A 115,343-nucleotide genomic window follows, 5' to 3' on the forward strand; every position below is an offset into this window, starting at 1 on the left:
GTCTTCTTTTCAAGGTTTGCAAAGACGTGGATCGTCGGGCCGAGCCTAGCTACGACACTAGGGCATAGATCAGGCCTCCGGCGGAGAGAGCGCCCCATGAAATTCTACGACTGTGCCACGGCCCCCAGCCCTCGTCGCGTACGCATATTCCTTGCCGAGAAAGGTCTTGCTTTGCCGACCGTGCAGGTCGATCTGCGCAATGGCGAACAGTTCACGCCTGCCTTTCGTGCCTTGAATCCTGATTGCACGGTTCCGGTGCTCGAACTCGATAGCGGCGCTGCAATTACCGACATCATTGCGATATGCCGTTACCTCGAAGAGCTGCATCCTGAGCCCGCTCTGATGGGACGCAGCGCAGAGGAAAGGGCCCTCATCGAATGCTGGGTGCGGCGGATCGAGTGGAATGGAATTTGCGCGGTCCAGGAAGCGTTTCGAAATGCCGCTCCTGGGTTGAAGGGCAAAGCTCTGCCGGGCCCTTTGCCGCTCGAACAGATTCCGGCTCTGGCTGAGCGAGGACGTCTTCGAGTTCAGCACTTCTTTGGATGGCTCGATGCCCGTCTGGCCAACAATGCGTTCGTCTGTGGTCCGAACTTTACGATCGCGGACATCAGCGCCATGGTGACCGTCGACTTCTCGGCGCGGGCGAAGCTCGAACCGCCCGCGCATCTTTGTCATCTGCAAAGATGGTACCGAGAGGTTTCCACGCGCCCGAGCGCAAAAGCCTGATAACGGGCGCCTGAGCTCAGGCCAACGGCGGCAGCTTGGTCACTGGAACCATGTAGGACTTGTTGCCGAACTGGTAGATGACCTCGCCGTTCTTGCCGTCGTCGGTCGAGATCTGCGACTGCCCGAACATGATGACGTTCTTGTAGACGATCCCCGTCCCCTGGCGCGTGATGCCGTCGATGGTGACGCTGACTTGTGCCTCGTTGCCGCTGACCGAGAGCACGCGAAAGCTTGCGCTCTTGCCGTTGTCGGCCGAATAGCCGGCCCAGCTGCCGGTGAGGTTGCTCTGCTCGGCGGCGGGCGCCTGCTTTTCGAGGGTTGCGGTCGCCTTGCCGCCACCGGCGGAGAACAGCAACACCGCGGTCTTGCCGTTCTTTGTCCCGAGCGTGACATTGCCGAAGTCGATGGTTGCGCCATTGACCTTGCCGATACCGCGCTCGGTGCGTCCATTATGGGTGTATTCAATCGTGGCCTGGGCGCCGCGGATGTTCACCACCTTGAAGCTGACGGCCTGATTGCTGGCGGTCCAACTGCCCTTCCATTCGCCGAGCAGATTGCTCTGGTGATAGACCCGCTCCATGGCGGGAGAGATCTGGCTGGTGCTTTGAACGACGGTCATGTGCACTGCAAAGACTTGGAACGTCTTTTTCCAAATGTTTCTGATCGTTTCAGAGTATTTAGGTAGGGCAAGCTGAGTTAACGAACGGTTAAGTTTGCCGCCCAGCGACACTTCGCCGCTGTTGGCATGGGCGCTTCGGCTTCGGACGCCGGATTCATCAATTCAGGACGGCGCGGCTGCGCAGGCCGCGATGAGATGCTGCTGCGTGAGCTCGAGAATGGATGGGATCGGCGTGTAGCTCACGTGAAGCAGGTTGAGCGATCCATCGACGGTCGCAGCCGAAATCAGCCGCTCGCCTTCGTATCCCACCAGCAGCGCCGGCCCCCACAGAGCTTTCAGCGCAAGCGCGCCGAACTCGGCCTTGAAGGGAGCGGCGCCGAGATTGTTGATGCTGATCTTCTGCCCGCCTCTGCTTGCGAACAAATCGATCAGCTGCTGCAGGCGCGGCCGTGTCGCCATCAGTCGTTCGGTGGAACTGAACGCCTGCGCGAGCTGCTCGATCGTGCGAGGCGGGACAAGATCCTCGCGAACGGCGCGGGCGGCCTGCCAGAAATCATCCGGATATTGGCGCGGCTGCATCGTCAAGGCGGCACCACCAGCCAGTGGAGCAACCTCTTCGCCTGCGCCGAGTAGCGGTCTCATGTCGCTCGGCGAGATGATCGTGATCGGCGCATTCCGCAACTCGGGCGAAATCTGCCGCGCGGCCATGGTCGCAGCGATGATAAGTGCGCAATGAACCGTGGTGCGCTCGGCCCTGGCACGGTTGCGCAATTCCGCGGTGACGGATGGCCCCAATGTCAGGCGGACGATCTCAGGAGTTTCTCCGGCGAAGCTGCGGAAAATGTCTGGCTTCATACCGGATGGCGGGGGAGCGTGCTCGGGCGCCGCGTCCAGCCCGCGAGCACCTCCGTCTTTGAACAGCTGGCTCGTCAGCGAGGCAACTGGCGCCAACCGCTCGACCGATTGGCCCGCGAGCACCAGGAGCACATCACGGATCGCAAACAGGATCGATTTGGCGTCCGCGACAGCGTGATGGATCGAGAGAATGAACGTCGACCGATCGCTGCGATGGATCAGCGCCGCCCGCGCCAGCGGCCCTTGATGCATGTCGAGGCGCGTCGCGAGCTCCCGCTGCAGCTCCGAGTCCCACGTCGACGGATCGCCCTCGGCGACGCGGAGCGTGATCGGCGCATCCGCGACATGACGAAACCAGAGCCCACCGTGATTGTCCGCGACGATCCTGCCGCACAGGTTGGGGTGACGCCGCTGCACGGCCTGCAATGCGCGTTGCCAGTCCCTGATTGTCGTTGGACCCGCGACTTCCGCCACCATGACCACATGGACGGGATGGTTTTGATCCAGCAGCCACCAGAATGCCTGGTCGGATCCGAGAGGGCGCGGTTCAATCGCATCGCTCATGGGCAAGAACTCTGACAAGGAAGCCTCAGCTGGGCACGGCGCATGGCTTGGCCGTTCCGCGCGCCGCGGCCAGGAACGACAGCAGCGCGAGTGTCGAACACAACAGCATCGCGACGGTCGTCGACAGCAAGGTTCTTCCATCGAAGAAGATCGCGGCCAGCCCGCTGGACAATGAGCCCATCACCATCGCCAGACAATTGCCGGCCGCGCTGATCGTGCCCGACAGCTCCGGAAGCTGCTGCATCGAGCCCTGCATGATGCCAGGCCCGGCCCCGCCGACGCTGAACGTCATTGCGGCGAACAGTAAGACAGTGACGGCGATCGGCGTCCAACCGACCAGCGTCATCGCGGTCAGGATCGTGGACCCCAGCACCACGATCGCAAGGCCGCCGCCGACGGTATACAGCGAGGCGATCCCCTGCGCAGCCAGCCGGCTATCGAGGACGGCGCCGGCGGCGCTGGCCAGCGAAGTCAGCCCGAAGATCAGGCTGAACTGATTAGGACTCATCCCCGCAGCCTTGATGAAGAAGAGCGCGGAGCCGGTCGCATAGGCCCCGACGACGCCAAACGATGTTGCGCTCGCCAGCAGATAGGAGCGGCAAGCCGGATGGGACAACACGCGACCATAGTCCTTGATCATCGTCAGGATGCGCAGCCGGCCCGGCCGGCGGCTCTTGGAGTCCTCGTGAAGGCCAAACCAGACACCAACCAGCAACAGCAGCCCCAATGTGGCGAGTCCCACATAGATCGTTCGCCAGCCGGCAAGCGCGAGCACGGCGGCACCGGCGATCGGAGCCGCGATGGGCGACACGTAGATCGCGACCACGATGGTGGAGAGCTTTTGCCGGAACACGCTATCGTCATAGACATCACGGGCCATCGCCATGGCGAGCGCCATGGTCGCTGCTCCCAGGCCTGCGATCACCCGCCAGCCCAGCAGGATCGGAAGCGATGGCGCCAGCGCGCAGCCGACGCTGGCCAAGATGAACACGAGGCATCCGATCAGGATGATCGGCTTGCGGCCAAATCGATCGGAGATTGGCCCGTAGACCAGCGGTGCCATGCCGAAGCTTGCCATGTAGGTGCTGATGGCGAGGCTCGCGCCATGTGCGGAAGCGTCAAGCGAAGCCGCGGTGTCGGCGAGCGCCGGCAACGCCATGTCGACTCCAAAGCCGGGCAGACTCGCCATGAAGCCAAGGAGCAGAATCGATGGCGGTGGAGCGACTGACTTAGGCAACGCAGTGTCCCGTGACAGCATCCGGCAACTCCGCGCGCTCCATCCTGGCGGACCGGGTGGCACCACGGTCCTGAGCATCAACAGTGATCATTCGAGTGAAGCTGTCAGGCGCGTATTTCGGTTCGGTCTCCATTCGCGGATATTGCGTTGCATCCGTAACCATGCGCGCTGCGTGTTACGCCTGCAGCCATTTGTCCGCCGTGCGGTAGCCGAGATGTAATCGTCTGCGGCCAGCCTTCGTCTCGCGTGATTGGTCGGAGCGGCTTGGTCCGGCCCGGCGACTTGCTTCACGTCAACGCATCGGAGACCGCCATGAAAGCTCTGCTCGTTTCCACGCCGGCGATGGGTCATCTTCATCCACTGCTGGGGGTCGGACGCATGCTGATATCCGGGGGGCACGAAGTTGTCGGCCTGTCGTCCAGCTTCCTGCAGAATCGGATCGAGAGCATCGGCGCGCGCTTTCGCAGCTTCGTGCCGGCTGCGGATATCGATACCAGGGACATCTCGACCCTGTTTCCCGAGCTGGTGCAGCTCTCGCCGGGGCCGGATCAGTTGCGCCTCATCCTGCAGCGCGCGTTCGTCGAATTCATGCTGCCGCAATATGAGAGCGTCAGGCAGACGCTGCAGGAGTTCCCCGCCGATGTCATCCTCGGCGACCATCTGATGTGCGGGGTTCTGCCGCTGCTGCTCGGCCCTCGCGCGCAGCGGCCGCCGATCGCGCTGCTGGGAACGACCTACCTGATTTCGAGCCGGGACGACGGCGCACCGGGCGACGCCGGTGCCCCCCTCGCGACCAGCAATCAGCAACGGTCGGACTACGCCGCGCTTGCACGGAAATACGATGAGATCGTGTTTAGGCCGGTGGGCGACGAACTGAACGAATATCTCGGCGGCATCGGCATCGCGCCGCTGCACATGAATCTGTATGACGCGATGGTCGAGCTTCCGGATGCCTATCTGCAGCTGACCGTGCCGAGCTTTGAATTTCCCCGCCGTGAGCTTCCGCGGTCGGTCCGATTCGTCGGACCGCTGCCGATCACGCCCAATCAGGCGCCGGTGCCGTCCTGGGTGCACGAGCTGGACGGGTCACGGAAGGTGGTGCTGGTGACGCAGGGAACGCTGACCAACAATGATTTCGGCGAACTGGTGCTGCCGACGCTCGCAGCGCTCGCCGATCAGCCCGATATCCTGGTGATGGTGACCACGGGCGGTCGTCCACGCGAGGCGCTGCCCGGCCCGTTGCCTGCGAACGTCCGCGTCGCGGAGTATCTGCCGTTCGAATGGGCGATGTCGAAGATCGACGCGTTCGTGACTAATGGCGGCTATGGCAGTCTCAACCAGGCCTTGAGCTTTGGCGTGCCGGTCGTGACCGCGGGCACCGTGGCCGATCGCGGCGACGTCGGCGCCCGCGTTGCCTGGTCGGGCGTCGGTATCAATCTCGCCACCAACGCGCCGACATCGGACGCGCTGCGTTCGGCGGTGCTCAGGGTCCTCGACGAGCCGGCCTATCGCAGCAAGGCGGCCGCGTTCGCAAGCGAGGCGCAACGCATCGATACAAGGTCCGAGGTGCTTCGGATTCTCGATTCGCTCGTGTCATCCGGGCGGCAGCAGCAGGTCGGCCGCAGCAGCGCCCGGCGCAAAACGGCGGAAGCTGGGTGAAGACAACGGCTTTGGGCACCTGCAGCTGAGGACCAAGTGCGGTGCCGCACGAAGAAGACGCGTTGCCACCGGGGACGGCTCGCTATCGCCGCAACACCGCGATGGTGCGGTTGGCAAAGTTCAAGCGCTCGGCCATTACGGTGACGAAATAGATCAGGAGCTTTTGTCCGAGCGCTGGCTGGCTGCGGGTGATGGCGTCGAATTGCCCAGTGGTCAGGATGTACAGCACGCTGTCGGCCTCGGCCTGGATCGTGGCGCTGCGCGGCGCGTGCGCGACCAGCCCCATCTCGCCGATCGTGGTATAGCGCCCGAGGCTGCGCACCCGGGTCGTGCCGCCATGCTCGGCCGGGATCATCACCCCGACGCGCCCCTCGAGGATGAAGTGCATCGAGGACGCGGCATCGCCGGCGCGCACGATCATGCTGCCGGCGGCCACTTCCAGCCGCTCGCAATGCTGCATCAGTTCTGCGGCTTCGTCGTGGTTTCCCAGAATCTGGCCGAACCAGTCGCGCAAATCCGCCTCGTCCTGCTCGCGCCCGCGATGCCGCGCGATGATCGCGTTCTCACACCATTCGAGTCCGTGATCGAGCTCGGGGGCGATGGAGACGTCGGCGGTAATGAATTCGCTGGCACGCAGCGCCCGCTCGACCGCCGGCGCCAGATGCACCAGTACCAGCTTGATGCCGCGCTCCTGCGCAACGCGCTTGATCTGGGCGAAGCTGTAGGCGGCCGAGGAATCGATTCCTGTCACCAGCTTGAAGTCGAACACGAGGAATCGGCATTCAGTCCGGCGCACCAGCAGCGCCTTGACATGCTGATACAACCGATTGGCGGAGCCGAAGAACAGATAGCTCTGCAGATTGAGCCCCTGGATCTCGCTGCCATGCGTGGCAAGCAGCGCCTGATCGTCCCGCGAGCGATCCAGCGAGGAACGATATTCAGTGCCGTCGAAGCTGTACTTGATAGGATTGATGCGCGAAGCGCTGAGCGCAAATGCCATACATCCGATCAGGACGCCACTCAGAACGCCGGCGATGAAGCCCCATTGCAGGATGATCAGGATGATCGCGAGCAGCGAGACATATTCGGTGCGCGACAATCGGCGCCGCGACTGCACAGCCCATCGGTGCAGCGTATCGGCGCCCAGATAGAGCAGCAGGCCACCGAGCACGAATTTTGGCATGTAGCCAAGTAGCGGCGGCGCGAATGCCAGCATCAGCACCGAGATGGCCGCGACCATCGCGCCGGACAGGCGCCCGCTGCCACCAGCCTTGACGTTCAGGATCGTGCGGCTGATCGAGACACAGCCGGTGTAGCCGCCAAGCGTACCCGTGATCAGGTTGGCGATCCCGGTGACGGTGAGCTCGCGCTCGATCTCGGCCTCGCGATGGGTCGCGACCTCGATCCCCGCCGTATTGAACAGCGTGCTCGCCGCTGTGACGAAGGTGACCGCGATCAGGTCGCCGGACATGTCGGGCAAGGTTCGCCATGGGTACTGGCCGAGATCATGCAGGTTCCAGCTCCAGACCAGCGAGACGTGCGGGGGCGGCTGGAACGTCCAACCCAGCGCCTGCGCGCCCATCGGCGAGATGCCGGCAAGCCAGAACGCGACGTGCGCGGCCAGGGTGGCCGCGATTAGGATGACCGGAAGCGCGAACGGATTGCGCGAGCGGTGCCAGGTCGAATAGAGCAGGAGGGCCATGGCGCAGGCGGCCGCAAGCTCGTAGCCCGTCTGCGGATTGGCGAACAAGCCGAGCGATGCCAGTTGCAGGCGCTGGCCGGTGATCACCCTGATGGCGCCGAACACGATCAAAGCGCCGGTTGCACCGAGGAAACCGCCGACCACGGGATAGGGCACATAGCGGATCGCGCGCCCGAGTCGGGTCATGCCGCAGCCGCAGAGTACGGCGCCGGTGGCGATGCTGGTCAGGCCGAAGGTGATGACAACAGGTGCGAACACGGGTGCGCTCGGATCGACTGCGACGATACGGTCGACGAGCGACGAAGCCAGGATCGCCGTCACGGCGGCCGTCGAGCTCTCGGGCGCGCCAATCGCAAACGGCAATGAGCTGCCGAGCGCCAGGACGATCGCCACCGCCGCCGAAACGATGAAGGTGATGCCGAGTCCCTGGCCGAGATAGGGCGCCAGCGGGCCGGCGAAGATCAGGAGCGCGTAGGAGAGGCCGTAGGTGATGGTCAGAACGCTGGCGGCCAACCCGCCGAACACGTCGTCAAATGCCCGGCGTCGCGCCGGATTGGCGTCGACCGATAAACTCGTCATGCTGAAATTGCCCTCAACAACCCCGGCCGCAGTGGTAGCGACCGAAAGATGACGCACAAATTACAGTTTTATGACAAATGCAGATTGGCCTGAGAGATCAGACCAGAAGCTTTGGCAAGCGCCGCTCGCCGGCTCAGATCGCAAGCTCCCTGCCGGTGACCCGCCGGTAGGCCTCGAGATAGCGCTTGCTGGTCGCGTCGACCACGTTTTGCGGCAGCGGCGGCGGAGGTACCTCGCCGTTCCAGCGGCCGGCGCGGCGTTCGGCATCGAGATAGTCGCGCAGCGGCTGCTTGTCGAAGCTCGCTTGCGGCTGGCCCGGCTGATAGGCGTCGACCGCCCAGAAGCGCGAGGAATCCGGCGTCATGACCTCGTCGATCAGGATGATGCGGCCGTCCTGGTCGCGACCGAACTCGAACTTCGTGTCGGCGATGATGATGCCCTGGTCGCGGGCGAGTTTTTCGCCCAGCGTATAGACCGCCCGCGTCATGCTTTCGAGCTGATAAGCGACCTCGTCGCCGACCACCTCGCGCATCCGCGCGATGGTGATGTTCTCGTCGTGACCGGTCTCGGCCTTGGTGGCCGGACTGAAGATCGCGGGTTCGAGCTTCTCACTCTCGACCAGGCCCGAGGCGAGCTGCTCGCCGGCGAGCGTGCCGCTGGCGGCGTATTCCTTCCAGGCCGAGCCCGAGAGATAGCCGCGGATCACGCATTCGATCGGGAACACGGTCGTGCGCCTGCACAGCATGGCGCGGCCCCGGATCTCGTCCCGGTGATCTCTCAGCGCCGGCACCTCGGCGATGATCTGGTCGGTGTCGGCGGTGATCATGTGATGCGGCACCACGCCTTCGAGCTCATTGAACCAGAAGGCAGAGATCTGGGTCAGCACCGCGCCCTTCATCGGAATGGTCTCGGCCATGACGACATCGAAGGCAGAGATGCGGTCGGTGGTGAGCAGGAGCACGCGGTCCTCGCCAACGGCATAGATATCGCGGACCTTGCCACGTCCGATTTTGGGAAGCGGCAGATTGCTGGCGAGAAGCGTGGTCATCATACGTAGCTTTCGATCGGGGAGCGCTGTGCTCCCTTTAGCCTATTCCGGCAGTGGAATGAACTCGTGCTCCTGCGGCACGGGCGCGAAGCGGCCGGTTTTCCAGTCCTGCTTGGCCTGCTCGATCCGCTCCTTGCTCGAGGAGACGAAATTCCACCAGATGTGGCGCGGGCCCTCCAGCGCATCCCCGCCTAAGAACATCATCCGGGCCGGCGTGATCGTGCGCACCGTGATGGCGTCGCCGGGACGGAAGATCAGCAGCCGCGGTCCCGCGTAGCGCTCGCGCGCGATCTCGATCTCGCCGTCGACCAGATAGATCGCGCGCTCCTCATGATCGGGATCGAGCGGCACGCTGGTGCCGGCCTGCGCTGTCACCTCGACATAGAACCAGGGCGACACCATCGACACCGGCGAGCTCTTGCCAAACGCCTTGCCCGCGATCACGCGCGCGGCGAAGCCGGTGTCCTGCACGGTCGGCAGGGCATCGGCGGCATAGTGCTGGAAGTTCGGTGCGATCTCCTCGGCCTCCACCGGCAGCGCGATCCAGCTCTGCAGGCCCAGCATGTTCTGGCCGTTCTGCCGCTGCAGGTCCGGGGTGCGCTCGGAATGGGCGATGCCCCGGCCGGCGGTCATCAGGTTCATCGCGCCGGGCTGGATTTCCTGGATGTTGCCCTCGCTGTCGCGATGCATGATCGCGCCGTCGAACAGATAGGTGACGGTGGCAAGCCCGATATGCGGATGCGGTCGCACATCCATGCCCTTGCCGGACAGGAACTGCACCGGGCCGAAATGATCGAAGAAGATGAACGGCCCGACCATTTGCCGCTGGCCATGCGGCAGCGCGCGGCGCACGGCAAAGCCGTCGCCGAGGTCGCGGGTGCGCGGCACGATCACGAGCTCCAGCGCATCGCAGCTGAGGGGATCGCCGAGCACGGGATCGTTCGATGGTTGCCAGCTCATGAAATCCTCCTGACATATGATGGGGTGAGCTTAGCAGCTTTGCATGGCCATCGGCAGGGCATCGGGTCGCGGCGGCATAGCGGCGATTTGAATGGAGGGACGGCCTGACCTAGAGTTCCGCCGCTCAAAAATGGACACGCATTGATGCCGCTCGAAAGCCTCGATCTTGCGCTCCGCGCCGCAGCCATCGCGCTGCTCGCAGTAGTCGCCGTGTCACTGTGGCGGGATCTCGGCAGGCAGCTGGTCGGACGGCTCGCGATCGCCCTGGCGCTGGGATCGGCCGCGCATGCAGCGACCCTCAACATCGGCACCGCGGCGGCGCCGTCGCTCCCCTTCAAGCCGTTGATCGCGCTGGCGACAGCCGACATCGTGGTCCTCTGGCTATTCTGCCGAGCGCTGTTCGATGATGGTTTTGCGCTGCGCTGGCCGCATCTCCTGATCTGGCTTGCGACCTTCGGCTTCAGCCTGATCAGCTGTCTCGTACTGGTTCCTGCCAGTCACGCGCGGCTCGTCATCGTCGCGAACAATCTGCTGGCGCTCGGCTTCGTCGCTCTCACGCTGGCGCAGACCATCCGCACCTGGTCGGCTGACCTCGTCGAAGGGCGGCGGCGGGTGCGCGCCTTTGTCATGATCGCGGCGGTGGCCTACGGCGGCGTCAACGCGCTGCTGCAGATCGCTGCCGCCGGCAGCGGTCCGTCGGAGCTTGCCAATGTGGTCAACGCGGGGATGTTTCTGATCGTGGTTGCTGCCTTCGCGCTGATGCTGCTCCATGTCAGGGCGGGTGACGTGTTCGCGCCGGAAGCGCCGTCGGTCGCGGTGACCGAAGCCGCGATCCCGAACCTCGCCGACCGCAAAGTGATCGACGCGCTGATGCGGCTGATGGCCGATGAGCGCATCTATCGCCAGGAGAACGTCACGATCGGGACGCTGGCGACCCGGCTCGCCATCCCGGAATACCGGCTGCGGCGCCTGATCAACCAGCGGCTCGGCTACCGCAACTTCAACGCCTTCCTGAACAATCACCGGATCGAGGAGGCCAAGGCGGCGCTCGCCGATCCGGCGCAGGCGGACGTGCCGGTGACGACGATCGCGCTGGACGCCGGCTTCCAGTCGCTCGGCCCGTTCAATCGCGCCTTCAAGGCCGTGACGGGCCTGACGCCGACCGAATACCGGCGGCTGAAGGTTTCGGCGGCATGATCGGCCGGTCATTGAAAACATGAGCACATTCCAGAATCGGCTGGCGCCTTGAGGGTTTTGGCCAGCTCGATTTCGACTGCGGCGAGCGGGCCTCGCCGTGTCCGGCTTCTCTCGGCGCGGTTCAACCCGTGCCGGAGACCTCCATGACCAAGCGCCGCCTGTTCCTCGTTGCTGCATCCGCCATCGTCCTCAGCGCCGTCGTCTTTGGCGCAGCCCGCGCCCGCGACGTGCCCAAGGTCGCCACCGGCTTCGTCGCCAGCGTCGTGTGCGCGGAGACCTTCGTCTCCGGCCTCGACCCGCAACGGGTGTTCACCGAAACCACGGACGCGATGCCTGGCACATGGCTGATCACCTGGGCGATGGAGACCAAAGTCGACGCGACTGCGAAGGACGTCACCGTGACCCTGCTCGGCATGGGGCGCAGCCACGCGGTCTATCGTGACGGCCTCGGCTGTCACCTCGATCATGGCGACGGCATCGATCTCTCGCCGCCCGCGAAGGAGGCGCCGCAGCCGATGATCTTGCCGGAGATCGGGCCATCGTCCGTTGTTGTTCCGACGACCCCTGCGCTTGCGGCCGCGCTCGATCGCGCCTTCGCCGAACCCGCGGAGCCGCCGTTCAAGCGCACCCACGCGATCGTGGTGGTCAAGGACGGACGTATCATCGCCGAGCGCTATGCCGACGGCGTCGGCATCGATACGCCGCTGCTCGGCTTCTCCGCCACCAAATCGGTGATATCGGCTCTGACCGGCGTGCTGGTGCGCCAAGGCAAGCTGGCGCTGCATGCGCCGGCGCCGGTGGCCGCATGGCAGGATGCCAACGATCCGCGCCGTGTCATCACCGTCGATCAGCTGCTGCGTCACACGGCCGGCCTGGCGCTCGGCAGCTCGTTGCAAGCCACGCTGTTGTCGGCGCTGGAGCCGATCAACCGCATGAAGTTCGCGGAGAGTGACATGGCGGCGTTTGCGGAAACGATGCCGCTGGAAACCGCGCCGGGCACGGCCTGGAACTATCACGACGGCAACTATCTGATCCTGTCGCAGCTCCTTCGGAACGCCAGCGGCGGCACGCCGGCCGACGTGCTGCGCTTTGCACATCACGAGCTGTTCGATCCGCTCGGCATACGCCACGTGACGCTCGAATTCGATGCGGCCGGCACGCCCGAAGGATCGAGCCAGATGCTCGCATCGGCGCGCGACTGGGCGCGTTTCGGCCTGCTCTATCTCAATGACGGCGTAGTTGGTGGCCGGCGCATCCTGCCCGAGGGCTGGGTCGACTATTCCGCGACGCCGACGCCGAATGCCTTCGTCGGCATCGGCGCGGGCTTCTGGACCAATCGCGATAACAGTTTTGGCGCACGCCATCGCATCGAACACGGCTGGCCGCGCGATGCGTTCTTCGCCAAGGGCACGCTCGGGCAGTATGTGATCGTCATCCCGTCGGAACGTCTGGTGATCGCGCGCTTCGGCCGCACCGTGAACTTTCCGCTCGATGTCGACGGCGTGTCCGAGCTGGTGCGCGATGTCGTCGCGGCGACCAAGGGCACGAAGGTGGCAGGACGAGAGTGAGGTCAACTACTGCCTTCCCAGCTCCGTTACCTGCGCCACGCGATCGAACCGCTCCAGCGACAGGATCGCGTCGGCAAATTTCTGCGCGCGGCCGTCGAGCACGGGCCGCGTCAGCGTCAGGAATTTCTCGCTCATCGCCTGCGGGGATGGGAACGCGGTCGGCTCGCCCGAGGGATCGTCGTGCAGCCGCTCGTGCACGCCATGTTCGGTCGTGATCGCCACGCGCGCGCCGAACGGATGGCTGCGGCCGATCTCCAGCCGGTCGTCCTGCACGACATCGAACTTGTCGGCGAGCGCGTTGATCGCGGGGTCACCGAGGCGATTGTAGTCGTCCCAGCCGAAGCGGCCCTGGTCGAGCGCCAGCGCGCCGGTGAAGAACATCGAGAACTGGCCGCCAACGATCGAGCTCGGATGCCGCTTGGTGGCGGCATCGCCGGTCAGCGTGATGCCGTTGCGATGCAGGCCGATCTCGACCCGTTTGACCTGGTCAGGCGTCAGATTGTGCTCGCGCCGGAGCGCGATCAGCGCATCGATCGCGGCATGGGTGTAGCGGCAGCTCGGATACGGCTTGACGCCGATCTTCATCGTCTCATAGCCCGCGCCGAGCGCTGCGACCGCCTTCTCGGGATGCGGCGTATCGGTATAGCCGACCAGCAGGCCATGCTTGCCCTCGACCGATTCGATCGCGCCGACAAAATCGTTCTTCGCGAGCGTCGCCGCGATCACGCCGTTCATCGCGCTGGCGCCGACCTGATAGCGTTTGTTCCAGGCGCCATTGACCAGGAACTGCAGCGAGCCCGCGGCCTGGCTGCCGGAGACGCCGAAGGCTGAGATGATCTGCTGCTCAGACAGCCCGTACAATTTTGCCGCGGCCGCGGCGGCACCGTAGGTGCCGGCGGTCGCAGTGGGATGGAAGCCGCGGGCATAATGCGAGGTTGGATCGAGCGCGTTGCCGAGCCGGCAGCAGACTTCGTATCCCGCAACGATCGCCGTCAACACGTCGCGGCCCGACGCACCGACCATTTCGCCGACGGCGAACGCAGCCGGCACCACTGGCGCGCTCGGATGCAGCGAGGAATCGGCATGGGTGTCATCGAAATCGAGCGAATGGCCCATGGTGCCGTTCAGAAGCGCGGCGACCGCCGGTGTCCAGGTCCTGGAATCGCCGAACACGGTGGCTTCGCCCGTGGTGTCCAGCTTCAATGCGGCAAGCATTTTGAGCATCGACGGGGTCGATTCCGCCTCGCGCCGCGCCCGGATCGCGCTGCCGAGGAAATCGAGCGTCAGGACCTTGGCGCGATCCAGGACCTCCGGAGGAATATCATCGTAATTCAGCGCGGCGACATAGCCGGCAAGTGTTGCGGTTTCCTGGGCCATCGTGTTTCCTCGTGTTGCCGGCAGGGTAGGCGTGGCGATTCACCAGTTCAAGCGGCTTCGGCCTGGCGAGAGGCTGCCATGCCGAATCTGCGCTGGCGCCGGTCTGTTGTCTCAAGCGGAAAGCATGATGGCTCTCTCCATGTTGTTCGGCCGGTTGCGCGCCAGGAAAGCTCAGCTGGCACTCGCCGTGCGCGGCACGGTTGCCGCGACGGCGGCCTTCGCGATCGCGAGCGCGCTGCATCTGATGTTGCCGCTGTGGGCGGTGCTGACCTCGCTGATCGTGACACAAGGCAGCGTCGGACGGTCGCTGAAGGCGACGCGCGACTACATGTTCGGCACCATCGGCGGCGCCATCTATGGCGGCGCGATCACGGTGCTGATCCCGCATTCGGGCGAGCTGCAGCTGCTCGGCATGCTGATTCTTGCGGTCACCCCGCTCGCCTTCATCGCGGCGCTCAATCCGAGCCTGAATGCAGCCACGGTCACGGCAGTCATCGTGCTGCTGGTACCTACCATGGGTCATCTCGATCCGGTGGGCTCGGCGGTGGATCGCGTCTTCGAGGTGGCGGTGGGCGCCTTCACGGGACTCGCGGTGTCGTTCCTGGTGCTGCCGTCGCGCGCCCATGTGCAGATCCGCAGCGCCGCCGGACGGCTGATGGAGCTGATCGCGGCCGCATTGACCGAGCTGTTGGCCGGCCTGTCGCGTGGCCGCGACAACGACGCGCTGCACCGGATCCAGGATGGCATCGGTGCCGCGCTGGTGGAGCTCAACGCCACCGGCGCGGAGGCCGAGCGCGAGCGCTCGGCGCGGCTGTCGTCGGGCGCCGACACCGGGCCGTTGCTGCGCACCATTCTGCGACTGCGCCATGATGTGGTGATGATCGGCCGCGCCAGCGTGGTGCCGCTGCCATCCGAGCTGCAGGCGCGGCTCGCCGGTCCGGTCGCCAAGGTCAGCGAGGCGATCGCCTCCTATCTGCGCGGCTGTGCTGGCAGCTTGCGGGCCGGTACCCACCCGCCGCCGATCTGGCCGGTGCATGTTGCCGTCAATTCCTATGCCGAGCAGGTTGCGATGGTGCGCAGCGAGCGCCTGACGCGAGGCTTGCCGGCTGACGCCGCCGAGCGTTTCTTTGCGCTCGGCTTCTCGCTCGATCAGATGCGGCAGAACCTGGTCGATCTCGAGCGTGTCGTGGCCGAGTGGTCGGATGCCCCGCCGCGGGCGAAGAAGGAGCCGGCAGGCACCGAGGAGTCGACCGATACGGCCGGCGCGTGACATCTAGGCGCTCAGCTTCACAAAGCGCAGGATCAGCAGGCTCGCATACAGGGCGGTGCCGATGGACAGTCCGATCCAGATGCCGGCCGCGCTGAGCGGCGTGTGAAGGCCGAGCAGGTAGCAGGCCGGGAAGCCGATCACCCAGTAGCCCAGGATGGCGAACAGCAGCGGCACCCGGGTGTCCTTGATGCCGCGCAGGGCGCCGACCACGATGGTCTGCAGCGCATCGGTGATGAAGAAGCTCGCGCCGATCAGCAGCAGCGTGGCGGCCAGGGCGCCGGTCGTCTCGGCGTCGGCAATGCCTGTTCCAAGGAACAGGTGCACGATCGGAAACCGCGCGACGACGACGACAAGCGTGAGCAGGGCGGCGAAACCCAGGCCGAGCAGCGTCGCCATCGCGCCCGCGCGCCTGATGCCGCCGACATCGTTGCGCCCCACCGCATGGCCGACCCGCACGGTGGCGGCCATGCTGATGCCGAAGGGGATCATGTAGAGGATCGCAGTGACCTGCAGCGCGATCTGGTGGGCGGCGAGCGCGGTCGTGCTGATCAGCCCCATCAGCAGCGAGGCGGCGGAGAACATGCCGTATTCGAGCAGGAAGGCGAGCGAGATCGGCGCCCCGATGACGACCAGCTGTCGCATCAGTCGCCAGTCGATGCGCACCAGCCGCGCCAGGACGTGATAGTCGCGGAACGGCGGCTTGCGGATCGCGAACCACAGCGCGATGGCGAAGGTTGCGAGGTTGACGAGCGAGGTGGCGAGGCCGGCGCCTGTCAGTCCGAGCCGCGGCAGGCCCCAATGGCCGAACAGCAGCGGGTAGACAAGCAGCGCATTGACGGGAATCGCGGCCAGCGTGATCCAGAGCACCGGCTCCGGCCGGTTGACGGCGCCCATGAAGCTGCGCAGAGCCAGGAACCACAGCGCCGGCGCGACGCCCCAGGCCAGTCCGAGCAGATAGTCCTGCGCCAGATGTGCGACGTTGCGGGCCTGGCCGAGCGCAATCAGGATGGCTTCTCCGTTCAACGAGATCACCATGATCGGCAGCGCAACGAGCAGCCCGGCCCAGAGGCCGGCGCCGAGTGATCGGCGCACCAGCGCGGGTTCCTCGGCACCGAAAGCCTGTGCGGCGAGTGGTGCCACCGCGGACATCAGGCCCATGCCGAATGTGAAACTGACGAAGTAGATCGTGCCGGACAACGCCGCAGCCGCAACCGCTTCCCCGCCGAGCCGGCCGATGAAGGCGAGGTCGGTCGACATCATCGCGATCTGTGACAGCTGCGTCAGCGCCATCGGCGCGGCGAGACGGACCGTCTCCCAGAGTTCGTGCGCAAGAGAGCTGTGCGGCGCCGCGGCTGGCGGCGCGTGGTTGGTCCCGGCAGAGGAGGTCATGATCGTCATCATAGCAGTTTTTGGTCGCGCCGTGCATCGCGCCAGCATGTCGTTCCAGCGCGCGGGTGCATCTCACCACGTGACGTCGGACAACAGCCCGCGTTCTCGCCACGCCTCTCGCGTTCGAGTTTTGCATCAGCATGCCCCTCCCGGAAAGAAGAGGGCGCAGGGAATACCGGGTATCGACTGATACCCATGGCCCCCGTGCGTAAAGAAGTGCACGGGGCAGGAACCACAGGTCCAGCCGGATGATCCCGGCATTCCCTGCGCGATGGCCTTAACGGCTGCTTCACGTTCTCCCCGGTGCGCCGGGCTTTCTGGCCACCGTCATCCGCGCGAGGCGAACCTCGTCGCGAACTTGATACTAGCGTCGGAGTATCAGGACCGCGCGACTTGACCGTACGTAGTCGCCTGTTCGTCCGCAGGATGATCCCGCTGCAGGCCACCACGTCCACCGCATCCCGCCCTCAACGTTCGTGACGATCGCGAAGCGCCCCTCTCATGAGGGCGGGATAGATGCAATATTTCTGATTTTCAGAAGTTTTGCAAGTCCAAAATTCGGACGCGGAGTCTCGCTCAATGCACGCGGTTGATCCGACTGTGCAATTAGGCGTTTCATCGCAGCCATGGTGTAGGTCGCTATTACGATTCAGCGACCCACGTGGCTCAGGCGTTCGAGAAGGGTGAGGCGAGTCTCCCGACGGGAAATCGTCGCACGAAATTCTGCGCACATGCGCCATTCCGCATTCCACGCGTCAATGTCGATATCGACTTGCACGCAAGCCGCGCGCCCTACGCCACCTGCCGCAGCATCGTGCGCACGACGAGCCGATGAAACGGCAGGATGATCGCGAGATAGCATCGGCCGAAGAGATTGTGCGTGTGCACCAACGTGGTCGCTGTCACCTGGGAGGCCGTGCTCTGGGACGCGACGTCGATGACGACCCGAAAATCCAGGTGCAGGTCGTCAAAGCCAAGCACCAGCCGTTCCGGCGTTTGGTCGATGATCGGAAAGATCCCGATCATCGGACGGGAGCTCCGAGCGTCCGCACCTGACGTCTTCAGGCCGAAGGGCCTGACCAGCACATTGCGCAGTTTCACAAGCGCGTCGATCCAGCGCGGCGGGTGGCCGAGCATGCGCTCTGCGGCCGTGCGGGCATCGATGGCGGCCCCGGCAATCGTGATGCGAAAGGCGTCGGCGAATTCCGCGCCGGCTAGCCATCGCGCGCGGTCGACATCGGGAGTGATCTCGCTGATGGTCATGTGCAGTGAGCCTCACATCTGAAGGTTATCCGGCGCTCCGCGCGATGCGATACGGCGCCCTCTTCCCTTACGGGAGAGGCATCGCCGGCCCATCCACGCACGCGGTCGGGTGAGGGGTATCTCTCGGCAAACGGCCCGCTTGGAGGCATAGCCCTTACCCGACCGCGTTCGGCGCTCATTCCTACACGCCCTCTCCCGCAAGGGGAGAGGGCAAATTCATACGGACTGCGACACATCGTCCGATCTTCGCGCGGTGTCATGACGAGTTTAACGGGTGCTCCATGAGTTTGTCATTGCGAGTGAAGCGAAGCAATCCAGGCTGTCTCCGCAGAGGGATTCTAGAACATCGTTTCCATGAAATCGGCCGTCGAGTGGATTTAGCCTCTCGCCATACTCAACAGTGTCATGCTCCGCGGAGGCGGAGCATCCAGTACTCCGCGGCAGAAGAGATCGAGCAGAGACGTCACGGCGTACTGGATCGTCCGCCTTCGCGGACGATGACAGTTGGGGCTGTATCGATATGCCCGAAACTTTAGAAACGGACGTCTAGATTGTGTGGCTGCGCTCGAAATGGAGCGACCGTCAGCGATCCGGCAACGTCTACCGCGCCCGCTCTGGCACGCGGGTGATCTTGGCGCCGAGCGCGTTGAGCCGCTCGTCGATGCGCTCATAGCCGCGCTCGATCTGGTCGGCATTGTTGATCGTGCTTGTGCCCTCGGCGCAGACCGCGGCGAGCAGCATCGCCATGCCGGCGCGGATGTCGGGTGAGACCATCGAGGCGCCGCGCAGCTTGCTCGGCCCCGCGACGACGGCGCGATGCGGATCGCACAGCACGATGCGGGCGCCCATCGAGATCAGCTTGTCGACGAAGAACATCCGCGACTCGAACATCTTCTCGAACATCAGGACCACGCCGTCGCATTGCGTGGCGGTGACGATCGCGATCGACATCAGGTCGGCGGGAAACGCCGGCCAGGGCTGGTCCTCGAGCTTCGGCACATGGCCGCCGAAATCGTCCTTGATCTTGAGCGTCTGGTCGGATGGCACGATCAGGTCGTCGCCGGCGACCTCGCAGACGATGCCGAGCCGCTCGAAGCCCATCCGGATCGAGCGCAAATGGTCGACCCCGGCGCGCACGATGCGCAAGGGCGAGCGCGTCACCGCGGCCAGCCCGATCAGCGAGCCGACCTCGATATGGTCAGGCTGGATGGCGTAGCTCGCCTGTCCCAGCGTGCTGGCGCCGTGGATCGTCATCGTATTGGTGCCGATGCCATCGATATTGGCACCAAGCGCGACCAGGAAATGCGCGAGATCCTGCACGTGCGGTTCGGAGGCGGCGTTGCGCAGATAGGTCGTGCCCTGCGCGGCGACCGCGGTGACCAGCGCGTTCTCGGTCGCCGTGACGCTCGGCTCGTCCAGGAAAACGTCGGCGCCCCTCAGTTGCGAGACCCGCAGTTCGATGCGGTCGGTCGCAGTGACGGTGGCGCCGAGCTGCTCGAAGGCCAGGAAATGGGTGTCGAGCCGGCGCCGTCCGATGACGTCGCCGCCCGGTGGCGGCAGCGCCACCTGGCCACAGCGCGCGAGCAGGGGACCGGCGAGCAGGATCGAGGCGCGGATGCGCGCGCACAGATCGGGGTCGAGATCGGCCGCGCGGATCTCCTTGGCGTGGATCGCCAGGCGATTGCGGCCGCGCCATTCGGCCGAGGCCCCGACCGAGCGGATCAGCTCGACCAGCGTCTCGGTGTCACGGATGCGCGGCACGTTGTCCAGCGTGACCGGATGCTCGGTCAGCAGGGCCGCGGCGATGATCGGCAGCGCCGCGTTCTTGTTGCCGGACGGCTCGATGGCGCCCTTCAGCCGGTGTCCACCCTCGACGATGTATTGGATGGGCGCCATGCGGGTGATCCGTGCTCGAAGCGCGTGGTCGATGGCCGTCGCCTGCTTCGAACGAGCGACGGGGTGAGCATGGGCTGTTCGCGCCGAGCCGGCGGCAGGCATTGCGCCGTCGGAGGGCGAAGCTGGCGATCAGTCGCTCGGCAAGTTCAGTAACAGAATCGACGCTCGCTGAGAACGGCGGAGCTTCAGAAAAATTCCTGGGTCTTCGGTTGCGAAAAATCGTCGCTGAGCGCGATGATCTCGCTGCTTTTCGGGACCACGATTTGCGCGCGTCTGGATGGCGGCGACAGCAATTCGCGCTCTCCGCAAGCCACGCGAGCGAGTTCCGTAGATGCACGGGCGATGACATCGTCCCAGGCCAGCGGTCTGCGCTGCCGGAACAGGCGCATGGTCGGATACCAGGGCGTCTCTTCGCGATCGCGCAGCCAGCGCCAATCGAGCGCGTAAGGCAGCAGCAGCCAGACCGGGCGGCCGAGCGCGCCGGCCAGATGCGCCACCGAGGTATCGACGGTGATGACGAGGTCGAGAGCCGCCACCGCCGCGGCGGTATCGGAAAAATCATCGAGCTGCGGCGCCAGATCGATCATGGTCGCGCCGGTCGCCGTCACGGCTGGAGCGTCCGTTGCGCGCAGATCCTTCTGCAGGCTGTAGAGCTTGACGCCCGGCACCAGAAGGTGCGGCAGCAGCTGCGCGGCAGCCAATGACCGCAGCCGGTCGCCCTTGTGACGGGGATTGCCGGCCCACACCACGCCGACCTTCAGCGACGGCTCATCGCCGAGGATGCGCTGCCAGTGCGCCAGCTTGGTTACATCCGGATGCAGATAGGGAATATCGGCCGGGATGGTGTCGAGCGTGGTGCCGAACACTCTGGGCAGGCCGATCAGCGGCAGGTGCAGATCGAAGCGCGGCAATGGCTCGCCGCGGGCGATCACCGTGACGTCCGTATTGGCGCGCAGCAGCGGCACCAGCGCAGGCTGTACCTGCAGCACGATCTCTCCGCCTTTGTCGCGCAGCATCGGCAGATAGCGCACGAATTGCAGGGTGTCGCCGAGCCCGGCCTCCGCGTACAGCAGCAGCGTCCGGCCGGCGAGCGGTTCGCCGCTCCATTCCGGCTCAGTATAGGTCGGGTAGCCGTCCGACCAGCCCTTGCATTTGCGGCCCCAGCGCAGCTCGTCAAAGCCGCGGGCCAGCTCGCCGTTCATCAGCAGGACATGGGCATGGTTGAAGCGGATCTCGGGATCATCGGGGTCGAGTGCCACGGCGCGCTGTGACGCCAGGCGTGCCTCATCGAGTGCGCCGGTGATGCGCAGCGCGACCGCAAGATTGGCATGACCCTTGGCATAATTGGGGTCTGCCGCGATCGCGCCGCGATGGGCGGCGACCGCGTCCTCGAACTTGCCTTCTGCGTCGAGGATGATGCCGAGATTGGTATAAGCGGGCGCGTAGTTCGCGTCCTGCGCCAAGGCACGCTCGCAACTCGCTTTCGCCTCGTCGAGCCGGCCGAGCTCGCACAGACAGGACGCGAGATTGCTCAGGGCGGCGACATCGCTGGCTGAGAGCGCGTGTTCATCGCTGTCGTTAAGGGCCTGGCGATAGGCAGCCACGGCGGCTTCCGGGTTGTTCTGATCAGCGAGCAGGTTGCCGAGATTGATCAGGGCGCCCTGGTGGGATGGATCACGCGCGATCACCGCGCGGTATGTCTGCTCGGCCTCAGTGAAGCGCCGCTGTGCGGCGAGCGCGGTCGCGAGATTGAAGCGCGCCTGAACCAGGGTCGGATCGAGCTCAAGCGCGCGGCGATAGACGGCTTCCGCCTCGGCAAAGCGGGCGCATTCGGACAGCGCCACGCCGAGCTTGGCCTGAAGCGCCGCGTCGCGCGGCCGCAGGGGGATCGCGCGGCGAAATACGGTGATCGCGGCCTCGTGCTCGCCCTTGACGGCCAGCGCATCGCCGAGCGTTACCAGCGCCGGCGCATGGTTCGGATCGCGTTGGAAGACGCGTGCGAGCAGCGCGCGGCCATCGTCCATACGGCCCGCGGCGAAGGCGATCACGGCGGCAAGATGGAGCGTCGGCAGATGGCCGGGATCCGCGGCAAGGATGTCGGCGCATAGCGCGTTCGCGGGTTGCGACCGGCCGGCATTGTAGTGTCCGGCCGCCTGCAGCAGCAGCCGGTCCAGCGCGGCCTGCCCCATGAACGCCTCCCGCAAACCCGATAGGCGTTAAACGGGCGATCGCGCCGATTCCGGCGGACAAGCGAGGCGGCCTGCGCGTCGATTACACGACGCGCGCGACCGGCGGTGCGCGCAGCAGAACGCCCGCGACGAGGTAACAAAGCGCGCAGGTGATGGTGCCGGTGATCGCGAATTTGACGAGGGCAGGGGCCGCGATATCGCGCCAGGCCAGGGCAACGCTGACCAGGATCGGAGGATGGATGATGTAGATGAGGAAGGCGCGGCGGGCCAGGTTTTTCCAAGCGCCGCTCAGTTGCGCAAAGCGCCTCTGGAACAGAGCCAACAGCCCGAGGATGAATCCCCAGGCCACGAACGGCTCCCAGAACGCATAAAGCACCGCCTGCGGGTTCAGGCCGCCCTCAGCGGGTCCGGTCAACACGTGAAATCTGAGCGCGACGTATCCGGCCAGGGGAAAGATCGGAAGCGCGATTCGCGCGGTTCGCAGCCATGTTTTCCTTTGCGCGTCCGGGATGTGCTCGAGCCACCGCCCATCGGCCGCAGCGCAGCCGGCCGCGAACAGAACGATGTAGGACGCGAAATAGCCCAGCTGCAGAAAACCGACATTGACGCCGACCGGCCAGACCAGGCGCAGCAGGAACGCTGCGATGCCGGTGAGCAGCGCAGCCGCAAGCAGAACTTGATTGGATGGAAACGCGCGCGTCTCCATCGCAAGCGCCGACGGACGCACCCACTGCCACAACAGCCAGGCCAGAGCGAAGATGAGCAGGGCCTGCGCGAACCACAACGGGCCAGGCTCAAGCTGTCCATGCGTCCAGACGTATTCGAACACGCGAGAAAAAGAGCGCCCGTTTGCGGTTTGCGCCAGTGCCTTGGTGAGGGGCGACAGGACGAGAAAATACACGAGAAGGGGGATGCCGAGCCGGATCAGGCGTTCGCGGACGAAGCCGGCAGCGCCATGGCGCCGAAAAGAGGGCGGCGTGTAGTAACCCGCCAACAGAAAGAACAGGCCCATGAACCAGGCCTGGTTCACGGTGCAGAACAGAACGAGCAGCAGGCTGCCCGGCGTGTCGGAGGGCGCGATTTCCTTGTAGTACCAGCCGCCGATGGCACCATAGGTGATCGCGGTGTGATGAAACACGACGAGCAGCGTAACCGCCGCGCGAAGCGCGTCGATGCCGCCATTGCGCTCCTTGGCGCCGGCCTTGAGCGCAGAGAGCGCGCCGCTCTCGCCACCGAGATGCGCCACGCCAGGGCGCAGCTCACCCTCGACCGCCAGCTCGCTCGAACGCGTGTTCATGATCGGCGACCTCCACCGGCGGACGCCCGGGGGCTTGCCGGTGTGCAGGACAGCCGTGCATGGCCCCTGCACCGCAGGCCCGATCGACTATAGCGCAGACACGGATGGGGCGACAGGCGGGGTCATCGGCAAATTGCGCGCGCGGATCAGTCTCCGCGGCGATGCGGAGCCGATCGCTTACACGTCGACGTTGGCGGAGAGCGAATTGTCCTGGATGAATTCGCGGCGGGGTTCGACCACGTCGCCCATCAGCTTGGTGAAGATGTCGTCGGCCTCGTCGACCTCCTTGATCTTCACCTGCAGCAGCGAGCGCGCCTCGGTGTCGAGCGTGGTCTCCCAGAGCTGCTCCGGGTTCATCTCGCCGAGACCTTTGTAGCGCTGCAGGGTGATGCCCTTGCGGCCGGCATCGGTGACAGCCTCGAACAGGTCGACCGGACCGTGGATCACGGTCTCGGTGTCGCCGCGGCGGAGCAGGCCGGGTCGCGCATAGGCCTCCTGCAGCCGCGCTGCGTAGTCATCGAGCTTGCGGGCGTCGACGGAGGTGAGCAGGGCGTCGTCGATCACGGCGACGTCCTTCACGCCGCGCACCGTGCGCTCGAACATGAAGCCCTGACCTTCGGTGAAGTGTCCGACCCAACCGCGCTCGACCTCGTCGGCAAGGGCGTCCAGCCGCTTGGCGATGTAATCGGCGGCGGCCTCGGCCGTCTCGGGATTACGCACGATCTCATGGCGCAGGACGCCCGCGATCGCGGCCTGCTCGACCGCCTTGCGGTCGTAGCGGCTGTGCAGATTGCGCAGCACGTGGCGGATGACCCGCGCCTCCTCCACCAGAGACAACAGATCGCGGCCGCTGCGGTCATCGCCGGACGCCGTCTTGAACACGCAATCGCCGAGACCGATGCCGATCAGATAGTCCTCCAGCGCCCGGTCGTCCTTCAGATATTGCTCGGACTTGCCGCGCGTCACCTTATAGAGCGGCGGCTGCGCGATATAGAGATGGCCGCGGTCGATGATCTCGCGCATCTGCCGGTAGAAGAAGGTGAGCAGCAAAGTGCGGATATGAGCGCCGTCGACGTCGGCGTCGGTCATCACGATGATCTTGTGGTAGCGCAGCTTCTCGGCCGAGAAATCGTCGCTGATGCCGGTGCCGAGGGCAGTGATCAGGGTGCCGATCTGCTCGCTGGAGAGCATCTTGTCCGGCCGCACGCGCTCGACATTGAGGATCTTGCCGCGCAGCGGCAGCACCGCCTGGAACTCGCGGTTGCGGCCCTGCTTGGCGCTGCCGCCTGCCGAGTCACCCTCGACGATGAACAGCTCGGACTTGGCCGGGTCCTTCTCCTGGCAATCGGCGAGCTTGCCCGGCAGCGAGGAAATCGCGAGCGGGCTCTTGCGGGTGAGCTCGCGGGCCTTGCGGGCGGCCTCGCGCGCCGCGGCGGCCTGGATCACCTTGCCGACGATCACCTTGGCCTCGGACGGGTGCTCCTCGAACCACGCCGAGAGCGCCTCGTTGAGCACGTTCTCGACCACCGGGCGCACCTCGGACGAGACCAGCTTGTCCTTGGTCTGCGACGAGAATTTCGGGTCCGGCACCTTCACCGAGAGCACCGCGGTCAGGCCTTCGCGGCAGTCATCGCCGGTCAGCGCGATCTTTTCCTTCTTCGCATTGGCCTCGGCATAGCCGTTGACCTGGCGCGTCAGCGCGCCGCGGAAGCCGGCGAGATGGGTGCCGCCGTCCCGCTGCGGAATGTTATTGGTGAAGCACAGCACGTTCTCATGATAGCTGTCGTTCCACCACAGCGCGGCTTCGACCGTGATGCCGTTGGCCTCGGAGCGCACCATGATCGGCGCGGGAACGATCGCCTTCTTGTTGCGGTCGAGATATTTGACGAACTCCTCGACTCCGCCGGAATAATGCATCTCCTCGCGCTTCTCGACCGCGTGGCGCATGTCGGAGAGCACGATGTGAACGCCGGAATTCAGGAAGGCGAGCTCGCGCAGCCGATGCTCGAGCGTCGCGTAGTCGTATTCGATGATCTTGAAGGTTTCGGTCGCGGCCAGGAACGTCACTTCGGTGCCGCGCTTGCCCTTGGCCTCGCCGACCACGCTGAGCGGGGCCACGGCGTCGCCATGGGCGAACTCGATATAGTGCTCCTTGTCCTCGCGCCAGATCCGCAGCTGCAGCTTGCTCGACAGCGCGTTGACCACGGAGACGCCGACGCCGTGCAAGCCGCCGGAGACTTTGTAGGAGTTCTGGTCGAACTTTCCGCCCGCATGCAGCTGGGTCATGATGACTTCGGCCGCGGAGACGCCTTCGCCCTTGTGGATGTCGACCGGAATGCCGCGACCGTCGTCGCGTACGGTGACGGAATTGTCGGGATTGAGCACCACCTCGACCGCGCTGGCATAGCCGGCCAGCGCCTCGTCGATCGCGTTGTCGACCACCTCATAGACCATGTGGTGCAGGCCGGACCCGTCATCGGTGTCGCCGATATACATGCCGGGACGCTTGCGCACGGCGTCCAGGCCCTTCAGCACCCGGATCGATTCCGCGCCATACGCGCTCGCAATGGCAGGCTCGTTTTCGGCGATCGATTGCCGGGCGGGTTCAGTCATGTGAGGCCTTTGAGATATCCCGAAAGTGCGGCGCGCGCGACAGGATGCTGCAGATGCTATTTGTGCCACGAAAGACGATGCGCGCCTAGCGCAAAGTGGTGACGTGTAAGATATTGAAGAAATAGCTTTTTTTAACGGTTTTTCAAGGTGCGCGAGGGCCGGTTTTAGGCGTTGCGGAGGCGCGATTCGAGCACCCATTTTACCTTCGCCAAACGACGGATTTTTTGCACCTCGAAGCGCTCCGCCGAGCCTGGAATCAGGTGCTGGAATCCAGGTCCTGGAATCCGGGATGGTCAGGCAGCGCGCCGGTTGATGCGGCCACCTTCGACGTCAAAAATTTCGCCCGTGGCGCCAAGCTCGACGAAGGCCGCAGGATCCGCGCCGGTCAGCCACACTTGGGCGCCCAATTTGCCGAGCTCGGCGAACAGCGCCGCGCGCCGACCTGGATCAAGATGCGCGACGATCTCGTCGAGCAGGAGCAAGGGGACGATTCCGGTGGTTTCCGCCACCAGGGTGGCATGCGCGAGAATGAGGCCGATCAGCAGTGCCTTCTGCTCGCCGGTGGAGGCATCGCGCGCCGGCATGTTCTTGGGCGCATAGACGACGTGGAGATCGGTCAGATGCGGGCCGTCGAGGGTGCGACCGGCGGCGGCGTCGCGCACGCGATTGTCGCGCAGGACAGCGCGGTAGCGATCCTCGACGGCCAGCGCAGGCTCGGAGAGCAGCGCGTTCTCCATCCAGCCGTCGAGCGCGATCTCGGCCGACGGGAAGGCGGAGGCCTGCCCACGGGCGCGCAGCATGGCGGCGAGCTTGACGGCGGTCTGGCCCCGGCTAGCCGCGACGGCGACCGCAAGCTCGGCGGTCTCGCGCTCGATCGCCTCACACCAATGATCGTCGAAATTGCGTACCTCCAGCAGCCGGTTGCGCGAGCGCAACGACCGCTCCAGCGCCGAGACGCGGCTCGAATGCTCGCTGTCGATGGCGAGCACCAGCCGGTCGAAGAAGCGTCGCCGCTCCGAGGCCGCGCCGGTGAACAGGCCGTCCATCGCCGGCGTCAGCCAGACCATGCGGATGTGGTCGCCGAAGGCGCTCGCCGACGACACCGGTTCCCGATCGATCCGGCAGCGCCGGCTGGTCGCCGTATCGGTTCGTGGCGGCTCGATGCCGGTGCCGAAGGTGGTGAGCCCGAACGCGCCTTCCACCTCCGCCGAAACCGCCCAGGAGCCGTCGCCCTGGTTGTCGGCGACGTCCTCCAGCGTGGCGCGGCGCAGGCCGCGGCCGGGCGCAAAGAACGAGATTGCCTCCAGGCAATTGGTCTTGCCGGCACCGTTCGGGCCGACCAGCGCGATCATATCGGCGCGCGCCTCAACGCTCGCGGAGCGGTAGCTCCGGAAATGCGTCAGCGCGAGACGGTTGATGCGGGAGGGGGTCATTGAAGATAGCTAGTCCACACACTCGATCCCCCTCTCCCCTTGCGGGAGAGGGTGCCGCCGAAGGCGGCGGGTGAGGGGTTTCTCACGGCTCGTTCAACTTCGTGAGGATGTCCTCTTTCACGGCAGACGAATTGTACAATACGTCGTTGTTCCAATATCGAACGATCCGAAATCCTGCAGCTTTCAAGATCGCGTCTCGCTCGGCATCTGCCTCGTTATCAGCATGTTGGCTGCCGTCAATCTCGATGATCAGGCCCTTCTCAAAGCAAACGAAATCGAGAATGAAGTGCTCCACGGGTGTCTGACGGCGAAACTTGTATCGCTCAAATCTGCGATCACGGAGCAGACGCCACATGACGGCCTCTGCCTCAGTCGGCTGACCTCGCATCGCCTTGGCGAAGCCGCGAGTCCGTCTGAAGGTCGTCCGATGGCTCGGTGATCGCGGTGGCATACCCCTCACCCGCCTCGCTTCGCTCGGCACCCTCTCCCGCAAGGGGAGAGGGGATCTTCTTCGTGTGGCTGGGCCGTTGAGACGGACCCGCATGAGCCAAACTTGTTGGGCGCAGCGCGCATCCAATATTGCTCGTTGCCGTCACACCCGCATCGGCATCAGCACGTAGAGCGCGCTCTTGTTGTCGCGGTCCTGGATCAGGGTCGGCGAGCCGGGATCGGCCAGGCGCAGCACCGCGACTTCACCCTCGATCTGGGCGGCGATGTCGAGCAAATAGCGCGAGTTGAAGCCGATATCGAGCGCGTCGGAGACGTATTCGACCTCGAGCTCTTCGGTGGCGCTGCCGGAATCCGGGTTGGTCACCGAGAGCACCAGCTTGCCGGCCGACAGCGCCAGCTTCACGGCGCGGCCGCGTTCGGAAGAGATGGTGGAGACGCGGTCGACAGCGGCGGCGAAATCGGCCTTGTCGACGATCAGCTCCTTGTCGTTGTTCTGGGGAATGACGCGGCCGTAATCGGGGAAGGTGCCGTCGATCAGCTTCGAGGTCAGCACCACCTGGCCGATGGTGAAGCGGATCTTGCCCTGCGACAGCTCGATCCGGATCTCGGCCTCGTTGTCCTCGATCAGCCGCTGCACCTCGCCGACGGTCTTGCGCGGCACGATCACGCCGGGCATGTCGGCCGCGCCGCTAGGCTGCGGCAGGTCAACCTGGGCCAGCCGGTGACCGTCGGTCGCCACGCCCCGCAGGACGGGCTGTTTGGCGCTGCCGGCGGCATGCAGGTAGATGCCGTTGAGATAATAGCGCGTCTCCTCGGTCGAGATCGCAAATTGCGTGCGGTCGATCAGACCCTTGATGTCCTTGGCGGTCAGCGCGAAGGAATGCGTCATCTCGCCGGCGGCAAGGTCGGGGAAATCGCTTTCGGGCAGGGTCTGCAGGGTGAAGCGGGAGCGGCCGGCGCGGATCGCCAGCACTGCGCGCTCGCCGTCGCTTTCCAGCACGATCTGCGAGCCGTCCGGCAGCTTGCGGACGATGTCATAGAACATATGCGCCGGTACCGTGGTCGAGCCCGCGGTCGCGGTTTCAGCGGCCAGCGTTTCCGTCACTTCGAGGTCGAGGTCGGTGGCTTTCAGCGAGAGCTGCGCATTCTCGGCGCGGACCAGCACATTGCCCAGGATCGGAATGGTGTTCCGCCGTTCGACCACGCGGTGGACGTGGCCTAGCGACTTCAGGAGTTGCGCGCGTTCGACGGTAACCTTCATAGCAATACCCGCCCGTTCCACAGAGCATGTCTTGGGAGTGCCGGCGGGGCTTTTGGGTCAGCGCCGCGGCCGATGACACCCGCGCCCGACCAGAACCTCGGGTCAGTTCGGGGCCACGGGGGGGCGTAAAGTGGCGCGGATGGGGCGGAAGCGCAAGGGATGGGACGGCCATTTCCCATCTTTCGGCGGCCCTTTCCGGGCCGTCGGCGCGCGTTTGAGACGGGAGCATGAAAACCGCCGAGGGGCCGGACCTTCTGTCCGCCCCGGGGCGGGGTTGCGGGCCTATTCCTGCAGCTGGCGCTTCAGGGATTCCACCTCTTCGGACAGTGCGGTGTCCTTGCCGACCAGCGCCTCGATCTTGCGCACGGCATGCAGCACGGTGGTGTGGTCGCGGCCGCCGAAGCGCCGGCCGATCTCCGGCAGCGACCGCAAGGTCAGCGTCTTGGCCAGATACATCGCCACCTGGCGCGGCCGCACCACGTTGGCGGTGCGACGGGAGGACAGCAGGTCGGAGCGGCTGACATTGTACTGCCGCGCCACCACGCGCTGGATGTCCTCGATCTTGATCCGCTTCGGCTCCTGCGGCCGGATCAGGTCGCGCACCTCGCGCTCGGCCATATCCAAGGTCACCGGCTGGTTGTTCAGCTTGGAATGGGCGAGCAGGCGATTGATCGCGCCTTCGAGGTCGCGGCCGTTATGGGTGATGGCGCGGGCAAGATAGTCGAGCACCGGCTCGGGGACATCGAAGCTGGCGTGATGTGCACGCGCAGCGGCAACACGCGACTTGAGAATGCCGAGCCGCAGATCTTCGCCGAGCGCACCCATCTCCACCACGAGCCCGCCGGCGAGCCGCGAGCGGACGCGATCGTCGAGGCTCTCGAGATCGGAGGGCGGGCGGTCGGCGGCGATGACGACCTGGCGGCCGGCATCGATCAGCGCGTTCAGCGTGTGGCAGAACTCGGCCTGGGTCGACTTGCCCTGCAGGAATTGCAGGTCGTCGATGACCAGAACGTCGATGCCTCGCAGCGCTTCCTTGAAGGCGAGCGCGGTCTGGCTCTTCAGCGCCGCGACGAAGCCGTACATGAACTTTTCCGCCGTGAGATAGAGCACCTTGCGCTCGGGATTGGCGTTGCCGGCCCAGGTCACGGCCTGCAGCAGATGCGTCTTGCCGAGGCCGACGCCCGCATGGATGTAGAGCGGATTGAACATCACGGGATCGCCGCGGCGTCCTTCCGCGACCTGGCGGGCCGCGGCATGCGCCAGCGTGTTCGAGCGGCCGACCACGAAGCCTGCAAAGGTGAGCCGCGGGTCGAGTGGCGAGCCGCCGAGCGCGTCATGACTCGCAGCAGCCGGCGGGACTGTGGCCGGGCGCAGCTCGAGCGCCGGACGGTTGTCGCTGCGTTCGGCCCGGCGCATCTCGACGGGAGCCGGCGCATCCTTGACGACCGGCATGGCGGCGCGCATCGCCGAGCGCACGGACAGATCGATCCGGTGCACCTCCGGCATTTCGGCCTGCCAGCACGTCAGCACGCGCTCGGCATAGTGCGCCTGAATCCAGCTCTTCAGAAAGCGCGTGGGAACCGACAGATGGACGCTCTCGTCCTGGACGCTTTCGAGGTCCATCCGCGCAAACCAGCTCGTGTAGACGTCCTCGCCGACCGTCGACCGCAGCCGACCTTTGACGCGAGACCAGCGTTCCTGTTCCGAATTTGTCATTGTCGCGTAACTTTTCGAAAGTGAGTGATGGATGCCGTGAACGGCCGTGCAGCTTGGCTGCCAAGGCGCCACGAACGGGCCGGACGCAGATTCCAGGCATAGCTCCGCCGTCGGCACGAATGCCTGTGATCAGATCAATGCTGGCTGGAATGAAGCTGACGCGAGGTCAGCACACGTTCGACGATGTTGCCTGGTGAGGCGATGGTGCCTAGCGAGGCTTAGGGGGAGGGCCCAGGGCGGTAAAGGCGATGTCGATCGCTAAGAGGGCGTGGTCCGGAACTGGTTGGTGATGTGAAACCGCGATGTGTCCGTAAAGCATGCAACCTCCCCGCCTCGCCGTGATTGCTCACGGCAAGTTGTCATCTCGCACATGTCCCAAATGCAGCCGCGCCTGAACCCCAGATTCAGCCGCTACGCCACTACATCCCGTACAACTGTCCCGCTCGCAAAGCGTTGCTATCGAAGCTCCTGCCGGGTCGGCTCTATACCGTATTTCTCTTGTTTAAACCACGAGGCACGAATGCCCCGCCCGAGAAATTTAGACATAGCTCCAACGTTACCCATATTACTATGAGTCCCGAACCGACAATCGCTTGGAAAGCGTCGCCAACGCGCACACCGCCGCCGATTTGCACGTCCGCCCCGTTTCTAAAACCGCGCTGGTCTTACAGATCGTGGGCGCCGCGAGCGATGTAAGAAATACACAATGCTCCGGATCAGGCAATCCATTTGATCGGCGCACTGCAACGAGTCCTAGAACGCGCCGCAGCGCCACGTTGCACCCCGCGAAAGCATGTTCTTGAATCAGCGCGAGGAATCTCGGATGTGACAAATCACGGCGGCCGCCCAAAAAATTTTCATAAAATATTTACGTTGGCCGATGGGTGACCGGCTTTTCCAAACACTTGGCCGCGCTATGTGGGTAAGTCGTTTTCAAGCCGAAGCTTTTTGCGATTATTTTTTCGGGTAACTCCCGCCTGCAGGCCCGTTCGCGCCCTTGTGCGCCCGCGCGCGATCAAAATCCCGCAGCGCGCTCACTTGACAGTGTTGCGCAGGTGACGATGGCGTTTCTGCGTTGCAGGTGAGGCGAATTTGTCACCTGGTAGAACTACGGAACGTGCACGCCAGAACTACGGATGAAACAAATGATAGAGCGCGATGCTGGCGTACGCTGGTGCGTCATGCGTGTTCGAAAAACAAAAAGCCCGGCGCGAGGCCGGGCTTTCGATGCATGATAGTTAATCAGTATGACGCGATCAGTTCACTTCGCGAGCTTCGCGATCTGATGAGCGAGGCGTGACACTTTGCGGCTCGCGCTGTTCTTGTGAATGATGTTGCGCTGGGCCGCGCGCATCAGCTGCGGCTCGGCGCGCTCCATCGCCTGCAACGCGGCGTCGCGGTCGCCCTTCTTGATCGCTTCTTCGACAGTGCGAACGGCGCCGCGCATCTGGGTGCGGCGCGATTTGTTGACGATGGTGCGGCGGGCAATCTTGCGCGTCGCCTTCTTGGCTGAAGTCGTGTTGGCCATGCTCTCAAATATCCTTCGGCGGCGCGCAGTCGCCGCAATCTTACGTAACGCGCGCTGGCCGCGGCTTGCAGCCTGATCGACGCGATGGGTTGTTCGGACGCCTCTCTGAGAATGCCATGACCGGAGCGGCAGAGCTCGGTAGCGCGGCGCTGCTCAAAGAACAGCGGCGGCGGGATTGCGCCCACCGCCATTTCGCGCCCTTATAAAGGCAGGCTTTTCGAGCGTCAACGGCCTCGCGGCGCCGATCCGGCTGGAACGGCCGGGCCGGGGCGCCTGGTAAGCCCCTGGCCAGGTTGAATTTCCTGATGGCCCCCGCTATGGCCTTGCAGCTCTTGTTCGGCGCCACAGAGGGCAGGTGAGGCATGATCCGCGGTTTCTTCCGACTGGTGGGGCTGTTGCTCTTGGCGGGCGGATTCATCTTCATGGTCTATGACGGCGCCCGCTGGGTCGCCGATCAGACCCTCCAATTCACCCAGTTCGGCCAGTTCTGGAACGATGTCCATCAGTCCAGCCAGGCCGCCTTCCATGCCTGGATCGAGGCGAAGGCGCCGTTCCTGTGGGATTGGATCGTGAAGGGGGTGCTCGACCAGCCGGTCTTTGCGGTTCTCGGCCTGCTCGGGATCATCCTGATGCTGCTGTTCCGGCCGCGCAAGCCGCTGATCGGCTATTCCCGCGACTGAAGGCTCGCTCCACCGGCCTCGTCCGGCCGATCGGGGTGGCGTCAGCGTGTAGGCTGAGAATAAAGCTCAACTCGACCCGCGTTCACCAGCTTCGTCCCCCACGGAGGACAACCGCGCATGGCAGGAGCGGAGCTCGGCGCAGACCCCCTCCGCGTCGTCATGGCCGGGCCGAACACTTGTCCCCGGCCATCCATGTCGTTCGGAAATGAAGACGTGGATGCGCGGGACAAGCCCGCGCATGACGAGTGACCCAATTGGCCACCGAATGCGCCGCTTTCGTCGCCTCAGCCAGGCGCGATAGCGCTGGCCTCGATGTGAGCTGAGAGATAGCGGCCGCTGCTTCGACCTGCTCGGATGCGCAGGGACGATACAGCGCGGCTCTGCGCCAACGCTTTATTAACCTTAACCGCGCATCACTAGGGCCATATCCGTTCAAGGGATAAGTCGAGTGCGCGCGTTCTTCCTGCCGGTCATTGCCATCCTCGCCGCATCGTTTGTTTCGGGCTGCATGCAGACGGTCTCCCCCGTTGCCGTCGGCCAGCCCGTCAGCGATCTCGATGCGATGGCCTATGGTCCGCCGCCTGTCTCAAGCCCGGTTGCCGCCACCGGGCAGAGCGGGGGCGCGATCGCGGCACTGCGCGAATCGTTTGCCGCAGCCCCCACCCCGGTTGCCTATGCAGCGCCGGCGCGGCGCTATGAGTCCGCCTATCATCTCGACGCCGGCGACAAGCTGCGCGTCGTGGTCTACGGCCAGGAAGGCCTGACCAACACCTATGCGATCGACGCGGCGGGATCGATCACCATGCCCCTGATCGGCGCCGTCCCGGCCCGCGGCCGCACCCCGGCCGGGCTCGCAGCCGAGATCACCGCCCGCTTGCGCAACGGCTATATCCGCGAGCCGTCGGTGGCGGTGGAGATCGAAGCCTACCGGCCGTTCTTCATTCTCGGCGAGGTGCAGGCGCCCGGCCAATATCCCTATGTGCCGAACATGACCGTCGAGAGCGCGATCGCCATCGCTGGCGGCTTCTCGCCGCGGGCCCGCCGCGACGTGGTGACGCTGACCCACACCGATGCCGCAGGCGCTGCACGCTATGAGGTGCCGCTCGGCACGCCAATGCGGCCAGGCGACACCCTTCAGGTCGGAGAGCGCTGGTTCTGATCTCTGCACGAGTCATTCCGGGACACGCCTGAAGGGCGTGGGCGCGGAATCCATCACGCCAGCGAGCTGTGCTGACCCGTCAGGTTGCCGCGTTCCAACTATTTCAGTTCGTGGTTATGGATTCCGCGCGCCCCGGAACGACGGCGTTTGCTATTTGAGATGCTGCGCAAAGAACGCCATCGCGCGCGGCCACGCGAGATCGGCGCTGGTCTTGTCGTAGCTGGCGCGCTCATCGCAGCTGAAGCCGTGCTGCGCACCCGGATAGATGAAGATCTCGAGCTCCGGCCGCTTGGCCTTGATGGTTTCGACATCGCTCAAGGGAATGCCGGCGTCCTTCTCGCCGAAATGCAATTGCACCGGCACCTTCGGCGTTTCGTCGGCAAAGCGCACGACGGCGCCACCGTAGTAGCCGACCGCCGCCTTCAGGCCCGACAGCCTTGTCGCCGCCACATAGGCGATGCTGCCGCCGAGACAGAAGCCGATGATGCCGACGGAGCCGACGGCCTGGACAGCGGCGATCGCAGCCTGGGTATCGCGCAACATCGCCTGCCAATCCGGATTGGCGACGAATTTGCGCGCGACCGCGATTTCCTCAGGTGAATATCCCGATGTGAAGCCGGGCTCGCTGCGGTCGAAGATCGACGGCGCCACCGCGACATAGCCCTCGGCCGCCACTCGATCGCAGACGTGGCGGATGTGGTGATTGACGCCAAAAATCTCCTGGATCACGACCAGCGCGCCCTTCGGCTTGCCGGCAGGATCGGCGCGGTAGGCGCCGAATTCAAAATCGTCGGAAGCGGTCAGTCTGATGTCCTGTCCCACGGTTATTCCTTGGTTGATGTGCGAGGATGAGCTGATCCGGACCCAAAGTCCGGCGGTGGCTACTGCCACATCCAGTTCTCGCCATAATCCTCTTTCCAGCCGGTTAGGTGACCCCGGCGGAACTTGAGGAACAGGCGATGATGGTGAGGGACCAGGCCGCTGCCGCCGAGATCGCGCAGCACCAGATAGATCTCGTTGCCGGCAGATCCCTTCACATAGGTCAGCGGCTGGCCGAGGGCGCGCGAGGTCTCGCCGGCATCCATGCCGAAGGCAAGCGGGGTGGTGTTGGACAGTGTTGCTGTGAACGGCAGCCGGTGCACGCCATCAGGGGCGATCTGCTGCGCGGTCGCCGGCCGCAGGCCAATGCCCGCTGGCGCAATGAAGGTTGCGATCAGAAGCGCGCAACCAGCACGCGCCATCCGTGTCACCCAGCGGCAGCTCATGACGTCTGATCTCAGACTTGGTGTTTCAGAATGTTCCGTCGGCTCGTTGCGCAGTTTAGCGCGATCCTGCTGATCAAGGAACATCATAAGTTGGCGAGCGGATGTGGCCCGCTCGCATGCCTTGCGTCGCGCGGACGTCGTCGAAGGACCGTGCCGTAGCCGATGCGGTGACCACGGTCGCGCCTACGCGCGGCCAACGCGGTCTTTGCTGCCTCGCGTGTGCGCTTGCATGCGAGTGTTGGCGATGACAGCCGAGGCGGCGAATACCGCGATGAGAGATCCTCTTCGGTCCCCTTCGATTCAATTTGATTCATATTGTCCGCAGCGCGGGTAAATCGCGCGATCGGATTAGGTCTGCGGTTACCCCGATGCAGACAGTTTGAACAAACCGGTTAAGCGGCAGGGAACACGCGACGGGGTAAATTCGATCGGCACCAAAACGGCCCGGGGGCGAGCACGTATGACTGCAGTAGCCAAGAAGACCGCATCCGCTACCAAGCGCCATCTGTTGCTGGCGTCGGATCGCGGCGACCAGAGCAGCGAACTCGCCCGCATCCTGCGCTCGGTCGGCGACGTCGACACGATGCCGACCACCGAGATCCCGGAAGATCCGGAAGGGCGCTTCTCCGGCGTGATCGTCGATATCAATCTCCGCTCGCCGGAAAGCGTGCAGCGGGTGCGCAGGAAGCTGTCCTCGCGCGCATACAGCGACATGCCGCGGCTGTTCGTGCTGCAGGAAGCGCTGCACCACGCCACCATGCAGGCCTGGGCGCTCGGCGCCACCGATACGATTGCGCGCCCGTTCAGCCCGGGAGATGTGCTGCAGCGGATTCGCGGCGCCTTTCCGAGCAATGACGGCTATGACGAGACCGATCGCGGCAAGCTGCTCAACCGCGGCGTCGAAGCTGCGCACGAGGTCATGGTCAAGATCTTCGAGAAGCTGCCGGCCGGCGTTCCGCTCTCGATGGACGATGTCATCGCGGCCGAGGGCAAGATCCTGAAGGCGATCAAGCACTCCTCGCTGCGCGAATGGCTGACCGTCGTCGGCTGCCATCACAACGACACCTATCGCCACTGCCTGTTCGTCACCGGATTTGCGGTCGGCTTTGCGCTGCATCTCGGCATGCGCGATGACGACCAGCGCCGCCTGACCCGCGCCGCGCTGCTGCACGACGTCGGCAAGGCCTTCATTCCAGTCGCGGTGCTCGACAAACAGGGCAAGCTGACGGCAGAAGACATCGCGATCCTGCGTCAGCATCCGCGCCGCGGTTATGAGGCGCTGGCCGAGCAGGGCGGCTTCCCGCCGGAAATGCTCGACGTCATCCTGCATCACCACGAGTTTCTCGACGGCACCGGCTATCCGAACGCGCTGCGCAGCGAGCAGATCAGCGACATCGTGCGGCTCACCACGATCGTCGACATCTACGCTGCACTGACCGAGAACAGGGCCTATCGCGCACCGTTCCCGCCCGCCCGTGCCTTCTCCATCATGGAGAACATGGGCGCGAAGCTGGACCAGCAGCTGCTGCAGGCCTTCCGCCCCGTCGCGATGGGCGCGCATTGAGTCGGCGCGTCATCGGCCGGCCCTGACCTCGATCTCCTTGAACGGCGCCGCCGCGTAGACGACGTCGCCGCCGACCATGGTCAGCAGCGAGCGGATGTTGCCGATCTCCTTGACAGGCACCGTCAGATAATCGGCCGAGAGCACGGCGAGGTCAGCATATTTTCCCGCCTCCAGGGTGCCGCGCTTGTCGTCGTCATTGGCCATGAAGGCGGAGTTGCGGGTGTACATGGTGAGCGCCTGCGGCCGGCTCGGTGCTTCCGCCTCGCCGCGGGTCTGGGTGCCGCCGATGGTGGTGCCGTCGAGATACCATTGCAGCGACACGAACGGATTGTAGGACGAGACCCGATGCGCGTCGGTGCCGGCGGCGACCGTCAGCCCGAGCTTCAGCGCGGTCGCGATCCGCGGCATCTCGCGCGCCCGCTCGGCTCCGACCTCCTGCTGCAGCCGCTCGCCGCCGAAATAGAGCCCGTCCTGCACGCCCCAGATCAGGCCGAGCGCCAGCATGCGCTTCAGATTGTCCTCTGACGCATTGTAGAGATGCAGCACGGTCCAGCGCAGGTTCCGGACCGGAGTGTCCTTGTTGATGTCCTCGATCACGTCGAGCAGATCGTGCACGGTGCGGTCCGGATTCCAATGCAGCTGGATGGTGTGGCCTTTCGAGGCCGCCCAGCGCAGCAGTTCGGCGAGCCTGGCCTTGCCGTCGGCCGTGATGTCGCCGTCGGTCCAGTCGGCCCAGATCAGAATCTCGCCGGGACCGTTGAAATGCAGCATGTCATCACCGAAGCCCTGCGGCAGCAGCTGCGTCAGGTTCTGCAGATCGGCAAGCTCCGAGCCCGGCTTCGGCGCGCAGAGATGATAGGCCACGCGCACGGTGAGCTTCTTGTCACGCCACAGCTTGAACAGGGCTTGGTAGTTGGCGGGATACATGCTGACGCCGCCGCCGTCGACGATGCCGGTGATCCCGAGTGAATTCATCTCGCGGAAGAAGTCCTGCGAGCCCTCGACCTGTTGCGCGAGGGTCGGCTTCGGCAGGCGATCGAAGATCTTGCCGAGCGCGGCGCCGCCCGCGACGATCACGCCGGTGGGCCTGCCGTTGCCGTCGCGCTCGAGCTTGCCCCCAGGGGCGACATCCGCATCGTCGCGGATGTTGAGCGCCTCCATGGCTTTCGGCGACAGCAGCAGCCAATCATAGAGGTGCTGGATGTAGACCGGGTTGTCCGGCGCGGCCGCCGCGATCTCCTGAGGCGCAGGCCGGCGCTTCTCCGCGAACTGCTCCTCGGTCCAGCCGCCGGCCACCACGATCCACGAGCCCGGAGGTTTCGCTGCGGCCGCAGCGCGGATCTTGTCCAGCGCCTCTCTGAGCGTTGGCACCCCGATCCAGTTCACTTCGGTGCCGAACGTCAGCGCCGCGCGCACCCCGTGGATGTGGCCGTCCGTCAGCCCGGGAATGACGGTTCGGCCGCCGAGGTCGATGACGCGCGTATGGGCGTCGGCCAATGCCTTCATCGCCGTCGAGTTGCCGGTCGCGAGCACGCGTCCATGGCCGATCGCGATCGCCTCCTGCACCGCGAAGTCCTTGTCGACGGTCAACACCTTGCCATTGAACAGAACGGTATCGGCCGTTTCGGCCAATGAGGCGCCGGCGGACAAGAGCAGCAATCCCGCAACGCACACTCCAAGACCACGACGACGCATTTGCTCCCTCCCCAATGTTATCGATCGATGGCGCGGAGCCGGGCGTCGCGCCACGTCGATCTTCGTTGTTGGATTTGTCGGCCTTTCCAGCGTTGCTTGTCAAACCGAGAAGGGCGCAACGGAGCGCGGTTCGCCGGCGCGCGACCTATCCCGACGACGTTTGCTTCAAGCCGGGGTGGACAACCGGCTGCGGCCGGTGGGCCCGTCAGCCTTCACTCTGCATACGACGATATTTCGATCAGGCTGCCGTCGGGATCGCGGCAATAGACCGAGCGCAAAGTTCCCCGCGCGCCTTGCCTGGCAACCGGGCCTTCCTCGATGGCAACGCCATTGGCTGCAAGATGCGCCACCACCTCGTCCGGCGTGCTGGTGGTGAGAAAGCAGAGGTCGTCGCTGCCGGCCATCGCATGGTCGGCGGTGAACCAGTCGACCTTGTCCGCGTCCTTCGGTCGCACGTTGATCTTCTGGTTGCCGAACACGAGCGAGGTGCGTTTCGCCTTGCCCTGACCGGGATCGAACACGACGACCTTCATGCCCAGGATCTTTTGGTACCATTCCGTGCTGCGGGCAACGTCGCTGACATTGATGACGAGGTGATCGAGCGCGTGGACCTTGACCGGCATCGCTTATCCCTTTTCATGAAGCTCTAGAACTCGTCGGAGCCGCAGACGCCTGTTATAACGGCAGGCCTCTCGGCATCAATGATAACGATAATATTCGAGGAAACGCATGATCTCACGTCGCCGCGCCATCGGCCTGATCGCTTCCGCTGTTCCGGCCACCGCGTTCATCCGCAGCGCCTCCGCGCTCGACTATCCGACCCGGCCGGTCCGCTTCGTGGTCGGCTATCCGCCCGGCGGTGCCACCGATATCCTGGCCCGGCTGATCGGGCAGCGTCTGTCGGAAAGCATGGGCCAGCAATTCGTGGTCGAGAACAAGCCGGGCGCCGGCAACAATATCGGCACCGAGGCGGTGGTGAACGCCGCCCCCGACGGCTACACGATTCTCCTGGTCAATCCCGCGAACTACATCAACACCACGCTTTACGCCAATCTGAAGTTCAACTTCGTCCGCGACGTCGCGCCGATCGCCTCGTTCAACCGGGTGCCGAATGTCATGACCGTGAACAAGGACGTCACGGCCAACAATGTGGCCGAATTCATCGCCTATCTGAAGGCCAATCCGGGCAAGGTGAACATGGCCTCCTCGGGCAACGGCACCTCGGTGCACCTGTCGGGCGAGATGTTCATGGCGATGACCGGCACCAAGATGCAGCACGTGCCGTATCGCGGCGCGGCGCCGGCGATCACCGATATGCTCGGCGGCCAGGTGCAGATCATGTTCGACAACATGCCCTCGATCATCCAGCACATCCGCGCCGGTTCGCTGCGGGCGCTTGGCGTGACGACCGCGGAGCGGTCACCGCAGCTGCCGGACGTGCAGGCGATTGCCGAGACCGTGCCGGGCTATGAGGCGAGCGCGCTGTTCGGGGTCGGTGCGCCGAAGAACACGCCGAAAGAGATCGTCGAATTGCTCAACAAGCAGGTCAACACCATCCTGGCCGAACCGGGGATCAGGAAGAGCCTGGTCGAGCTCGGTGGCGAGCCGTTGATCCAGTCGCCGGAGGCGTTCGGCGCGATGGTGGCGGCGGAGACCGAGAAGTGGAAAAAGGTGGTCGAGTTTGCTGGGCTGAAGGTGGAATAGGGCGGCGCGAGAATGTCGTTTTTTAACCATGGGACTGTGCTGTAAGACACCGGCAACGGAGGAGGCAGGAACCATGCGTCGGATCGTATTGATGGCCGCGACTTTGGTTGGGGCGGGCTTGATGGGCGGGGTCGGCACGACGCCGGCCGCGGCCTATGAATATCCCTGGTGTGTGCAGGGCCGTGGCGTCGGCTATCCCGGCGACTGCTCCTACCAGACCTATGCGCAGTGCCAGGCCAGCGCCTCTGGCCGTTTGGTCTCCTGCGGCATCAATCCAGTGGTCGCGTTTGCGCGCGCTCGTCAGGGCTTGCCGGTCTACATCGATGAGCCGTTCCCTGCGCCGCGCCGTCGTTACCATCGTGAGCGTCAATACTACTGAGCGCGCCATTACTGAGCCCTCCGGGGCGCTGGCTCCGGCCGGGCGGTATTCGAACGGCCTTGCATTCGCTTTGCGAGCCGATATACTTTGTATCGCAAAGTTCGAGTTGGCCCGGTTCGGCTCGTTCGGGGTATGAGATGCAGGATCTCGACAAGGCACTCGCCGACATCATCGCGATTCGCAGCCAGCTCGCTGCCGGAACGGCCTTCCGCGGCTATGGTCCCGCGACCATGGCGGCGACGTCAGCGGTGGCGCTGGTCACCGTGCTGTTGCAGCACGCTTGGCTCGAAGATCCGACCGGCCAGCCGCTGACCTTCCTGTTGGGCTGGGCCGCCGCGGCCTTGGTCTCTTTGACAATGATCTGGGTCGAGATGCGGGCGCGCTCGCGCCGCCATCATTCCGGCCTTGCCGATGCGATGATTCACCAGGCGGTCGAACAGTTTCTGCCGGCCGGCATTGCCGGCGTATTGCTCGCGGTCTTGTTGTGGAAGTTCGCGCCGGAATCGTTGTGGACGTTGCCCGGGCTTTGGCAGGTGTTGACCTCGCTCGGCGTATTCGCCTCGGTCCGCTCATTGCCGCGCACGGTGGCGCTGGCTGGAGCCTGGTATTTTCTCGCCGGATTTGCCGTGCTGGTGTTTGCCAGCGCAACCCACACGCTGTCGCCCTGGACCATGGGCCTGCCCTTTGCGGTCGGTCAGGCGCTGATGGCGGCGATCCTGTATTTTGCGTCCGGAGAGTCCGATGTCGAAGACTGACAACAGCGCGCCGTTTTCCTATGACGGCCTCGATCGCGTGATCCACGAAAAGGCGCGGCTCGGGCTGCTCACCTCGCTGATCGCCCATCCGAAGGGACTGGCCTTTGCCGACCTGAAGCAGCTTTGCGGGCTCACCGACGGCAACCTCTCGCGGCATCTGCAGGTGCTGCAGGAGGCAGGCCTGGTCGAAGTGACAAAGGGGTATGAGGGCAACCGTCCGCACACCACCTGCCGCCTCACCAAGATCGGCCGCCGCCGCTTCCTCGACTATCTCGCCGTGCTCGAACGTCTGGTGCGCGACGCCGCGCATGCTGCGGGCAAGGAGCACATCCACCTGCCGCATCTCGGCGCCGTGCCGAGCCGGGCTTGATGCTATTTTTTTGACCAGGAGCTTTATGATGCAAAGTCGTTTCCAGTCCAAACCTCAACCGACCGCAAGCGAGAAGCTCCATGTCGGCATCATCATGGACGGCAACGGCCGCTGGGCGACCCGGCGCGGCCTGTCGCGACTGCGCGGGCACGAGGCCGGGGTGGAGGCGATCCGTCGTGTGGTGGAGGCGGCTCCGGAGCAGGGCGTGGGAACGCTGACCCTCTATGCTTTTTCCAGCGACAATTGGCGCCGCCCGCGCGCCGAGGTCGCGGGGCTGATGACGTTGTTGCGGATCTATCTCGCCAACGAGGTCGAGGCGCTCGCGCGCAACGGTGTGCGGCTGACGGTGATCGGGCGCCGGGATCGCTTGCCTGACGGCATCGCGGCGGCGATCGCGCGGGCGGAAGCCGCGACCGCCAACGGCGAGACGCTGCATCTGCGCATTGCGGTGGATTATTCCGCACGCGACGCCATCCTCAACGCCGCACTGAAGGCCCGCGAGCTCGGCAATCTCAGCCGAGAAGGCTTCTCGGATCTGGTCACCGGCGAGGTCGGCCTGCGCGACGTCGACCTCATCATCCGCACCTCCGGCGAGCAGCGGCTGTCCGATTTCCTGCTCTGGGAGGGCGCCTATGCCGAGCTACATTTCACGGCGCGGATGTGGCCCGACTTCGATGCGCAGGATCTGACGCAGGCGCTGGCCTCCTTCCATGGCCGCGAGCGCCGCTTCGGCGGCCTCGAGGCGCTGCCGCTGGCGCCTGCACCGAGCCTGTGACGGCCGGGCGCGCCGTCCATGCGCATCCTGCTCATCAATGTCCCGCATCCCGCGATCGGCAGCCGAATCCCGGACGATCACCTGCCGCCGCTTGGCTTGCTTGCCGTCGGCGGTCCATTGCTCGACGATGGACATGAGGTCCGGTTGCTTGATGCAGAGATCGGTCCGCTGCCAACCGACGCAATCGTTGCCGAGGCTGTGGCGTTCGCACCCGATGCGGTCCTGTTCGGTCATTCCGGCTCGACCTCGGGGCACCCCGTCATCGCGCATGTGGCGCAAGCGGTCGCAACCGCGTTGCCGCAGGTCCACGTGGTCTATGGTGGGGTATTCCCGACCTATCACTGGCGTGAGATTCTGAACGAGGAGCCATATGTCACCGCGATCGTCCGCGGTGAAGGGGAGGAGACCACGCGCCGGTTGATAGCTGCGCTCGACCGACGGGAGGGCCTGGAAAACGTGGCTGGCATTGCCTGGCGAGAGGCCGGTCAGCCCAAAGCCGCGCGCCCTGCGTCGATCATTCATGACCTCGATGCCTATCGTATCGGCTGGGAGCTGATCGATCACGCACGTTACAGCTATTGGGGCGGTCTTCGTGCAGTCGTGGTGCAGTTCTCGCGCGGCTGCCCGCATCTGTGCAGCTACTGCGGCCAGCGCGGTTTCTGGACCCGATGGCGGCATCGCGATCCGGTTCGCTTCGCGAAGGAGCTTGCACGCCTGCATCGCGATCACGGCGTCAAGGTGATCAATTTTGCCGACGAGAATCCGACCGTGTCGAAGAAGGTGTGGCGAACGTTCCTGGAGGCGCTGATCGCCGAGAACGTCGATCTGATCCTGGTGGGCTCGACGCGTGCCGACGATATCGTGCGAGACGCGGATATCCTGCATCTCTACAAGAAGGCCGGCTGGGCACGCTTCCTGTTGGGCCTGGAAAGCACCGACGAGCGGACGCTCGAGCTTATCCGCAAGGGCGCGCTGACCAGAACCGATCGCGAAGCCATTCGGTTGATGCGGCGTCACGGCATCCTGTCGATGGCGACCTGGGTGGTCGGCTTCGAGGAGGAGACCGATCGCGATCACTGGCGCGGCCTGCGGCAACTCCTCTCCTACGATCCAGACCAAGTGCAGCTGCTCTACGTCACTCCGCATCGCTGGACGCCCTATTTCAAGCTCGCCGCCGGACGGCAAGTGATCCAGCCCGACCGCCGCAAATGGGATTACAAACATCAGGTGCTGGCGACGCGACACATGGCGCCCTGGCGGGTGCTGGTGTGGTTCAAGCTCACCGAGATGGTGCTGCAGTGCCGGCCGAAGGCGCTCTGGCGGGTGCTGTTTCATCGCGATCCCGGGCTGCGCCGCGCGATGCGTTGGTACACGCAGATGGGGCGCCGCGTCTGGCCTCACGAGATTCTCGGCTTTCTGCGTGACCGGCGTCTGCCGGATGGGCCGACGGTGGCCGCCTTCTGGGGCGCGCCACAGGACAAGGAAGAGGAATCGATGGCGGCGCAGCCCGACAAGCGCAGGGCGGTGCGCGATGCAGCTTGACTGACGCGAACGCGCGGCTTTGCGGGCGGAACGGGAATCATCTACTGCTGCGTGCAGGAGCCGCAGAGACCCCTCGATGAGCCGCCAGCAGCGCCGTCCGCCCGGCAAGTTCGCCAAGCCCGCCGGTGCCCCGCGCCCTGACACGGCGGAGGCGTTGTGTGCCGCCGCCCTTCGCATGCTGCGGGCGGGGCAGGTGGTGGAGGCCGAGCAGGCCTGCCGTCGGGCGCTGACCGTGGATGCCGGCCATGCCGACGCGCTCGATGCAATGGGGTTGGTCTGCGCGGCGCTCGCACGCCATGAGCTTGCGATCGAATGGTTTGCCCGCGCCATCACTCAAAATCCGACCGTCGCCGACTATTTCGTCAATCTCGGTCAGGTGCTGCGCGAGCGTGGGCGGTTGGACGAAGCCGTCAAGTGCTTTGACCGCGCGCTGCAGCTCAAGCCGGATGTGCCGGAGAGCTGGGAGGCCCTTGCTGCGGTGTTGCACCAGCAGGGACGGCTCGATGAAGCTGCGCAGGCTTACGACCGCGCGTTGCAGCTTGCGCCGGATCGCGCCGAGATCTGGTTCCGGCTTGGCGAGCTGTTGAAGGCACAGGAGCGCCAGCTTGAGGCGGCACTGAGCTTCGACGAGGCGCTGAAGTTCAAACCTGATGATCTCGAGGCCGCCAACAATGCGGGGCTGATCTACTTCAATACCGAGCGTTACGAGGACGCGATCGCCCGGTTCGACCAGTCGCTGCGGCTGAAGGCGGATCAACCCGGCGTGCTTTGCCTCAAGACCATCTCGCTGCGGCGATTGCGGCGTTACGAGGAGGCGTTCGAGGCCGGCAAGCGCGCCCATGCGCTGGCGCCGCACGATCCTGACATCGCCAACAGCTTCGGCTGCGTGCTGCAGAATCTTGGCCGCTACGATGAAGCGGTGGCGGTGTTCGACAAGGCGATCGCCATCAGGCCGGATTTTGCGGATTTTCACAACCATCGCGGCACATCGCTGGCGGAATTGCATCGCTTCGAGGAGGCGTTTGCGAGCTTTGAGCGCGCGATCGCGCTGAAGCCGGATCTGGCCGACGCGCATTGGAACGCGGCGCTGTTCCGCCTTTTGGTCGGCGATTTCGCGCACGGCTGGGCAGCACGCGAATGGGGCCGCAAGTGCCGCGCGGTCGGTTTCGTCGATCGCACGTTCGACGCCCCGTTGTGGCTCGCCGATGCGCCGCTCGCCGGCAAGACCATCCTGCTCCACAGCGACGAGGGTCTCGGCGATACCATCCAGTTCTGCCGCTACGCGACCATGGTCGCCGAGCAAGGTGCGCGCGTGCTGCTGGAGGTCGATGCCGTGCTGCAGCCGCTGCTCGCGGGTGTCGCCGGCGTGGCACAATGTCTCGCGCGTGGCCGCGATGCTGTGCCTGCGTTTGACTATCATTGTCCGCTGTCGAGCCTGCCCCTTGCTTTCGCGACGCGGCTCGAGTCCATTCCGTCCGCGCCGTCCTATCTGCGTTTGCCGTCGGGTGACCGCGTGCAGACCTGGCGCGACCGGCTCGGATCGCGCGACCGGCGGCGCGTCGGCCTGGTGTGGTGCGGCAACCCTGCCCATCTCAACGACCACAACCGCTCCATGCCGCTGTCCGCGCTGGCGCCGCTGTGGGAAGCGGATGCGCAATTCATCAGCCTGCAGAAGGAGCCGCGTCCGGCGGACAGAACATTTCTGGCGACGCGACGGGACATCCTCGATCCGACCGCCGAGGTCGGCGACTTTGTCGACACCGCGGCGCTGATCTCCTGCCTCGATCTCGTCATCACCGTCGACACCAGCGTTGCCCATCTTTCGGGCGCCCTCGGCAAGCCGACCTGGATCATGCTGCCGTTTACGCCGGATTATCGCTGGCTTTTGAACCGCGACGACAGCCCCTGGTATCCAAGCGTGCGGCTGTTCCGGCAGGATGCAAGCCGCGATTACGCTCGTGTGGTCACGCGCGTGCGCGCCGCCTTGGACGACATAACCAAAACTTGATCCCGTGCCGGCGAATGCCCGGCCGCACTGTTTGAGCTGCGTCAACGGGTTTACCTCCGCCTGTGGCACACGACCTTAAGTGTTCTGAAATGCAGAGGCGTGGTGCATGGATCAGCAGGAAATTCAGCGTTCCGGTCCTCCGGTCGCGACCGCACCCCAGCTGCATCCGGCTGTGCCGGCGGGAACCGAGGTGCTGCCTGTACCCACGCATGTCGTCCGTCGGAAGCGGCGCGCATGGCCGTTTCTGCTGCTGCTGGTCGCCCTCGGTGCCGCCGGCGGTGGCGGCTATCTCTGGTGGCAGCACACGCATCCGCCGTTGCCAGTCGGCATCAGCTTCGGCAATGGCCGCATCGAAGCCGATGAGATCGACATTGCCACCAAATATGCCGGGCGTGTCTCCGAGCTGCTCGCCGACATCGGCGATATGGTGACGCCGGCGCAGGTCGTGGCGCGGATGGACACCAAAGAGCTGCAACAGTCGCTGTCGAAAGCCGAGGCGCAGGAGCAGCAGGCGCAACACGTGGTCGACCAGGCTCGCGCCAGCCTCACGCAATCGCAGACCCAGAAGACGCTGGCGGAGCAGGAGATGCAACGCACGCGGGCGCTGCTACAGAACGGCTGGACGACGAAGGAGACGGCCGACCAGCGTCAGCAGATTCTTGATGCCGCGACTGCAGGTTTTGCTGGCGCAACGGCCAAAGTGTCGGAAGCCGAGCGCGCGCTGGAAGCGGCCCGCCATGATGTGGCGCTCTACCTGGTGCAGATCGCCGACAATTCGCTGGTGGCGCCGAAAGCCGGCCGCATCCAGTATCGGCTCGCCAATATCGGCGAGGTGCTGGCTGCAGGCGGCAAGGTCTTCACCATGCTCGACATCGGCTACGTCTATATGGACATCTTTCTGCCGACCGAGCAGGTCGGCAAGATCAAGGTCGGCACCGAGGCCCGCATCGTGCTCGACGCTTATCCTGATCGTCCTATTCCTGCCCAGGTCTCCTTCGTCGCAAGCCAGGCGCAATTCACGCCGAAGACGGTGGAGACCCAGAGCGAACGCGACAAGCTGATGTTCCGCATCCGCGTCCGCGTCGACCCGGAGCCATTGGCTGCACATGCTGATGCCGTGAGAAGCGGGCTTCCCGGCGTCGCCTATGTCCGTTGGAAACCGGACGTCACCTGGCCCGCTAGCCTGCAAGTGTCGCCATGAGCGATGCCGCGCCTCCGGTCGCGGTGATCAGGAATGTTACGCAGCGTTATCGCGACGTCACCGCCCTCGCCGATATCTCGATCGAATTGCCGTCAGGTTGCGTCGTCGGATTGATCGGCCCCGACGGGGTCGGCAAATCGTCGCTGCTGTCGATCCTGGCCGGCGCCCGCGCAATTCAGGACGGGCAGGTGATGGTGCTTGGCGCCGACATGGCGGATCGTCGGGCACGATCCAGGGTTTGCCCGCGCATCGCCTACATGCCGCAGGGGCTCGGCAAGAATCTCTATCCCGACCTCAGCGTCCGCGAAAATATCGAATTCTTTGCTCGCCTGTTCGGCCAATCCAGGGACGAGCGCGAATGGCGCATCGCCGAGCTTCTCCAGAGCACGGGACTGGCAGATTTCGCAGACCGTCCGGCGAAGAAGTTGTCCGGCGGGATGAAGCAGAAGCTCGGCCTGTGCTGCTCGCTGATCCACGACCCCGATCTGCTGATTCTCGACGAACCGACCACCGGGGTCGATCCGCTGTCGCGACGCCAATTCTGGGACCTGATCGACCGGCTGCGCGCGCGTAGCGCGGGCAAGATGAGCGTCGTCGTCGCGACGGCCTATATGGAGGAGGCCGAGCGCTTCGATTGGCTGATCGCCATGAATGATGGTCGCATTCTCGCCACCGGCTCGCCGGCCGAGCTCAGAGTGCAGACCGGCGCTACCTCGATCGAGGATGCGTTCGTCGCGCTGTTGCCGCAGGCTGCGGACCAGGATCAGGCGGAGATGCCTGCACGCACCGTGCTCGATGGCAGCCACGAGCCGGTGATCGTCGCGCGTGAGCTGACCCGCCAGTTCGGCGATTTCACCGCCGTGGATCGCGTCAGTTTCTCGATCCGCAAGGGCGAGATCTTCGGCTTCGTCGGCTCCCATGGCTGCGGCAAGACCACCACCATGAAGATGCTCACCGGTCTCCTGCCGCCGAGCGACGGCGAAGCGCTGATCTTCGGTCGCACCATGGAGGCCGGCAATTACGAATCCCGCCGCCGCGTCGGCTACATGTCGCAATCCTTCTCGCTCTACGGCGAGCTGACCGTGCGGCAAAATCTCGTGTTGCACGCCAGGCTGTTTCACCTGCCGCCCGATCAGGCCGACAAGCGCATCGCCGAGCTGGTCGAGCGCTGTGATCTCGCCGATCATATCGATGGCCTCGCCTCCGACCTGCCGCTCGGCATCCGCCAGCGGCTTTCGCTTGCGGTTGCGATCGTTCACAAGCCCGATCTGTTGATCCTCGACGAGCCCACGTCGGGCGTCGACCCCGTCGCGCGCAATCAGTTCTGGCGGCTGCTGATCGAGCTCTCCCGCAACGACGGCATGACGATCTTTGTCTCCACGCACTTCATGAACGAGGCCGCGCGCTGCGACCGTCTGTCGTTGATGCATGACGGGCGCGTGCTTGCGACCGATACGCCGGACGGACTGATCAAAGCCAAGAATGCGCGATCGCTCGAACAGGCCTTCATCGCTTTTCTGGAGCAGGACGCCGGTGTCGACGACGGCGCACCGGTGACGCTGACGCAGGCCGATCCGAACCGGGCCGCTCTGCCGAGAGCAGACGACGATGGCCAGCGCGCGCTGTTCAGCTCGCGGCGTCTGCTCGCCTATACGATCCGTGAGGGGCTCGAGCTCGTCCGCGATCCGATCCGGCTGCTGTTTGCGCTGTTCGGCACCGCATTCCTGATGATCGTGATCGGCTTCGGCATCTCGACCGACGTCAACAACCTGACCTTTGCGGCGCTCGACCACGACCAGACGCCGGAGAGCCGTGCCTACCTCGCCGAGCTGCGCGGGTCGCGCTATTTCACGGAAAGACCGCCGCTTGCTGACTACGCGGATCTGGAGCGGCGGATGAAGAACGGCGACATCAAGGCCTCGATCGAGATCCCACCGAATTTCGGCATGGACATCAAGCGCGGCCGTCCCGCTTTCGTCTCCGCCTGGATCGATGGTTCGATGCCGTTCCGCGCCGAGACCATCCGCGGCTATCTGGAGGGAACGCATATCCTCTATTTGTCCGACCCCGCCGTGAAGACCACGCAGGCTTCGGCGGCCTCGGCCGCCGACATCACGATCCGCTTCAAGTACAATCAGTCGTTCGACAGCATCTATGCGATGGTGCCGACCACGATCGCGCTGATGCTGGCGCTGTTTCCGGCGATCCTGATGGCGCTGGCTGTGGTCCGGGAGAAGGAGCTCGGCTCCATCACCAATCTCTATGTCACGCCCGTGACCCGGCTCGAATTCCTGCTCGGCAAGCAACTGCCCTATGTCGCGGTCGCCCTGGTCAATTTCGCGGTCATGTTCGTGATGGCGCTGTGGCTGTTTCGCGTGTCCTTCAAGGGCAGCATGTTGCCGCTGCTCCTGGGCACGGTGGTTTATGTCTTCACGACCACCGGGTATGGGATGCTGATCTCGACCTTCTGCCGCACCCAGATCGCAGCGCTGTTCGGCACCGCGATTCTGACCGTGCTGCCGGCGACACAATTCTCCGGCATGATGGTCCCCGTGTCGTCGCTGTCGGGCTTCGCCCAGCTGATCGGCATGGGCTTTCCGATGACCTATTTCCGTCCGATCACCGTCGGCACCTTTACCAAAGGTCTCGGCTTTGCCGATCTCGGTCCATACGTCCTGATGCTGCTCGCGTTCATTCCCGTGCTGACGACGCTCAGTCTCGTTCTGCTGCCGAAGCAGGAGCAGTGAGGGGTCATGCGCTCGCTGTCCAACATTTTCTGGCTCGGGACCAAGGAATTGCGCAGCCTGTTCGGCGACGTCGTGCTGATCGGGCTGGTGATCTATTCGTTTACCGTCGCGGTGATCAGCCAGGCGCAGAGCAATTCGCAGGAGCTCTATCACGCCTCAATCGCCGTGGTCGACGAGGACAGTTCCGAACTGTCGCGCCGCATCATCGGCGCGTTCCTGCTGCCCTACTTCCAGCCGCCGGTGCACATCACGCAAGCTCAGATCGAGCCGGTGATGAACAGCGGCAGATTCACCTTCGTGCTCGACATTCCGCCGAACTTCGAGCGCGACGTCCTGGCCGGTCATCGGCCGGCTCTGCAGGTCAATGTGGACGCCACGGCAATGGTGCAGGCGGGCCTTGGCTCGGGCTATATCCTGCAGATCATCGATACCGAGATCGACTGGTTCCTGGCGCGGGCGCAGACCACGCCGTTGTCGCCGGTCAATCTGGTGACGCGGATCGCGTTCAACCCGAACGTGACGACGTCCTGGTTCGAGAGCGTGATGGGCATCATCAGCAGCGTCACCATGCTCGCGATCATCCTGGCGGGCGCGGCGCTGGTGCGCGAGCGCGAACATGGGACGATGGAGCATCTTCTCGTCATGCCGCTCTCGCCATTCGAGATCGCAATGTCGAAGATCTGGGCCAACGGGCTCGTCATTGCGGCTGCTGTCGTGATCGCGCTTTATCTGGTGGTGCAGCTCGTCCTTGGCGTACCGATCGCGGGCTCGATTCCGTTGTTCATGGTCGGCGTCGTGCTTTACCTGTTCTTCGGCACCGCGGTTGGCTTGTTTCTCGGCACCATCGCACGCTCGATGCCGCAGCTCGGGCTGCTCTACATCCTGGTCGCGGTGCCCATGAACATGCTGTCGGGCGGTGCAACGCCGGTCGAAGCTCAGCCGCAATGGCTGTCCACGATCATGAAAGCTTCGCCCTCGACCCACTTCGTATCGGTCGCGCAAGCGATCCTCTATCGCGGCGCAGGGTTCGACGTAGTGTGGCAGCATTTCATCGCGATCGCCGGCATCGGCGCGCTGTTTCTGACCCTGACGATCTGGCGTTTCCGCGCCGCGGTCACCGCCACCGGAGCGTAGCCGGAAGGAGACAGCTTTCGGCCTGTCGTTGAACAGGGTTTCGGAAAGCTTAATCCTGCGGGCGCGCCAGATCGGGCGCGTGTGCATCCCGGCCGTGCCGCCCGCAGCGCGCCGGCAACGGTTCGCCAACCATCGCATCGGCTGATCCGGGGCGCTAACGATTTCGAAAATCGCGCTGGTGCACCGTCAGCCTGTCCTGAGGGGGACAGAGTGGGGAGATTGAGCATGACGATGAATGGGGAAGCCGTCTTGGAAAACGTGCGTCGCTATCGCACCATCGCATCCTTGTATCGGCAGACCGCCGCCTTCCGCCCGCATCAGCGCTGGTCGCTGCTGGAGCAGGCGGAGGAATGGGAAAACCGCGCGATGGTCGAGCTCGAGGGCTATTTCGCTGCCCGCATTGCCGCAAGCGAACGCGCCGCTCCGCGTCCGGCCTATCATGCGCCGCGCTGGGAGATGGCTGCGGCCGCGTAAGCCGCAGCAGTTGCGCATCGCGCACCCGACGATTTGCGATGCGGACTTGACAGTCCGCCTTCGCCGGTCCCTTTTGCCGCAGACGGCTTGCGCGGGGACTTGTCACGATGTCGACTTCGGATTTCCGATCTCAATCGATTGCCACGATGACCACGCGCAGGACCGTGTTGGGCGGCGGTCTTGCCATTCTTGCCACCGCGCGATCCTTGCACGCCGAGCCGGCCGACCAATTCCGCGTAGAGTCCTCCGAGGGTGCAATCGTTTCGGCCCACTATGCCGCAAACGGCACGGCGAAACGGCCGAGCGTCCTGGTTCTGCACGGTGCACGGGGTGTCGAATTGAGGCAACGTGCCTACGAACGCTATGCCGACGCCCTGACGGCAGCGGGCATCGACGCCTATCTGGTGCGCTATTACAGCCCGGTCGACGAGCAGGCAATGGCGCCGACCAGCACGCGGGAAGCTCGCCTCGCGCATGAGGACGCACGGTTTGGTGTCTGGGCCGAACGCGTCTCGGCGGTCGCTTCCGCAGTGCTGGCGCGCGCGGATAGTTCCGGCCGGCTCGGTCTGCTCGGATTTTCGCTTGGTGGCTTCGTCGCTGCCGCGACGGCGGCGCGCGATGACCGTGTTGCTGCGCTCGCTGTGCTCTACGGTGGCATGCCCGACCAGATCGCGACCAGCGTGAAGCATCTGCCGCCATTGCTCGAACTGCATGGCGACGCCGATCGCAATGTCTCGATCGCGCGGGGAGAGGCGCTGGTTCGCCTCGCCAAGACCGTCGGCGCTCCGGCTGAGCTCGTCACCTATCCCGGCAAGCCCCACGGGTTCGATTTTGCCGAGAACGATCCTGCGTCGGCGGATGCCGTGGCGCGCGTCATCGGGTTCTTTCGGGAGCGGTTGCCGGCGGCTTGAGCAGATGCGCGGCCGGAGCCGCGCAGATCGTGCGCATGCTGCAGTCAGATTGCGCAGAACGTCTTCACCTCGCAGTATAGCATTGCCCCATGCGACAAGCGTGATTGACATCGAGGCGCGGTCCCGCTGACCTGCGCACCGTCGGCAGCCGAGGGCGCAAACGCGATGGACAAGGCAGATCTCATTTTGACCAATGGCCGCATCTTTTGCGGCCTGCACGACGGCTTCGCCGAGGCACTCGCCATCGGTGGCGGACGCGTGCTCGCGACCGGCAAGGCCTCGGATATCGATGGTCTCAGAGCCGGCGCCACGCGCACGATCGATCTTGGCGGTCGCCTCGCGGTGCCCGGGTTGAACGATGCGCATATGCATCTGTTGCCCTATGGGCTTTATATGGCCGAGATCAATCTGCGTCCCGAAACCGGGGCGCGGAGCGTGGGCGAGATCCTGCGCCGGATCGCGGACAAGGCAAAGACCGCGGCACCCGGCGAATGGATCCTCGGCCGCGGCTACGATCACAATGAGCTCGCCGAAAAGCGCCATCCGACCGCCGCCGAGCTCGACCGGGTCGCGCCCAATAATCCGGTCTACGTCAAGCGCACCTGCGGGCACGTCGCGATTGCGAACACGCTGGCCTTGCGCGAGGCCGGCGTCGGCCACAACACGCCGAATCCGGACGGCGGCCTGATCGAGCGGCGCGACAACCAGCTCACCGGACTGCTCGCCGAGCGCGCGATGCGGCTGATCGTCGATGTCGCGCCGAAGCCGACGCGTGCCGAGCTGAGAGCTGCGATCGATCGCGCCAGCCGCTTCATGCTGTCGCAGGGCTTTACCAGCGTGATGGATGCGGCGGTCGGCATGTCCGCCGGCATGGAGGAGATCGCGGCCTACGAAGCCCTGGCCGCTGCGGATGAATTGCCGATCAAGGTCTGGGCCTGCCTCTATGGCAATCCCGATGGCATCGCCGGCAAGGCCTATGAGGGCGGCTACCGCTTCGGCCGCCGCACCGGCCTGTTGCGCTACGGCGCGATGAAGGTGTTCGGCGACGGCAGCGCCGGCGGCCTCACGGCGGCAATGAGTGAGCCCTATCTGGTCGGCGAGCCGGACAATCGCGGCATCTTCTGCTTCTCGGACAAGGAGATGCATCAGTACCTCTCGCATTATCACGCGCAAGGCTATCAGCTCGCGATCCATGCGATCGGCGATGCCGCGATCGAGCAGGTGTTGAGCGGCATCGAGAAGGCCGGCACCAAAGACCAGCCGATCGCGGGTCGCCGCCACCGCATCGAGCATTGCGGTTTCCTCTCTGACGGCCAGATCGCGCGCATGGCGAAAGCCGGCATCGAGCCGGTGCCGCAGCCGACCTTCATGTATGAGTTCGGCGATCTTTACTTGCGCAATGTCGGCGACATCAGGACGGCCGCGGCCTATCCGATGCGCAAATGGCTCGACGCCGGCCTGCATCCGGCGGCGAGCTCGGATGCGCCGGTGTCCACCACCGATCCGTTCAAGAACCTGTTCACGATGACGACGCGGATGTCGAACCGGCATACGGTGTTGGGGCCGGATCAGGTGCTGAGCATGGCCGAGGCGCTGCATGCCTACACCTATTGCGGCGCCTACACTCAGTTCGCGGAATCTGAGGTCGGCCGGCTGGTGCCCGGGCAGGCCGCTGACATCGCAGTGCTCAGCGACGATGTCTTTACGTGTGAGTCCGCCAGGCTGGAGCATGATGTGCGCTGCGATCTCACGCTGCTCAACGGCAAGGTGGTGTTCGACCGCGCCGGCGAGCTCGGCGCCGCCGCGGCGGAGTAGGGCTGGCGGATATCGCTTTTCGGGATGGTCGCTGGCCTCATGGTTCGAGACGCGCGGCTTTGCCGCGCCCTCACCATGAGGGTTTGAGATTTCTCCGCGGGGAAAGTCCTCATCCTGAGGAGCCGCGAAGCGGCGTCTCGAAGGATGGCCGCATCAAGACAGACTGTCGATACCCTTCTCATCTACTGTCCAGCTCGAAATAGTACGCTCATATTTTGGGCCCCGGCGCATGCGCCTGCAGCTCGTGCACCAGCACGCGCATGTTTTCCGAATAGTCCACCGGAACGGACACGAGATGCACGCCGCCAGCCGCGAATGCGGCTTCGAGTGCGGGAGCCAAGCCGTCGGCCATCTCGACTCGGCTGCCCTTGGCACCGTAGGCCTGCGCGTAAGCGACGAAATCCGGATTGCCGAAGGTCATGCCGAAATCGGGAAAGCCGTCGACGCCCTGCTTCCAGCGGATCATGCCGTAGGCATTATCCTGCAAAATCAGCACCACGAGGTTCACGCCAAGCCGGACCGCGGTCTCCAGCTCCTGCGAGTTCATCATGAAGCCGCCATCGCCGCACACCGCCATCACCCGCCGCTCCGGATGCAGGCACGCGGCCATGATCGCCGACGGCAGCCCGGCACCCATGGTCGCGAGCGCGTTGTCGAGCAGCAACGTATTGGCGACCCGGGTTCGGTAGTTGCGGGCGAACCAGATCTTGTACATGCCGTTGTCGAGGCAGACGATGCCGTCCTCCGGCATCACCTGGCGCACGTCATGCACGATCCGCTGTGGCGTCAGCGGGTAGCGGCTCTCCTCGGCGCGATCCTCGATGTGACGCAGGATCTCCGCGCGCAGGGACAGCAGCGTACCGGCGTTCGGCAGCTTGCCCTCTAGGCGATCGGCAAGGAGCGTCAGGCTCGGACCGACATCGCCGACGAGCTCGGCGTGCGGGAAGAACACTTCCTCGACGGTAGCCGGAAGATAACCGACATGGAGCACCGTCGGCCCGCCGGGACCCATCAGGAATGGCGGCTTCTCGACGGTGTCGTGCCCGATGGCGATGATCAGGTCGGCGCGGTCGACGGCGTCGTGGACGTAGTCCCGCTCCGAGAGCGCGGCGGTGCCCATATAGAGTCCGGAGCCGCCGGCGACCGACCCCTTGCCCATCTGGGTGTTGAAGAACGGAATCTGCAGGCGGCGGACGAAATCCGCCAGCGCCGCGGCAAGACGCGGCCGGCTGGCGGCGGCGCCGAGCATGACAAGTGGCCGTTGCGAGCCTTTGATGAGCTCGGCCGCGCGATCGAGTGCGGCGGGCTGGGCCACCGGCATGTCGATCGGGTGTGGCGGGATCGGCGTCATGTCCGCGGTCTCGGCGGCGGCGATGTCCTCCGGCAATTCCAGATGCACCGGTCCCGGCCGCTCCTGCTGCGCGACGCGAAAGGCATCGCGCACGATCGAGGGAATGGTCGCCGGGCTGACGATCTGGCGCGCCATCTTGGTCAGCGGCGTCATCGTCGAAACCATGTCGACCACCTGAAACCGCGCCTGCTTGCGGCTTAGGATGCCCTTCTGTCCCGTGATCATCACCATCGGCATCGCGCCGAGCAGCGCATAGGCGGCCCCGGTCGTGAAGTTGAGCGCGCCCGGGCCGAGCGTCGCGAGGCAGACGCCGGGCTTGCCGGTGAGCCGGCCATGGGTGGCGGCCATGAAGGCCGCGGCCTGCTCGTGCCGGGTCAGCACCAGCTCGATGGGGGAGCGCCTGAGCGCTTCGACCACATCGAGGTTTTCCTCGCCGGGCACGCCGAAAATCCGTGTGACGCCCTCGTTCTGCAAGGCAGCGACCAGAAGCTCTGCACCGTTCATCGGCTTGACCTCTCGCGGTTGGTTCGGACGACGATCGGGACGAGGTGAACGCTCCGTCCGTCTCGCATCAATCGACCGGATCGGGCCGGCCATCGCAACCTTTAATTCCGCCCTCGCGCGGTCTTGATGAGTCCAGGTGATGCATGCTGGCGCGGTCTCGCGGAGCTGCTGCGCCCGAGGCGAGCCAAACTCATTTCTTCAGGCTTGCCCACACGCCGCCGAGAATGAGGGTGCCGCCGATGAGGTGGATCAGCGTCGGCGGCTCGCCGAGGATGGCCCACGACAAGAGCGCGCCGGCGATCGGGCCGAGATAGAGCACGATGGAGGCCCGCACCGAGCCGAAGCGGGTGCCGAGATAGGCAAACCCGGCATAGGCGAACAGGCCGGGCACGAGGCCGGCGAAGAGATAGGCGCCGAGCGCCCGCGAGGTGAACGCTGATTGAGGCGCACGCCAGATCTCCGCGATCGCGATGGGAAGCGTGAACAATGCACCGGCGGCCGCAAAAGCCGCGATGCGGGCCAGAAGCGTTGCGCCGGTGGCGACCCTTGACTGCACAAGCGTGTAGCCCGACCAGCCGAGCATGGCCCCGACCACCAGCAGATCGCCGGATGCCGTGCGCAGCTCGACGAAGGTGCGAAGATGCCCTTTCGATACGACCAGCAGTGCACCAAGCAGGGCCAGAGCCATGCCGAGGAGTTGCAACCCGCCGATCCGCTCCAGGCCGAAGATCCGTGAGAGCAGCAGCACGACGATGGGCGACAGCGACATGATCAGGGCGATATTGATCGCCGTCGTGGTGATGCCGGCGATGTAGACCGGGCCACCGCACAGGAACATGCCGAGGAAGCCGGCGGCCAGGATCGGCAGTGCGTTGCCTCGCAGCGGCAGACGCCCGCTGCGGACCTCGGCGATTGCCAATGGCGCAAGGCCCGCTGCAATGATTGTCCAGCGAAAGAATGCCAGCGTGAACGGCGGCACCGCGCCAGCCAGCCCGCGAGCCAGGATCATGTTCGTGACCTGGGCGGTGGCGACGAGCACGAAGCCGAGCATGGCGAGCAGGCTGGCCCGGAGGTCGCTCTCGGCCGTCTTCGACTGGGTGGCATCATCTCTTGCGGGCATCATGCAAGTCCGAGCGGCGTCAGCGCATCCCGGCCATGCTGTCCGGCGCAAAGCCGGTCGGCAGGCCATCGATGCTTTTGGCGTTTTTCAGCCCCCAATATTTGCGCAGATTATCGAGCCCCTGCGCGGTCCAGTAGCGAACCAGGCTGCCGCGCTCTTCCTTGTAGTCGAACAGGGGCACGCCCATGCCGCATGATGTCTGCACGAGCTCCACGGCAAGACGCACGATCTGCCGCGCGCCCGGCATCTCCTCGAATTGCGGGAGCAGCGCTTCATAAGCCTCAGTCCCGCGCATCAGCGACTGACCCTGGCCGTACAGGCGCAGGATGACGGGAGGGCCTTCGAAGGCGCAGAACATGATGGTCAGCCGCTTGTCGGTGCAGGCCGTCAAGTGGGCGCGGGTCTCGCTGCCGCTGCCGGTGCAATCGAGATAGGCGACGTCGTTGTCGCCGAGCACGCGAAGTGAGGACAGCCCCTTGGGCGAAACGTTGATGCGCCCGGTCGGCGGCGCGCTCGCGACGAAGAAGATCTTCTGCCGCGCGATGAAAGACCTGTGTTCCGGCTCGATCTTCGTAAATTGCTTGCCCATGCCGATCCTCCCTTCCCTCCGGGATCACTGAGCGTATCATCGAACGAATGCCGGTTTAATATTGCTGCCTATCCTAGTATCTCCTGCACCATGAAGGGACAGGTCCCCGAAAGCCAGGCACTCTCCCTGGGAGCATTCCTGCGCTCGCTGCGAGAGCGCCAGGATCCAGCCGCTCACGGCCTCGTTGGCGGACGCCGGCGCACGCCCGGCCTCCGACGCGAGGAACTGGCGCAGCTCTGCGGATTGAGCGCGACCTGGTACACCTGGATCGAGCAGGGTCGCGAGGTGTCCGTTTCTCCGGCAACGCTCGACCGCTTGGCGCGCGGATTGCGCCTGTCGCGGGCGGAGCGAAATTATCTGTTCGAGCTCTCGGGCAAACGCGATCCGGATCGCGCCGACACCGGCGATGATCCACCCGAGACAATGCTTGACTGCGTCGACTTGATCGATGGCCCGTCCTACATCCTCGACCGCAGCTGGACGGCCCGCCGCTGGAATGCCAAGGCGGCGCGGCTGTTTGCGGGCTGGCTCGATGCCGGCGTCGAGCTCAATTTGCTGCGCTACATCTTTCTGCGGCCGGAGGCGCGCTCGCTCATCCTTGATTGGGCGATGCGGGCGCAGCGCGTCGTCGCCGAGTTTCGGGCCGCCACGACCAGCCATGTCGACGATATCGCGGTGCGAAGCCTCGTCGACGACCTCAATGTGACAAGCCCAGATTTCGCGCGCTGCTGGGCGGCGCACACTGTGCTGGCGCGCGAAGGCGGCGAGCGCACGTTCAAACATCCGGCCGACGGCCTGCTCCATTATCAGCAGGTGTCGATGTCGTTCGCGGGCTGGCCGGACTTTCGACTGACGATCCTGATGCCGATGCCGGACAGACGGGAGTAGGCACCTCGGACTGAGTCTGTCCCGCCATCGCACGCCGGCGGGTTTGAGGTCGATCAACGTCGATCGGTCCAAGTCGGGCGAGTATTACCTCCACAAGGCAGCAGACGCGATCTCGATCTCGCGTTCAGGAGGAGTTTCGATGCGGCACGCAGGCAGGGTTCTCAGTCTCGCCGTCAGCACGTTGGCGCTGACGATCATTGTTGCTGGTCCGGCGCCGGCTCAGCCGGGGCCGTCCGGTCCGGGATGGGGCCCCGGGATGATGATGGGGCCGGGCATGATGGGGCACGGCGGGTTCGGGTTCTTCTGCAATCCGCGCATGGCCGGCTTCGCCGAATGGCGGCTCAAGGAGATCGAGGAGGCCGTCAAGCCCAATGAGGCGCAGAAGGCGGCGCTCGAGGAGCTGAAGAGCGCGTCCGCGAAGGCTGCCGACCTCATTACCAAGGACTGTCCGACCGCGATCCCGGTCAAGCCCACGGAACGGTTGGATCTCGCCGAGAAGCGGCTCGAGACCATGCTGCAGGCCATCAAGGTCGTACGTCCGGCGTTTCAGGCCTTCTACGACGGGCTTGATGAGAAGCAGAAAGCCAGCCTGGATTCGGTCGGCCCGCGCAGATGGGGATGGCGCAACTGGCACTGGCCATGGGGTGCCGAGCAGTAAGGATGTTGCTGCTGAAGACGTCGTGCCGCATTCGCGGCGCCGCGTTGAAAGCGGTCAGGACGCGAGCGCCATCCGGAGCATGCGGGCGAGATCGGCACTGACATAGGGCTTGGTCAGCAGCAGCACGCCGGCATCGAGCCGTCCATGATGGACGATCGCGTTCTCGGTGTAGCCGGACGTGTAGAGAACCTTCAGCCCGGGACGCCGCTTCAGCGCTTCGATCGCGAGCTGACGGCCATTCAGGCCTCCGGGCATGATGATGTCGGTGAACAGGAGGTCGATGCGGACGGGGCCGTCGATCAAGGCCAAAGCCTCGTCGGCCTTGCTCGCCGCGAGCGTGGTGTAGCCGAGCCGCTTGATCTGAGCCACGACGTAGTCGCGGACCAGTGCATCGTCCTCGACGATCAGGACCGTTTCGTCGCCGTGCGCGATGGTCGTGATTGCGGGGCCCGCGGCCAGCTCGGTGACATCGGCGCTGGCTTGCGGCAGGTAGAGCTTGACCGTGGTGCCATGTCCCGGCTCGCTGTAGATCTTGATGTGGCCGTTGGACTGCTTGACGAAGCCGTACACCATGCTCAGGCCAAGGCCCACGCCCTTGCCGACATCCTTGGTGGTGAAGAAGGGCTCGAACACCTTGTCGAGCAGGTTGGCAGGGATGCCTTCGCCGGTGTCGCTCACCGCGATCATGACGTAGCTGCCGGCCGCGACTTCCGGATTCATGCGGACGTAGTCGTCGTCGAGCACGACGTTCCTGGTCTCCAAGGTCAGCTTGCCGCCGCCAGGCATCGCGTCGCGCGCGTTGACGGCGAGATTGAGGATCGCGGTCGAGAGCTGGCTCGGATCGATCATCGCCGGCAGGATATCGTCCGCCAGCATCGACTCGATTTCGATCTGCTCGCCCAGCGTCCGCCGCAACAGGCGCGCGGTATCGACGACGAGACCGTTGATGTCGACGCTGCGCGGTTGCAGCGGCTGGCGGCGGGCGAACGCCAGCAGATGGCGGGTGAGATCGGCGCCGCGCGCGGCGGCGGAGCTGATCAGGTTGGTGATCTGCAGGAGATGTGGACGGTCCTTCACGGCATCGGCGAGGATCTCGATGGTGCCGGTGATCACCGTCAGGATGTTGTTGAAGTCGTGCGCCACGCCGCCGGTGAGCTGGCCGACCGCTTCCATCTTCTGCGCCTGGCGCACCTGGGCCTCGGTCGCTTCGATCTCCTGGAAGCGTCGGATCATGGCTTCGGCGGTGCGACGCTGCTGCATTTCCTCCTCGAGCTGCGCATAGGCCTTCCGCAGCTGGGCGCGCGACGGCAGCACCAGGATGCGCGGCAGCAGCAACAGCAGCGCTGCGGCGATTCCGACCGACATGAAAGCCAGGAAGCCCTTGGTCGCAGCTTCGAGGTCGTAGGCCGGCACCCAGATGGTGTAGACCTCGAGCAGGCGCGCGATGCCGCACACCGTCACGAAGACCGCGAAGGCCCAGAAGATGGCGCTGAACTGAATGTCACGGCGGCGCCAGACGAAGAAGGCCAGTACGAAGGCAATGGCGAAGAAGGCTGTGGACGTCAGGAGGTCGGAGACGGCGTTCAGCCAGATCAATTCCGGCCTCCACAGCAGGCATTCGCCATGCGGGCTGAGCGTCAACATGTCCGGAAGTCCCCAAAGCCACCGATCGGCACGCCTCGCGTCGCGGTCCGATCAGATCCCCGGGAACCTAATCATTCAAATTTCGATGGTGGGCACAAGCGCCTGTTAGTTGCAGGAGCATTCAAAGGTGTTGGCGCACCGTGGATAGCTTGGCTGCGACCGCCGGCCGCAGGCGCTGCAAGGACCGAGGCCACTTGCGCGGCTGACATATAACAGGTGTGGTATCTAATAAAAGTGGTATCGGGATCAGTCAGGCTGCCCGTGCAGCCGATCACTTCGCCCGAGAAGCCAGGCGCGTCGAAAATGTCATGATCGATGTGCCCTCTCAGTTGGACTGATCGCTCAGTCCTCGGCGAACCACCAAAGTCTCCCGTGCCGGAATCAGACCCGCCGGCCCGCGTCCGATCTGGGTGAGATTGAACAGGGCCGAGATCAGAATGACGGGGAGCATCTCTCCCCGGGCGACGCCGATGGCAGCAAGAAAAGCAACCGCCTTCACGGATGCGACGATGGCGATCAGCTTTGACATCGGACAACTCGCGGGATGGATGTCAGTGTGGTGTCTCGCAGGCGGCAGCAGATGGCTCCGCTGTGTCACTTAGATAGGCCGGTTGCGCCGGCGGGATAATCCAGCTTTCCTTTGACGGACTGTTTCGCATTTCGATGCAATCGAGGACGCGTTCTCCTCGCTGCGCCGGTCGCAGGCCAGGTGAGCGGCCCTTCGGGCGATGGATGCCAGCGCCGTACGCGCGATCGGTCGCCGCGGTTGCGTTTGACGGCCGGAGCCCCAATGGTCTCGCGATGAGAGGGCGCAGTCAGGCGCGATGTCGAGCGGGGCTTATATTCCCAAACGCTCCCTCTGAAGACGTGCGCGGTCCCTGGCAGCGTCTTTCAAGCCGCCCTGAATCTGGCTTCGTGTGAGCCCCATGTCCGACAGCTCACGGTCTGAAAGCCCTTCGAGGATGATCAGATTGAGTTCGTATTCGCGTTGCGCAATGCCCGCAGCAATCAGGCTGTTGACTGCCTTCAACAGCCGGCGCACCAATGATGCGATCGAACCATGACCTGCAAAAAGCCGTCTCGGCATCCGATAAGAAATGTTCAACATGCTTACGCTGACTACCGTGGTTCAAATCCACGCGTAGTATGCCGTGCGCCCGCACTGGACGCTTGGAGCTTTCCTTGAGAGAATCTTGAGACGCATCACTTCGGCGTGCGGCGCGCGTGAAGGGACGTGCGCCTTGGAGCCTCCAATTCGTGCTCGCGATCGCCGCGTCCAGCCACGGGTGGCTCAAAGCGGCAAGTCTGCATCAGGTGGGATCGGAAGTCCTGAAAGGAGCAGCTGTGGCTGGTGAACGCGATCTCAAGGCGCTCCTGCGGGACATAAAGCCGGAGATGCAGGAGGGCGTTTTCGTCTTCTGCACGATCGCGCATGACGGAGAGATCCCGGCTGCGATCCATCCGCTGCTGATGTTCCGCGAACGGGAGGGGACAACGCTGGTGATGCGGCGCGAACAGGCGGAGAGAGCGGGGCTCAGCTCTCAATTTGCGTCACGGCTGATCACGTTGACGGTCCATTCGTCGCTGAACGCGGTGGGTTTTCTCGCAGCGATCACGGCGCGACTGGCCGAGGCCGGCATCAGCGTCAATGCGGTCTCGGCCTTCTACCACGATCATCTGTTCGTGCCGGATCAGCGCGCCGGGGACGCGCTGCGCATCCTCAACAGCATGTCCGCGCCGGAGCCGCGTACTTCGGCGCGATGACCTATGGCGCCCGTTTACCGGTGCGCCCAATCGTCATGGTCACCGCGAATGAAGTCGGCAATGCGCTCGACCACGGGCTCTTCGATGCCGGCATAGCCGTGCTCCGAGAACGCGCCGCAGGGATCGGTGGCTACCGAGTGACCGTGGGTGAAGCTGCGGCTTTCCTTGCGCGCGGCCGGGATGAGTGCAAACAAAGCCGCTGAGCCCGCTGGCGGGCTGATGGTGCAGTGGTCATTCTCATGCCAGACGACCAGCGTCGGCACGGTGATGCGCGAGGCATAGAGGTTGAAGGTCGGCTGATTGGCCGCCGCCAGCTGGGTGACGGACGATGTCAGGACCACGCCGGTGAGGCCCGACAAGGCCGGCTGGAAGCCCGCCGCCGTCACCGCTGAAATGCTGCCATTGCTGGTGCCGACGACCCAGACCGGCTTGCCCCAGCGCGTGATGGCGGCGTTGATGAAGCCCTGCAGTTCGGCGGCATGCGCCGCGCTCAGGCGGTTGGCCTGGGTGAGGCCCGCCGGGTGGGCGGGCGTGGCATCGGCCATCATGACGTTGAGGCCGTCGCGCAAGAACAGATCAGCGGAGCGGATCAGGAAATTGCCGGTGGAATCGATGATGGTGCCGGTCGAATCGAGGCTGAGCAGGCCGTTGCCGCCCGTCAGCAGGATGACGCTGGCGCGCGCCTGCCGCGCCGGCCGGTCGAGCCGCACCGGCGGGGTCTTGACGATGAAGGTGGTATCGATCGTCACCGCTTCGGCGTCTGCAGCGCGCGCTGCCTGGGACGCGCCGCAGACAGCGAGCAGGCAGACACTGAAGCTCAAAGCGTATCGTGCAAATCGCGTCGTGAAACCGTAGGACATGTTTCGCTCCCAATAACCTCAAGGTGCAATGGCGTGATAGTGCACCCATGTGTCGCGGAAGTGAACGGCCATCCCGATCGATTTCTGTGCGGCTCTCGAATTGCCAGGAGCTCCAATCCGCATGGACGAAGCGTATTTCGCATTCGCAAGCTGAGAACGGACAGTGCAGTGCACCTGTCGCTCAGCGCTGCTTCGCGCTCGGCGCCATGCCGCCTCCGATGAACCGATGTTCATGGAACGCCAGCTTTTTCAATCGGTTGGTCAACGGGGCAACAGGAGGAGGACTGCCATGAAGAAAGTGATCGTCGCTTTGTCCGCCGTCGCTCTGCTTTCCGCGACGCAGGCTGCGAGCGCCGCGACCGCGTCCAAGACGCCTGGGCATGAAATGCAGGTGAAGGGCTCCAAGAAGGGCTATTCGGGCGCTTCGGGCTACGCACCGGGACGCGAGATGCAAGCGAAAGGTTCGAAAGCCGGCCACCACGGTGCGTCCGGATATGCACCGGGGCAGACAACCGGCGCGAACACGAACCGTAGCCGCTGAACAGCAAGGCCCGCCAGTACCCTCTGGCGGGCTCTCCTCCCAGCTGGAATGCAGGCAGATCGAATTCGAACGAGCCGCGCCACGGCCGGCGAAACTGAGCTCCAATGTTTGCGATGCGGCCGTGACCCGGCAGTCGACACCGCGCGCAGTCCCCCCGAATCCGTTGTTCCCGATTGCGTGGAGCCCCACGCGATGTTCCGGGTATTTGGTCGACCAACCCTAGCGATTGCTGCTGCGCAATCCCCGACGCGTTGAAAATTTAATTGCAAAATTCGCCAAATATTCTAAAACTCAGAAACTGCATGACTGATCTATCGGGGAGACCAGAATGAGTGATCCCTATCGGCTTAAAGGCCTGTCAAGCGCGGTCTGCTATCAGGATGCCAAGGGAGCCTTTCGTTGGCTTGAGGCGGCCTTTGGCTTCGAGCCCCTGTTCGTCATTCTCGATGCGGACGGCAACCTCGCCCATTCCGAGATGAGCTTCGGGCATTCCGTGCTCATGGTCGGCAACGAATGGAGTGCCGCTCACAAGAGCCCGAAATCGATCGGTGGCAACAACACGCAGACCGTCCATGTGCAGCTCGCGGAAGGCGAGGACGTCGATGCGCATTGCGAGCGTGCGCGCCAGGCGGGTGCGGAGATCCTCCAGGAGCCCGACACTCAATTCTACGGCGATCGCACCTATCGCGCCCGCGACCCGGAAGGCCATATCTGGACGTTCGGTGTCACCAAGACCAAAATGACGCCCGACGAGTGGGATCGCGCGAGCGGTCTCATCACCAAGAAGCGGCTCGATTGACCGCGCGCATCGACAAGACGCTGGCGGCGCTCGCCGATCCGCATCGGCGGCAGACGATCGAATTGTTGCGCCGCCGACCGCATCGCGCCGGCGAACTCGCCGATGCGCTCGGCCTGCCGGCGCCCGCCATGAGCCGGCATTTGCGCGAGCTGAAGCGAAGCGGCCTGGTCGAGGAAACGCATCCGGAGTTCGATGCGCGCGTTCGCATCTATGCGCTGAAGGATGGCGCGATGGCGGAGTTGAAGCGCTGGCTCGCTCAAACCGAAGCCATGTGGTCGGCGCAGCTGTCGAGCTTCAAGGCGCATGTCGAAAGACAGCGCAAATGAGCGCCGCGGTGATCGTATCGATCCGGGTCGATGCGACGCCTTTGCGTGCATTCGAGCTCTTCACCGAGCAAATCGCCGAATGGTGGCGCCCGAACCCGTTGTTTGCGCTGACGCCGCGCGGCGGCGGCCAGCTTCGTTTCGAACCTGGCGAAGGCGGGCGGCTGGTGGCGATGCTCGCGAATGGAAAAGAATTCGAAGTCGGCCGCATCACGGTTTGGAAGCCGGGCGAAAGGCTCGCGCTCACCTGGCGGCAGGCGACGTTCGCGCCCGGCCAGTCGACGCAGCTTGAGGTGCGCTTCGAGGCGGTCGGTGCGCAGACGCGCGTGACGGTCGAGCATCGCGGCTGGGACGGCATCCCGAAGGACCACGTCGCGCGCCACGGCTTCGATCTCATGCTGTTCCAGCGGCGGCTGGCCGAGCATTGGCGCGTGCTGCTGACCGCCGTCGAGACCAGGGTACGCGCAGACGGCGCGTAGCAGGTGAGCGTCGATTGCACCGGCGGACGCATTTCGTTCGGGGTCTCGCAATGACCCGCATTGCAATAAGGGATCATTGCGTGCGCCTCACGTACCGTGGAACCACAGTGCTGGACGCCGCCGCGCTACGACGGGTTTGTCATTTGTTAACCCTGTTCGGTCACAGTCCGGACGCTTGGGGAGCGACCGCATGAACCGCAACCATCGCCGGGCCTTGGCGAAACGGAAGGATCCGCTCAGTCTGGTCTGCGTTGCGGACGCCCATATGCGCGCGGGCCGCATGAAGCGTGCGGAAGAGATGAACCGGGAGGCGATCGCACTCGATCCGCGGTGCTACGAGGCGCACAACAATCTCGGCCACATCCTGCGCCATACCGGGCGCACGGCCGAAGCCGTCGGGCATTTCTCTCTCGCGTTCCAGATCAATCCGAACGTTGCCGTGGTCGCGTATAATCTCGCCATGGCGTTGTCCGAGCTCAATCGCTTCTCCGAGGCGTTACCATTCCATCGGCGGGCCGCGGCGCTCGATCCGTCAAGCGCCGATGCACACTCCACGCTCGCTTTCAGTCTCGGGCAACTCGCCGAACATGCCGAGGCCGAACAGCAATATCTGCGGGCGCTGCAGATCGATCCACGCCATTTCGGCGCCCGGATCAATCTTGGCCTTGCGCTGGTCGAGCAGGGCAGGATCGCCGAGGCCTACCAGCACGCGCAAGTGCTCGCCCAAGCCGACACCGCGCCCGGCTTCCCGCACAAGACCTTCGGCATCCTGCTGGCCCGCGTCGGCTGTCAGGACGGCGCAAGGCTATGCTTCGAGCGACATCTCGCCGCGCATCCGCAGGACAGGGACGAGATCGCGATGCTACTCGCCGCGGTCGGGGGCGCCTTGCCGGCGCGCGCCACGGACCAGCAGATCGTGCACCTCTACAATTCGCGTGCGGATGGGTGGGACAAGGGCGCGGCAGTCGACAACAGCTATCGCGGACACCAGCTTGTGGCGGCAGTCGTGGTGGAGTGCAACCCGCATTCACTCGGCACGGTCATTGATGCGGGTTGCGGGACCGGCCTCGTCGGCGAGCTGCTGCGGCCGCGCGCGCAGCGCCTGATCGGCATCGACATGTCGGATGCAATGCTGGCGCAAGCCCGGGAGAAGAACTGCTATGATGAGCTGCACGGCGGCGACCTGCTGAACTACATGACCCGGCACCCCAGCAGCTGCGACGTGATCGCGAGCGCGGCCACGCTGGTCCATTTCGGCGAATTGAATGCCGTCTTCGCCGCCGCGCGGCAGTGCCTGCGCCCCGGCGGTGTGTTCGTCTTCACGGTGTTTCCGAATGACGATGATGAAGACGCGGTTGCGATCGGAACGCTGAACGGCCTTGCGCAAGGCGGCTGCTTCCGGCATGGCGCCGCGTATGTCGCGCGGACCGCCGCGGCCTGCGGATTGAGCGTGGAAGTGCTACGGCGTGAGGTGCACGAATACGCTCGCAAAGTAGCCATTCCCGGTATCGTTGTCGCGCTGCGCTCGGGCAGTTAGCTCAACTCATCGTAGACAGTACGGGCGTACAGCCGGAAATTGGTTCGGTGCACCGGAGCTGCACCGAAGTTGATCGCATCCGGCGTCTACCACAGAATGCCGGCGCTTCTGGAGACGACCTAAATTAGTGCAACAAATACCTGATCCCAAAGCCGGAAGGGGCGCCCACCTGTCTCAATGCAACTGCGACGAGCGATATTGGGACAACTAAGCGTTAGATCGCCACTCCGGAAGAAACCGCCGATACAGCAACGCCCTTGCTGAGATGAACCTTTCTGCTTCTCATCTTGACCTACGTCAGGACGCGTGAGGTAAAGGTCGTAGATGACGAGTATGGTCAGAGTTCTATCGCGAGCGTTTTCTGAGTCGTCTTATGGTACAAAACACGATTTGCTCAGACATCTGGTGCTGTGCTGCGCCGCTATATTGTTCGTATTGATGCTGGCGCTGACCTATGGGATAGATCTGAGCTCCGGCTTTTTTTAACCCTACTATTTTCCGCTTCGGGTGAGCAGCGATTCTCGGCTTTCAGCAAGCCCATGTCTGTCTCGGGCGAGTAGGCGTATCCGCCAAGCGGCCAGCCAGAGGCATTCCTCCGTCTTCGCCGCGAGTCCAGCGCACTCAGGTCGCCTCCGTTTGATGAGACTAGCTGGGTCAAGAAGCCGTAGGCGATTGCGGGATGGAAGCATCAAGACGGCTATCTGAATGGGGACACATCCGGCCGGCCAGATAAACCCACATGAGGACCGAAGTCCAAAAAGGGCGACTCCGGCGAACATCTCGCAATTATCGCTGTCCGCCGCTAGCCGACTGATAAAGTCGCCTTCGCCCGCATCCCTGCGCCGGCTGCTCGAGGGGCGCTCGCGTTCATCTAACGTTCGAAGCGCACCGGTCCCGAATGTCGTCAGGGATTTCTCGATCTGACCAAGCACTTGTGGGGCTGGAAAATGTGCTCCGAGGTTCTGAGGAACGAACTCAAATCAATCCAGTAGGTTGGGTTTCAGTACAGTGAGATGCTACAATTCCATACGCACAGTTCGAGTTGAGGTTCCATGACGGGCCTTCAGGCGCAGTTGGACAAGATCCGCTCAGATGCGGCAGAGTGCCTCATGTTGGGCCGTCTCGCTCCCGATGGGAAACGCGACGTGTTCATCCGCGTGGGGGAGCACCTGAACGCTCTCGCCTTGGAGCTCGAGAAAACCAGAGCAACGACCGCCAAGATTGCGACCGATGCCACCCCGCAAGCAGAGCCGGCAGATCCTGTTGCTCAGTCCCCGCAAGCAGACCCGGCAGATCCCGTTGCTGCGCCGAACGGGGCCGCGCGGGGGCGCCAAATCATAGCGTGGCTGTTGGTCATCCTTTTTGGCGCCCTCGCAGCTGGCTGGTTCCTGTGGGCCAACAAGTCGCCCGGGAGCGACCGGCCACCAGTGACCTCAGTCAGCTCGCAGCCAAAGCCCGAGCCGGCGCCAGCGGCACAGGAAAATGCAGGACACGCCATCCGTTCCTCAGGAGAAGACGGCGGAAGAGACGTATTGAGGGAACAGGTTGACGCACTTGCGGCACGTTTAGATCGCCTCGAAAAAGACCTGGAGGGTCTCAAGGTCGCCCATAACGAATCCGCAGAACCGTCCAAAAAGGACGTCACTTCCCAATCAGACGACCAGACTACCGCCGCGACCAAACCCGCTGGTTCAGAGCAGAAGGCGTCCAAGCAAACCGAGAGCGTCCCGCTCATCGGCCCGCCCGGTTGCATGCAATTCCGCTCGTACGATCCGGCGTCTGGGACCTACACGGCTCTCAACGGTCGACGACGACCCTGTCGTTAGCGGAGGGGGGCCCAAGCCTCGCAGGATCTCTGGGATTTATCAGTAGGCCCGTGCGCAAAGACGTCGACTATTTGTCGGCTGTCGAGCGGCAACTCGGGCGGCCGTATCGGACCCAACCCCCGGGGAGCTGGTCCGTGCTCCCGGGGATCATTCCCCTCGAAAGGCTCACGAGTAATAACGCAGCAGCGATGATGGCCATAGCCATACGTGATAGTGCCGCGGACGAGGCGACCGCCGAGTCCGTGCTCCAGGCTGTTTGTCGATGAGTGATGTCACGCGCTCTTCCCGACGCGCAATCTATTGAATTGCTGGCGCACCACAGCCGATGAAGATGGGCAACTCGGATGATGGTGGCCCGTGAATAGCAACGTGTCTTCGGTTAGCCTATTCGGGGGACAGCGGTGTCATGGCCGGCGCGCTCAGTGCGGACCGCCGCTCCTGGCCCGTGCACCGCCCTCGCTGTATGGTGCCCTGGACGCCACGTTCTCTCGAAATCTTGGTCAAGGAAATGAGATGCGACTGACAATTGCGGCTCACGACGATGCCGACAGCATCGTTGATCTCGTCAATCAGGCCTATCGCGGCGCCTCGTCCGGTGGATGGACGACGGAAGCCGGTCTGATTGAGGGGCCTCGCGTCAACCGAGCCGTTGTCGCTGAGATGATCGAAAATGGACAGGCGACGGTCCTGCTCGCGCGAGATCAGGCCCCTAAACAGATCCAAGGATGCGTCGCGGTTCGCCCAATGGAAGACCACCAATGGTACCTGTCGATGCTGGCGGTCGGTCCGGCCTTTCAGACCGGCGGCCTCGGCAAATCGATCATGACGGCCGCCGAAGCGTTCCTGGCTGAACGCGGCGCACGTTCCGTCAAGATTTCCGTCATCGACGTCCGGGACAGCCTGATCGCCTGGTATGAACGACGAGGCTATGAACGAACCGGAGACATCGAGCCTTTCCCTTACGATGACCCGAGTGTCGGCGTGCCGCTGCGAGATGACCTCACCCTGATTACGCTCCGCAAATCATTGCGAACGTCGGACCCTGCGGAAACGAGACAGTGAAATGCGGGAAACCCGATCCGGAGCTCAGGGGCCGGGCTTTGAGCGAAGGCACGGCATGCATCGGGACGGAAATATGGCGCACCCGACACGATTCGAACGTGTGACCTTTGCCTTCGGAGGGCAACGCTCTATCCAGCTGAGCTACGGGTGCAGCAGCCGTCCCTTTAGCTGATTGGCGCGAGATCGGCAACGGGCTTGGCGGGCGGCCTGACCAGCCGGGTTTGCCCCAAAGGGCGCGCTGGATATCGGTCCGCGCGGGTTGTTCCGTCGCTCCGGGCCTGCCTCCGGCGGGCGCGGGCTAGCTCCGGCGGCAGCGGCAGACCGCTTGTCCGTTACGCCGGCACGATGGTCTTGCCGATCGGCCACAGTGCGATGCCGGCAAGCTTCAGATGGGCCCATGCGAACGGGATGCCGATGATGGTGATCGCCAGCACCACCGCGGTGATCAGATGGCCCAGCGCCAGCCACCAGCCCGCCAGCACGAACCAGATGATGTTGCCGATCAGTCCCAGAGGACCGGTGCCGACGTCTTCCTCACCGGTCAATTCGCTGCGCCGCACGGCGCGGGAGCCGAACGGCAGCAGAGTATAGATCGCAATGTTGAAGGCGGCACGGGCCCAGGGCAGGCCGATGATGGTGATCGCCATCACCACGGCCGCGATCAGCCAGCCGAACGCCATATAGGCGCCACCGCACAGGATCCACAGGAGGTTCAGGAGAAGGGACATGGGCTGCATGGATCACCTGACTGATGGGGCGCACTGACCTGAACGGGCGCCCGCATTATAGCCCGGCGCAGGGCCTGAGCCTAGGCGGCAACCGGCCGCCGCGATCGTCGCGGGATTCGCGCAGATGCCGGAATGCGGGGCCGGCGGGGTCTCAGCCCACCGCCCTGATGTCGTCCTGCGGTTCGAACAGCTTGCGGAGCTCGGCCGACGGCCTGGGCGCGCTGAACAGAAAGCCCTGCATCTCGGTGCAGCCGAGCTGGCGCAACAGCGCCTGCTGCTGGCCGGTCTCCACGCCCTCGGCGGTCGTCGTCATGTTGCTGGCCGCGGCGATACCGACCACAGCCTGCACGATGGCCGAGGAGCCGCCGACACCAAGATCGTTGACGAAGCAGCGGTCGATCTTGATCTTGTCGAACGGGAACCGCTTCAGATAGCTCAGCGATGAATAGCCGGTGCCGAAATCGTCGAGCGCAATGCGCACGCCGATCGCGCGCAACTGATGCAGGATTTCAAGCGCGGTTTCGTCGTCGCGGATCAGCACGGCCTCGGTGATCTCGATCTCGAGCCGATGGGCCGCGAGTCCCGAGGCCGCGAGCGCGCCGGTGACGCGCAGCGCGAGGCTCTGCGATTTCAGCTGCACGGGCGAGACGTTGACGGCGATGCGGATATCGGAGGGCCAGCTGGCGGCCTCCGCACACGCGGTGCGCAGCACCCAGTCGCCGATTTCGTCGATCAGCCCGGTATCCTCGGCGAGCGGGATGAAGTCGAGCGGGGAAACCATGCCGCGCTGCGGATGACGCCAGCGCAGCAGCGCCTCGCAGCCGGTCATCCTGTTGTCGCTGAGGTCGACCAATGGCTGATAGTGCAGTTCGAACTGGTTTTCGGCGAGCGCCCGGCGCAGGTCCTGCTCCAGCTGCAATTTGGCACGCGCGCTTTCGTCCATGGCCGGCTCGAAGAACCGGAAGGTGCGCCGTCCGTCGGCCTTGGCCGCGTACATCGCGAGATCCGCATTCTTGGTCAGTTGATCGCGGTCGGTGCCGTCACGTGGCGCGAGCGCAATGCCGATGCTGGCATCGGTCGACAGCTGATGGCCAAGGCAGTGCGCCGGCCGTCGGACGGCCTCGTAGATCCGCCTGACCACGTCCAGGACATCGTCGCGGTCCTCGATCGTGGTCAGCAGCACCGCGAATTCGTCGCCGCCGAGCCGCGCTACTAGGTCGCCGGAAGCGACACAGCTCGTGATCCGTTCGGCAACCGTCTTCAAGAGCTCGTCGCCGACGTGATGGCCAAGCGAGTCGTTGATGCCCTTGAATTCGTCGATATCGATATAGAGCAGCGCGAACGGCTCGCCGCGCCGGGCCTGCTCGAGCTCCTGCTCGATCCGCTCCTGGAACAGGACGCGGTTCGGCAGGTCGGTCAGCGCGTCGAAATGCGCCAGATGTGCGATGGTCTCGTCGGCCTGGCGGCGCTCGGTGACGTCCTCGACCACATGGATCAGGTAGCGCGGTGCGTTCGCCGCGTCGCGGATCGCGATGCGGCGCGAGGTGACGTAGCGCAGACCTAATGCCAGGCTTTGCGTGGGATGTTCATCGATGAACAGGCCATCCGGGCGCGCGAGCGCGCGATCGTCGTCGATCGTCACCTGTTCCGCCGCCGTTTCGGGAAACAGGTCGAACACCGTCTTGCCGATGATGCCGTCGCGCGTGCGCAGGAAATGCTGCTCGGCGACGCGATTGATCAGCACATAACGGCGATCGCGAACGTCCTTCACCGTGATCTGCGACGGGATGTGGTCGATGATCTCGCGCAGGAAGGCGTGATTGCGGTCGCGCTCCTGCTCCAGCCGGCGGTGCTCGCTGATGTCCTCGATGGTGGTGACCCATCCGCCGCGCGCCAAGGGCTTGTCGATCACGTGATAGAAGCGGCCGTCGGTTGTTTCCAGCACGGTCTGAGCCGTACTGCCGCCGCCGATGTTTTGCATGACCTGGGGGCAGAATTGATCGACGTCGAGCTTCAACAGGCCGCGTTGCGTGGCGAGCTCAACCAGCGCGCGGAACTCAATGCCGAGCGGCAGATCGGTCTCAGACATGTTCAGCAGATCGAGGAGACGCTGGTTATGCATCACCAGCCGTGCCTCTGCGTCCCACAGGACGAGACCCTGGGTCATGTTGTTGAGCGCGGTATCGACGCGCTGCTTCTCCCGCTCCAGCCGGCGCTTGGCCTCGCCGTTGTGCCGGCCGATCTGACGGATGATCAGCGCGAACATCGCCGCAATCACGCAGGCGGTCAGTGCCGCAGCGGCGGCCAGCAGCACGGCCTGCGAGCGCCAATCCGCCAGCACGTCGACGACGGGTCTGGTCGCGATCATGACAAGCGGCAGCCCGGCGATCCGCGCACCGGCGCCGAGCCGTTCGATATTGTCGATCGGGCTGATCATCTGTGTCGTATGCCGGCCATGCTCGAGCACGGGCGCGAGCAATTGCGAGTCGGGGATTTTGCGTCCCACCACGCCGTCGACGTGGGGATGGCGGACCAGTAGCGTGCCGTCGTCGTGCAGCAGGGTGATCGCCGCGCCACGGCCGAGCGCCATCGACTGCAGGTAGCTCTCGTAGGTCTCAGGATCGATGCGGCGGGATACGAGGCCGAGGAAAACGCCATCCGCGCCGTTGAGCCGATGCGCCACCAGCACGCTCCAGCGCCCGGTCACATAGCTCCGCAGCGCCTCGATCACGACCTGATCGGGCGGCGGATTGGTCTTGAGCGTCTTGAAATAGTTGCGCTCCGACAGGTTGACCGACGGCAACGGTGCCGGGCCTGACCAGTTGATGATGTTGCCATCGGCGTCGACCACGGTCAGATCGCCCATATAGGACAGCCCGTTCCCCTCGGACTGCAGCAGCTCGCGGATCGCGCTGCCCGACATCCGGGCGCGGAATGCCTCGGGCGTGGCGATGTCGGACGGGTGCATGCGGCGGATGACGTCGCGCACCACGGTCTCGGCATCCTTGAACTGCTGGTCGAAATGCCGCGTCAGCAGCAGCACGGTGTTTTCGAGCTCGCGCGCGCCATTGTCCAACGCGCGGGCGCGGAAGCCGTTGGCCATCATGATGGTGCCGATCATGATGGCGCCGATCAGCAGGCAGCCGCAGATGATCAGCCAGAGCACCGGGTCTCGCTGACGCGGCAGGTCGCTGGAATCCGAGGGGGCCGCGATGGGCCCGGACAGGTCGAGGCCGGGAGGCATGCAGATTGATGTCCGCGCTTTTCTCTTCCGCTTGCCCAATAAATACGCGGGACAGATGGCGCGAAGGTTAGGAAAGGCGGTTACCCAGCTGTTAAGCGTGGTGCAGAAAAAGGGAGCGCGGTTCCATCGGCCGGATATTGTTCCTGCACCGGAAAAGCCAGGAGGAGTGCGAGGTGCGTCGCCGCCGATCGGCTAACGGCCGCTTGCTGGGCGCGGCTTGTTGCGCAGGCGGCCGACCACGCCGGTCGGGAAGAAATAGACGCTGGCGATGAACAACAGGCCAAGCCACAGCAGCCAGCGGTCGGGATGCAGCAGGCCCGGCAACAGCGGCACCCCGGCCTCCGCCGCGGCGGCCGACGCCGCGCCCATCAACGCTTGCAGATAGTTCTCTGCGAGGAGAAAGATCGCAGCGCCGATGATGGCGCCATAGATCGTGCCCATGCCGCCGATCACGACCATCAGGAGAATGTCGAGCATGATCGAGAAGCTGAGCGAGGTGTCTGGCCCGGCATAGCGCAGCCACAGCGCGTTCAGCATGCCGGCGAGTGCTGCGATGACAGCCGCAATGCAGTTGGCATAGGTGAGATGGAAAACGGTGCGGTAGCCCAGCGCCTCGGCGCGAAAGCGGTTCTCGCGGATCGCCTGCAGCACGCGGCCGAACGGCGAATTGACCACGCGCAAGAGGGCCAGGATCATCAGCGCGCTAGCCGCGAAGACGATGTAATAGGTAAGGATCCGGCCGTTGATGGCGATCCCGAACCAGTCCTTCGGAACGAACACCGTGCCGGGGCGCAACAGCTCGGGCAGTTGGAAGCTACGGCCGTCCTCGCCGCCGGTGAGCCACGACAGCTGCGAGGCCAGCACCAGGAAGGCAGAGGCGACCGCGAGCGTGATCATGGCGAAGAAGATCGCCTCGACCCGCAGCGAGAACAGGCCAATCGCGAGCGCCAGCAGCAGTGCGAGCGGCAGGCCGGCTGCGACGCCGGCAGCAACCGCCGCCCAGTTCGGCCCGAGCGCATAGAGCGCGATCGCGATCGCATAGGAGCCGATGCCGTAGAACATCGTATGCGCGAACGACACCGAGCCGGTATAGCCGAGCAGGAGGTCGTAGGAGGCGACCAGGGCTGCGAAGATGCAGATCTTTGCCGCCACATTCATCGCCTTGGCGCCCGGAAAAATGAAGGGCGTCGCCAGCAGCGCCAGCATGATGATGACGAGCAGGGCGGACAGCACGCGGCTGCGCGGCGGATCGCCGGAAAGGATCATCATCGGCTGGTCACCGCATAGAGGCCGCGCGGCCGCCACATCAGGACGGAGACCATCAGCAGGATGTTGGAGACGAGTGCAAGCTTCGGCACCAGGAAGCCGCCGTAATTGGCGACCATGGCGACCAGGATCGCGCCGATGAAGCAGCCGGTAATCGAGCCGAGCCCGCCGATGATCACGACGATGAACACCAGCACGGTGAGCTCGTCGCCGATCGAGGCGTGGACCTGCTCGCGATAAAGTCCCCACATCACGCCGCCGAGACCGGCCAGCGCCGAGCCGGTCATGAAGACGCCGAGGAACAGGCGGCGGATGCGATAGCCCAGCGATTCCACCATCTCGCGGTTCTCGACGCCGGCGCGGATCAAAAGCCCGATCTTGGTGCGGTTGAGCACCAGCTCGATCGCGACGAAGATCACTAGCCCGACCAGCATCGCCAGCAGGCGATATTTGGCGATGGCGATGTCGCCGATGATGAAGGAGCCGCGCAGGCTCGCCGGCAGCGGCATCGGAATGATCTGCGGCCCGAACAGCGCGTACAGCGTCTGCTCGGCGACGATCAGCCCGCCTGTCGTCATCAGGATCTGCTTCAGATGCTGGCCATAGACCGGCAGCACCAGCACGCGCTCGACCACAAGTCCGAGCGCGGCGGTCACCGCCATTGCCAGCAACGCGGCCGGCACCAGCACGACGAGGTTGGTCAGCAGCGAGTCGGCCTGGGCAAAGCTTGCGAGCGGCAGCAGCACCAGCGTCGCGATGTAGGCACCGACCGCGATGAAGGCGCCGTGGCCGAAATTGAGCACGTCCATCAGGCCGAATACGAGCGTGAGGCCGGAGGCCATGATGAAGATCATCATGCCCATCGCGAGACTCGCGACCGTCAAGGTCGCCCAGGAGCTGACCGAGCCGATCAGGGGGATCATCACCAGCGCGAGCGCGATCGGCAGCAGCACGGGCGCGATGTCCCGCTTCGGTTTCGGTAAAGTGTCGGTTGCAGCGATCTCGGTCATTGATGCGCCTCCAGGCTGAGGCCGAGGAGATGTTCCTGCAGCGGCACGTCGGCGGCAAGCGCCGCCATCTCGCCGCGATGCACGATGGTGCCGTTATCCATCACCAGCACCTGGTCGCCGAGCTCGCGCGCGGCATGGAAATTCTGCTCGACCAGGAGAATGGTGGCGCCGCGGCGCTTGATCTCCTTCAGGCATTCGATCAATGCCATGACGATGGCAGGCGCCAGACCCTTGGTCGGCTCGTCGATCAGCAGCAGCTTGCGCGGCTCGACGATGGCGCGGGCGATCGAGAGCATCTGCTTCTGTCCGCCGGAGAGCGAGCCCGCGCGCGACAGCCAGAATTTCTTCAGCGCCGGGAAGAAGCCGAAGATCCAGGCCAGCTGGGCATCGTCGAGCGGACCGTTGCTTGCGGCAAGAATCAGGTTCTCCTTGACCGTCAGGTCGGAGAACACGGCCATGCTCTCCGGTACGTAGCCGACGCCGGCGCGCGCGATGTCGGGGGTGGCAAGCTGCTCGATGCGTGCGCCGGCCAGCGTGATGGTGCCGCTCCGCGCCTGCCACAGGCCCATGATGGTGCGGAGTGTGGTGGTCTTGCCGGCGCCGTTGCGTCCGAGCAGCATCGTGGTCTGCCCTTCAGGAATGTCGAACGCGACGCCCTGCAGGATATGATAGCGGCCGACATAGGTGTGGACGCCGGAGAGGGTGAGGAGCGCGCTCATGCCGCGCTCCGCCCGGGCGTAATGCCGAGATAGGCTTCCTGCACGATCGGCGAGGCGATCACCTCGGCCGGCTTCCCATCCGCGACGAGGCGGCCGTTATGCAGCACGATGATGCGGTCGGCGAGCGAGCGCACCACGTCCATCTTGTGCTCGACCAGGAGGATGATTTTGCTGGTGTCCTGCTTGAGCTTTGCGATCAGGTCGAGCACGACGGGGACCTCGTCGATGCTCATGCCGGCGGTCGGCTCGTCGAACATGAAGACCTTGGGCTCCAGGGCCATCATCAATGCCACCTCGAGCTTGCGCTGGTCGCCATGGGAGAGCGCGGTCGCCGCGACCTGGCGTCGATTGCCGAGTGCGACCTGGTCGAGGATCGCGTCAGCGCGCGCGATCAGATCACGGCGCGCCATCCAGGGCCGGAGCAGGTCGTAATGCACGCCGCGCTCGGCCTGCACGGCAAGGCGGACATTCTCTTCCACGCTCAAATTCGGAAACAGATTGGTGAGCTGGAAGGCGCGGCCCAGCCCGGCGCGGGTGCGCAGCGGCGCCGAGTGGCCGGTGATGTCGGTGCCGTCGAACAGGATGCTGCCCGACGTCGCGCGAAGCTGGCCTGAGATCAGGTTGAAATAGGTGGTCTTACCGGCGCCATTCGGACCGACGATCGCGGTCAGCTCGCCCGGGCGGAAGCTGCAGCTGACGCCGTTGACCGCGACATGGCCGCCGAAGCGGATGGTGAGATCTCTGGTTTCGAGCGTGAGGGCCATGTGGCAGCCCCAGTATGAATTTGTTGCCATTCTCCGCTCCCCGCAAATCGCTGGGGTGCGGCTGTTTCCTTGTAGCCGTTCTTCGAGACGCCCGCCTTCGGCGGGCTCCTCAGGACGAGGCCGTGTCTCGCGGCGAAGTCCCTAGAGCCTCGTGGTGAGGGCGCGGCGTAGCCGCGCGTCTCGAACCATGAGGCCCCGATTTATCGGTGATCAAGATGCCGCGGACTTGCCGCAGCGGCCGGACATCACCGCTTGTTGCGGATCGGGATCTGCATGTCCTCGATCTTGATCTCACGCACCGGCTCGTTGACGGCCCAGGCGAGGTTCGGATCGACCTTGACGCGGAAGTGATACATGCTCTGCAGCGCCTGGTGATCCTCTTTCCGGAAGATCATCTTGCCCTTCGGCGTATCGAACTCCATGCCTTCCATCGCCGCGATCAGCTTCTCGGTGTCGGTCGATTTCGCCTTGGTCACCGCGGTGACCACCGCCATCGCCGCGGAGAAGCCGCCGGCCGTGAAGAAGTCAGGCGGCGCGTTGAAGCGCTTCTGGTGCTCGGACACCAGCCAGTCATTCACCGGGTTCTTCGGAATGTCATAGTAATAGTAGGTGGCTCCCTCCATGCCGGGCAGCCGCTTATAGGCGGCCAGCGCGGGCAGGATGTTGCCGCCGGTGGACAGCTCGATGCCGTAGCGCTTCGGGTCCATATCCTGCAGCTTGGTCAGCGGATCGCCGGCTCCGGCCCAGATCACCCAGATGATCTTCTTGCCCGGCTTGTCCTTCAGCGCATCGAACAGGCGCTGGCCGACGGCGGTGAAGTCGGTGGTCGTGGTCGGCACATATTCTTCAGCCCCCAGGGTCGCGCCGGTTTTCGCCAGCGCTTCCTTGAACGCGGCGACGCCGTCGCGGCCAAAGGCGTAATCCTGCGCCAAGGTCGCCACCGTCACGCCCGGCTTGCCGATCGCGACCGCATTCGAGATCGCATCCTGCGAGGAGTTGCGGCCGGTACGGAAAATATAGCGGTTCCACTTCTCGCCGGTGATCTGGTCGGCGACCGCCGGCTCGACGATCAGGATCTTCTTGTTCTCCTCGGCCACCGGCAGGTCGGCGAGCGCCGCAGCCGACGACGTGGTGCCGATGGCAATGTCAGCGCCGTCGTCCTGATAGGCTTCGGCGAGCGCCGCCTTGGACAGGTCCGGCTTGCCCTGGTCGTCCTTGGTGATGATGACAATCTTGCGACCGTCGACCGTCATGCTGCCCTTGGTGGCGTACTCGAACCCCATGCGCAAGCCGGTCTCGGTCTGCTTGGCATAAGCTTCCAGCGGTCCAGTCTTACCGTAGATCAGCGCGACCTTGAGGTCGTCGGCCTGAGCCGATGCTGCGAGCAGCGAGACTGCGAGTCCCGAAACAATGACCTTAAGAAAATCAGACTTTCGCACGAGCTATCCTCCCACGCTTTTCGGGCGTTTATGGGGGAAACTGATAGTGTGGCGGCTTGGCCGAGGTCAAGGCGCTTTCCGCGCCACAAGCGCGCCCGGCTCTCATCCCTTCGGCTCGTGTTCCGGCGCTGACATCAGCATGAGAGTTCGTCGCAAGATGATACGAAGGTGAGCGCAGGCGGCTAACGCCGATAGCGGTTGGCGCGAATATGAACCGGCCGGTTTTCCTGCACCGGGCGGCTGGCCAGGCTGACGCGCGCCTCGCTCGCAAGCGGGATCGCCGGCTTCAGCTCCTCGAGGAAGATCGGCCGCGAGAAATAATAGCCCTGGGCGTAGCGGATGCGGGTGGCGGCCTGCAAATAAGCTAGTTCCTCGAACGATTCGATGCCTTCCGCGATCACGGTCATGCCGAGCGCTTCGCTCAAGGATTCGATCGCGCGGAGGATGCCCTGGCTGCGCGGTCGCTTGTGAATGTCCGTAATGAAGGAGCGATCGATCTTGATCTCGTCGGCGGTGATGTCGGCAAGCGCTGATAGCGACGAATAGCCGATGCCGAAATCGTCGATCGAGATGCCGACCCCGATCTCGCGCAGCATCGGCAGGATCTGATCCTGGAAATGGCTGCGGGCGACGAAGGCGTCTTCGGTGACCTCGATCATGAAGCGCCGGGGGAAGCCGGTCGCCTCGATGGCGCGGACGAAGGGCCGCATGAAATCGACATTGGCGGCCTGCTTGGCCGCGACATTGATGCTGATGGTTGCCTGTGGACCGAATGCTTCGTTGATCAGGTCGATAGATTTGACGATCTCGGCCAGCACCAGATGCGTCAACTCGTCGATCAGCCCGAGTTCGACAGCCAGGTTGACGAAGTCGCCGGGCGCCTGGATCACGCCCTCATTGTCGCGCAGCCGCACCAGCGCCTCGATGCCCTTGATCTCCTCGGTGCGGATGTCGACCTTGGCCTGGAAGGCGCAGCAGAACCGCTTTTCGAGGATGGCGAGCCGCAAGGATTGCTCGACCTTCATGCGCGCGAGCGCCTCGTGCTCCATGCCGCTGTTGAAGAACGCCAGCGCGCCCTTGCCGGCGTTCTTCACCCGGTACATCGCGAGGTCGGCGTTCTGGCGCAGCACCTCGTAGCTCGCGCCGTGCTCGGGATAAAGGCTGACGCCGATCGAGGCCGAGGCGAAAACCTCGGCGCTGTCGATGAAGAACGGCGCGCTGAGCCGATGCAGCGTGGCCTGCAGGAATTCGGCGACCTCCTCGGCACGTTCGATCGGATGCAGCAACAGAAGAAACTCATCGCCGCTGATCCGCGACAACAAGTCGCTCTCGCGCAGGTCGCGACCGATCCGTTTGGCAAGCTCGATGAGCAGCGCATCGCCCGTGGCGTGGCCGTAATAGTCGTTGATGTATTTGAAATTGTCGAGGTCGAGAAACGCCAGCGCGAACCGGCCTGCGGCACCGCCCAATCTGACCAGATTGGTGGCGCGATGCTCGATCACGCGCCGCATCGGCAATCCTGTCAGCTCGTCGTAATAGGCCGAGCGGAATAGCTGGTCTTCAAAATCCTTCTGCGCGCTGATGTCGGCGGAGCTCGAGAGCAGCAGGTCGCGCTCGCCGATCCGCACTGGACGGTGCGCCGTCAACAGCGTCTGTCGGCCGCGCTCGGTCGCAACCGGTTCTTCGGTTACCACGGCCTTGCCCGATCTTAAGATTTCGCGGCAGGTCGCCTCGCGCTGCCCGATCTGGCGCGCCGCCGCCGCGGCTGAGTCTTCCGCAGTCAGGCCAAGCTGCGCGGCTGCGGCGTCGTTCACCAGCACGAAGCGGCCATGCTCATCCTGAACGGTGACGCCGGTCGGAAGCATGGTCAGAACGCCGCGCAGCAGGCTCAGCTCGGCCTCGGCCGTGACTGTGCTCTCAGCTGCACCGGAAAAAGAGTTGAAACGATCGCTGCCGTACATGCGCCGATTGTGCGCAGTTCCCGCTTCATTTTAGTTAAGAGCTACGTAGAAACACGGAAACGATTGGGCGGGGTACACCGATTGGCGACGGATGCGGGTGCGTCATCGTTAATGGAGCGTCAATACGACTGCAGAATGCATACGGCGACATCAGCTCGGCGGGACACGACACTGCATGGTGCAGTGAATGCCGGTCCTGAGAAAGGTGGTTTCGGTCGATCCGTCGAATGCCGACAGCGCCGCCTTCAAAAGCTTGGTCCCGAAGCCGGGCTTTCCGACGTGTTCGATCGGTGGCCCTTCGGTCTCGTCCCAGGTGAGACTGAGGCGCTCATTCTGCGTCGTCCAGGTCACCTGCAGCAAGCCGCATGGCGATGCGAACGCGCCATATTTCGCGGCGTTGGTGGCGAGCTCATGGATGATGAGGGCAAGGCTGACGGCGAGCTTGGCAGGCAGGAACAACGCTCCGCCATTGAGCACGAAGCGCACGTGTCCATAGGGGCCGAGTTCGGAGACCAAGAGGTCCTTCAGGTCGCAGCCGCGACCGTCGACCTTGGCGATCAGGTCATCGGCGACAGCGAGCGCCCGAATGCGGTGATCGATCGTCGCCCACACCTCCGGCTGCTCATGCAGCACCTGGTGCAGAACGGCGTGAATGGTCGAGGTCTTGTTCTTCAGCCGGTGCTGCAGCTCGTCGACGACAAGCTTCCGATATCGCTCCTCCTCGATCAGGCGCTTGGCGATCTCGCGCTGCTTGGCCGCGATCGTGCGATAGTGGTCGATGCCCCAGATCACCAGGCCGCAGGCAACCACATAGAGCGCCAACAACACGAGTTTCGCGATATCGGATGGGCCGGCACCGAATTCGAGCAGCATGCCGAGTGCGCCGCCTGCGATCGTGGTTGCAATTCCGTAGCGCGGGCCGCCGAACGCGGCGGCGACGACCACTGCAGGAAAATAGGGCGTGAAGAAGATGTCGGGGCGGATGTGGGACAAGCCCCAGCGCAGCAGCGTCGCCACAAAAAGGCAGACCGTGGCGAAACTCGCACTCATGGCCGGCGACGGCTGCAGCTCGCCCCGCCAAGTGAGCCGGAACTCGTCGACGAATCGCCTCATCGCATCCATCAGCCTGAGCCCCGCATCCAAATTAAGGCGGAAAGGGCAGAACTACGACAGTATCGTGGATAGGCCTCCCGTTCATCTTGTCATGCGCTACACTGCGGCATGGTTCCAACGCGGAACCGGGGTCGTGCGCTGATCACGATGCCATGAATATGATGCAACGAATAACAAGGGAGCAGGACATGGGACGACTCGACGGCAAGGTTGCGGTGATCACCGGAGCGACCAGCGGCATCGGCTTGCGCACAGCGGAAGTCTTCGTGGCCGAGGGCGCCAAGGTCGTCGTGGCCGGACGCCGCGTGGCCGAGGGCGAAGCGCTGGCGAAGAGGTTGGGCGCGAATTGTCTCTTCCGCCAGACCGACGTCGCCGTTGACGACGAGGTCCGCGGATTGATCGATCTCGCGGTCGAAAGATTCGGCAGGCTGGACTGCCTATTCAACAATGCCGGAGGTCCGGCGCAGACCGGCGGCATCGAAGGGCTGGATTCCAGCCGGTTCGATGCCGCCATGGCGGTGCTGTTGCGCGGCGTGATGCTTGGGATGAAGTATGCTGCACCTCATATGAAGAAGCAGGGCTCCGGCAGCATCATCAACAATGGCAGCATTGCCGGCCGGCTTGCCGGCTTTTCGACCTCGCTGGTCTACGGCACGGCGAAGGCCGCCGTCATTCATCTGACCAAGTGCGTGGCGATGGAGCTCGGCGAGTCCGGCATCCGCGTCAACTCGATCTCGCCGGGCTTGATCGCGACCGGCATCTTCGGCAAGGCCTTGGGCCTGTCGACGGCGGCCGCCGAAAAAACGCCGGAGACGATCCGCAACGCCTATGCGACTGCGCAGCCGATCCCGCGCGCCGGCTCGCCCGATGACATCGCCTACGCCGCGGTGTTTCTCGCCAGCGACGAGTCGAGCTTCATCAACGGCCACGATCTCGTCATCGACGGCGCCATCACCGGTGGCCGCAACTGGAGCCAGCAGCAGCAAGGCTATGAGACGATGCGCAAGCTCCTGGGGCAGGCGGTGGAGTGATAGCGCGCGCTTGCCTGACGCGCGATGCGCAGACGGACCAACGTGCAAGGCTCATAGTGCCTTCAGCGTCACCTTGAGTCCGTCGCGCGGTTTCGGGATCGGCCAGACCTGCCAGCTCGGCCGATAGCCGGATCCGAACGAGACCTCGACGTTTGCGAGAAAATGCCGCGCAAAGCATTTCGCCTGCATGTAGGCGAAGTGCAGGCCGAGGCACATATGCGCGCCGCCGCCGAACGGCACCCAGGCGAAGCGGTGGCGGCTGCGCTGCGCTTCGTCGGTGAAGCGCAGGGGATCGAAGCGGTCCGGCTCGGGCCAGACGTCCTTCATGTGGTGGGTGAACATCGGATTGACGCCGACCCCGGTGCCGGCCGGAATCGCATAGCCTTTGAACGTGAAGTCCCTGATAGCACGCCGCGGCAGCGACGGCACCGGCGGCATCAGGCGCAAGGTTTCCTGGAACGCCATTTCCGTCAGCTTCATCTTCTCGAGGTGGCTCGTATCCATCGGCTCGCCCGGAGCAAGGCCGAGGTTCAAGACCTCCGCGCGCAACTTCTGCTGCCAGTCCGGATTCGCGGCCAGCTGCGCGACAAAGGACGTGAAGGATGAGGTCAGCGTGTCGTGTGCGGCCATCATCAGGAAGCTCATGTGATCGACGATGGCCTGCGTCGACAGCAGCGCACCATCATCGTCGGTGGCGCGGCAGAGCTGCGAGAACAGGTCCTCGCCATCCCCCTTGGCGCGGCGGAGCGGCACCTGCTCGGAGAAATAGGCCACGACTCGCTTGCGTCCCCTGACGCCGCGCGCCATCTGCGTGCCCGGCAGCGGCCTGCGGATCGGGGTGACCGCGGCGGCCACCATGTCGATGAAGGCACGGTTGATGGTCTCGACCTCGGGCCCGAGCTCGGTGCCGAGAAAGGCGGTGGCCGCAAGATCGAGCGTCAGCTGCTTGATCGCGGGATAGAACAGCATCTCGCCGGGCTTTGCCTTCCACTGTGCAACGCGCGCCGCGATGCCGCGGTCGAGTCCGGCGAGATAGGATTTCATCGGTCCGGCCTTGAACGCGACCGACAGCGCTTTGCGGTGCAGCCGGTGCTCGTCGAAATCCATCAGCATCAGCCCGCGCGGAAACAAGAGCCCGAGCACCGGCTCCCAGCCATGCGCCGACGAGAACAGCCTCGCTTGGTCGAACAGCACCAGCTCGTTCGCTTCCGGCCCGAGCAGCACGATGGTGGTCTCGCCCAGCACGTGGCTGCGATAGACCAGCCCGTATTTTGCAGCATTGGCTTCGACATGGCCCTTCGGGTCGGCCAGGATCTGCAGCGTCTTGCCGATGATCGGCCAGCCCTCGTCGCCGGGAATATGGGTGAGCGAATTCCGCCTGGGCGCGGTCAGCTTCAGCGCGGGAGAGGCGACATTCTGCATCGACATACGGGGGCTCCATTGGTCGGGACGGGGCGGGATGTCGTGGCGTCCATTGAACCGCGGGGGTCCACGGCTGCAATCTTCTCTGCAGCTCATTGTCACCACAAGCCTGCTGCAACTCAAGCCTTCGCGATCCCGCGGCGCGATACGCGTCCGAGCCTTGCCAGAAGAGCTGCCCTCTCACGCAGAGGGCACGGGGAATGCCGGGCGCTGGCCGCACCCATGGCCCGCCTGCGGCAAAAAAATGCAGGCGGCAGGTACCACGGGCTCAGCCGGGACACCCGGCATTCCCCGCGCAATGGTTTTAACGGCTGCTTCGCGTTCTCCCCGGTGCGCCGGGCTTCTTGGCCACCGTTGCCCGCGCGACGCGTGAGCGTCATCGCAAGCGTGATACCAGCGTCGGGGTATCAGGACCGCGCGACTTGACCGTGCGCATCTCCGTCGTTCGTCGGCGTGAGGCAACCCACGCTGCAACATCGACGCGCCCACCGCATCCCGCCTCAACGTTCGTGACGACCGCGAAGCGCCCCTCATGCGAGACGGGACGGCGATAAGGAAAGCATGATTTCTGATAAACGAAACAAGAATATCTTTGCGAGAAGGGCTGGACAGGGGTGATGTGGTTAAAGCGTCGGGTGAAATGAGTGCTTTGGCGCAGGGCACTTTTGCGCCGATCTCAGAGTGGTCGGCGCGACCGCGCAAGGAGTTGCGCATTTGCGCGGGAGCAATTTGCCCGTCGGATCGGCTGCGCAGCTATCGAGTTCCGCTGCTGCTGGTCACGGACGCTGCTATATCGGCGATCGATCGAAACAGGATCAGCGGATCATCTTTCGATGCGATGAAGCCCCGCCGTCGCCAGAACGCAGCAGCTTCGGTGTCGACGGCATTGACGATCAGCGCGCGGCCGCCGATCAGGCCAGCGGCCGCGACACAGCGTTGCAGCGCGTGCTTGAGCAGGCCACTGCCAATGCCCTTGCCGCCCCAATTCCGATCGGTTGCGAGCTGGCCTAGCAACAGACAGGGAACGGGATCCGGCGGTTGGCCGGTCCGGATCGAGCGCGGCATCAGGGAGGGCACGATGGCCGTCGGAGCGAGGCCATAATAGCCGACCACGCGGAGCGCCTCGTGGACGACAAGGACTGCGGTAAATCCCTTTTGCTGGTTGGAAAGCGCCCGCGTCTGCAACCAACGATCAAGCGACGGCTTGCCGCAGGAAAAATGAGTCACATCGTGATCGGCAGTCAACGGCTCGGGGGTCGAGATTGCCACAGCTCAACCCTCGGCTCTCACCTCCGGGCCTTCGGCCTGACGCTCGGTTTGGCATCTTCCCAGGGGGCTGTGCGACGAAACAGCTCGACGATCTCGGGCACGGGAGTCGCCGGCCCAGACAGGGCCGCCATGAAAGCCTTGAAGCCGGCGGGACTCATGCGAATGGGCGCGGTTTCCATCAGCACGTCCTCCGCTGCGCGTACTGCCGCATCGCGCACGAAGTCAGTTCGCGAGCGTCCACGCAAGGACGCGGCGCGATCGATCATGGCGATGTCGGCTTCCGGCAGCCGCATCGATAACGGATGCTCTTTGCGCTTGATCGCTCGGGGCATGACTAACTCCTCGGAGGTACTATAACGGTCTGTAGTGCGTTTTGCAATACGGGATGTTCTTTCGTCGACAGTGTGCTGACAGGACTTGGTGGAGCGCGCGATGTCGCGGCTGGCGATCCGTCTTGCTGATTTCGGTTGTTTTCGGACGGGTTGGATGCGGGGTCAGCCCGGCCATGATGAGGAGGAAACGTTCGCCACCGTCTAACCGCAATATGCGTTGTCTGGGGAGGAGGCAAACTCACCGGCAGTCATCGTGTGGTACCCCCACCGCCGACCCGTCACCGCTGCCGACAATCGCTTACGCGATTGCGGCGGGGGGAGGGGAGAATGGACAGCGCGCACGCCTTACGTCGCACGCCCAGCATCTTCACACCTTCCGCTTCGCCGCCTCCTGCAAATCCGGCGCATTCACTGCGGGGATTGCGACTCGGCCGGGCCCGGTCTGCGCCAGCGCCGCGGCGGCTTTCTCGTTGTCCATGATCTTGGCCATCACGGCCTGTCCTGCGCGCTCGAAAATCTCGCGGTTCTCGATCACGAATTTCTGTGACCGGCGCAGGCCGTCGATGTAGCCGTTGATCTCCGGCACCACGTAGCGTGCCACCATGTCCCAGCTGCGGCGGGTGTTCTCCGGGTTGGCCCAATCGTGCACGAAGCCGATGATGTGGCCGACGCCGCCGGAGACCTGCATCAGGGTCTTGATGGTCTTGACGAGATCGTCGGGCGTGCCGATCGTCGACGCCGCGCCCTCCACGAACGCGGTCTTGTCGACGGCCTCGTCGGGCGATGAGAACGGCTTCAGGCCCGGTCGCATCAGGGTGCCGACGATATACTCGTTGTGCCAGCGCATCAGGCCGGCGCCGGCCTCGTGGCGCGCCTGTTCGCGCGTCTCGGCGATGTGCCAGGACAACAGCACGCGCCAATCGGCGCGGCTCACCGTCGTGCCGTGCTTCTTCGCGGCATCCTCGGCGAATTGCCATTGCTGCGGCAGCGCCATCAAGCCTTGCGTCGACATCGAGCCGAGCGAGATGATGCCGATGCCGTATTTGCCGGCGAGCGTCATGCCGGAGGGCGAGATCTGCGACGCCACCACGAACGGCATCTCCTCCTGCAGCGGCAGGATCTGCAGTGCCGCATCGTTCATGGTGAACCAGTCGCTCTTGGCGGTGACGCGTTCGCCTCTGAACAGGCGTCGGATGATGCCGATCGCCTCGTCCTGGCGGTCGCGCTGCGTCATCGGGTCGATGCCGAGCGTGTGCGCGTCGGAGGCCAGCGCGCCAGGTCCGGAGCCGAAAATGGCGCGCCCGCCGGTCATGTGGTCGAGCTGCACCATGCGCTGGGCGACATTGAACGGATGATGGTAAGGCAACGAGATCACGCCGGTGCCAAGCCTGATGCGCTTGGTGCGCTCGCCCGCCGCCGCCAGGAACATCTCGGGCGAGGCGATCGTCTCCCAGCCCGACGAGTGATGCTCGCCGCACCAGAATTCGTCATAGCCGAGCGCGTCGAGCTGGGCGACGAGATCAAGATCGCGGCGAAATTGCAGCATCGGGTGCTCGCCGATCGGATGATGCGGGGCGAGGAATGCTCCAAACTTGAGACGCGCCATGATGTTTTCTCCCAAACGGAATTTGTCGTTGTCGACCGAAGAGGCTATGTGGTGCACCCGCGTTGAGCAATTGCTCCTTGTGCAAGGCGGGCTGCCGCCGACGCGCGGATCGCGCGAGTGCCGGCTTCGATCCGCAACCGAACTCGCCGCCGGACGCATTTTGAAACGTGAGGTGCGATTGCACCCTGGTGATGTCTTTCGAGCGACATCGTGGCGCGAAAGCGGCGGCGTGGGCCGATTGACCCGCTACCCGCCCGACCTGTAACGATGGCCGGTCCACAAAGTGGAAATCTCGTCCTGTTCGCCTGAGGCAAGCATGTATCTGAGGCCGTCCGACGCCAATGCGACGCTGCAATTGTCCAGCAAGCGCAAGCGCGATCTGCTCGATCACTATGAAAGCAACGTCGAGGAGCTCGACCGCTGGCGCGAATTCAACGCGGCCTATCACGCTGACGACTTGAAGTTCATGCAGTTCCTGATCCCGCCGGGCAAGCGGATCCTCGAGCTCGGTTGCGGCCGCGGCGATCTGCTCGCGGCGCTCAAGCCGTCGTATGGGGTCGGCATCGATTTCGGCGCGCAGACCATCGCCACCGCCAATTCGCGCTACCCGCATCTCGGTTTTGTGCTCGGCGACGTCGAGGATCCGGCGACGCTCGATACGATCGAAGGACCGTTCGACTACATCGTGATCGCCGACACCATCGGCATGTTCGAGGATATCGACGGCACGATGCGGCAGATCCAGAAGCTGTGTGCGCCGTCGACGCGGATCATCATCTCCTATTATTCCCATCTCTGGGAGCCGGTCCTCAGGGCCGCGGAGGCCGTCAATCTCAGGCGCAAGCAGCCCAAGATCAACTACATCGCGACCGCCGACTTTCTCAATCTGATGGATCTCGCCGATTACGAGGTCATTCGCCATGAGCAGCGGCAGTTGCTGCCGCAGCGCTGGCTGGGGCTCGGGCCGGTCATCAACAGCTATGTCGCGCCCTTGCCGGGAATTCGCGCCCTGTGCCTGCGGACCTATCTGGTGGTGCGGCCGGTGCGGCAATTCCCGGAGCGCAAGCTCTCCGCCAGCATCGTCATTCCCTGCCGCAACGAGCGCGGCAATATCGAGGATGCGATCCGGCGGATGCCGCGCTTCGGCGCGCATCAGGAGATCCTGTTCGTCGAAGGCAATTCCAGCGACGACACCTTTGCGGAGTGCGAGCGCGTCCGCGAGGCCTACAAGGATCAGTGGGACATCAAGGTCTTCAAGCAGGACGGCAAGGGCAAGGGCGACGCGGTGCGCAAGGGCTTTGCCGCGGCGAGCGGCGATGTGCTGATGATCCTGGACGCCGACCTCACCATGCCGCCGGAGACCTTGCCGAAGTATCACGCCATCATCGAGAGCGGGAAGGCGGAGTTCGTCAACGGCACACGGCTGGTCTATCCGATGGAAGACGAGGCGATGCGGCCGCTCAACTTCATCGCCAACCGCTGCTTCGCCTATCTGTTCAGCTTCCTGGTCAACACCCGTCTCACCGATACGCTGTGCGGCACCAAGGTTCTCTTGCGCAAGGACTACGAAGTGCTGGCGCGCGAGCGCAGCTATTTCGGCGATTTCGATCCGTTCGGCGATTTCGACCTGATCTTCGGTGCCGCAAAACAGAACCTGAAGATCATCGAGACCCCGATCCACTACAAGGCGCGCACCTTCGGCGAGACCCAGATCTCCCGCTTCCGCGACGGCTGGCTGCTCTTGAAGATGGTCTGGTTCGCCTATCGCAAGCTCAAGGCGATATGAACGAAGCGTGACCCATGATCGCGCATCACGCTGCAATCAGTGTGGCGTGATGCTCACGAGCGTAGCACTTGCGTTCACATATCGGTCAGCGACCCACGTCGCGCGCCGCGTCGATGCGGTGTTTAGGAGCTGGTTTGCGCCCGTTTGTATGCTAACGGCGCGCGTTCGTGACATTTAGATCGCAGCAAGCGAAAAATTCGCAACAGAATTGCCGGAGACCGAGAATCTACCGGCTTTTTATTTTGCGTCGCGGCAACTATGTGGGTGATGGTGGGTTGATTCCGCCGCTGCCAGGAGTTGCCGGTGTCCCTCGCTGAAAATGTAGAATACTTGCGACGATTGCGAGAGCTGCACGGCATCACCGGATTCGGGGATTTCCAACGCCAGCCTCGGCCGACGCCAGCCAGTCCGCTGATCGAGATCGATCGCTTCGGCTCCAATCCGGGCCGGCTGAAGATGTTTGCCTATGTGCCGGCGCAGCGTCAGGCGCTGCTGCCGCTCGTCGTGGTGCTTCATGGTTGCGGGCAGAGCGCAGCCGAATTCGATCTGGGCGCAGGCTGGTCGACGCTTGCCAAGCATTACGGCTTTGCGCTGCTACTGCCCGAGCAGCAGCGCGCCAATAATCCGCAACGCTGCTTCAATTGGTTCGATCCCGAGGATATCGTGCGGGATCAGGGCGAGGTCGGCTCCATCAGGCAGATGATCGCGCGCATGGTCGCCGATTGTGCGATCGACCCCAGGCGCATCTTCATCACCGGCCTGTCGGCCGGCGGCGCCATGACCATGGCGATGCTGGCGAACCACCCGGAGCTGTTCGCGGCCGGTGCGGTGATTGCCGGTCTGCCGTTCGGCGTCGCCCGCAACGTGCGCGACGCGATCCTGCAGATGCGCATGCCGCAGACGCGTTCGGCGAGCGAGCTGGGCAAGCTGGTGCGCGGCAATTCACGCCACCGCGGGCCCTGGCCCAAACTGTCGGTGTGGCACGGCACCGCCGACCACACTGTGCATCCTCACAACGCCGACGAGATCGTCAAGCAGTGGCTCGACCTGCACCGGCTGCCGCTGGCGCCGATGGCGGATGTCAAGGTCGACGGCTACCCGCATCAGCAGTGGTGGAATGCCGACGGCGAGACGGTGGTGGAGTCCTTCACCATCACCGACATGGCGCATGGCGCGCCGCTCGGGCTTGCCGCCAACGACAAGCGCTATGGCAAGCAGGGGCCGTTCCTGCTCGAGGCCGGGATCTCGTCCTCCTACCACATCGCGAAATTCTTCGGCGTGACCGATTGGATCAGGCCGCAGAAGATCGCGCCGGAATCGCCGAGCGCCAAGCTCATCCCGCAGGTCTCGCCGATCTCGTCGGCGTTGCCGAGCCTGACCAAGATCCTGTGGCCGAAGGCTACGGAGCCGAAGCCTGACACTGTGACGGCGGTCGAGACCAAACCCGTCGATGCCAAGCCGGCCAATCTCAAGCCTCTCGATGCCAAGCCTGCCACTATTAAGCCGGTAGAGGTGCGGCCTGTCGCAGCAAAGCCCGCGGAGCCGGTTGCCAGGATGGCGCCGAAGCCGCCGCAGCAGAAGCCGCGGCGGGCACAGATCGATGTGACCGCTGTGATCGAGCGCGCGCTGCACGCAGCCGGCTTGAAGAAATAGCTTGCGGTTGGCGGGCTAGAATTCGCCCGTGAGGAATGGATTGGTCATCCGCTCCTGGCCGAAGCTGGAGCCTGCGCCGTGGCCGCAGATGAAGCCGACCTCGTCGCCGAGCGGCAACAGCTTCTCCTTGATCGACCTGATCAGCGTGGCATGGCTACCGCCCGGCAGGTCGGTGCGGCCGACCGAGCCGTTGAACAGCACGTCGCCGACCAGCGCGAAGTGCATTTCTTTGTTGAAGAAGACCACGCTGCCCGGCGAATGGCCGGGGCAATGCAGGATGTCGAAGGTCAGCTCGCCGAGTTCGACCCGTTCGCCCTCGTCGAGCCAGCGGTCCGGCGTGAAGTCGCGCACCCCGGTGATGCCGAAGCGCGCCCCGCTCGACACCACGTTGTCGAGCAGGAACTTGTCGGCGATATGCGGTCCCTCGATCGGCACGTTCAAGGCCTCGCGCAGCTCGGCGGCGCCGCCGACATGGTCGATGTGACCATGTGTCAGCCAGATCTTCTCGACCGTGACGCCGGCCTTGGCGATCGCGTCGCGGATCACCGGCGCGTCGCCGCCGGGGTCGATCACCACTGCCTTCTTGGTGGCCTCGCACCAGAGGATGGTGCAGTTCTGCTCGAACGGCGTGACCGGCACAATCACAGCGCCGGCCTTGGCTTTGTTCTCGGTTTCGTTCTCGGTTTTCTGGCTCATGCTCCCAAGCATGCCCATTTTTCGCACTGCGCCAAGCGAAAAGACGCCCGATACCGCCCTCTTGATGCCGCCGCCTTCGAACCGCCGGGCGGGGCGCTCTGAACTTGCCGGCTGTTCCGGCGTTGGAGCGCCACATCAGCGAGCAGGATGATGCGATGGCCGAGAGCGGGGCGTGGTGGCGCCAGGGTATTTTCTATCAGATCTATCCGCGGTCGTTCCAGGACAGTGACGGCGACGGCGTGGGCGACCTCGCCGGCATCGTCCACCGGCTGCCTTATCTCTTGACGCTGGGCGTCGACGCAATCTGGCTGTCGCCGATCTTCACGTCGCCGATGGCCGATTTCGGCTACGACATCTCCGACTACACCGGCATCGATCCGCTGTTCGGCACGATGGAGGATTTCGATGCGCTGGTTCGGGCCGCGCATGAGAGCGGGTTGAAGGTGATCCTGGACCTGGTGCCGAACCACACCTCCGACCGGCATCCCTGGTTCGTCGAGGCGCGCCGCTCGCGCGACAATCCCCGGCGCGATTGGTACATCTGGCGCGATCCGAAGCCGGACGGTGGGCCGCCCAACAACTGGCTGTCCGAATTCGGCGGCAGCGCCTGGCAATATGACCAGGCAACCGGTCAATACTACTATCACGCCTTTCTCGCCCAGCAGCCGGATCTCAACTGGCGCAATCCGGCCGTGCGCGCCGCGGTCTACGACGTGATGCGGTTCTGGCTGCGCAAGGGCGTCGACGGTTTCCGTGTCGATGTGATCTGGCACCTGATCAAGGACGCCGAGTTCCGCGACAATCCTGCCAACCCTGGCTACATCGAAGGACGGCCACCGCATGAACGCATCTTGCCGCGTCATTCGACCGATCAGCCCGAGGTGCATCAGGTCATCGCGGAGATGCGGAAGGTGCTGGACGCGTTCGGCGATCGCGTGCTGATCGGCGAAATCTATCTGCCGATCGAGCGGCTGATGGCCTATTACGGCAAGGATCTCTCCGGTGCGCACCTGCCGTTCAACTTTGCGCTGCTCTCTGCGCCCTGGCACGCGCGCGACATCGAGAGGATCATCGCCGAATATGAGACTGCGCTGCCGCCCGGCGCCTGGCCGAACTGGGTGCTCGGCAACCACGATCGGCCACGGGTGGCAAGCCGGGTCGGGGCTGAGCAGGCGCGGGTGGCGGCGATGCTGTTGCTGACCTTGCGCGGCACGCCGACGCTTTATTACGGCGACGAGATCGGCATGCGGCAGGTCGCCATCGCACCGGACGGGGTGCGCGATCCCTTCGAGAAGAACGTGCCCGGCATCGGCGTCGGCCGCGACGGATGCCGCACGCCGATGCAGTGGAACGCGACGCCAAATGCCGGCTTTTCTACCGCGGCGCCCTGGCTGCCGGTGGCCGAGGATTTCATGCACGAGAACGTGGTCAACCTGACCGCCGACAAGCGCTCGATCCTCAATCTGTATCGCGCGCTGATCCGCTTGCGTAAGCGCCACGTCGCGCTGGTGGCAGGTCACTACCGGCCGGTCGCGGCCGAAGGCGATCTCCTGCTCTATCGCCGCGACGGGGAGGGCGAGATCCTGACCATCGCGCTCAATCTGGGCGACGATCCGGTGTCGCTCGCGACCGAAGGCAGCGGCCTGGAGGGACAGATCCTGCTCTCGACCCATCTCGACCGCGACGGCGAGCCCATCCACGGCACGCTCGATCTGCGCGGCAATGAAGGCGTGGTGATCGGACGGTCATTGTAGTTGCGGCAAATTCGATGTCGTCCCGGCCTTGAGCCGGGACCCATACCGCGTGATGCAAGAAAGCGGTACGCTGCCAATACCGCGTTCGAGCCACAATCGCCGGTGGTTATGGGTCCCTGCGTTCGCAGGGACGACACCCAATTCGTAGCAGCAGCGTGGGCCTCATTACCCCGGGTGCGCCGCCTTTCGCGTGCGCTTCGCTGATCTTTCGGTATCCACGTCGCTGCGCCGGAGCAGGTAGTCCAAGCCTCCGACCCGGTACCAGCGATAGCCGTAAGGCTCCCGCACCAGCGTATGGCGGCCGCGCTTGTCGGCGCGGCTGTGATCTTCGGCGAGCAGGTTGATCAGCAGCCTGCCGCTGTCGTCAGCCAGCCCGGTCGCAAACGCGATCTCGCGCGGCTTCTCATCGAGATTGTGTACGAACAGCACCGAATTGTTGCGCCAGTCGTAGCGGATGATCAGCACCGCCGGGTCGCGGGTCTCGATCACTTCGAAATCGCCCCAGCCGACCTCCGGCACCTCCTTGCGCATGCGGATGATGCGCTCGGTCCAGTTCAGCATCGAGTTCGGATCGCGCCGCTGCTTGGCGGCGTTGACATGCTCATAGCCGTATGGACCCTGGTCGAGCACCGGCGAGGCCGCCTTGTCGCTCTTGGTGAAGCCGCCATGCGGCTCGGCCGACCATTGCATCGGCGTGCGCGCGCATTCGCGCTCAGGCAGCGCGAGATTGTCGCCCATGCCGAGCTCGTCGCCGTAGCGGATCACCGGCGTGCCGGGCAGCGTGAACATCAGGCTGTAGGCGAGCTCGAGCCGCCGCCGGTCGCCGCCCAGCATCGGCGCCAGCCGCCGTCGGATGCCGCGGTTATAAAGCTGCATGTCCTTGTCCGGCCCGAACGCCTTGAACACCACGTCGCGCTGCGCCTCGGTCAGCCGTCCGAGATCCAGCTCGTCATGATTGCGCAGGAACAGGCCCCATTGCGCGGATGCAGGGCGCGGCTTGGTGGCGACAAGCGCTTTGGCCAGCGGTCGCGTATCCGACGCGGCCAGCGCATAGAACAGATGCTGGTTGACCTGGAAGTTGAACATCATGTGCATGCGGTCGCCGTCGTCGCCGAAATACTCCAGATCGGTCTGCGGCAGCACGTTCGCTTCGGCCAGGATGATCGCGTCACCCTCCCGCCATTGCAGGAATTCGCGAAAGGCGCGCAGCATGTCGTATTGCTCGACCGACTTCTTCACGCTCGCGCCCTTGGTCGCGATCACGAAAGGCACCGCATCCATGCGGAAGCCGGAGACGCCGAGCTGGATCCAGAACCCCATGATCTTGAGAATCTCGGTCTGCACATGCGGATTGGAGGTGTTGAGATCGGGCTGGAAATCATAGAAGCGGTGGAAGTACCAGGCGCCGGCTTCCTTATCGCGCGTCCAGGTCGATTTCTGCACGCCGGGAAACACCATGCCGGTATTGGCGTTGGCCGGCTTCTTGTCCGACCACACATACCAGTCGCGATACGGCGAATCCTTTGAGCGCCGCGCTTCCAAGAACCACGGATGCTGGTCGGAGGTGTGGTTGACGACGAGATCGATGATGATGCGGATGCCGCGTTGCTTGCAGCCATGGGCGAATTCGACGAAATCGCCGAGCGTGCCGTAGCGCGGGTCGACGCCGTAATAGTCGGCAATGTCGTAGCCGCCGTCGCGCTGCGGCGAGGGCTGGAACGGCATCAGCCAGATCGCGGTGACGCCGAGCCCGTGGAGATAATCGAGCCGGCGGGTCAGGCCGACGAAGTCGCCGATCCCGTCGCCATTGGCATCCATATAGGTGCCGACCGCGAGGCAGTAGAAGATGCCGTTCTTGTACCAGAGATCGTCGATCATGAACGGCTGCCTCCCGCCTGGCCGCTGATTGCGGCCGCTTGTTAAGCAGAAGGCGGCACGCGAGTTCCCGGTTCCGTGAGGATGAGAGGGCGCTTGGGTGAACCGCGGAATCGGGTATGCTGAGCGAATGGAATCCGCCGCCGCCAAAATCAGCCTCGTTCCCATTGATGGGCGTCAGTCCGAGACCGCGCTCGCGGTTGCGCGCGGTACCTCGCGGCTGTTGCGCTCGCTCGGCTTCGCCACGGTCAGCGAATTGCCGTTGCCGTCAGGCCGGCGAGCTGATCTGGTGGCGTTGAACGAGCGCGGCGAGATCTGGATCGTCGAGATCAAGTCGTCAGTCGAGGATCTGCGCGCCGACCATAAATGGGAGGACTACCGGCTGCATTGCGACCGGCTGTTGTTCGCGTTCACGCAGGATCTGCCCTGCGAGATCTTCCCTGCGGATACCGGACTGATCGTCGCCGATGCCTATGGCGCGCATCTGCATTGTGAGGCGCCGCTGCACAAATTGCCGGCGCCGACGCGCAAGCTGATGACGGTGCGCTTCGCGCTCGCCGCGGCGCAGCGCATGAGCCGTCTGATCGATCCGCAAGGGCACCAGGAGTTCTAGTCTGCGCTGCGGGCGAACTCTGTCCCGCTGTTTTCGGCGGCTGCGCAGAAAATCGGTGCGTCTACTTGGGCGCCCGCTTGGCGAGGATCCGCTGCAGGGTGCGGCGATGCATGTTGAGCCGCCGCGCGGTTTCTGAGACGTTACGGTTGCACATCTCATAGATGCGCTGGATGTGCTCCCAGCGCACACGGTCGGCCGACATCGGGTTCTGCGGCAGCTCCGATTTCTCACCGCCCGTGGAGAGCAACGCTGCAACGACGTCATCCGCATCGGCAGGCTTGGCGAGATAATCCACCGCGCCCATCTTCACCGCGGTCACGGCTGTCGCGATATTGCCGTAGCCGGTCAGGACAATGGCGCGTGCATCGGGGCGGGTGCGTTTCAATGCCGAGACAACGTCAAGGCCGTTGCCGTCGCCGAGCCTGAGATCGACCACCGCAAACGCCGGGGCAGATTTGCCGATCTGCGAGATGCCGTCGGCGACGCTCTCGCATGACGTCACGACGAAGCCGCGGGTCTCCATCGCCCGCGCGAGCCGCTCCAGGAACGGCTTATCATCTTCCACGATCAGCAGCGAACGATCGGGCTGATTGGCGAGTTCGGCGATGGCACTCACGGTCATCCTCAGGAGGCTCGGTTGTAGGAAGCTATCATACCTCACATATGGCGTTATGGCTCTCGTCTGCCAAGACGGCAGGTGGTGCGGCGTGACGCCGCGTCATTTTCGTGTGTTGTATCAGCTACTTCCGGTTAGATCGGCGCCGTGCCGGTCGCCGGTCTCGCTTTCCTCGACCGCCTCGAAGCGTTGCCGCGGCCAGATGATCTGCACGACTGCGCCGTGGTCGGGAAATGGCCGATTGGTAAACGAGACCTTGGCGCCGGTGCGTTCGAGCAGCGTCCGGGCAATGAAGACGCCCAGCCCCAGGCCGCCCCCTTGGGAGTCGTCGTTTCCGCGGCGCCGCGACAGATAGGGTTCACCGATCCGTTTCAGGATGTCCGGCGCGAAGCCCGGACCGTCGTCGGAGACCGCGATCTCCACCGTCTCATTGTTCCACCAGGCATTGACCTCGACAGCATCGCGGGCGAAGTCCACTGCGTTTTCCAGGATGTTGCCGACGCCGTAGAGGATCGCGGGATTGCGCGTCCCAACCGGCTCCTTGGCCGCGGCAAGGGCGATGCGCACCTTGATATCGACGCCGAAATCCCGGTGCGGCGCCACCGTCTCCTCGATCAGGGTCGAGAGCTTCATGCGGTCGAACATCGAGCCGGTTGATGAGAGCTGAGTGATCTTGCCGAGGATGTCGCGGCAGCGCTGCGCCTGCTCGCGCAGCGTCTTGATGTCACCTGACACCTGTCCGTTGTCCTGCAGCGCCCGCTCGAGCTCGCGCGAGATCAGGACGATGGTGGCAAGCGGCGTGCCGAGCTCATGTGCCGCAGCCGCCGCAAGACCATCGAGCTGGGTCAGGTGCTGCTCGCGCGCCAGCACGAGCTCGGTGGCCGCGAGCGCGTCCGAGAGCTTGCGTGCCTCCTCTGTGACCTGAAACGAATAAAGGCTGGTGACGCCGATCGCGAGCGCGATCGAGAGCCAGACGCCGAAGATATAGATCGGCGGGAAATCCAGCGGCTCTTCGCCATCCCAGGGCAACGGCATATGGAAGAACAGCAGCAGGGTGGCGCAGGCGACCGCGAGCAGCCCGAGCATCACGGTGAGCCGGACCGGCAGCGCGGTGGCCGATATGAGCACCGGCACCAGGAACATGAACGAGAATGGGTTATCCAGCCCGCCGGTCAGATAGAGCAATGTCGCGAGCTCGACGATGTTCAGCGCGAGCAGGCCGCCGGCATGGCGCGGTTCCAGCAGCTGCATCGGGTTGAACGCGATCTGCAGCGCGAGATTGATCAGCGCCGAGACGCTGATGACGGCAAGGCACGGCACCACCGGCAGGTCGAATTCCAGGCCCTGAACGACCACGAAGATCGCCGTCAATTGCCCCAGTGCGGCGAGCCAGCGCAGCCGCAGAATGGTGTCGAGTCGGACCCGCCGCCGCGGGTCGCGAAGCTCGGTGTCCGGCGTGTCGGTGATCAGCGTGTCGGTCATGACCAGCAACTTAGTGTCGCCTGGGGGCGGCGACAAATCGGCCCGTTCACCTGCTTCGCCTGTTGCGCTTCGCAGCGCAATGGCCCAATGAACGGGGCCCATGACACATGATGACGCAGCCTTGCCCCGCGCGGCCGCGCAGGGGCCGCATGTCTCGGCGGCTATCGCGGTCACGCATCTGACAAAGATCTACAAAGCGACCCGCGCGGTCGACGACATCTCGTTTCGGATTGGCCATGGCAGCATCACCGGCCTGCTCGGCGGCAATGGTGCGGGCAAGACCACGACGATTGCCACGATCATGGGGCTGGTGCTGCCGACCTCAGGGCAAGTCGAGGTGCTCGGACATCCAATGCCGGAGCAGAGCGACGAGGTGCTGGGGCGGATGAATTTCGAAAGCCCCTATGTCGATATGCCGATGCGGCTGACGGTGCGACAAAATCTCACGATCTTCGGCCGCCTTTATGCGGTCGGAGGCCTCAAAGACCGTATCGCGCAGCTGGCGTCCGACCTTGACCTTACCGATTTCCTCGATCGCGCCTCGGGCAAGCTGTCGGCGGGGCAGAAGACGCGCGTTGCGCTGGCCAAGGCCCTGATCAACGATCCCGAGCTCCTGCTGTTGGACGAGCCGACGGCCTCGCTCGATCCCGATACCGCCGACTGGGTGCGCGGCCATCTCGAGCGCTATCGCCAACGCCGCGGCGCGACCATCCTGCTCGCCTCCCACAACATGCTGGAGGTGGAGCGGCTCTGCGACCGCGTCATCATCATGAAGCGCGGCCGCATCGAGGATGACGACAGCCCGGCGCAGATCATGGCGCGATACAACCGGAACACGCTCGAAGAGGTGTTCCTCGACGTCGCGCGCGGCCGCGACCGGGAGACCGTGCCATGAACGATTTCTCCCTGGCCATCGCGCCGCACCGGATCGGCGCGATGATCCTGCGCTACTGGTATCTCTTGCTGTCGTCCTGGCCACGGCTGCTGGAGCTGATCTACTGGCCGACATTGCAGATCATCACATGGGGATTCCTGCAGACCTATATCGCCAGCAATGCCGGCTTCTTTGCCCGCGCCGGCGGCACCTTGATCGGCGCGGTGATCCTCTGGGACATCCTGTTTCGAGGCCAGCTCGGCTTCTCCATCTCATTTTTGGAGGAGATGTGGTCGCGCAATCTCGGCAACCTGATGATGAGTCCCTTGAAGCCGATCGAGTTCCTGCTCGCGCTGATGGTCATGAGCGTGATCCGGCTGGCGATCGGCGTGATCCCGATGACGCTGCTCGCCATCGCGTTCTTCCAGTTCAATTTCTACAGCCTTGGCCTGCCGCTGATCGCCTTCTTCTGTAACCTGATCTTCACCTCCTGGGCAGTTGGCATCTTCGTGTCCGGCCTGGTGCTGCGCAATGGTCTCGGCGCCGAGAGCATTGTCTGGACCTTGATGTTCGCGTTGATGCCATTGGCTTGCGTCTACTATCCGGTCAGCGTGCTGCCCGGATGGCTGCAATCGGTGTCCTGGACCTTGCCGCCCACCTATGTATTCGAAGGGATGCGTGCGCTTCTGATCAACCAGGTTTTTCGTGTCGACCTGATGCTCACCGCGCTGGCGCTCAACGCCGCCCTGCTATTGGCGTCATTTGCGGCATTCATTGCTCTGTTGCGGAGCGCCCGGCGCGCCGGGTCGCTGTTGAGCAGCGGGGAATAATCCACATTTTCCCGTGAATTTCCGGTGAGTTTTGGCTCTTGAATGCGTTAGCTAGTGCAACAGCGGATTGACGCTTTATTACGCATTCGGCACTATATATTGCGTTGCAGAGAGGTTCGAAAAGCATGCCGATAGGTGAGTTTGGCGGCGCACCGCCCCTGGCGTCGGAAGGCAGTCCCGTCCTGACGACTCCGATGTACTGGATGTACGAAATGGCGCACGCCTCGCTCAATCCGGCGCGGGCAGTCACGGACGCCACCAAGATCCTGTTTCAAAATCCGCTCAATCCGTGGACCCACACGCAGGCCGGCAAGTCGATTGCGGCGGCCTGCGAACTGTTCGAGCGCACCACACGCCGTTATGGAAAGCCTGAATGGGGGCTCGACGAGACCGAGGTCAACGGTGTCAGAACCCCGGTCGAGATCCACAACGTCTGGGAAAAGCCGTTCTGCCGGTTGCTCTATTTCGACCGCAAGCTGACCCGGCCGCTGCGCGCTCCGCAGCCGCGGCTTCTGATCGTGGCGCCGATGTCCGGCCATTACGCGACCCTGTTGCGCGGAACGGTCGAAGCGTTTCTGCCGACGCATGAGGTCTATATCACGGATTGGGCCGACGCGCGCATGGTGCCGCTCGCGGAAGGCCGCTTCGATCTCGACGACTATATCGATTACGTCATCGAGATGCTCCACGTGCTCGGGACGAACATGCACGTCGTGGCGGTGTGCCAGCCCGCCGTGCCGGTGCTGGCGGCCATCTCGGTCATGGAGGCCGAGCGCGACCCGTTCGTGCCGCTGTCGATGACCTTGATGGGCGGACCGATCGACACGCGCCGCAATCCGACCGCGGTCAACCAGCTCGCCGTTCAGCGCGGCATCGACTGGTTCCGCAATCACGTCATCACCAAGGTGCCGTTCCCGCATCCCGGCGTGATGCGCGACGTCTATCCGGGCTTCCTGCAGCTCAACGGGTTCATCAGCATGAACCTGGATCGCCATGTCGATGCGCACAAGGCGTTGTTCGCCAATCTGGTGAAGGGCGACGGCGATCAGGTCGACAAGCACCGCGACTTTTACGACGAATATCTCGCGGTGATGGATCTGGCTGCGGAATATTATTTGCAGACAGTCGAGACGGTGTTCATCAAGCACGCCCTGCCGAAGGGTGAAATGACCCATCGCGGCAATCCGGTCGACCCATCCAAGATCACGCGTGTGGCTTTGATGACGGTGGAAGGGGAGAAAGACGACATTTCCGGTCTCGGACAGACCGAAGCGACACACAGACTCTGCACCTCGATCCCGGCGCATCGCCGTGTCCACTACGTGCAGCCCGGTGTCGGACATTACGGCGTGTTCAACGGTTCGCGATTCAAGTCGGAAATCGTGCCGCGCATCTCGGATTTCATGATGTCGGCTGCAGATCCGAAAGCATTGCTCGCGCTCGCTGCTGAATAGCCGCGTGGAGTGCTGCGTCCCTGCTCGAATCCGAGTTTGGGTAAGGCGTTGATTTGCCCCGGGAAACCGGATTGCATGAGTGACTCAAGGGGTGAATATGGCGTCACTCCTTGAGCAATGCTTTTGATTAAAGATTCATTCAAAAAGTTGCTTTCGAGGCCCAAGGTCTGGTGTTCGTCGGACGCTGGACCGCTGTATGTTGGGCAAATGATTTGTTTTTGCGCCGAACGATTTCCCTGGCGGCGGATATGGCAGAATCCGGGCGAACTCTTACTCCCCGGACTGACAGATATGGCCACTCGCGCCCTCCTTTATCGGCGGCCCGCCGAACCTTCGCGTCTTCTCGTCAAGCATGGCTCGCAAATCTACTCGATCAGATTGCGCCGCCACCGCAGGGCGCGCCGTTACACGTTGCGAATCCATCCTTCCGACCGCGAAGCGATCCTCACGATGCCGCCGCGCGGCACGATCGCTGAAGCCAAGGACTTCGCGCAGCGTCACGGTGCGTGGATTGCCGCACGCCTCGGTCGTTTGCCGAAGGCAGCACCGTTCTTGCCTGGAACGGTCGTGCCGCTGCGCGGCGTGCCGCACCGGATCGCGCATCGCGCCGGCGAGCGCGGCACGGTCTGGACCGAAACACGCGACAGCGGCGAGAAGGTGCTCTGCGTTGCCGGAGGCCTCGAGCATATCGAACGCCGCGTGCATGACTTCCTCAAGCGGGAGGCTCGGCGCGATCTGCAGAAGGCCGCCGAATCCTATGCCGACCAGCTCGGTGTCAAGGTGAAGCGGCTGTCGATCCGCGACCAGTCGAGCCGCTGGGGCTCGTGTACGTCGGCCGGCTCGCTGTCCTTCTCCTGGCGCCTGATCCTGGCGCCGCCCTTCGTGCTCGACTATCTCGCCGCGCATGAGGTCGCGCATCTCGTCGAGATGAACCACTCGCCGCGGTTCTGGAAAGTCTGCGGCCGGATCTGCGGCTCGGTCGAGCGCGCCAAGAAATGGCTCGATACCTGTGGCAACGATCTCCACCGCTACGGGATCGACGATTGAGACATGACAAGGTCCGGCTGGTCCGGACCTTTTCTTTTTCCGGACCTTTTCTTTTGGTGCGCCTTCATCGGCGCAGCTGCGCCACCGCCCCGGGGCGGGTAGCATTCCTTTAAGCATGATCGCGATCACAAGCGGCGCCGTTTTTAACCGGTTGTAAGAGGAAGCTTGTCAGAACTTATGGGTCCTTGCCCAGGTGACGAGGCGTGATTCCAACCCAGCGCAGCTGCGTTTCCGCAGGAACCTGATGCGCCCCGACGAGTAGCCCATGGCCGAACCCGCCGACGTGTTGTTGGCCGCGCTCGAACACTCCAGCGAAGCTGTGGTCATTCTCGATTCGGATTTGTGCGTTCATCACGCCAACGCCGCTGCTGAGCGCCTGTTCCGTGCCGACGGCGCCGCGCTCGTCGGTTCCGATGTCAGCCGTCTCGGCATCCCGCGCGATCATGCCATCTTCAGGGCCCCTGCCGGCGCAGATCATGCGCTGCCCGATCGCGGCGAGAGCTCGCCGCGGCCGGTCGAGATCAAGCTCCGACCGGCTGACGGCAGCTGCATCTGCGTCAGTCTGACGCTGTCGCGGCTCGAGATCGACGGTACGATCTGGCTCGCGCTGTTTGCGCGGGACGTCACGGCCGAAGTCGAGCGGCGCGACCGGCTCGCGCTGCTCCATTCCGTCGCCGATCGGACCAACCGGGCGATGGTGGTGACCGATCACGAGCTGAAGATCATCTACACCAACGCCGCTTTTGCGGAGATGTTCGGCTACCAGCCTGGAGAGGCGATCGGACGCCGGGCCGACGAGCTGATGGTCGGTCCCTGCACCGACCGCAACGCGATCGAAAAGCTGAAGCTCTGGCTGGCGGAAGACCGCGGCGGCGAGGAGGAAGTCCTCGTCTATGACAAGAGCGGCCGCGAGATCTGGGTTACCGCGTATGTCAAGGCGCATCGGAACCGGCGTGGTGCCGTCAAATATCTGGTCGGCCTGCTGAGCGACATCAGCGAAAGCAAGCAGCTGCGTTCACTGCAGCAGCTGATCACGACGGCACTCGCCGACAATGTCCCAATCGCCGAGATCTGTGACCGGCTCTGCCGGCGCGTTGAGGAGCTTGCACCCGACGTCGTCTGCTCGATCCTCCATGTCGATGCGGACGGGCTGGTCCATCCGCTCGGCGGTCCCAGCCTGCCGGCGGACTATTCTGCGGCGCTGGACGGCATCCCGATCGGGCCTGAGGTCGGATCCTGTGGGACCGCAGCCTATCTCTGCGAGCCGGTCCTGGCACAGGATATCGACGCCGACCCGCGCTGGCAGCCTTATAAAGCGGGTCCGCTGGCGGCGGGCTTGCGCGCCTGCTGGTCGACGCCGATCAAGGGCAAGGACGGGCGGGTCATCGGAACCTTTGCCTTCTACTTCCGGGAATGCCGCGGCCCGAGCCGATGGCACGAGCAGATCGTGGAGGCCTGCGTCCATCTCGGGGCGCTCGCGATCGAGCGGCAGGAGGCGATGTCCGCGGTCGCGCGCATGGCATATTACGATATGCTGACCGGCCTGCCGAACCGGGCCCATATCCGCTCCCTGATCGCGACGGCGCTCGAGGCTTGCCCCGAGGGCGGGCATGTGGCCGTCGCCTATCTCGACGCGGACAACTTCAAGGACGTCAACGACACGCTCGGCCACGCCGCCGGCGACGAGTTCCTGATCGCCTTCGCCAAGCGGCTGCGCGGGCAGTTGCGGCCGGGCGACATGCTGGGGCGGCTCGGCGGCGACGAGTTCCTGGTGCTGCTGCCGAACCGGGATTCGATCGAGGCCTCCCTGATGGCGGCCCGCATCACCGCGGCGCTGGCGGTGCCGCTCACGATCGGCAGCCGGCAGGTGCCGATGTCGGCGAGCATGGGGCTCAGCCTTTACCCGGACAACGCCTCCGACATCGACACGCTGATCAAGCAGTCCGATGCCGCGATGTACAAGGCCAAGAGCGCCGGGCGCGCCACCTACCGCTTCTTCAGCGCCGATCTCGACAAGATCGCCGAGCAACGCTTGATGCACAGCACGGCGCTGCGCGACGCGGTCGCGAACGAGGCGCTGAAGCTGTACTACCAGCCGCAGATCCGGAGCCGGGACGGGGCCATTCACGGCGTGGAAGCGCTGGCGCGCTGGCACGACGAGGTCCTCGGCGACGTATCGCCGGCGAAATTCATCCCGCTCGCGGAGGAATGCGGACTGATCGAGCAGATCGGGCTGTGGTCGATGCGCGAGGCCTGCCGGCAGATGGCCGCATGGCAGCGGGCCGGGCTCGATATTCCGAGCGTCTCGGTCAATCTGTCGCCGATCAACTTCCAGAACGTCAATCTGGCCGCGCGCGTGGCGCAGATCCTGAACGAATACGGCCTGCCGCCGAAGCGGCTGATGCTCGAGATCACCGAGGGCGTGTTCCTGAACGAGCGCGCCACCGTGGTGGCGACCATGAACGAGCTGCGCAATCTGGGCGTCGGGCTGTCGCTGGACGATTTCGGCACCGGCTATTCCAGTCTGAGCCGGCTGGCGCAGCTGCCGATTAGCGAATTGAAGATCGATCGCAGCTTCATGCGCGATGTCGAGGACAATCCGGGCACCCGCGCCATCGTGACCGCGGTGGTCCGGGTCGGGCAGAGCATGAATCTCGCTGTCGTGGCCGAAGGCGTCGAGACCGAGGGGCAGCGCCATCTGCTGGATGAGCTCGGATGCGATGCGCTGCAGGGCTTCCTCTACGCGCGGCCGCTGCCCGCGACCGGTTTCGGGCGATGGTTGCTCGAACACAGTGCCAGTCGCGCCAGCCTGATGCTCAAGCAGATCGGCCGCGCGCTCGCTGCGCCGTCGTCCAAGCCGTCCGGCGTCCCGACGCCGCGCAAGGCCGGCTCTGTGCCTGCGGCCTGATCGCGCTACGCCGCCATTCTCAGCGCTGTCCTCCGAACAACCGATCGACCAGCCAGCCGTCGAGGCCTGCGGCGGCTTCGGGCCGCGCCGCCGTGCGCGTCGGAGTGACTGATCGGCCGCCGCCGTAATTGGCCGCCGGCGCCGGTGCAGGCGCGGTCGGGGCCGTGATTTGTGAGGTGATCTGCGCGAGCGTCGGCACCAGGCCGGAGCCTTGAGTGTTCGGCAGCGCCGCCACCGGCACGCCCTGATGCGCCGCGCGCATGAAGCGGGTCCAGACCTCGACCGGCAAGCCGCCGCCGGTTGCTTTCTTGGTCGGAGAATTGTCGTCGTTGCCGAGCCAGACCCCGGTGACGAGGCGGGCGGTGTAGCCGATGAACCAGGCGTCCCGGAAATCCTGGCTGGTGCCGGTCTTGCCGGCTGCGACCCAGCCGGGGATCTCGGCCTTGCGCGCCGTGCCGGAGATCAAGGTCTCCTGCATCATCTGGTTCATCATCGCGACGTTGCGCGGCTCGATCACCTGCGTGGGCGGATCGGCCTGGCGCAGATAGAGCAGCTTGCCCTCATGCGTCTTGATCCGGGTGACGACATGCGGGGCCACGCTAAGGCCGCCATTGGCGAACGGCGCATAGGCGCCGACCAGTTCGAGCATCGAGACTTCGGACGTGCCGAGCGCGATCGACGGGTTGGGATCGAGCCTGGAAGCGATGCCGAGCCGGTGCGCGGTGCGCACCACGTTCTTCGGTCCGACCTCGAGGCCGACGCGCACCGCCACCGTATTCAGCGACATCGCCAGCGCCTGCGTCAGAGTCACGGAGCCGAAATATTCGCGGGTGTAGTTCTCCGGCTTCCAGCCTTTCAGGTCCAGCGGCGCATCCTGGCGCACGGTGTCCGGGGTCAGGCCCTGCTCGATTGCGGTGAGATAGACGAACGGCTTGAACGCCGAGCCGGGCTGGCGCTTGGCAGTGACGGCGCGATTATATTGGCTGTCGGAATAGTTCCGGCCGCCGACCATGGCGCGCACGGCGCCGTCGGGCGTCATCGCCACCAGCGCGCCCTGGCTGACATTGAACTTCACGCTCTTGGCGGCGAGCTCGTCGATTACGGCCGCTTCGGCCGTGGCCTGCAGCTTCGGATCGATGGTGGTTTCGACCGTGATCGACTGATCGATCTGGCCGACGAGATCGTCGAGCACCTCGCCGATCCAGTCGGCGACATAGTTGATCGTGCCGGCGCCGGCCGGCTTCACCGTGACCGAGGGATGCGCGATCTGGGCCTTTGCCTGGGCGTCGGTGATGAAGCCGGCGTCCGCCATCGCCGCAAGCACGGTCTCGGCGCGCTTCTCGGCGCCTTCCGGGTTGCGGTTCGGCGCCAGTCGCGACGGCGATTTGACCAGGCCTGCCAGCATCGCCGCCTCGCCGAGCGTGACATGTCGCGCGGACTTGCCGAAATAGCGCTGCGCGGCGGCTTCGACGCCATAGGCGCCCGAGCCGAAATAGACGCGATTCAGGTACAGCTCGAGAATCTCGTTCTTGGAGTGCTTGCGCTCCAGCCACAGCGCGAGCTCGGCCTCCTGCAGCTTGCGCGCCAGGGTCCGCTCCTGGGTCAGGAACAGGTTCTTGGCGAGCTGTTGCGTCAGGGTCGAGCCGCCCTGCGAGACGCCGCGATGCAGGACGTTGGTGACGACCGCGCGCGCGATGCCGATCGGGTCGATGCCGAAATGCTGATAGAAGCGGCGGTCCTCGATCGCGATGAACGCCTTCGGCAGATAGGCCGGCAGCTCCTTGAGCGCGACATTGGCGCCGGCCATCTCGCCGCGCTGCGCGAGCACACTGCCGTCGAGGCCGGTGATCTCGATGGTCGGTGGCCGCTTGGGGATCTCCAGCGACTGGATCGGCGGCAGGTGCGCGCCGGCCCAGACCACGACGCCGACCAGCCCGATCACGCCCCACAGGCCGCAGACCAGCGCCCAGTAGACCATCCGCCCGAACGACAAACCGACACGCGATCTGCTCATGCGCTTGTTGCCTTTGGCAGGGCGCGACTTCGGCTGAGGTTTGGGCTCCCGCTGCGCCGGCTCGTCGTCATCCTCCTCGACGACAGGCTTGCGCTTGGCGGTCGCCTTCTTCGGTGCGTCCTCGCCTGCCGGTATGCGATCCTTGGCGTCGAGACGTAGGTCGTGCATGGCCGCCGCCAGGCCGAATAGCGGCTCCTTGCGCCCGCCGCTCTTGTTCCGTCCCGCCATACGCCAATACGCCCGCAACCGTCCCTGATTACGCTAATGGCCGGAGTTTAAGGGCCGGTTAGCAAGAGGTTAACGCGCAATTAGGTCTTTCACGACATGCACGCGCTGTTATGGTTAAGGCCAAGTTAATGAGGAAACGCCGATGGGTTATATCGATCCGACCAAGGAGGTCTTTGCCGAATTCCGCGCGCGCGATCGCGCCGGCCCGATCCACATGCTGAACCTGGTGCGTCTTCGCAAGGAAGCTGCGTACCCGGACGGCCGCAAGGCGAGCGGCGCGGAGGCCTATGCCACCTATGGTCGCGAGAGCGGCCCGGTGTTCAAGCGGCTCGGCGGCCGCATCGTCTGGCAGGGCCGGTTCGAGCTGATGCTGATCGGCCCGCGCGAGGAATATTGGGATCACTGCTTCATCGCGGAGTATCCGTCCGTCGACGCCTTCGTCGAGATGATCCGCGATCCGGTCTATCGCGAGGCAGTGAAACATCGCCAGGCCGCGGTGGAAGACTCGCGCCTGATCCGTCATGCGGTGCTGCCGGTCGGCGAGAATTTCGGGGAGATTCCGGCGTAGGTGTGCAAGCGGACGAGGAGATGCTCGCGCCACATGCTCAGTCGTCATCCCCGCGAAAGCGGGGATCCATAACCACAGGCCATTGTTGGTGCGAACGACGGCGCGGCAGCGCGCCGACGACGGACGTCTCTGGAATGTGGGTCCCGGCTCAAGGCCGGTGCGACAGGGGTGTGTGAGGCGCAAGCTCGTCATCGTCTTTAAGTGTCAAACCACCATGAGGGTGTGGATCCGCATCCCCGCTGCGCTTGGCGCCCGGGCTTGGCTGCAACGTTGCCCCCTAACTAATAGAGAGGGCGCGGGGAAGGCCGGGTGCCGGCCGCACCCATGGCCCCCGTGCGAAAGAAATGCACGGGGCAGGAACCACAGGCTTGGCCGAGGGCAACCCGACCTTCCCTGCGCAATGGTTTACGGCTTATACGCGCTCTCCTCGGGGACCGGCGTTCTTGCCCCCGTCCGCGTGATGCGAAGCATCATCGCGTCGCGACAATGCCTGACGGCATTGCGCAGGCCTCAGCACCGGGAGGCCAGGACCACACGACTTCACCGTCCGCGACACCTCGTTCGTCCGCGCGTATGAAATGCGCTGCGACATGTCGCGTCCATCGCATCTTCGGCCCAACGCTCGTGACGATCGCGAAGCGCCCCTCTCATCGGGCCGAGACGCGACGAATGTGCCGGTGATTTGCCCGACACGACAAGGCGCACGCGCTGCGACAGAGTGGCACGACGGGCAATTTGCGCATGACGCTTATGCGTCTCGCCGCCCGCAGCGCCTCACTGTCCCTCGACCGAAAACGCCAGCAGCGCATTGCCCGGCATGGTGCCGTAGTTGGCGTAGCCGGAATTGACGTAGAGCATGCCGCCGGCGACGACCGGCCCGGGTCCGTCGAGCGAACCGCCATGGGCGGCGGTGCCGTTCACCGTAGTGTAGTCCTTGACCGTGTCGAGATCCCAGATGATCGCGCCGGTCGCGGCCGCATAGGCGCGCAGATGCCCGTCAAGCCCGCCGGAGAACACGACGCCCGGGATCGCGGTGACAGCCGCCGATTGGGCTGGACTGCATCCGGGCCGCTCGTCGCAGCCGGGATGCGGTGTGTGCCAGACGATCTCGCCGGTTGCCGGGTTCAGAGCGTAGAGGCCGCCGCCCTGCGCCGGATCGAGCTTTAGCGTGTTGCCGAACACGGATTTCTGTGCGCCTGCGGTGCCCGCGGGCACGGGCTTGATGCCGACATCGGAGAGCGCGACATAGATGTTGGTCCCGTCCGTGGCGGCGCCCCACTGCACCCCACCGAGCGAGCTGCCGCGTCCGATCCGGCGCTGCCAGAGAATGGCGCCGTCGTGATCGGGATCGAGCGCATGCACCATGCCTGACTTCTGGCCGGCGATCAGCGCTCGCTTGCCATCGGCCAGGTCAACGAGCATCGGCGACGAACCAAAATCGAAATCGGGTCCCTTGGTCTTCGGGCAGTTGTTGGTGAAACGCGCGTTGCACGCCACGTTGTAGGCGTCACCCTCGGTCATCTGTCGTGACCACGCGAGCTGGCCGCTTGCGAGATCGAACGCGACGAAGGCGTCCGACGTCGCCGACGGCGGCTCGGAATAGCTGTCGCCGGTGGTCGCATAGATGCGCTGATGCGCGCCATCGACTGATGGCGCCGACCAGATCGCGCCGCCTGAGGGTCCAAACAGCGGCGTCCCGATCGAATTGCTGCCGACCGATTGCGCTGATGGCGCGACATAGCCGCGCCACCGCACCTCGCCGCTGCGCGCGTCGAGGGCTGCGATCAGGCCGCGAAAGCTGCAGCAGGGGTAGCGCGGATCGGCCGCCATCACCTCTTCGAGCGAGGAGACCGGAACGTAGAGCACGCCGTCGGCCAGCGTCGGCGCTCCCGTGATGACGGCGCCGGCATGCGGCTCGACCCGGGTCTTCCAGATCAGCTTGCCGGTCTCGGCATCGAGCGCATAGGCCTCGCCACGCTGGTCGCCGAAATAAGCGGTTGCGCCGCGGTCGTCCTCACCGATCGTGATCGCGCTGCGCACGCCGAAGCCGGCGTCGAACATCCAGCGCTGGCATCCGGTCTTGGCGTCCAGCGCATAGACCTTGCCGCCGGCGCTGCCGACGAAGATGCGCCCGCCCCACACGGTGGGCTGCGCAGAGGCGCGGGTGTCGTTTGGGAAGCCGAACGCCCAGCGGAGTTTCAATCGCGGCACGTCGTTGGGCGCGAGCTGCGCCATGTCGGCCGCTTGGAAGCGATGTTGCCGGATGTCCGCGCCCCAGCCGTTCCAGCGCGGCACGTTGGCGTCGCGCTGCAAAGGTCCGGGGTCACGGCAGGATGAATCCGGAAGCGGCGGCGCTGCGGCCACAGCGGTGGCGGAGAGATAGCGCACGACGTCGCCGATCTGGCTCTGCGTCAGATCGCGCCCCTGCTGGTTCATCAGGCCGAAGGTGAGCGCGAAGCGCACCCGCTCCGGCGGAAGCTGCCGCAGGCTTGCGGTTTCCGGCGCGCGCGCCACGGCTCCGCCCTCGTGACAGGAGGCGCAATGCTGCTGATAGAGCGCTTCGCCCGGATGCGGCGTCGTGTCCTCGGCGTGCGCGGACGGAGCGACGATCAGCGCCGATAGCGCAAAGGTTGCTGATACACAGTGCACCGAAACGTCCAACAGCCTGGAAAAAGGCGCCACGGTCGTCTCCGTCACGCGTGAGCAGGTCACTGATGTCAGAAGACCGTAGCCGATACCGACAACGTCGTCACGTGAAATCAACCGGAACGAATATTCATCACGAGAGCAATCAAGGATTGCTCACGTAAGCCTGTCTCAGCGCTCGATCACCCAGCGCGTCACCGCCTGGTGGTAGTTGAGATAGCCCGGCACGGTCTTGTAGGTCTTGAGATATCTGAAGCCGGCCTTCTGCAACGTTCGGTTCGGGCCGACGTTGAACGCGTTCGGCTCGCAGAACAATTGCTTGAGTTCGAATGTGCGGAAATAGATGTCGACGCTGCGGCGAACGCATTCGGCACCGATGCCCTGCTGCCGCAACTCGGGCTCGGTGACGTGCAGATGCATGTTGGCGCGATTGCCGAATACGATCTTGTCGCAGCTGGAGAAGCCGACCGGCTTGCCGTCGAGCTGCCAGAGCACCAGGAAGTTGCTGCGCTCCGCAATCGGCTGCGCATAGAGCTCCTTGAACGCCCGGCCCAGATGGCTCGGCCCGGCATGCGCGTCGGATCGACGCCCATCATCTCGAGATGCTCTGGCGTGGACGAGTGGAAGTAGTCGATGACGATGCCGGTCTCGTCGAGCGCCATCTCGCGGACGTCGAGGTTCATTGTGAAACTTCCTTCAATAGCGGCGGTCCGTTCTGTTATGTGTATAGTTGGACGATGCTTGCCACGCTCACGCTGTCGTCCCGGCCTTGAGCCGGGACCCATAGCCACGACTGATTATTTTACGATGGCTGGAGCAACAGCGCGGCCAGCAATGAAGAACGATGGTTATGGGCCCCTGCGTTCGCAGGGGCGACATTTTGGACTGGAGCCGGCAGCGCGGGCTGCGACGCGCTTCTAGCCGTCTCACACCGGGCGCTCGCCCTTGATGGTGACGCGCGTGCCGGCGCGGGTGTGCGGCCAGTAGTCCCACATGGCGCGATGCTGGGTGCAGCGGTTGTCCCAGAACGCGATCGCGTTCTCGGTCCAACGGAAGCGGCACTGGAACAGCGGGTTCTCGGCGTGCTGATAGAGGTAGCTCAGGATCGCGTCGCTCTCGTCGCGCGGGATGCCGATGATGTGACGCGTGAAGCCGCGGTTGACATAGAGCGCCTTCCGGCCCGTCACGGGGTGGGTGCGCACCACCGGGTGCTCGGCGCTCGGGTAGGCTGGCCGGTCGGCGACGCCGTAATTGGCATAGAGCCCGCGATAGACGCTCTCGCCGTCATGGAAGGCGGCGAGCCCGTCAAGATAGGTCTTCATGCGCTCCGACAGCGCCTCATAGGCGGCATACATCGAGGCGAACAGCGTGTCGCCGCCATGCGGCGGGCATTGCCGGATGTGCAGGATCGAGCCCATCGGCGGCTCGAGGTCGCAGGAGACGTCCGAGTGCCAGCCCTCGCCATTGGCGCGGGGCGAATTCTGATCGGCGTAGATGCGCATCAACGCCGGATCGTCGCCCTCATGCGGCGCGGCCGGGTGGATATGCAGCTCGCCGAAGCGGCGGCCGAAAGCGAGATGCTGTTCCGGCGTGATGCGCTGATCGCGGAAGAAGATCACGAGGTTTTCGGCCAGGGCGCGGTGGATCTCGTCCATCTGGCGGTTGGCGCGCGACTCGTCTGACATGAGCTTGCCGATATCGACGCCGGAGATCTCCGCGCCGATGATCGGCGTAAGCTTGTCGACGCTGATGGTCTCGTAGGGCGCGCTGTCGTCTGCGAGATGTTTGTAGCGTGGTCCCTCTCGGCCGGCGAGCGAGCTCATGCACGTTCTCCCTCAATCGTTGATTGAGGGCATGGTAGCGCGCCAAGAGTGAAGCGCAATGCCGCCCAGCATTCCGCTGTCGTCCCGGCCTTGAGCCGGGACCCATAAACACCACGGATTGTTGTTGCGAGCGCTGGAGCGACAGCACGGCCGAACATGATGGCCGCGGCGTATGGGTCCCCGCGTTCGCGGGGACGACATCGAATTTGTGGAGCGCTCTGCGCCCCACCATATCGAGATTCCGGGCTCGATGCTACGCATCGCCCCGGAATGACGAGGCTGGCTTATTCCGCCGCGGTCACCGCCGCCGGTGCCTTGGCGCCGGCACCGTAGCGCTGGTCGATGTAGTCGATCACCAGCGCCTTGAAGTCGGCTGCAATGGTGGGGCCGCGCAGGGTGCGGAACTTCTTGCCGTCGACGAACACGGGCGCGGCCGGGGCCTCGCCGGTGCCGGGCAGCGAGATGCCGATATTGGCATGCTTGGATTCGCCGGGGCCGTTGACGATGCAGCCCATGACCGCGACGTTGAGCTCCTCGACGCCCGGGTACTTTGTTTTCCAGGCCGGCATCTCGTCGCGGATGAAATCCTGGATCGAGCGCGCCAGTTCCTGGAACACGGTCGAGGTGGTGCGGCCGCAGCCCGGGCACGCCGCCACCAGCGGCACGAAGGTGCGGAAGCCCATGGTCTGCAGCAATTCCTGCGCGACCTGCACCTCGAGGGTGCGGTCGCCGCCGGGCTCCGGCGTCAGCGAAATGCGGATGGTGTCGCCGATGCCCTGCTGCAGGAGGATGCCGAGCGCGGCCGAGGAGGCCACGATGCCCTTCGAGCCCATGCCGGCCTCGGTCAGGCCGAGATGGATCGCGTAATCCGAGCGCGCCGCGAGATCCTGGTAGACCGCGATCAGGTCCTGCACCGCCGAGACCTTGGCGGAGAGGATGATGCGCTCCTTCGGCATGCCGAGCTCTTGCGCCCGCGCGGCCGACAGCAGCGCCGACTGCACCATCGCCTCGCGCGTCACCGCACGCGCATCGCGCGGAGTGGCCGAGGCCGCATTCTCGTCCATCAGCTTGGAGAGCAGCTCCTGGTCGAGCGAGCCCCAATTGGCGCCGATGCGCACCGGCTTGTTGTTCTTGTTGGCGATCTCGATGATCGAGGAGAACTGGGTGTCGCGCTTGTCCTTGAAGCCGACATTGCCCGGATTGATGCGGTACTTGGCAAGCGCCTCGGCGCAGGCCGGGTACTCCGTCAGCAGCTTGTGGCCGATATAGTGGAAATCGCCGATCAGCGGCGTGGTGATGCCACGCTTGTCGAGCGCGTCGCGGATGTGCGGGACCGCGGCGGCGGCCTCCTCGCGGTCCACGGTGATACGGACCATCTCGGACCCGGCGCGCGCCAGCGCTGCGACCTGGGCCACCGTCGAGTCGACATCGGCGGTATCGGTATTGGTCATCGACTGCACCACGATCGGCGCACCACCGCCGACGGCGACGTTGCCGACCATGACTTGGGTGGTCTGATGCCGGGGAGCGGGGCCGGCGATGTCGTTCTGAGGCAGGATTTCGGGCTTGTTCATGGGGTCTCGGATATCAGGTTTTGGTGACATTCAGCAATGCGTCTGTCGTGACCGGAACGGCCCTGGCCGGGCGATTGACCAGAAAAAGGCCAGCAATCACAAGCAGGGCGGCGCCGCCAAAGGCCAGCGTCAGGGCGTCATGCAGGATGAAATAACTGGCCACGACCCCGAATAAAGGGGTGATGAAGGTAAATGCCGACAATTTGCTGGCCGAATAGGTCTTCACCAGCGCAAACCACAACGTGAAGGTGGTCCCGACCACCCAGATCGCCTGATAGGCCATCAAAGACAGCACGAATGGACTGGGAACCTGGGCGAGCCGCTCTCCGGAAAGCAGGGCTGCCGCGCCCAGGATCGGGATCGACATCGCCACCTGGTATGCCAGGGCCTTTTCCGGCGGCGCAAAGCGCAGCCGTGTGCCTTTGGCCATCACGGTCGTTGCGCCCCACAACAGGCCGCCGCCCACCACCATGAGGTCG

At 64.5% G+C, this 115,343-nt stretch carries 93 protein-coding genes, 1 tRNA gene and 1 pseudogene (1 of these 95 running past the window's edge); 42 read left to right on the forward strand and 53 right to left on the reverse strand.

The genetic code is table 11. From position 1 onward, the window contains the following. Positions 1–96 precede the first annotated feature (96 nt). Complete coding sequence (locus BRAS3843_RS39750) at positions 97–726, forward strand: glutathione S-transferase (protein ID WP_008971031.1); 630 nt, start codon at positions 97–99, stop codon at positions 724–726. Positions 727–742: 16 nt separating this feature from the next. On the opposite strand, the gene BRAS3843_RS20960 is transcribed toward BRAS3843_RS39750, so the two are convergent. The 3 genes from BRAS3843_RS20960 to BRAS3843_RS20970 all read right to left on the reverse strand — a co-directional run bounded on the left by BRAS3843_RS20960 (position 743) and on the right by BRAS3843_RS20970 (position 4,079). Then, positions 743–1,345, reverse strand: a complete 603-nt coding sequence (locus BRAS3843_RS20960; RefSeq protein ID WP_035982368.1) for a hypothetical protein — start codon at positions 1,343–1,345, stop codon at positions 743–745. A gap of 162 nt (positions 1,346–1,507) precedes the next feature. Then, the gene (locus BRAS3843_RS38980; RefSeq protein ID WP_008971033.1) at positions 1,508–2,764 is read right to left on the reverse strand and encodes a condensation domain-containing protein; all 1,257 of its coding nucleotides are present in this window, start codon (positions 2,762–2,764) and stop codon (positions 1,508–1,510) included. Between the two features lie 25 nt (positions 2,765–2,789). After that, positions 2,790–4,079, reverse strand: coding sequence for a Bcr/CflA family efflux MFS transporter (locus tag BRAS3843_RS20970; protein ID WP_083841410.1), 1,290 nt, complete (start codon positions 4,077–4,079; stop codon positions 2,790–2,792). Positions 4,080–4,313: 234 nt separating this feature from the next. On the opposite strand from BRAS3843_RS20970, the gene BRAS3843_RS20975 reads away from it, so the two are divergent. Further along, the gene (locus BRAS3843_RS20975) at positions 4,314–5,660 is read left to right on the forward strand and encodes a nucleotide disphospho-sugar-binding domain-containing protein (RefSeq protein ID WP_008971036.1); all 1,347 of its coding nucleotides are present in this window, start codon (positions 4,314–4,316) and stop codon (positions 5,658–5,660) included. A gap of 82 nt (positions 5,661–5,742) precedes the next feature. On the opposite strand, the gene BRAS3843_RS20980 is transcribed toward BRAS3843_RS20975, so the two are convergent. The 3 genes from BRAS3843_RS20980 to BRAS3843_RS20990 all read right to left on the reverse strand — a co-directional run bounded on the left by BRAS3843_RS20980 (position 5,743) and on the right by BRAS3843_RS20990 (position 9,949). Then, positions 5,743–7,941 carry a SulP family inorganic anion transporter gene (locus BRAS3843_RS20980; RefSeq protein WP_008971037.1) on the reverse strand — a complete coding sequence of 733 codons (2,199 nt, stop codon included), beginning with the start codon at positions 7,939–7,941 and terminating at the stop codon, positions 5,743–5,745. Positions 7,942–8,074: 133 nt separating this feature from the next. Then, positions 8,075–8,989 carry a phosphoribosylaminoimidazolesuccinocarboxamide synthase gene (locus BRAS3843_RS20985; protein WP_008971038.1) on the reverse strand — a complete coding sequence of 305 codons (915 nt, stop codon included), beginning with the start codon at positions 8,987–8,989 and terminating at the stop codon, positions 8,075–8,077. A gap of 42 nt (positions 8,990–9,031) precedes the next feature. Continuing rightward, positions 9,032–9,949: a pirin family protein gene (locus BRAS3843_RS20990; RefSeq protein WP_008971039.1), complete on the reverse strand. Its 918-nt coding sequence runs from the start codon at positions 9,947–9,949 to the stop codon at positions 9,032–9,034. Positions 9,950–10,093: 144 nt separating this feature from the next. Between BRAS3843_RS20990 and BRAS3843_RS20995 the strand changes: the two genes are divergently transcribed. After that, on the forward strand, positions 10,094–11,146 hold the full coding sequence (locus BRAS3843_RS20995) for a helix-turn-helix domain-containing protein (protein WP_008971040.1): 1,053 nt from the start codon (positions 10,094–10,096) through the stop codon (positions 11,144–11,146). A gap of 143 nt (positions 11,147–11,289) precedes the next feature. Further along, positions 11,290–12,714 (forward strand): serine hydrolase, encoded by a 1,425-nt coding sequence (locus tag BRAS3843_RS21000; protein WP_008971041.1) that lies wholly within the window; start codon positions 11,290–11,292, stop codon positions 12,712–12,714. 6 nt (positions 12,715–12,720) lie between these two features. Here BRAS3843_RS21000 and BRAS3843_RS21005 read toward each other — a convergent pair whose 3' ends face one another. Continuing rightward, entirely contained in the window at positions 12,721–14,091 is a 1,371-nt protein-coding gene (locus BRAS3843_RS21005) for an MmgE/PrpD family protein (RefSeq protein ID WP_008971042.1), read from the reverse strand. Between the two features lie 127 nt (positions 14,092–14,218). Between BRAS3843_RS21005 and BRAS3843_RS21010 the strand changes: the two genes are divergently transcribed. Further along, positions 14,219–15,361, forward strand: coding sequence for an FUSC family protein (locus BRAS3843_RS21010; protein ID WP_175361144.1), 1,143 nt, complete (start codon positions 14,219–14,221; stop codon positions 15,359–15,361). A gap of 3 nt (positions 15,362–15,364) precedes the next feature. On the opposite strand, the gene BRAS3843_RS21015 is transcribed toward BRAS3843_RS21010, so the two are convergent. From BRAS3843_RS21015 to rpsT, 11 genes are all read right to left on the reverse strand, one after another. Then, positions 15,365–16,750, reverse strand: coding sequence for an MATE family efflux transporter (locus tag BRAS3843_RS21015; protein ID WP_008971044.1), 1,386 nt, complete (start codon positions 16,748–16,750; stop codon positions 15,365–15,367). Between the two features lie 792 nt (positions 16,751–17,542). Further along, positions 17,543–18,013, reverse strand: coding sequence for a DUF2867 domain-containing protein (locus BRAS3843_RS21020; RefSeq protein ID WP_008971045.1), 471 nt, complete (start codon positions 18,011–18,013; stop codon positions 17,543–17,545). Positions 18,014–18,613: 600 nt separating this feature from the next. Further along, positions 18,614–19,909: a UDP-N-acetylglucosamine 1-carboxyvinyltransferase gene (gene murA / locus BRAS3843_RS21025; RefSeq protein WP_008971046.1), complete on the reverse strand. Its 1,296-nt coding sequence runs from the start codon at positions 19,907–19,909 to the stop codon at positions 18,614–18,616. A gap of 185 nt (positions 19,910–20,094) precedes the next feature. After that, positions 20,095–22,098 carry a tetratricopeptide repeat protein gene (locus BRAS3843_RS21030; RefSeq protein ID WP_008971047.1) on the reverse strand — a complete coding sequence of 668 codons (2,004 nt, stop codon included), beginning with the start codon at positions 22,096–22,098 and terminating at the stop codon, positions 20,095–20,097. A gap of 82 nt (positions 22,099–22,180) precedes the next feature. Beyond that, on the reverse strand, positions 22,181–23,395 hold the full coding sequence (locus tag BRAS3843_RS21035; protein ID WP_008971048.1) for an acyltransferase: 1,215 nt from the start codon (positions 23,393–23,395) through the stop codon (positions 22,181–22,183). 177 nt (positions 23,396–23,572) lie between these two features. Further along, positions 23,573–26,008 (reverse strand): DNA topoisomerase (ATP-hydrolyzing) subunit B, encoded by a 2,436-nt coding sequence (gene gyrB / locus BRAS3843_RS21040; protein ID WP_008971049.1) that lies wholly within the window; start codon positions 26,006–26,008, stop codon positions 23,573–23,575. A 293-nt stretch (positions 26,009–26,301) separates the two neighbouring features. Next, positions 26,302–27,441: a DNA replication/repair protein RecF gene (gene recF / locus BRAS3843_RS21045; protein WP_008971050.1), complete on the reverse strand. Its 1,140-nt coding sequence runs from the start codon at positions 27,439–27,441 to the stop codon at positions 26,302–26,304. A gap of 82 nt (positions 27,442–27,523) precedes the next feature. Beyond that, complete coding sequence (locus BRAS3843_RS21050) at positions 27,524–27,985, reverse strand: endonuclease domain-containing protein (protein WP_347379585.1); 462 nt, start codon at positions 27,983–27,985, stop codon at positions 27,524–27,526. Between the two features lie 48 nt (positions 27,986–28,033). Further along, positions 28,034–29,152: a DNA polymerase III subunit beta gene (dnaN, locus tag BRAS3843_RS21055; RefSeq protein ID WP_008971053.1), complete on the reverse strand. Its 1,119-nt coding sequence runs from the start codon at positions 29,150–29,152 to the stop codon at positions 28,034–28,036. Positions 29,153–29,434: 282 nt separating this feature from the next. Next, entirely contained in the window at positions 29,435–30,868 is a 1,434-nt protein-coding gene (gene dnaA / locus BRAS3843_RS21060; protein ID WP_008971054.1) for a chromosomal replication initiator protein DnaA, read from the reverse strand. Between the two features lie 1,261 nt (positions 30,869–32,129). Continuing rightward, positions 32,130–32,396, reverse strand: coding sequence for a 30S ribosomal protein S20 (gene rpsT / locus BRAS3843_RS21065; RefSeq protein WP_008971057.1), 267 nt, complete (start codon positions 32,394–32,396; stop codon positions 32,130–32,132). Positions 32,397–32,758: 362 nt separating this feature from the next. On the opposite strand from rpsT, the gene BRAS3843_RS21070 reads away from it, so the two are divergent. Both BRAS3843_RS21070 and BRAS3843_RS21075 read left to right on the forward strand, forming a co-directional pair. Then, positions 32,759–33,076 carry a hypothetical protein gene (locus BRAS3843_RS21070; RefSeq protein WP_008971058.1) on the forward strand — a complete coding sequence of 106 codons (318 nt, stop codon included), beginning with the start codon at positions 32,759–32,761 and terminating at the stop codon, positions 33,074–33,076. A gap of 448 nt (positions 33,077–33,524) precedes the next feature. After that, a complete protein-coding gene (locus tag BRAS3843_RS21075) occupies positions 33,525–34,235 on the forward strand; it encodes a polysaccharide biosynthesis/export family protein (protein ID WP_008971059.1) in 711 nt (236 codons plus the stop codon). Between the two features lie 150 nt (positions 34,236–34,385). Here BRAS3843_RS21075 and BRAS3843_RS21080 read toward each other — a convergent pair whose 3' ends face one another. Together BRAS3843_RS21080 and BRAS3843_RS21085 are read right to left on the reverse strand one after the other, a co-directional pair. After that, positions 34,386–35,057 carry a dienelactone hydrolase family protein gene (locus BRAS3843_RS21080; RefSeq protein ID WP_008971060.1) on the reverse strand — a complete coding sequence of 224 codons (672 nt, stop codon included), beginning with the start codon at positions 35,055–35,057 and terminating at the stop codon, positions 34,386–34,388. 59 nt (positions 35,058–35,116) lie between these two features. Then, positions 35,117–35,476, reverse strand: a complete 360-nt coding sequence (locus BRAS3843_RS21085) for a hypothetical protein (RefSeq protein ID WP_008971061.1) — start codon at positions 35,474–35,476, stop codon at positions 35,117–35,119. A 484-nt stretch (positions 35,477–35,960) separates the two neighbouring features. On the opposite strand from BRAS3843_RS21085, the gene BRAS3843_RS21090 reads away from it, so the two are divergent. After that, a complete protein-coding gene (locus tag BRAS3843_RS21090; protein WP_008971062.1) occupies positions 35,961–37,064 on the forward strand; it encodes an HD domain-containing phosphohydrolase in 1,104 nt (367 codons plus the stop codon). A gap of 9 nt (positions 37,065–37,073) precedes the next feature. Here the strand turns inward: BRAS3843_RS21090 and BRAS3843_RS21095 are convergent, their stop codons facing one another. Then, positions 37,074–38,759, reverse strand: a complete 1,686-nt coding sequence (locus BRAS3843_RS21095) for an amidohydrolase (RefSeq protein ID WP_008971063.1) — start codon at positions 38,757–38,759, stop codon at positions 37,074–37,076. 212 nt (positions 38,760–38,971) lie between these two features. Then, the gene (locus BRAS3843_RS21100; RefSeq protein WP_008971064.1) at positions 38,972–39,382 is read right to left on the reverse strand and encodes a VOC family protein; all 411 of its coding nucleotides are present in this window, start codon (positions 39,380–39,382) and stop codon (positions 38,972–38,974) included. 106 nt (positions 39,383–39,488) lie between these two features. On the opposite strand from BRAS3843_RS21100, the gene BRAS3843_RS21105 reads away from it, so the two are divergent. The 13 genes from BRAS3843_RS21105 to BRAS3843_RS21165 all read left to right on the forward strand — a co-directional run bounded on the left by BRAS3843_RS21105 (position 39,489) and on the right by BRAS3843_RS21165 (position 54,574). Then, a complete protein-coding gene (locus BRAS3843_RS21105; RefSeq protein WP_008971065.1) occupies positions 39,489–40,463 on the forward strand; it encodes a tripartite tricarboxylate transporter substrate binding protein in 975 nt (324 codons plus the stop codon). Between the two features lie 73 nt (positions 40,464–40,536). Further along, positions 40,537–40,842: a DUF3551 domain-containing protein gene (locus BRAS3843_RS21110; RefSeq protein ID WP_008971066.1), complete on the forward strand. Its 306-nt coding sequence runs from the start codon at positions 40,537–40,539 to the stop codon at positions 40,840–40,842. A gap of 137 nt (positions 40,843–40,979) precedes the next feature. Then, the gene (locus BRAS3843_RS21115) at positions 40,980–41,597 is read left to right on the forward strand and encodes a hypothetical protein (protein ID WP_008971067.1); all 618 of its coding nucleotides are present in this window, start codon (positions 40,980–40,982) and stop codon (positions 41,595–41,597) included. Next, on the forward strand, positions 41,584–41,967 hold the full coding sequence (locus tag BRAS3843_RS21120) for a transcriptional regulator (protein ID WP_008971068.1): 384 nt from the start codon (positions 41,584–41,586) through the stop codon (positions 41,965–41,967). Before BRAS3843_RS21115 ends, BRAS3843_RS21120 begins: the two co-directional genes overlap by 14 nt. Positions 41,968–41,995: 28 nt before the next feature. After that, positions 41,996–42,742: a di-trans,poly-cis-decaprenylcistransferase gene (locus tag BRAS3843_RS21125; protein WP_008971069.1), complete on the forward strand. Its 747-nt coding sequence runs from the start codon at positions 41,996–41,998 to the stop codon at positions 42,740–42,742. Positions 42,743–42,760: 18 nt separating this feature from the next. After that, positions 42,761–44,284 (forward strand): magnesium-protoporphyrin IX monomethyl ester anaerobic oxidative cyclase, encoded by a 1,524-nt coding sequence (bchE, locus tag BRAS3843_RS21130; protein ID WP_008971070.1) that lies wholly within the window; start codon positions 42,761–42,763, stop codon positions 44,282–44,284. A 76-nt stretch (positions 44,285–44,360) separates the two neighbouring features. Next, entirely contained in the window at positions 44,361–46,292 is a 1,932-nt protein-coding gene (locus tag BRAS3843_RS21135; RefSeq protein WP_008971071.1) for a tetratricopeptide repeat protein, read from the forward strand. Positions 46,293–46,398: 106 nt separating this feature from the next. Next, positions 46,399–47,493 (forward strand): HlyD family efflux transporter periplasmic adaptor subunit, encoded by a 1,095-nt coding sequence (locus tag BRAS3843_RS21140; RefSeq protein WP_008971072.1) that lies wholly within the window; start codon positions 46,399–46,401, stop codon positions 47,491–47,493. Beyond that, the gene (gene rbbA / locus BRAS3843_RS21145; RefSeq protein ID WP_008971073.1) at positions 47,490–50,240 is read left to right on the forward strand and encodes a ribosome-associated ATPase/putative transporter RbbA; all 2,751 of its coding nucleotides are present in this window, start codon (positions 47,490–47,492) and stop codon (positions 50,238–50,240) included. The genes BRAS3843_RS21140 and rbbA overlap by 4 nt, the downstream gene beginning before the upstream one ends. A 6-nt stretch (positions 50,241–50,246) precedes the next feature. Next, positions 50,247–51,374, forward strand: a complete 1,128-nt coding sequence (locus BRAS3843_RS21150) for an ABC transporter permease (protein WP_008971074.1) — start codon at positions 50,247–50,249, stop codon at positions 51,372–51,374. Between the two features lie 225 nt (positions 51,375–51,599). After that, on the forward strand, positions 51,600–51,848 hold the full coding sequence (locus tag BRAS3843_RS21155) for a hypothetical protein (protein ID WP_008971075.1): 249 nt from the start codon (positions 51,600–51,602) through the stop codon (positions 51,846–51,848). A 146-nt stretch (positions 51,849–51,994) separates the two neighbouring features. Next, positions 51,995–52,759, forward strand: a complete 765-nt coding sequence (locus BRAS3843_RS21160) for a dienelactone hydrolase family protein (protein ID WP_008971076.1) — start codon at positions 51,995–51,997, stop codon at positions 52,757–52,759. A 165-nt stretch (positions 52,760–52,924) separates the two neighbouring features. After that, on the forward strand, positions 52,925–54,574 hold the full coding sequence (locus tag BRAS3843_RS21165; RefSeq protein WP_008971077.1) for an amidohydrolase: 1,650 nt from the start codon (positions 52,925–52,927) through the stop codon (positions 54,572–54,574). Positions 54,575–54,782: 208 nt separating this feature from the next. Here BRAS3843_RS21165 and BRAS3843_RS21170 read toward each other — a convergent pair whose 3' ends face one another. The 3 genes from BRAS3843_RS21170 to BRAS3843_RS21180 all read right to left on the reverse strand — a co-directional run bounded on the left by BRAS3843_RS21170 (position 54,783) and on the right by BRAS3843_RS21180 (position 58,138). Next, positions 54,783–56,429 carry an acetolactate synthase large subunit gene (locus BRAS3843_RS21170; protein ID WP_008971078.1) on the reverse strand — a complete coding sequence of 549 codons (1,647 nt, stop codon included), beginning with the start codon at positions 56,427–56,429 and terminating at the stop codon, positions 54,783–54,785. A gap of 190 nt (positions 56,430–56,619) precedes the next feature. After that, a complete protein-coding gene (locus tag BRAS3843_RS21175) occupies positions 56,620–57,549 on the reverse strand; it encodes a DMT family transporter (protein ID WP_139024943.1) in 930 nt (309 codons plus the stop codon). 19 nt (positions 57,550–57,568) lie between these two features. Next, complete coding sequence (locus BRAS3843_RS21180) at positions 57,569–58,138, reverse strand: pyridoxamine 5'-phosphate oxidase family protein (RefSeq protein ID WP_008971080.1); 570 nt, start codon at positions 58,136–58,138, stop codon at positions 57,569–57,571. A gap of 90 nt (positions 58,139–58,228) precedes the next feature. Here BRAS3843_RS21180 and BRAS3843_RS21185 point away from each other — a divergent pair, with 90 nt between their 5' ends. Continuing rightward, complete coding sequence (locus BRAS3843_RS21185) at positions 58,229–59,026, forward strand: helix-turn-helix transcriptional regulator (RefSeq protein ID WP_008971081.1); 798 nt, start codon at positions 58,229–58,231, stop codon at positions 59,024–59,026. Positions 59,027–59,165: 139 nt separating this feature from the next. Next, positions 59,166–59,684: a Spy/CpxP family protein refolding chaperone gene (locus tag BRAS3843_RS21190; RefSeq protein WP_008971082.1), complete on the forward strand. Its 519-nt coding sequence runs from the start codon at positions 59,166–59,168 to the stop codon at positions 59,682–59,684. Between the two features lie 54 nt (positions 59,685–59,738). Here the strand turns inward: BRAS3843_RS21190 and BRAS3843_RS21195 are convergent, their stop codons facing one another. The 3 genes from BRAS3843_RS21195 to BRAS3843_RS21205 form a co-directional block, all read right to left on the reverse strand. After that, on the reverse strand, positions 59,739–61,328 hold the full coding sequence (locus BRAS3843_RS21195; protein WP_008971083.1) for an ATP-binding protein: 1,590 nt from the start codon (positions 61,326–61,328) through the stop codon (positions 59,739–59,741). Between the two features lie 325 nt (positions 61,329–61,653). Next, on the reverse strand, positions 61,654–61,857 hold the full coding sequence (locus tag BRAS3843_RS21200; RefSeq protein WP_008971085.1) for a hypothetical protein: 204 nt from the start codon (positions 61,855–61,857) through the stop codon (positions 61,654–61,656). Positions 61,858–62,166: 309 nt separating this feature from the next. Next, positions 62,167–62,340, reverse strand: a complete 174-nt coding sequence (locus BRAS3843_RS21205; protein ID WP_244425434.1) for a DUF1127 domain-containing protein — start codon at positions 62,338–62,340, stop codon at positions 62,167–62,169. Between the two features lie 332 nt (positions 62,341–62,672). Here BRAS3843_RS21205 and BRAS3843_RS21210 point away from each other — a divergent pair, with 332 nt between their 5' ends. Next, on the forward strand, positions 62,673–63,092 hold the full coding sequence (locus tag BRAS3843_RS21210; RefSeq protein WP_035982387.1) for an ACT domain-containing protein: 420 nt from the start codon (positions 62,673–62,675) through the stop codon (positions 63,090–63,092). Between the two features lie 14 nt (positions 63,093–63,106). Here BRAS3843_RS21210 and BRAS3843_RS21215 read toward each other — a convergent pair whose 3' ends face one another. Next, a complete protein-coding gene (locus BRAS3843_RS21215; RefSeq protein WP_008971088.1) occupies positions 63,107–63,952 on the reverse strand; it encodes an alpha/beta hydrolase in 846 nt (281 codons plus the stop codon). A 289-nt stretch (positions 63,953–64,241) separates the two neighbouring features. Here BRAS3843_RS21215 and BRAS3843_RS21220 point away from each other — a divergent pair, with 289 nt between their 5' ends. From BRAS3843_RS21220 to BRAS3843_RS21255, 7 genes are all read left to right on the forward strand, one after another. Beyond that, positions 64,242–64,493, forward strand: coding sequence for a hypothetical protein (locus BRAS3843_RS21220; protein ID WP_008971089.1), 252 nt, complete (start codon positions 64,242–64,244; stop codon positions 64,491–64,493). Positions 64,494–64,821: 328 nt separating this feature from the next. Further along, positions 64,822–65,292, forward strand: a complete 471-nt coding sequence (locus tag BRAS3843_RS21225) for a VOC family protein (protein ID WP_008971090.1) — start codon at positions 64,822–64,824, stop codon at positions 65,290–65,292. Further along, positions 65,289–65,618, forward strand: a complete 330-nt coding sequence (locus BRAS3843_RS21230) for a metalloregulator ArsR/SmtB family transcription factor (protein ID WP_008971091.1) — start codon at positions 65,289–65,291, stop codon at positions 65,616–65,618. The genes BRAS3843_RS21225 and BRAS3843_RS21230 overlap by 4 nt, the downstream gene beginning before the upstream one ends. Then, positions 65,615–66,094: an SRPBCC domain-containing protein gene (locus tag BRAS3843_RS21235; protein ID WP_008971092.1), complete on the forward strand. Its 480-nt coding sequence runs from the start codon at positions 65,615–65,617 to the stop codon at positions 66,092–66,094. Before BRAS3843_RS21230 ends, BRAS3843_RS21235 begins: the two co-directional genes overlap by 4 nt. A 190-nt stretch (positions 66,095–66,284) precedes the next feature. Then, entirely contained in the window at positions 66,285–67,631 is a 1,347-nt protein-coding gene (locus tag BRAS3843_RS21240) for a methyltransferase domain-containing protein (protein WP_008971094.1), read from the forward strand. A 1,052-nt stretch (positions 67,632–68,683) separates the two neighbouring features. Then, positions 68,684–69,457: a BA14K family protein gene (locus tag BRAS3843_RS21245; protein WP_008971096.1), complete on the forward strand. Its 774-nt coding sequence runs from the start codon at positions 68,684–68,686 to the stop codon at positions 69,455–69,457. 357 nt (positions 69,458–69,814) lie between these two features. Continuing rightward, positions 69,815–70,519: an N-acetyltransferase gene (locus tag BRAS3843_RS21255; protein WP_139024940.1), complete on the forward strand. Its 705-nt coding sequence runs from the start codon at positions 69,815–69,817 to the stop codon at positions 70,517–70,519. Positions 70,520–70,593: 74 nt separating this feature from the next. Here BRAS3843_RS21255 and BRAS3843_RS21260 read toward each other — a convergent pair. The 10 genes and pseudogenes from BRAS3843_RS21260 to BRAS3843_RS21305 all read right to left on the reverse strand — a co-directional run bounded on the left by BRAS3843_RS21260 (position 70,594) and on the right by BRAS3843_RS21305 (position 82,763). Continuing rightward, positions 70,594–70,670: transfer RNA gene (locus tag BRAS3843_RS21260), tRNA-Arg, on the reverse strand. A gap of 181 nt (positions 70,671–70,851) precedes the next feature. Next, the gene (locus BRAS3843_RS21265) at positions 70,852–71,256 is read right to left on the reverse strand and encodes a YccF domain-containing protein (RefSeq protein WP_008971099.1); all 405 of its coding nucleotides are present in this window, start codon (positions 71,254–71,256) and stop codon (positions 70,852–70,854) included. A 142-nt stretch (positions 71,257–71,398) separates the two neighbouring features. Next, positions 71,399–74,491, reverse strand: a complete 3,093-nt coding sequence (locus BRAS3843_RS21270; protein WP_008971100.1) for an EAL domain-containing protein — start codon at positions 74,489–74,491, stop codon at positions 71,399–71,401. A 192-nt stretch (positions 74,492–74,683) separates the two neighbouring features. Next, positions 74,684–75,760 (reverse strand): branched-chain amino acid ABC transporter permease, encoded by a 1,077-nt coding sequence (locus tag BRAS3843_RS21275; protein ID WP_008971101.1) that lies wholly within the window; start codon positions 75,758–75,760, stop codon positions 74,684–74,686. Continuing rightward, the gene (locus tag BRAS3843_RS21280; RefSeq protein ID WP_008971102.1) at positions 75,757–76,767 is read right to left on the reverse strand and encodes a branched-chain amino acid ABC transporter permease; all 1,011 of its coding nucleotides are present in this window, start codon (positions 76,765–76,767) and stop codon (positions 75,757–75,759) included. Before BRAS3843_RS21280 ends, BRAS3843_RS21275 begins: the two co-directional genes overlap by 4 nt. Then, on the reverse strand, positions 76,764–77,486 hold the full coding sequence (locus BRAS3843_RS21285) for an ABC transporter ATP-binding protein (RefSeq protein ID WP_008971103.1): 723 nt from the start codon (positions 77,484–77,486) through the stop codon (positions 76,764–76,766). Before BRAS3843_RS21285 ends, BRAS3843_RS21280 begins: the two co-directional genes overlap by 4 nt. Before the next feature lie 248 nt (positions 77,487–77,734). Further along, a pseudogene (locus tag BRAS3843_RS42240) lies at positions 77,735–78,280 on the reverse strand (ATP-binding cassette domain-containing protein); the annotation flags it as partial. Positions 78,281–78,495: 215 nt separating this feature from the next. Then, positions 78,496–79,662 (reverse strand): substrate-binding domain-containing protein, encoded by a 1,167-nt coding sequence (locus BRAS3843_RS21295; RefSeq protein WP_050886496.1) that lies wholly within the window; start codon positions 79,660–79,662, stop codon positions 78,496–78,498. A gap of 209 nt (positions 79,663–79,871) precedes the next feature. Beyond that, positions 79,872–81,650: a GGDEF and EAL domain-containing protein gene (locus BRAS3843_RS21300; RefSeq protein ID WP_008971106.1), complete on the reverse strand. Its 1,779-nt coding sequence runs from the start codon at positions 81,648–81,650 to the stop codon at positions 79,872–79,874. A 150-nt stretch (positions 81,651–81,800) separates the two neighbouring features. Further along, complete coding sequence (locus tag BRAS3843_RS21305) at positions 81,801–82,763, reverse strand: HWE histidine kinase domain-containing protein (RefSeq protein ID WP_035982388.1); 963 nt, start codon at positions 82,761–82,763, stop codon at positions 81,801–81,803. A gap of 188 nt (positions 82,764–82,951) precedes the next feature. Here BRAS3843_RS21305 and BRAS3843_RS21310 point away from each other — a divergent pair, with 188 nt between their 5' ends. Beyond that, positions 82,952–83,794 (forward strand): glucose 1-dehydrogenase, encoded by an 843-nt coding sequence (locus BRAS3843_RS21310; RefSeq protein WP_008971108.1) that lies wholly within the window; start codon positions 82,952–82,954, stop codon positions 83,792–83,794. A gap of 51 nt (positions 83,795–83,845) precedes the next feature. On the opposite strand, the gene BRAS3843_RS21315 is transcribed toward BRAS3843_RS21310, so the two are convergent. From BRAS3843_RS21315 to BRAS3843_RS21330, 4 genes are all read right to left on the reverse strand, one after another. Beyond that, positions 83,846–85,222 (reverse strand): cytochrome P450, encoded by a 1,377-nt coding sequence (locus BRAS3843_RS21315; RefSeq protein WP_008971109.1) that lies wholly within the window; start codon positions 85,220–85,222, stop codon positions 83,846–83,848. 747 nt (positions 85,223–85,969) lie between these two features. Then, complete coding sequence (locus BRAS3843_RS21320) at positions 85,970–86,485, reverse strand: GNAT family N-acetyltransferase (RefSeq protein WP_008971110.1); 516 nt, start codon at positions 86,483–86,485, stop codon at positions 85,970–85,972. A 17-nt stretch (positions 86,486–86,502) separates the two neighbouring features. Then, complete coding sequence (locus BRAS3843_RS21325) at positions 86,503–86,817, reverse strand: DUF1778 domain-containing protein (RefSeq protein ID WP_008971111.1); 315 nt, start codon at positions 86,815–86,817, stop codon at positions 86,503–86,505. 367 nt (positions 86,818–87,184) lie between these two features. Then, positions 87,185–88,423, reverse strand: coding sequence for an LLM class flavin-dependent oxidoreductase (locus BRAS3843_RS21330; protein ID WP_008971112.1), 1,239 nt, complete (start codon positions 88,421–88,423; stop codon positions 87,185–87,187). A 316-nt stretch (positions 88,424–88,739) separates the two neighbouring features. Between BRAS3843_RS21330 and BRAS3843_RS21335 the strand changes: the two genes are divergently transcribed. Beyond that, a complete protein-coding gene (locus BRAS3843_RS21335; RefSeq protein WP_008971113.1) occupies positions 88,740–90,209 on the forward strand; it encodes a glycosyltransferase in 1,470 nt (489 codons plus the stop codon). 303 nt (positions 90,210–90,512) lie between these two features. Further along, complete coding sequence (locus BRAS3843_RS21340) at positions 90,513–91,862, forward strand: PHB depolymerase family esterase (protein WP_008971115.1); 1,350 nt, start codon at positions 90,513–90,515, stop codon at positions 91,860–91,862. Positions 91,863–91,877: 15 nt separating this feature from the next. On the opposite strand, the gene BRAS3843_RS21345 is transcribed toward BRAS3843_RS21340, so the two are convergent. Beyond that, positions 91,878–92,558 carry an MBL fold metallo-hydrolase gene (locus BRAS3843_RS21345; protein ID WP_008971116.1) on the reverse strand — a complete coding sequence of 227 codons (681 nt, stop codon included), beginning with the start codon at positions 92,556–92,558 and terminating at the stop codon, positions 91,878–91,880. A gap of 155 nt (positions 92,559–92,713) precedes the next feature. Between BRAS3843_RS21345 and BRAS3843_RS21350 the strand changes: the two genes are divergently transcribed. Beyond that, entirely contained in the window at positions 92,714–94,312 is a 1,599-nt protein-coding gene (locus tag BRAS3843_RS21350; RefSeq protein WP_008971117.1) for an alpha-amylase family glycosyl hydrolase, read from the forward strand. A gap of 165 nt (positions 94,313–94,477) precedes the next feature. Here BRAS3843_RS21350 and BRAS3843_RS21355 read toward each other — a convergent pair whose 3' ends face one another. After that, positions 94,478–96,190, reverse strand: a complete 1,713-nt coding sequence (locus tag BRAS3843_RS21355; protein ID WP_008971118.1) for an alpha-amylase family protein — start codon at positions 96,188–96,190, stop codon at positions 94,478–94,480. 127 nt (positions 96,191–96,317) lie between these two features. Here BRAS3843_RS21355 and BRAS3843_RS21360 point away from each other — a divergent pair, with 127 nt between their 5' ends. Continuing rightward, positions 96,318–96,800 carry an MmcB family DNA repair protein gene (locus BRAS3843_RS21360; RefSeq protein WP_008971119.1) on the forward strand — a complete coding sequence of 161 codons (483 nt, stop codon included), beginning with the start codon at positions 96,318–96,320 and terminating at the stop codon, positions 96,798–96,800. 61 nt (positions 96,801–96,861) lie between these two features. Here the strand turns inward: BRAS3843_RS21360 and BRAS3843_RS21365 are convergent, their stop codons facing one another. Then, positions 96,862–97,416: an ActR/PrrA/RegA family redox response regulator transcription factor gene (locus BRAS3843_RS21365; protein ID WP_008971120.1), complete on the reverse strand. Its 555-nt coding sequence runs from the start codon at positions 97,414–97,416 to the stop codon at positions 96,862–96,864. A 120-nt stretch (positions 97,417–97,536) separates the two neighbouring features. Next, positions 97,537–98,898, reverse strand: coding sequence for an ActS/PrrB/RegB family redox-sensitive histidine kinase (locus tag BRAS3843_RS21370; protein ID WP_175361146.1), 1,362 nt, complete (start codon positions 98,896–98,898; stop codon positions 97,537–97,539). 100 nt (positions 98,899–98,998) lie between these two features. On the opposite strand from BRAS3843_RS21370, the gene BRAS3843_RS21375 reads away from it, so the two are divergent. The 5 genes from BRAS3843_RS21375 (at position 98,999) to BRAS3843_RS21395 (ending at position 106,011) form a co-directional block, all read left to right on the forward strand. After that, positions 98,999–99,793 (forward strand): ABC transporter ATP-binding protein, encoded by a 795-nt coding sequence (locus BRAS3843_RS21375; protein WP_008971122.1) that lies wholly within the window; start codon positions 98,999–99,001, stop codon positions 99,791–99,793. Then, positions 99,790–100,602: an ABC transporter permease gene (locus BRAS3843_RS21380; protein ID WP_008971123.1), complete on the forward strand. Its 813-nt coding sequence runs from the start codon at positions 99,790–99,792 to the stop codon at positions 100,600–100,602. Before BRAS3843_RS21375 ends, BRAS3843_RS21380 begins: the two co-directional genes overlap by 4 nt. A gap of 125 nt (positions 100,603–100,727) precedes the next feature. After that, positions 100,728–102,056 (forward strand): polyhydroxyalkanoate depolymerase, encoded by a 1,329-nt coding sequence (phaZ, locus tag BRAS3843_RS21385; protein WP_008971124.1) that lies wholly within the window; start codon positions 100,728–100,730, stop codon positions 102,054–102,056. A gap of 207 nt (positions 102,057–102,263) precedes the next feature. Continuing rightward, complete coding sequence (locus BRAS3843_RS21390) at positions 102,264–103,103, forward strand: SprT family zinc-dependent metalloprotease (protein WP_035982373.1); 840 nt, start codon at positions 102,264–102,266, stop codon at positions 103,101–103,103. Positions 103,104–103,368: 265 nt separating this feature from the next. Further along, positions 103,369–106,011, forward strand: a complete 2,643-nt coding sequence (locus BRAS3843_RS21395; RefSeq protein ID WP_008971126.1) for an EAL domain-containing protein — start codon at positions 103,369–103,371, stop codon at positions 106,009–106,011. A gap of 19 nt (positions 106,012–106,030) precedes the next feature. On the opposite strand, the gene BRAS3843_RS21400 is transcribed toward BRAS3843_RS21395, so the two are convergent. Beyond that, a complete protein-coding gene (locus BRAS3843_RS21400) occupies positions 106,031–108,253 on the reverse strand; it encodes a penicillin-binding protein 1A (RefSeq protein ID WP_008971127.1) in 2,223 nt (740 codons plus the stop codon). A 142-nt stretch (positions 108,254–108,395) separates the two neighbouring features. On the opposite strand from BRAS3843_RS21400, the gene BRAS3843_RS21405 reads away from it, so the two are divergent. Then, on the forward strand, positions 108,396–108,821 hold the full coding sequence (locus tag BRAS3843_RS21405) for a DUF1330 domain-containing protein (RefSeq protein WP_008971128.1): 426 nt from the start codon (positions 108,396–108,398) through the stop codon (positions 108,819–108,821). A gap of 774 nt (positions 108,822–109,595) precedes the next feature. Here BRAS3843_RS21405 and BRAS3843_RS21410 read toward each other — a convergent pair. From BRAS3843_RS21410 to BRAS3843_RS21430, 5 genes are all read right to left on the reverse strand, one after another. Next, positions 109,596–111,503 carry a PQQ-binding-like beta-propeller repeat protein gene (locus tag BRAS3843_RS21410; protein WP_008971129.1) on the reverse strand — a complete coding sequence of 636 codons (1,908 nt, stop codon included), beginning with the start codon at positions 111,501–111,503 and terminating at the stop codon, positions 109,596–109,598. A 135-nt stretch (positions 111,504–111,638) separates the two neighbouring features. Further along, on the reverse strand, positions 111,639–111,962 hold the full coding sequence (locus tag BRAS3843_RS42245; protein WP_008971130.1) for a GNAT family protein: 324 nt from the start codon (positions 111,960–111,962) through the stop codon (positions 111,639–111,641). A 431-nt stretch (positions 111,963–112,393) separates the two neighbouring features. Next, the gene (locus tag BRAS3843_RS21420) at positions 112,394–113,290 is read right to left on the reverse strand and encodes a TauD/TfdA family dioxygenase (protein ID WP_008971131.1); all 897 of its coding nucleotides are present in this window, start codon (positions 113,288–113,290) and stop codon (positions 112,394–112,396) included. 284 nt (positions 113,291–113,574) lie between these two features. Continuing rightward, positions 113,575–114,864 (reverse strand): flavodoxin-dependent (E)-4-hydroxy-3-methylbut-2-enyl-diphosphate synthase, encoded by a 1,290-nt coding sequence (gene ispG, locus BRAS3843_RS21425; RefSeq protein WP_008971132.1) that lies wholly within the window; start codon positions 114,862–114,864, stop codon positions 113,575–113,577. A 13-nt stretch (positions 114,865–114,877) separates the two neighbouring features. Further along, positions 114,878–115,343, reverse strand: the end of a protein-coding gene (locus BRAS3843_RS21430; protein WP_008971133.1) for a DMT family transporter. 488 nt of this gene lie beyond the right edge of the window; the window shows 466 of its 954 coding nt (coding positions 489–954); its start codon lies beyond the right edge, outside the window; the stop codon is at positions 114,878–114,880.

Source organism: Bradyrhizobium sp. STM 3843 (assembly GCF_000239815.1).
Classification (GTDB): domain Bacteria; phylum Pseudomonadota; class Alphaproteobacteria; order Rhizobiales; family Xanthobacteraceae; genus Bradyrhizobium.

What these genes read in the sequence shown, in the direction of transcription:
- BRAS3843_RS39750 (WP_008971031.1), top strand. Translation starts at nt 97, where the DNA reads ATGAAATTCTACGACTGTGCCACGGCCCCCAGCCCTCGTCGCGTACGC.
- BRAS3843_RS20960 (WP_035982368.1), bottom strand. Translation starts at nt 1,345, where the DNA reads ATGACCGTCGTTCAAAGCACCAGCCAGATCTCTCCCGCCATGGAGCGG.
- BRAS3843_RS38980 (WP_008971033.1), bottom strand. Translation starts at nt 2,764, where the DNA reads ATGAGCGATGCGATTGAACCGCGCCCTCTCGGATCCGACCAGGCATTC.
- BRAS3843_RS20970 (WP_083841410.1), bottom strand. Translation starts at nt 4,079, where the DNA reads ATGCTCAGGACCGTGGTGCCACCCGGTCCGCCAGGATGGAGCGCGCGG.
- BRAS3843_RS20975 (WP_008971036.1), top strand. Translation starts at nt 4,314, where the DNA reads ATGAAAGCTCTGCTCGTTTCCACGCCGGCGATGGGTCATCTTCATCCA.
- BRAS3843_RS20980 (WP_008971037.1), bottom strand. Translation starts at nt 7,941, where the DNA reads ATGACGAGTTTATCGGTCGACGCCAATCCGGCGCGACGCCGGGCATTT.
- BRAS3843_RS20985 (WP_008971038.1), bottom strand. Translation starts at nt 8,989, where the DNA reads ATGACCACGCTTCTCGCCAGCAATCTGCCGCTTCCCAAAATCGGACGT.
- BRAS3843_RS20990 (WP_008971039.1), bottom strand. Translation starts at nt 9,949, where the DNA reads ATGAGCTGGCAACCATCGAACGATCCCGTGCTCGGCGATCCCCTCAGC.
- BRAS3843_RS20995 (WP_008971040.1), top strand. Translation starts at nt 10,094, where the DNA reads ATGCCGCTCGAAAGCCTCGATCTTGCGCTCCGCGCCGCAGCCATCGCG.
- BRAS3843_RS21000 (WP_008971041.1), top strand. Translation starts at nt 11,290, where the DNA reads ATGACCAAGCGCCGCCTGTTCCTCGTTGCTGCATCCGCCATCGTCCTC.
- BRAS3843_RS21005 (WP_008971042.1), bottom strand. Translation starts at nt 14,091, where the DNA reads ATGGCCCAGGAAACCGCAACACTTGCCGGCTATGTCGCCGCGCTGAAT.
- BRAS3843_RS21010 (WP_175361144.1), top strand. Translation starts at nt 14,219, where the DNA reads ATGGCTCTCTCCATGTTGTTCGGCCGGTTGCGCGCCAGGAAAGCTCAG.
- BRAS3843_RS21015 (WP_008971044.1), bottom strand. Translation starts at nt 16,750, where the DNA reads ATGACCTCCTCTGCCGGGACCAACCACGCGCCGCCAGCCGCGGCGCCG.
- BRAS3843_RS21020 (WP_008971045.1), bottom strand. Translation starts at nt 18,013, where the DNA reads ATGACCATCAGCGAGATCACTCCCGATGTCGACCGCGCGCGATGGCTA.
- murA (WP_008971046.1), bottom strand. Translation starts at nt 19,909, where the DNA reads ATGGCGCCCATCCAATACATCGTCGAGGGTGGACACCGGCTGAAGGGC.
- BRAS3843_RS21030 (WP_008971047.1), bottom strand. Translation starts at nt 22,098, where the DNA reads ATGGGGCAGGCCGCGCTGGACCGGCTGCTGCTGCAGGCGGCCGGACAC.
- BRAS3843_RS21035 (WP_008971048.1), bottom strand. Translation starts at nt 23,395, where the DNA reads ATGAACACGCGTTCGAGCGAGCTGGCGGTCGAGGGTGAGCTGCGCCCT.
- gyrB (WP_008971049.1), bottom strand. Translation starts at nt 26,008, where the DNA reads ATGACTGAACCCGCCCGGCAATCGATCGCCGAAAACGAGCCTGCCATT.
- recF (WP_008971050.1), bottom strand. Translation starts at nt 27,441, where the DNA reads ATGACCCCCTCCCGCATCAACCGTCTCGCGCTGACGCATTTCCGGAGC.
- BRAS3843_RS21050 (WP_347379585.1), bottom strand. Translation starts at nt 27,985, where the DNA reads ATGCGGGTCCGTCTCAACGGCCCAGCCACACGAAGAAGATCCCCTCTC.
- dnaN (WP_008971053.1), bottom strand. Translation starts at nt 29,152, where the DNA reads ATGAAGGTTACCGTCGAACGCGCGCAACTCCTGAAGTCGCTAGGCCAC.
- dnaA (WP_008971054.1), bottom strand. Translation starts at nt 30,868, where the DNA reads ATGACAAATTCGGAACAGGAACGCTGGTCTCGCGTCAAAGGTCGGCTG.
- rpsT (WP_008971057.1), bottom strand. Translation starts at nt 32,396, where the DNA reads ATGGCCAACACGACTTCAGCCAAGAAGGCGACGCGCAAGATTGCCCGC.
- BRAS3843_RS21070 (WP_008971058.1), top strand. Translation starts at nt 32,759, where the DNA reads ATGATCCGCGGTTTCTTCCGACTGGTGGGGCTGTTGCTCTTGGCGGGC.
- BRAS3843_RS21085 (WP_008971061.1), bottom strand. Translation starts at nt 35,476, where the DNA reads ATGGCGCGTGCTGGTTGCGCGCTTCTGATCGCAACCTTCATTGCGCCA.
- BRAS3843_RS21090 (WP_008971062.1), top strand. Translation starts at nt 35,961, where the DNA reads ATGACTGCAGTAGCCAAGAAGACCGCATCCGCTACCAAGCGCCATCTG.
- BRAS3843_RS21095 (WP_008971063.1), bottom strand. Translation starts at nt 38,759, where the DNA reads ATGCGTCGTCGTGGTCTTGGAGTGTGCGTTGCGGGATTGCTGCTCTTG.
- BRAS3843_RS21100 (WP_008971064.1), bottom strand. Translation starts at nt 39,382, where the DNA reads ATGCCGGTCAAGGTCCACGCGCTCGATCACCTCGTCATCAATGTCAGC.
- BRAS3843_RS21105 (WP_008971065.1), top strand. Translation starts at nt 39,489, where the DNA reads ATGATCTCACGTCGCCGCGCCATCGGCCTGATCGCTTCCGCTGTTCCG.
- BRAS3843_RS21110 (WP_008971066.1), top strand. Translation starts at nt 40,537, where the DNA reads ATGCGTCGGATCGTATTGATGGCCGCGACTTTGGTTGGGGCGGGCTTG.
- BRAS3843_RS21115 (WP_008971067.1), top strand. Translation starts at nt 40,980, where the DNA reads ATGCAGGATCTCGACAAGGCACTCGCCGACATCATCGCGATTCGCAGC.
- BRAS3843_RS21120 (WP_008971068.1), top strand. Translation starts at nt 41,584, where the DNA reads ATGTCGAAGACTGACAACAGCGCGCCGTTTTCCTATGACGGCCTCGAT.
- BRAS3843_RS21125 (WP_008971069.1), top strand. Translation starts at nt 41,996, where the DNA reads ATGCAAAGTCGTTTCCAGTCCAAACCTCAACCGACCGCAAGCGAGAAG.
- bchE (WP_008971070.1), top strand. Translation starts at nt 42,761, where the DNA reads ATGCGCATCCTGCTCATCAATGTCCCGCATCCCGCGATCGGCAGCCGA.
- BRAS3843_RS21135 (WP_008971071.1), top strand. Translation starts at nt 44,361, where the DNA reads ATGAGCCGCCAGCAGCGCCGTCCGCCCGGCAAGTTCGCCAAGCCCGCC.
- BRAS3843_RS21140 (WP_008971072.1), top strand. Translation starts at nt 46,399, where the DNA reads ATGGATCAGCAGGAAATTCAGCGTTCCGGTCCTCCGGTCGCGACCGCA.
- rbbA (WP_008971073.1), top strand. Translation starts at nt 47,490, where the DNA reads ATGAGCGATGCCGCGCCTCCGGTCGCGGTGATCAGGAATGTTACGCAG.
- BRAS3843_RS21150 (WP_008971074.1), top strand. Translation starts at nt 50,247, where the DNA reads ATGCGCTCGCTGTCCAACATTTTCTGGCTCGGGACCAAGGAATTGCGC.
- BRAS3843_RS21155 (WP_008971075.1), top strand. Translation starts at nt 51,600, where the DNA reads ATGACGATGAATGGGGAAGCCGTCTTGGAAAACGTGCGTCGCTATCGC.
- BRAS3843_RS21160 (WP_008971076.1), top strand. Translation starts at nt 51,995, where the DNA reads ATGACCACGCGCAGGACCGTGTTGGGCGGCGGTCTTGCCATTCTTGCC.
- BRAS3843_RS21165 (WP_008971077.1), top strand. Translation starts at nt 52,925, where the DNA reads ATGGACAAGGCAGATCTCATTTTGACCAATGGCCGCATCTTTTGCGGC.
- BRAS3843_RS21170 (WP_008971078.1), bottom strand. Translation starts at nt 56,429, where the DNA reads ATGAACGGTGCAGAGCTTCTGGTCGCTGCCTTGCAGAACGAGGGCGTC.
- BRAS3843_RS21175 (WP_139024943.1), bottom strand. Translation starts at nt 57,549, where the DNA reads ATGCCCGCAAGAGATGATGCCACCCAGTCGAAGACGGCCGAGAGCGAC.
- BRAS3843_RS21180 (WP_008971080.1), bottom strand. Translation starts at nt 58,138, where the DNA reads ATGGGCAAGCAATTTACGAAGATCGAGCCGGAACACAGGTCTTTCATC.
- BRAS3843_RS21185 (WP_008971081.1), top strand. Translation starts at nt 58,229, where the DNA reads ATGAAGGGACAGGTCCCCGAAAGCCAGGCACTCTCCCTGGGAGCATTC.
- BRAS3843_RS21190 (WP_008971082.1), top strand. Translation starts at nt 59,166, where the DNA reads ATGCGGCACGCAGGCAGGGTTCTCAGTCTCGCCGTCAGCACGTTGGCG.
- BRAS3843_RS21195 (WP_008971083.1), bottom strand. Translation starts at nt 61,328, where the DNA reads ATGTTGACGCTCAGCCCGCATGGCGAATGCCTGCTGTGGAGGCCGGAA.
- BRAS3843_RS21200 (WP_008971085.1), bottom strand. Translation starts at nt 61,857, where the DNA reads ATGTCAAAGCTGATCGCCATCGTCGCATCCGTGAAGGCGGTTGCTTTT.
- BRAS3843_RS21215 (WP_008971088.1), bottom strand. Translation starts at nt 63,952, where the DNA reads ATGTCCTACGGTTTCACGACGCGATTTGCACGATACGCTTTGAGCTTC.
- BRAS3843_RS21220 (WP_008971089.1), top strand. Translation starts at nt 64,242, where the DNA reads ATGAAGAAAGTGATCGTCGCTTTGTCCGCCGTCGCTCTGCTTTCCGCG.
- BRAS3843_RS21225 (WP_008971090.1), top strand. Translation starts at nt 64,822, where the DNA reads ATGAGTGATCCCTATCGGCTTAAAGGCCTGTCAAGCGCGGTCTGCTAT.
- BRAS3843_RS21235 (WP_008971092.1), top strand. Translation starts at nt 65,615, where the DNA reads ATGAGCGCCGCGGTGATCGTATCGATCCGGGTCGATGCGACGCCTTTG.
- BRAS3843_RS21240 (WP_008971094.1), top strand. Translation starts at nt 66,285, where the DNA reads ATGAACCGCAACCATCGCCGGGCCTTGGCGAAACGGAAGGATCCGCTC.
- BRAS3843_RS21245 (WP_008971096.1), top strand. Translation starts at nt 68,684, where the DNA reads ATGACGGGCCTTCAGGCGCAGTTGGACAAGATCCGCTCAGATGCGGCA.
- BRAS3843_RS21265 (WP_008971099.1), bottom strand. Translation starts at nt 71,256, where the DNA reads ATGCAGCCCATGTCCCTTCTCCTGAACCTCCTGTGGATCCTGTGCGGT.
- BRAS3843_RS21270 (WP_008971100.1), bottom strand. Translation starts at nt 74,491, where the DNA reads ATGCCTCCCGGCCTCGACCTGTCCGGGCCCATCGCGGCCCCCTCGGAT.
- BRAS3843_RS21275 (WP_008971101.1), bottom strand. Translation starts at nt 75,760, where the DNA reads ATGATGATCCTTTCCGGCGATCCGCCGCGCAGCCGCGTGCTGTCCGCC.
- BRAS3843_RS21280 (WP_008971102.1), bottom strand. Translation starts at nt 76,767, where the DNA reads ATGACCGAGATCGCTGCAACCGACACTTTACCGAAACCGAAGCGGGAC.
- BRAS3843_RS21285 (WP_008971103.1), bottom strand. Translation starts at nt 77,486, where the DNA reads ATGAGCGCGCTCCTCACCCTCTCCGGCGTCCACACCTATGTCGGCCGC.
- BRAS3843_RS21300 (WP_008971106.1), bottom strand. Translation starts at nt 81,650, where the DNA reads ATGTACGGCAGCGATCGTTTCAACTCTTTTTCCGGTGCAGCTGAGAGC.
- BRAS3843_RS21305 (WP_035982388.1), bottom strand. Translation starts at nt 82,763, where the DNA reads ATGAGGCGATTCGTCGACGAGTTCCGGCTCACTTGGCGGGGCGAGCTG.
- BRAS3843_RS21310 (WP_008971108.1), top strand. Translation starts at nt 82,952, where the DNA reads ATGGGACGACTCGACGGCAAGGTTGCGGTGATCACCGGAGCGACCAGC.
- BRAS3843_RS21315 (WP_008971109.1), bottom strand. Translation starts at nt 85,222, where the DNA reads ATGTCGATGCAGAATGTCGCCTCTCCCGCGCTGAAGCTGACCGCGCCC.
- BRAS3843_RS21325 (WP_008971111.1), bottom strand. Translation starts at nt 86,817, where the DNA reads ATGCCCCGAGCGATCAAGCGCAAAGAGCATCCGTTATCGATGCGGCTG.
- BRAS3843_RS21330 (WP_008971112.1), bottom strand. Translation starts at nt 88,423, where the DNA reads ATGGCGCGTCTCAAGTTTGGAGCATTCCTCGCCCCGCATCATCCGATC.
- BRAS3843_RS21335 (WP_008971113.1), top strand. Translation starts at nt 88,740, where the DNA reads ATGTATCTGAGGCCGTCCGACGCCAATGCGACGCTGCAATTGTCCAGC.
- BRAS3843_RS21345 (WP_008971116.1), bottom strand. Translation starts at nt 92,558, where the DNA reads ATGAGCCAGAAAACCGAGAACGAAACCGAGAACAAAGCCAAGGCCGGC.
- BRAS3843_RS21350 (WP_008971117.1), top strand. Translation starts at nt 92,714, where the DNA reads ATGGCCGAGAGCGGGGCGTGGTGGCGCCAGGGTATTTTCTATCAGATC.
- BRAS3843_RS21355 (WP_008971118.1), bottom strand. Translation starts at nt 96,190, where the DNA reads ATGATCGACGATCTCTGGTACAAGAACGGCATCTTCTACTGCCTCGCG.
- BRAS3843_RS21360 (WP_008971119.1), top strand. Translation starts at nt 96,318, where the DNA reads ATGGAATCCGCCGCCGCCAAAATCAGCCTCGTTCCCATTGATGGGCGT.
- BRAS3843_RS21370 (WP_175361146.1), bottom strand. Translation starts at nt 98,898, where the DNA reads ATGACCGACACGCTGATCACCGACACGCCGGACACCGAGCTTCGCGAC.
- BRAS3843_RS21375 (WP_008971122.1), top strand. Translation starts at nt 98,999, where the DNA reads ATGACACATGATGACGCAGCCTTGCCCCGCGCGGCCGCGCAGGGGCCG.
- BRAS3843_RS21380 (WP_008971123.1), top strand. Translation starts at nt 99,790, where the DNA reads ATGAACGATTTCTCCCTGGCCATCGCGCCGCACCGGATCGGCGCGATG.
- phaZ (WP_008971124.1), top strand. Translation starts at nt 100,728, where the DNA reads ATGCCGATAGGTGAGTTTGGCGGCGCACCGCCCCTGGCGTCGGAAGGC.
- BRAS3843_RS21390 (WP_035982373.1), top strand. Translation starts at nt 102,264, where the DNA reads ATGATTTGTTTTTGCGCCGAACGATTTCCCTGGCGGCGGATATGGCAG.
- BRAS3843_RS21395 (WP_008971126.1), top strand. Translation starts at nt 103,369, where the DNA reads ATGGCCGAACCCGCCGACGTGTTGTTGGCCGCGCTCGAACACTCCAGC.
- BRAS3843_RS21400 (WP_008971127.1), bottom strand. Translation starts at nt 108,253, where the DNA reads ATGGCGGGACGGAACAAGAGCGGCGGGCGCAAGGAGCCGCTATTCGGC.
- BRAS3843_RS21405 (WP_008971128.1), top strand. Translation starts at nt 108,396, where the DNA reads ATGGGTTATATCGATCCGACCAAGGAGGTCTTTGCCGAATTCCGCGCG.
- BRAS3843_RS21420 (WP_008971131.1), bottom strand. Translation starts at nt 113,290, where the DNA reads ATGAGCTCGCTCGCCGGCCGAGAGGGACCACGCTACAAACATCTCGCA.
- ispG (WP_008971132.1), bottom strand. Translation starts at nt 114,864, where the DNA reads ATGAACAAGCCCGAAATCCTGCCTCAGAACGACATCGCCGGCCCCGCT.